Source organism: Micromonospora sp. CPCC 206060 (assembly GCF_036906895.1).
In the GTDB taxonomy this organism is placed as follows: Bacteria; Actinomycetota; Actinomycetes; order Mycobacteriales; family Micromonosporaceae; genus Micromonospora.
The window spans coordinates 1-114,382 of the sequence record NZ_JBAKHU010000016.1 but is presented as its reverse complement, the minus strand read 5'-3'; the positions used below and the strand labels follow the sequence as shown (position 1 = coordinate 114,382).

Below are 114,382 nucleotides of genomic sequence, written 5' to 3'. Positions count from 1 at the left end.
GGGTTCATCGTCATCGACGAGGCAACCAACCGCACCGTCGGCGCAGGAATGATCGTCGAAGCCTCCTGAACAGGTAAGGAAGGGCCCCTTCTTATCGCATTCGGTATAGGAAGGGGCCCTTCTTAACAGCCCTAGCCGAGGATCTGCGTCCGGTAGAACGTCCACGCGTCGCCGACCATGTCGTGCAGGGTGGGCTTGGCCGGTACCCAGCCCAGCTCGTCCCGGGCCAGCTGCGAGGAGGCGACCAGCTCGGCCGGGTCCCCCTCGCGCCGGGGGGCGACCTCGACCGGCACCGGCTGGCCGGTGACCTCGCGGACCACGTCGGCCACCTGGCGGTTGGTGAAGCCGTTGCCGTTGCCCAGGTTGTAGATCCGGTGCTGGCCCGGCGTGGCCGCGCCCAGCGCCAGCAGGTGCGCCCGGGCCAGGTCCTCGACGTGGATGTAGTCCCGGACGCAGGTGCCGTCGACCGTCGGGTAGTCGTCGCCGAAGAGCTGGAGCTTCTCCCGGCGGCCGGCGGCCACGTCGAGGGCGATCGGGATGAGGTGACTCTCCGGGTCGTGCCGCTCGCCGAGGGCAATGTCCCCGGTGAGGTGCGCCCCGGCCACATTGAAGTAGCGCAGCGACACGGCGGCCAGGTTGTGCGCGATCGCCTCCGAGGTCAGCGCCATGTCCACGGCCAGCTTGGTGGCGCCGTACGTGTTGGTGGGGGCCTTCACCGCGGTCTCCGGGATGGGCAGTTCCACCGGGTTGCCGTAGACCGCAGCGGTGGAGGAGAAGACCAGCCGGGGCACCCCGGCCGCCCGGACCGCGTCGAGCAGGGCCAGCGAGCCGATGGTGTTGACATCCCAGTACCGCTCCGGGTGGACCATCGACTCACCGGCGGCGATCAGCGCGGCGAAGTGCAGTACCCCGTCGAAGCCGGCCTCCGGGGTGAGCACGGTGGCGGCGTCGTGGATCCGGGCCTGGACGAAGGTCGCCTCCGGCGCCAGCGCCTCGACGTGGCCGGTACGCAGGTCATCGAGGACGACCACCTGGTGTCCGGCGTCGAGCAGCATCCGGGTGACGACGCTGCCGATGTACCCGGCGCCGCCGGTGACGAGCAGTTTCACGTAGGGTCCTCTCTGCCTCGCCGCTTCTTGCGGGCCGCGGCGTCTCCCGTGGCCACCCTACGACCAGCGGGTGTACCGGGCACCGGCCTGGTCGGACGCCTGGCTCGACGTCACCGACCCCGCGTTCCCGCAGCGGCCGGACGGGGGCGGGTCCCCTCGATTCCGCCGCATCGGAGGCGGTCGTTGTCTACCATCTGTGGTCATGCGGGAATCGGCAGGTCCCGGTGCGCGGCGACGGTCGTCTGCGCGTTCCCGCCGGTCACCCGGCCCGTTGGCCCGGGGCGCGGCCCGGGTGGTGGTCCGCGCCGCAGACGCGGCGACCCGGCTGGTGACCGCCCTGCTCGGGGCGAGTCCGACCGCGGGCCGGGAGCTGATCAGTGAGGCGGAGCTGCGGGAACTGGTCGCCGCGAACACCCGGCTCGATCCGGTGGAGCGGCGGATCATCGGCGAGGTGCTGGTGGCCGGGGCCAGCCTGGTCCGTGAGGTGATGATGCCCCGCACCGAGGTGGTCTTCCTCTCCGCCCGGCTCAGTCTCGCCGAGGCCGCGCAGCTCGTCCGGGCCGAGACGCACACCCGGTACCCGGTCATCGACGGCACCCATGACGACGTGGTGGGCTTCGTGCACCTGCGGGACGTGCTGCTCCGCCCGGCCGGGGACCGGCGGGCCACGGTCGGCGAACTGACCCGGGAGGTCAAGCGGCTACCCGGCAGCAAGCGGGTACTGGCGGCGTTGAGCGAGATGCGCCGGGAACGGCAGCACCTCGCGGTGGTGGTCGACGAGTACGGCGGCACGGCCGGGATCGTCACCCTGGAGGACCTCATCGAGGAGCTGATCGGGGAGATCCACGACGAGTACGACGCCGCCCCCGATCCGGTGCTGGTCGGCCTGCCGGCGGTGGTGGACGGCCGGCTCAACCTGGCGGACTTCGCGGAGCGGACCGGGGTGCTGCTGCCGGCCGGTCCGTACGAGACGGTGGGCGGGTTCGTGATGGCGGCCCTGGGCCGGTTGCCGGTGGCCGGCGACGAGGTCACCTTCGTCGGGGAACCGGCGGCCGACCGCGACCCGGACCCGGCCGACGTCGGGGAGAGCTGTGTGCTGCGGGTGCTCGCCCTGGACGGCCGGCGGGTCGCCCGGGTCGCGGTCTCCGCCGGTCGGCTGCCCGAGCAGCGCCGGGCGTTGCCGCCCGGGGAGCCGGCCCGCGAACGGCCGGGCCGGTGACCGGACCACGGTGTGGCACGGGCGGGACGACCCGGGGCCGTCATGACGGATCGCAGGTGTTGCTGACAGAATGCCGGCATGTCCGACGTTCCTGCCCGCCCCCGAGTCCTCTCCGGTATCCAGCCGACGGGTGACTCGTTCCATCTCGGCAACTACCTCGGCGCGGTACGCCACTGGGTGGCGTTGCAGGACACCCACGACGCCTTCTACTGCGTGGTCGACCTGCACGCGATCACCGCCGGGCACGAGCCGGAGGTGCTGCGTCGGCGTACCCGGGTGGCCGCCGCCCAGTTGCTCGCGGTCGGGCTGGACCCGAAGCGGTGCACGCTCTTCGTCCAGTCGCACGTCCCGGAGCACGCCCAGCTCGCCTGGGTGCTGAGCTGCCTCACCGGTTTCGGTGAGGCGAGCCGGATGGTGCAGTTCAAGGACAAGTCGACCAAGCAGGGCACCGAGCGGGCCAGCGTCGGGCTCTTCACGTACCCGATCCTCCAGGCCGCCGACATCCTGCTCTACCAGGCGCAGGCGGTGCCGGTGGGCGAGGACCAGCGGCAGCACCTGGAACTGACCCGGGACCTGGCCCAGCGGTTCAACACCCTGTTCGGCCCGGCGTTCACCGTTCCGGCGCCGTACATCGTCAAGGACACCGCCAAGATCGTCGACCTCCAGGATCCGACGTCGAAGATGTCGAAGTCGGCGTCCACCCCGGCCGGGCTGATCGAGCTGCTGGAGGACCCGGCCCGGTCGGCCAAGAAGATCAAGTCGGCGGTGACCGACACCGGCCGGGAGATCGTCTTCGACGCGGTGACCAAGCCGGGCATCTCCAACCTGCTCACCATCTACTCCGCGCTGACCGAGCGGAGCATCGACGACCTGGTGGCCGAGTTCGCGGGCCGGGGCTACGGCGACCTGAAGAAGGCCCTGGCCGAGGTGGTCGTCGACTTCGTCCGACCGATCCAGGAGCGCACCCGGGCGTACCTCGACGACCAGGCCGAACTGGACCGGCTGCTGGCGACCGGTGCGGAGAAGGCCCGCGCGGTGGCGGCGGCGACCCTCCGGACGGCGTACGAGCGGGTCGGCTTCCTCGCGCCAGCGGGGAACGGTCAGCCCGGCCTCGCGCCAGCGGGGAACGGTTGATCGGGTCTTCGGCCGGAAGGTGGCGCGGGTGGTGCGCAGGGCAGAGCCGGAGCATACCGGCGTCGCGATGACCCAGATCGGGGTCGCCGTGGACATCCCCGAGCCGTGGGGTCCCTTTCTCACCCGGTGCCGGGCCGATGCGGGTGATCCGCAGGCCGCGGACATCCCGGCCCACGTGACCCTGCTCGGTCCGACCGAGCTGCCGGTGGCCAGTCTGCCTGCGGTGGAGGCGCACCTGGCGGCGGTCGCGGCGGCCCACCCGCCGTACACCCTGCACCTGCGGGGTACCGGGACGTTCCGGCCGGTCACCCAGGTCGTCTTCGTGGCGGTGGCCGCCGGGATAAGCGAGTGCGAACTACTTGCGGCGGCCATCAGCTCCGCCCCGGAGCTGCAACGGGAGACCCGTTTTCCGTACCACCCGCACGTCACGGTTGCGCAGGACGTCCCGCCGGAGGGACTGGACAAGGTGTACGAGGAACTGGCCGACTTCTCCGCCCTGTTCGAGGTCGACTGCTTCACCCTCTTCTCGCACGGCGGTCAGGCCCGCTGGCAGCCCCGCCGGGACTTCCGGCTGGGCGGCTGAGTTGGCCACCGGGTCGACGGTGGGGGCGGCGTGAACGTCTTCGGGTCGATCGAGGCCCACTTCGGCCGGCAGGTGACACGGGCCCGTCGGCGCTCGGCTGCCTTCGACCACCTCTGGCGGGCGCTGACCCACTACAACGAGCTGATCGCGGGGCGGCTCGCGGCGGCCATCGCCTACTACGGGTTCTTCGCGGTCTTCGCGCTCGCCCTGGTGGGGTACTGGGTCTTCGGTGCCGTGCTGGAGAACAGCGACGAGGTCAGTGTCGCGGCGGCGGACTTCCTGCGGGAGAACCTGCCGTTCATCGACCCGGCCCAGATCCAGGAGAGCAGCGGCACTGTCGGGGTGGTCGGTCTGGTCATCCTGGTGTTCACCGGGGTCGGCTGGGTGGAGGCGATCCGGTCCTCGCAGCGGCTCATCTACGGCCTGCGTCAGCAGCCGGGCAACCTGGTGGTCCGCTGGCTGGTCGACCTGGGTGTGCTGTTCGGCGTCTTCGTGCTGCTGGGCGTCTCGGTCGCGGCGGTGGACACCCTGGAGTCATTCCTCCGCTGGCTGCTGCGCAGTACCGGGTCGATCGGACTGACCACGGTCAGCGCGGTGTTGAGCGTGCTGGTCAACCTGGTGCTGGCGGCGGCCCTGCTGGTGGCGGTACCCCGACTGCGGATCAGCCGGCGCCGGCTACGACCTGCGGTGCTGCTGGTCGCGGTGGGGATCACCCTGCTCAACACGGTCGGGCGGTACTACGTGGTCCGCACCGAGCGGAACCCGGCGTACACCGTGGTCGCCGGTGCCGTCGGGTTGCTGCTCTACCTCTACCTGCTCAACCAACTGGTGCTCTTCGGGGCGGCGCTCGCCGCGACCAGCCGGTACGGACGGGTGGTCGATCTCGCCTTGGCGGGGCTGCCGTCGACACCGGGGCAGCCGGTCGGACCCGGTGCGGAGTTGGTGGGGCCCGGTGGCCCGGAGCCGGTCCGCCGGGATGGACCCGACGTTCCGGCCACCCCGCCGGCCACCCCGACCGAGGAGTCTGCTGGCCCGGACCGGCCGGAGAGGAACTGATCCCGTGGATGTCACCGTCTCGTCGGACTCGGCGGTTCCGCCGTACGAGCAGGTGCGTGGTCAGCTCGCCGCGATGATCGGCGACGGCCGGTTGCCGGTCGGTACCCGGCTGCCCACCGTCCGGCAGCTCGCGGGCCAGTTGGAGCTGGCGGTGAACACGGTGGCCCGGGCGTACCGCGAACTGGAGGCGGCGGGTCTGGTGCAGACCCGGGGCCGGCACGGCACGGTTGTCGCACCCGGGCGCGATGATGCGACCGACCGGCTCCAGCGGGCGGCTGCCGGGTACGCCGCCGAGGCGGCCCGGCTCGGTGTGCCGGCGGATGCCGCGCTCGCGCTGGTCCGGGCGGCCCTCGACGCCGGGCCGGCCTGACCTCGGGGTACCCGACTGCGCCGGCAGACCGACCCCCGCTGCCAGTTGCCGCCCGCACGACCGGTCCCCACGACCGACCGACGAACGGAGCGCCGACAGTGACCGAGCCGAAGCCGTACCGGGTGGAGGTCGCCATCGACGCTCCACGGGAGACCGTCTGGCGGGCGTTGACCGAGCCGGACGAACTCCGCCAGTGGTTCGGTTGGGACCACGAAGGGATCGACGCGGAGATCCGGTACATCTTCGCCGACCATGCCGAGCTGTTCCCGCCGGACCGGATCGCCCTGGAGGACGGGCAGGAGATCCAGGTCGACCCGACGGACGGCGGCGGGACGATGGTGCGGGCCCGGCAACCGGGTGCCCTCGACGATCCCCGGTGGGCCGACGTGCACGACGGGATGGAGGAGGGCTGGCGGAGCTTCTTCGAGCAACTGCGGTACCTCCTGGAGGGTCGGCCATCCGACCGGCGACGGACCGTCTACCTGACCGGCACCGTGACCGGACCGGAGCTGGTCGGCCTGGTCACGTCGGCCGGGGTGCGGGAGGACCGGTACGCCGGTCGTTACCAGGTCGTTGTCGTGGATCCGCAGGGCCGGCTGGTGGTGGCCGCGGCCGACCGGCCGCTGGATGCCGGGGAGGCGTCGTCCGCCAGCATCACGGTCAGCGGGTACGGACTGGACGACGTGACCTTCGCCGAGCTGCGCACGCAGTGGCTGGCGCGGTGGCAGGTGGCGGCCACCGGAGTCGACGTCACCCCTTAATTCGCTATTCGGGCAAAAGGGGCTTAGTTCGGGTTTCCGGGAGCCATGATGGGCCGGTGGGCGCACTGGTGACGCTGGACCTTCCCGATGACTCGCCGATGCTCGACCTGCCCTGGATCATCACGTTCGGCCCGCTCGGTGACGAGGACGAGTGGGAACCGGTGGTCTGCGGGCCGTACGAGCGGGGGCACGCGTTGGCCCTCGCGGAGGCGGTGGTGGCCGACGAGGAGCTGATGGCGGTGGTCGAGCCGCTGCTGCCCGCAGCATCCGTCGAGGCGGTGCGGGCGGAGATCGCGACGGCGCGGACGTTGGCGGAGGAGGAGGCCAGCGGGGCCGAGGAGGCCGACCTCTACGGCGACTACACCGACGTCCTGGCGGAGGAGGAACCGGCCGAGGAGGAGCGGCAGGCCCGACCGCTCACCGCCCCGACCGAACAGGAGCTCCGCGCCGGCTTCAACCGGATCGCGGAGATGCTCACCGGCAAGGAAACCCCACCGCCGTCGCGCGGCCCGTCGGAACCCCCGGACTGACCCGCCGCACCGCGATCCGGACACACCGGTGCCCCGGAAGTTTCCTTCCGGGGCACCGGCGCCACCTCACCCCCCACCACAAGGGGCCAGCTGCCCAGTCGCCCGGCGGCGCGAAGCGCGACGGACGACCAGGTCGATATGGGGATACCCAGCTACTGCCGTTCCAACCACGCGCCGGCGTCCACCGGCAGCACCACCGCGCCGTCCCGCTCGGTCAGCCCGGCACTGGCCGCCAACGGCCGGCCGTAGCCGCGCAGCTCGACCGGGCTGCCGCTGATGTTGACCACGCAGACCAGCTCGGTCGAACCGTCGTTCGCAGCCCGGCTGAAGGCCAGCACTCCGGGCTCGGTCTCCAGCCAGGTCACCCCGTCGGCGCCGTCGGCGAGCGCGCGGTGGGCCCGGCGGATCCGCAGCGCCGCGCGGTAGAGCTCCAGCGTGGAGCCGGGCACGTCGTTCTGCGCGGCCACCGAGAGCTCCCGCCAGGTCGCCGGAGCGGGCAGCCAGCTCAGCTCGGAACCGTGCGGGCCGAAGCCGTACGGCGCCAGGTCGCCGTTCCACGGCAGGGGTACCCGGCAGCCGTCCCGGCTCTCCCCGGTACGCAGGAACTGCGGGTCCTGGCGTACCTCGTCCGGCAGGTCCAGCACCTCCGGCAGGCCCAGCTCCTCGCCCTGGTAGAGGTAGGTGCAGCCGGGCAGCGCGAGCATCAGCAGCGCCGCCGCGCGGGCGCGACGGAGGCCGACCTCGCCGTCGCCGTACCGGGTGACGTGCCGCTGCTTGTCGTGGTTGGAGAGGACCCAGGTGGTCGGTGCCCCGACGATGGTCGCCTCGGCCAGCGCGGTGTCGACCACCTTGCGGAACGAGTCGGCGGACCAGGTGGCGTCGAGGAAGTCGAAGCTGAACGCCTGGTGCAGCTCGTCCGGGCCGATGTAGCGGGCCAGCCGCTGCGGGGTCTCCGCCCACGCCTCCGCGACCGCCATCCGGCCGCCCGGGTAGCTGTCCAGGATCGGCCGCCAGGCGCGGTAGATGTCGTGGATCTCGTCCTGGTCGAAGTAGGGGAGCCGGCCCTTGCCGAGCAGTTCGGCCTGGCGCCGGCCGGTGGTCATGGTGCTGAAACCGACGTCCGGCAGCCCGTCCTCCTTGATCATGCCGTGGGCGACATCGATCCGGAAGCCGTCCACCCCCCGGTCCAGCCAGAACCGCAGGATGTCCTCGAACTCGGCGCGTACCTCAGGGTTGCGCCAGTCGAGGTCGGGCTGGGCGGGGTCGAACAGGTGCAGGTACCACTGGCCGTCCGGCACCCGGGTCCAGGCCGGCCCACCGAAGATCGACTCCCAGTCGTTCGGCGGCAGTTCGCCGTGCTCACCCTGACCGTCGCGGAACAGGTACCGCTCCCGCTCGGGCGAGCCGGGCGCGGCGGCCAGGGCGGCGGTGAACCACGGGTGGGCGCTGGAGGTGTGGTTGGGCACGATGTCGACGATGATCCGCAGTCCGAGGGCGTGCGCGTCGGTGATCATCGCGTCGAAGTCGGCAAGCGTGCCGAACATCGGGTCGACATCCCGGTAGTCGGCCACGTCGTACCCGCCATCGATCATCGGCGAGGTGTAGAAGGGGGTCAGCCAGAGCGCGTCCACCCCGAGGTCACGTAGGTACGGCAGGCGCTGCTGGATGCCCAGCAGATCACCGATGCCGTCGCCGTTGGAGTCGGCGAAGCTGCGGACGTAGACCTGGTAGACGACGGCGGACCGCCACCAGTCGGCGTCGGAGGTGGTGGGCGGCGGCAGGGCACTGGCGGTCATGGGTGCGTTCCCCGATCTGATGGCGCGGGAGGTGGTGTGCGCGGACCCCGCGCATGGCCGATCAGACGCGCGCGGGACGTCAGACGAGAATGCCGCTCGATGACTGCAAGAGTCAAGCAGTTCTTGCGCAAGAAATGACAGCGGTCACGCCGGGACGGCCACCTCGGGGGGAGCCGGACGCTGCCGACCGGCCGGAGCGCCGCCACCGAGCCGGCTCCGGCCCTCGGTGGGGGCGATCGCGGTGGAACCGCGGACCACCAGCTCGGGGCGGAAGGTGTACTCCGAGTGCGGGGCGGCGTGCCCGTTGATCTCGTCGACCAGAGCCCGGACTGCGGCCACCGACATCGCGGAGACCGGCTGACGCATGGTGGTCAGCGGCGGATCGGTGAAGGCCATCAACGGCGAGTCGTCGTAACCGACCACGGAGAGGTCGTGCGGCACGGAGAGGCCACGCTGCCGGGCCGCCCGGACCGCACCGAGCGCCATCAGGTCGGAACCGCAGACCATTCCCGTCACGCCCCGGTCGATCAGCCGCGCCGCGGCGGCCCCGCCGCCCTCCACGCCGAAGAGCGAGAGCTCGGCCAGGGATTCCAGCTCGCTGTCGGGCAGCTCGGTCAGTCGCCGCATGGCCGCCCGGTAGCCGGCCACCTTGCGTTGCACCGGCACGAAGCGGTCGGGGCCGGTGATCAGACCGATCCGCCGGTGGCCGAGGGCCACCAGGTGGGCCACGCCCAGCTCGACCGCCTCCCGGTCGTCGCACGAGACGAAGGGCGCGGGGATGCCGGGGGCGTACCCGTTGATCATCACGATCGGCAGCGGTCGGGCGATCAGCGCCCGGTACCGCTCGTGGTTGGCAGCGGTGTCCGCGTGCAGCCCGGAGACGAAGACGATGCCGGAGACCTGCCGGTCGAGCAGCATCTCGACGTACTCGTCCTCGGTCACCCCGCCCGGGCTCTGGGTGCACAGCACCGGGGTGAACCCGCTCTGCGCCAGGGTCGACTCGATCACCTGCGCGAAGGCCGGGAAGATCGGGTTCTCCAGTTCGGGCACCACGAGCCCGACCAGGCCGGCACTACGCTTGCGTAGCCGGGCCGGGCGCTCGTATCCGAGCACGTCAAGGGCGGTGAGGACGGCCTGCCGGGTCTCCGGCGCGACCCCGGGGCGGTCATTGAGCACCCGCGACACCGTGGCCTCGCTGACTTCGGCCTGTTGGGCGATGTCGGACAGTCGAGCGCGCATGGCGGAACTCTAACGCAAAAGCAACTTCTTGCGCGACAGGCCGCAAGAACTTGCAGCTTCGACCATTCCCCGGTCATGGCCTGGCGTTTCGACTGCTTTATCCCCCAGTTGTGGGGGCATCGTGCTCACTGCCCGTGTTCATCCAGCTGGTAGCGGGAGTTTCCGGCCCGGCCGGGTGCGATCTCGATCACTCGGCAACCGCCCGAAACACGTAGAAGATCCGAAACGGCGGGATGCCGGATGGCGATCGGAACTCGAATGTTGCAAGCTGGTTCGCAAGGGGTTTCTTGTTCGGAAACTTCTTGCTACTGTCCCGCCGATACCCCGGCAGGCAATTAGGAGCGCACATGCGTCGCATAGCCAAGGGGATCGTTGTTCTCGCGTCTACGACCCTCGCTCTCACGCTCGCCGCCTGCGGCGGCGAGGAGAAGGCGGCGGACGAGAAGCCGAAGACCGATCCCGCATCTCTCAAGGCCGAGCTGACCTGGTGGGACACCTCGGACCCGAAGAACGAGGGTCCGGCGTTCCAGGAGTTGATCGCGAAGTTCAACCAGACCTACCCGAACGTCAAGATCAACTACCAGTCGGTCCCGTTCGGTGAGGCCCAGAACAAGTTCAAGACCGCCGCGCAGGCCAAGACGGGCGCACCGGACATCCTGCGGGCCGAGGTGGCCTGGGTGCCGGAGTTCGCGTCGCTGGGTCACCTCTACGCGCTGGACGGCTCCGAGTTGCTGGCCGACGAGTCCGACTTCCTGTCGACGCCCATGTCGTCCAACAAGTTCGACGGCAAGACCTACGGCGTTCCGCAGGTGACCGACTCCCTGGCGCTCATGTACAACAAGGAGCTGTTCACCAAGGCCGGCATCGCCGAGGCCCCGAAGACCTGGGCCGAGCTGAAGACCGCCGCGCAGACCATCAAGCAGAAGACCGGCGTCGACGGCCTCTTCGTCAACCCGGCCGGCTATTTCATGCTGCCGTTCCTCTACGGCGAGGGTGGCGACCTGGTCGACACCCAGGCCAAGAAGATCGTGGTCAACTCGGACAAGAACGTCGCCGGCCTGAACGTGGCCAAGGACCTGATCGCCTCCGGCGCCGCGTCCAAGCCCCCGGCGAACGACGCCTACGGCACCATGATGACCCTCTTCAAGGAGAAGAAGGTCGCCATGATCATCAACGGTCCGTGGGAGGTCAGCAACGTCAAGAACGCGCCGGCCTTCGGCGGCCTGGAGAACCTCGGCGTCGCCCCGGTCCCGGCCGGCTCGGCCCGCGCCGGTGCCCCGGTCGGCGGTCACAACTACGTGATCTGGTCCGGCATGCCGCAGGAGAAGGTCGACGCCGCGGTCGCGTTCGTCAAGTTCATGAGCTCCGCCGAGTCGCAGGCGTTCCTGGCCGAGAAGCTGGGGCTGCTGCCGACCCGCAAGTCCGCCTACGACGTCGCGTCGGTCAAGGCCAACCCGACGATCTCGGCCTTCAAGCCGGTCGTCGAGGCCGCCGTCGAGCGTCCGTGGATCCCCGAGGCCGGTCAGTTCTTCGGCCCGCTGGACCAGATGGCCACCGAGGTGCTGATCCAGGGCAAGGACCCGAAGGCGTCCCTGGAGGCCGTCGCTAACAAGTACAAGTCCGAGGTCGTCACCGGGTACGGCCTCTGATCTGACCGACCGTTGGCGCTGGCAGCGGCCGGCGACCACTCGGCAACCCGGCAGGGTCGACACGACTCGCTTCGTGCGGCCCTGCCGGGGTCTCCTCCCCTTGTTGGAGCGCAGCTGAATGACAACTGTGACAGCCGATCCGGTGCCCGCCCCCGCGCCGGCTGGCCGCCGCCCGAAGCAGCCGTCCCGTCTGCGGCGGAGCTGGGACAAGCACTGGTACGCCTGGGCGATGGTGATCCCCGTCGTCGTCGTTCTGGCGGTACTGATCTTCTATCCGCTCGTCCGGGGCATCTACCTCTCCTTCACCAACCTCACCGAGGCCAACCAGACCGCCGAGATCTGCACCAAGTCGATCACCGGCTCGGAGGTCTGCAAGGCCAACCCGAACCGCTGGGAGTTCGTCGGCCTGGACAACTACGTCCGGGTGCTCAGCGGTGAGGTCGGCGAGTTCTGGCAGTGGACCGCGGTCACCCTGATCTGGACCGTGGCCTGCGTGGTCTTCCACTACGGCCTCGGCCTCGGCCTCGCCGTGATGCTCAACCGGCCGATGTGGGGCCGCACCCTCTACCGGATCCTGCTGGTCCTGCCCTGGGCCGTCCCGGCCTTCGTGAGCGCGTTCGCCTGGAAGTTCATCTTCAACGAGCGGTTCGGCCTGGCCAACTCGCTGCTCACCGCGGTCGGCATCGACCCGGTCGACTGGTTCGGCGACTGGCGTACCTCGCTGCTCACCGCGATCATCACCAACATCTGGCTCGGCGTGCCGTTCATGATGGTGGCGCTGCTCGGGGGCATGCAGACCATCCCGGCAGAGCTCTACGAGGCGGCCGAGATCGACGGCGCCACCCCGTGGCAGCGGTTCAAGAACATCACCCTGCCCGGTCTGCGGCCGGTCAGCATGACGGTGATCCTGCTCGGCACCATCTGGACCTTCAACATGTTCCCGATCATCTTCCTGGTGACCGAGGGACAGCCGGCCGGGGAGAGCGAGATCCTGGTGACCGGCGCGTACCGGGCCGCGTTCGAGGGGATCCGGAACTACTCCCTCTCCTCCACGTACGGCGTGCTGATCCTGTCGATCCTGCTCGTCTTCTCGGTTTTCTACCGGCGGATGCTCCGTAAGCAAGGCGAGGTGTGGTGATATGACCCAGATTGCCGGTACTGGCACACTGCCGGCTGCTGCCGTACCCCGGGGTGCCCGGCACTCCCGCCCCCGGGACTCCCGCAGCAGCCGCAGCCCGGCCAAGTCGATCCTGCTGCACGGCACCCTGATCATCGCCTCGTTGATCGCGATCGGGCCGATCGTCTGGGTGCTGCTCTCCTCGCTCAAGCCCGGGTACGCCATCCAGAGCAGCGACCTGACGCTGATCAAGGACCCGACCCTGGCCAACTACCGCTACGTGCTGGGGGAGACCAGCTTCCTGCGGTGGTTCGGCAACTCGGTGGTCGTCGCGGCGTTCACCATGGCGGTCGGCATCTTCTTCTCGGCCACCACCGGCTATGCGCTGTCCCGGTTCAACTTCCCGGGGCGCCGGCCGCTGATGATGGTGTTCCTGGTGACCCAGATGTTCCCGGTGGCCATCCTGATCGTGCCGATCTACACGATCATGGCGAACCTCGGCCTGATCAACGCGCTGCCCTCGTTGATCATCGCCAACCTGACCATCGCGGTGCCGTTCTGCGCCTGGATGCTCAAGGGCTACTTCGACTCGATTCCCACCTCGCTGGACGAGGCGGCGTCGATCGACGGCTGCGGACCGTTCGGCACCTTCTGGCGGGTGGTGCTGCCGCTGGCCCGGCCGGCCATCGCGGTGACCGCGTTCTACTCCTTCCTCACCGCCTGGGGTGAGGTGGCGTACGCGTCGGCCTTCATCCAGGAGGACCGGAAGTTCACCCTGGCGTACGGCCTCCAGCAGTTCGTCCCGCAGTTCAACCCGCAGTGGGAGTACCTCACCGCGGCGGCCGTGCTGGTCACCATCCCGGCCGGCATCGTCTTCTTCTTCGCCCAGCGGCACCTGGTGTCCGGTCTGACCGCCGGCGGCACCAAGGGCTAGGCCTAGATGTTAGGAAGGGCCCCTTGTTATCGGATTCCGTTGTACAAGGGGCCCTTCCTAACATCTGAACTGATGGGGCAGGATGGGCGGCGTGGAAGCTCTGCGGCTCGTGCTGCTCTACCTGCACCTGATCGGTTTCGCGCTGCTCCTCGGCGGGGCGATCGCGCAGTACGTCACCGGTCGGCTCCGGATCAACGCGCCGATGCTCTGGGGCGCGGTGGTCCAGCTCGTCACCGGCATCGGGCTCTCCGCCCCGCTGCGCGACGGCGACGAACCGGCCCCGGCGAAACTTGTTACCAAGCTGGTGCTGGCGCTGGCGATCTTCGCAATGGTGTTCTTCTCCCGTAAACGGGACGCGGTCAACCGGGGTCACTTCCTGGCGACCATCGGTTTGACTCTCGTCACGGCGGCGGTCGCGGTCTTCTGGCGGTAACGTCCCGGTCACCGGGGCAACGTTGCCTGCAACGCCCTGAACAGGGCGATTGCTTCCGAAAACCGGATTTTCCCCGCCACGCTGCGACGATGTACCACTGCGGGGAGTGACATGCCCCACGGCATGGTTACGCCGGGGTAACAAGCATCGAACAGTCGGGCACGATTGTCGGCCGGTGGACGGGCGCGGGCGTACGCTCTGCCTCCGTAACGTGGGACAGCCGGCGGCGACGGGCAGGCCGGCTTAGGGCTGCCACCGCGACATCCAAGCGGTGTGCAATGGGAAGGAGACCGTCTTGCGCGCTTCGCGTGGGATGCGGATCGTTTCGGTGTTCGCGGTTGGCGGGCTTGCGCTGAGCGCTGCCGCCTGCGGTGAGGCGCCGAGTGACGACCAGGGCGCCGGTGACGGTGGCAAGAAGTACAGCGCCTGCATGGTGACCGACGTCGGTGGCATCGACGACAAGTCGTTCAACACCTCGGCCTGGAAGGGCCTCCAGGCCGCCAAGGCCGAGAACAGCAACATCGACATCAAGTACGTGGCGTCCAAGGCGCAGGCCGACTACGAGCCGAACCTGACCCAGTACGTCAACCAGAAGTGCGACTTCATCCTGGCCGTGGGTGGCCTGATGGGCGATGCCACCTCCAAGATCGCCAAGGCGAACCCGAACCAGCAGTTCGGCATCGTCGACGCGAAGGTCCCGGAGACCAACGTCTACCCGATGCAGTTCGACACCGCGCAGGCCGGCTTCCTCGCCGGTTACCTGGCCGCCGGCATGAGCAAGTCCGGCAAGGTGGGCACCTACGGCGGCATGAAGATCCCGCCGGTGACCATCTTCATGGACGGCTACGCCGACGGTGTCGCCTACTACAACCAGGCCAAGGGCAAGAGCGTCCAGGTGCTCGGTTGGGACAAGGCCAAGCAGGACGGCTCGTTCACCAACGACTTCGGCAAGCAGGACGAGGGCAAGAAGGTGGGCGACACGCTGGTCGCGCAGGGCGCCGACATCATCATGCCGGTTGCCGGTGGCGCCGGCCTCGGCACCACCTCCGCCGCCCAGGCCTCCGGTGGCAAGTACAACACCATCTGGGTGGACGTCGACGGCTGCGAGAGCACCCAGAACTGCCCGGCCATCATCACCACCGTGGTGAAGAACATCCCGGACGCGGTGAAGGAGGCCGTGGTCAAGGCCGCCGGCGGCACCAAGCTGGAGGCCACCCCGGGCTTCCTGGGCTCGCTGGCCAACAACGGTGTCTCGCTGGCTCCGTACCACGAGTTCGACAGCAAGGTCCCGGCCGAGCTCAAGGCCGAGGTCGACAAGCTGAAGGCCGACATCGTCGCCGGCACCGTCAAGGTCACCTCGGCCGCCCAGCCGAAGTGACGTCCCACCGGTCACCCCGGTGAAACGATCACAGGGTGCCCGGCGGTACGCGGTACGTCACATGCCCGGCCGCTCCAGCCGCGCGGGGGTACCACCCGCGTTGCCGGAGCGGCCGGTCGCTCTCTACCGGGACCGGCCGCCACACCGGGCGGTCCCGCACGACAGTCCACGAGATCCACGTGACCAGTCCCGATCCACGGCCACCGGGCCGGCAGCTACGCTGCACCATCGCTCGCACTCCAGGAGGTTGCGCTGAGACTCGAACTGCGCGGCATCACCAAACGGTTCGGTGATCTGGTCGCCAACGACCACATCGACCTGACGGTGGAGCCTGGAGAGATCCACGCCCTGCTCGGCGAGAACGGTGCCGGCAAGTCGACCCTGATGAACGTCCTCTACGGGCTGTACCAGCCGGACGAGGGCGAGATCCTGGTCAACGGGGAGCCGCTGAAGCTGAGGGGCCCGTCGGATGCGATCGCCGCCGGCATCGGCATGGTGCACCAGCACTTCATGCTGGTCCCGGTCTTCAGCGTCGCCGAGAACGTGATGCTCGGGGCCGAGCACACCCGGGGCGGGCTCGCCGGGTTCCTCGACCGGCGCCGGGCCCGCCGTGAGGTGGCCGAGGTCTCCGAGCGGTACAACCTCCGGGTCGACCCGGACGCGGTGATCGAGGACCTGCCGGTCGGCATCCAGCAGCGGGTGGAGATCGTCAAGGCGCTCACCCGTGAGGTCGACCTGCTGATCCTGGACGAGCCGACCGCCGTGCTCACCCCGCAGGAGACCGAGGAACTGCTCACCGTCATGCGGTCGCTCAAGGCCGCCGGCAAGTCGATCGTCTTCATCACCCACAAGCTGGGCGAGGTCAAGGCGATCGCGGACCGGATCACCGTGATCCGGCGCGGGAAAACGGTCGGTACCGCCTCCCCGGAGGCGAGCCGGGACGAGTTGGCCGCGCTGATGGTCGGCCGCAGCGTACGCCTCACCGTGGACAAGGCCCCCGCCCAGCCGAAGGAACCGGTCCTGGAGGTCGCCGGCCTGGTCGTGGACGACGACCGGCAGATCCGCGCGGTGGACGGCGTCGACCTGACCGTGCACGCGGGCGAGGTCCTCGGCGTCGCGGGCGTACAGGGCAACGGCCAGACCGAGCTGATCGAGGCGATCATGGGACTGCGGCCGGTGCTCGCCGGCTCGGTGTCCCTGGCCGGGGACCGGATCGACGGCTGGTCGACCAAGAAGGTGCTGCGTGCCGGGGTCGGCTACGTCCCCGAGGACCGCAGCGTCGACGGGCTGGTCAAGGAGTTCTCCGTCGCGGAGAACCTGGTACTCGACATCTACGACCGGCCGCCGTTCGGCTCCGGACTGGCGCTGAAGCCGGACGCCATCGCGAAGTCGGCCCGGGAGCGGATCGAGCAGTTCGACGTGCGTACCTCGTCCGCCGACGCGGCGGTCGGCACGCTCTCCGGCGGTAACCAGCAGAAGGTGATCGTGGCCCGGGAACTGTCCCGGCCGCTGAAGCTCTTCATCGCCGCCCAGCCGACCCGTGGTGTCGACGTCGGTTCGATCGAGTTCATCCACAGCCGGGTGATCCGGGAACGGGACATCGGCACCGCCGTACTGGTGGTCTCCAGCGAGCTCGACGAGGTGATCGGCCTGGCCGACCGGATCGCGGTGATGTACCGCGGCCGGATCATCGGCATCGTCGGACCGGACACCCCGCGCGAGGAGATCGGCCTGCTGATGGCCGGGATCACCCCGGACCCGGACGGTACGACGGCGGGCCCGGCCACCGAAGGCCCCGTCAACGAGGACAAGGCATGACCATCCCCAACCCCGGCGCGGGCTCGCCGGACAAGGAACCGGCGAGCGAGGCGCAGGCGGCGCAGAACGCGCTGGGCAACGCCGAGCGGGCCGAACCGGCCGGTGACGCCGACCGGGCCGAGACGACGACCGGCACCGCAGCCGCCGGCAAGCCGGCGGGGCCAGTTACCGCGACGGCGGCCGGAAAGCCGGCGGAGCCGGAGGCCCGGCCCTCCCTCGGGCAGCTGTTCCTGGCCAACCTCTGGGCGGCCAACACGTTCACCGTCACGGTGCTCGCCCTGGTCCTCGCGATCGTCGTCGGCGCGGTACTGATGATCATCTCGGATCCCGAGGTGCTGGCCACCTACAGCTACATCACCGCCCGCCCGGCGGATGCGCTGAACGCGAGCTGGACGCTGGTCAGTGAGGGGTACGCCAACCTCTTCAAGGGCTCGGTCTTCGATCCGGAGGCGTTCTCCGGCTGGCTGAACGGCAGCAACGGCTGGGAGCCGGTACTCGCGCCGATCTCCGAGACGCTCACCTACACCGCGCCGCTGGTCTTCACCGGCCTGTCGGTGGCGCTGGCCTTCCGGGGCGGTCTGTTCAACATCGGTGCCCAGGGGCAGGCCACCATCGGCGTCATCTTCGCCGCACTGGCCGGCTTCCTGCTGCCGCTCCCGCCGGTCGTGCACCTGATCGTCGCGGTGCTCGCCGGTGCGCTCGGCGGCGCGATCTGGGGCTTCATCCCGGGCATCCTCAAGGCCCGGGCCGGTGCCCACGAGGTGATCAACACGATCATGCTCAACTACATCGCGGTGTACTTCCTGTCCTGGCTGATCGTGCAGAAGGGCATTCAGGACCCGGGGCGTACCGACGCGATCAGCCGCTCAGTCGACGGCTCCGCGCAACTGCCCCGACTGCTCGGGGACAACCTGCGGGTGCACTCCGGCATCCTGCTCGCCATCGTGGCCACCTGGGCGGTCGCCTGGCTGCTCAACCGTTCCACGCTCGGCTTCGAACTGCGGGCGGTCGGGGCCAACCCGGACGCCGCGCGGACCGCCGGCATCAGCGTCACCCGGACGTACGTCCTGATCATGGTCTTCGCCGGGATCCTCGCCGGCCTCGGCGGATCCAACATGGTGCTCGGGTCCACGGCCAGCGCGCTGACCCCGCTGGTGGTCGCCCAGATCGGCTTCGACGGCATCCTGGTCGCGCTGCTCGGCCGGGTGAAGCCGTGGGGCGTGGCGCTCGCCGCGCTGCTGTTCGGTGCGTTGCAGGCCGGCGGTAACCGGATGCAGTCCTACTCCGGGATCTCGCTGGAGCTGGTCACCGTGCTCCAGGCGCTGATCGTCATCTTCATCGCCGCCCCCGCCCTGGTGAAGGCGATCTTCCAGCTCCGGGCGGCGCGGGCCGCCCGGTTGCACACGAGCCTGGCGAAGGGCTGGTGACACCGGTGAGCGCGAGGAGTGAGCTTGCGAGCCCCGCAGTCGCGAACGGAGACCTGAGCTGATGTCCACCATGGCTGTCCCGGACGTCGCCGTCGCACCGGTAGACGAGGGATTCTGGACCCGCAACCGCAAGGTCGGCGCGGGGCTGCTGGTGCTCGGAGTCCTGGCGGCGGCGCTCTTCGGGGCGCTCGCCACCGACCAGCAGGCCCGTTTCACGCTCAGCGAGGACTCGGCCGGCGCGGCCCTGGCCGTCAACGGTACGTTCGGCGCGATCCTGTTCGGGATCGTTGCGGCGGCGGCCGGCGCCGCCCTGCTGGCCGGGGTGCCGAAGCGCTGGTTCAGCCTGCTGCTCGCGGTCGGTGTGGTCGGCTTCGTGCTGGCCTTCCTCTGCTGGCAGGTCTCCGCCGCCCCGACCGGGCAGAACTTCATGCCGATGGTCAACATTCTGCGGGGCACCTTCATCCTGGCCCTGCCGCTGATCTTCGGCGCGCTCGCCGGGGTGCTCTGTGAACGCTCCGGTGTGGTCAACGTGGCCATCGAGGGGCAGCTGCTGATGGGTGCCTTCGCCGGTGCGCTCTTCGGCACCCTGTCCGGCAGCGTCTGGGTCGGCCTGGTCGCCGCCGCCCTCGGCGGCGCGTTCATCTCGCTGCTGCTGGCCATCTTCGCCATCCACTACCTGGTGGACCAGGTGGTCATGGGCATCGTGCTCAACCTGCTCGCGGTCGGTCTGACCGGCTTCCTCTACGAGCGGCTGATGCAGACCGACACCGCGAAGTACAACCAGCCGCCCCGGTTCAGCAACTGGGAGATCCCGCTGCTGTCCGACATCCCGGTCATCGGGCCGGCCCTGTTCCGGGCCAACATCTTCCTCTACCTGGGGCTGATCCTGGTCCTGGTGATCCACATCGCGCTGTTCCGGACCCGGTGGGGGCTGCGTACCCGGGCCGTCGGCGAGCACCCGACCGCCGCCGACACCCTCGGCGTCAAGGTGCTGCGGCTGCGCTACCGCAACGTGCTGCTGGCCGGGCTGGTGGCCGGGATCGGCGGCGCCTCCTACACCCTGGCGCTCTACACCTTCACCAAGAACATGATCGGCGGTAAGGGCTTCATCGCCCTGGCCGCGCTGATCTTCGGCCGGTGGAACCCGACCGGTGCCCTGCTCGCCGCGCTCTTCTTCGGGTTCGCCGACCAGCTCGGCACGTACCTCGGGGCGATCAACAGCGTCATCCCCAGCCAGTTCCTGGCGATGCTGCCGTACCTGGCCACCATCTTCGCGGTGGCCGGCCTGGTCGGTAGGGTCCGGGCACCGGCCGCCGACGGCAAGCCCTACATCAAGGGCTGAACAGGAGGCACCATGCGGATCGACTGGGCCGAACTGCGGGCCGCCGCCACCGAGGCGATGCGGCACGCGTACGCGCCGTACTCGAAGTTCCCGGTCGGTGCGGCGGCGCTGGTCGACGACGGCCGGATCGTGCGCGGCTGCAACGTGGAGAACGCCGCGTACGGGGTGGTGCTCTGCGCCGAGTGCGGGGTGGTCTCCGCGCTGCACGCCACCGGTGGTGGCCGGCTCGTCGCCCTCTCCTGCGTGGACGCGACCGGCGAGCCGCTGATGCCGTGCGGGCGCTGCCGGCAGTTGCTCTGGGAACACGGTGGCCCGGACTGCCTGGTCGAGGCGAAGGACGGCCCGCTGACCATGGCCGAGCTGCTGCCGCACGCGTTCGGTGTGCAGGACCTGGAAGCGATCGTCAGGGACGACACGCTGCCCGTGGTACCGGAGCGGCTGGCCTCCTGGCGGGGTCGGGGCACGGTCTTCGTACACCCCGACGTGACCGCCGGCAAGCAGGTCTGGACGGCGTACTGGGAACGGTCCGCCGGGGACGGCGGCAACGCCGAACCGGGCGTGCTGGAGGAGGCACCGACCTGGGCGGATCCGGCCGAGGCGGTCACCTGGGGACACGCCCGGACGCCCCGGGTGGTCGTGGTGGACGCCGCCGGCGCGCTGTACTGGGCCGGGGACGGCGAGCCGCCGCTGGAGGTCCCGACCCGCTGGCCCGGCAGCACCGGGGAGACCGAAGGAAGAATGCGATGAGTGGGTTCGCCGCGGTCGACGTGATCCGCACCAAGCGGGACGGCGGAGTGCTCTCCGATGCCCAGATCGACTGGGTGGTCGACGCGTACACCCGGGGCCAGGTGGCCGACGAGCAGATGTCCGCGCTGGCCATGGCGATCCTGCTGCGGGGGATGACCGCCGCCGAGATCGCCCGGTGGACCGCTGCGATGATCGCCAGCGGCGAGCGGCTGGACCTGTCCGGGGTGCACCGGCCCACCGCCGACAAGCACTCCACCGGCGGCGTCGGTGACAAGATCACCCTGCCGCTGACCCCGTTGGTGGCGGCCTGCGGTGCCGCCGTACCGCAGCTCTCCGGCCGAGGGCTGGGCCACACCGGCGGCACCCTGGACAAGCTCGAATCCATCCCGGGCTGGCGGGCTGCACTGAGCAATGACGAGTTCATCGCCCAGCTCCGCGACATCGGCGCGGTGATCTGCGCCGCCGGGGAGGGGCTGGCCCCCGCCGACCGCAAGCTCTACGCGCTGCGCGACGTCACCGGCACGGTCGAGGCGATCCCGCTGATCGCCAGCTCGATCATGAGCAAGAAGATCGCCGAGGGGACCGGCGCGCTGGTCCTGGACGTGAAGGTCGGCTCCGGCGCGTTCATGAAGTCGGTCGACGACGCCCGGGAACTCGCCCGCACCATGGTCGAGCTGGGCGGGGCGCACGGGGTGAAGACGGTTGCCCTGCTCACCGACATGTCCACCCCGCTGGGCCTGACCGTCGGCAACGCCGTGGAGGTCACCGAGTCGGTCGAGGTACTGGCCGGGGGCGGTCCCGCCGACGTGGTGGAACTGACCCTGGCGCTGGCCCGGGAGATGCTCGCCGCCGCCGGGCTGCCCGACGTCGACCCCGCCGACGCGCTGCGCGACGGCCGGGCCATGGACTCCTGGCGGGCGATGATCAAGGCGCAGGGCGGTGACCCGGACGCCCCGATGCCGGTCGCCAACGAGGTGGAGGTGGTCCGCGCCGAGACGGACGGCTTCGTCGCGGCGGTCGACGCGTACGCCATCGGGATCGCCGCCTGGCGACTCGGCGCCGGACGGGCCCGCAAGGAGGACCCGGTCAGCGCCGCCGCCGGCGTCGTCCTGCACAAGCAGCCCGGCGACCCGGTACGCGCCGGCGACCCGCTCTACGAGCTGCGCGCCGACGACCCGGCCCGGATCCCGGCGGCCCGGGCCGAGGCGGCTCGCGCGGTCACCGTGGCCGACCGGGCCGTGCAGCCGGCCCCGCTGGTCATCGAGCGGATCGGCTGACCGGTCGGCCGTGGCCGCTGTTTCCCTGCCGGACCCAGGCACCGTCCGTGCGGCGAGCCGCTACGAACTTGAGCGGCTCGGTGTACCCCTGCCCCCCGACGAGTACCCCCTGGTCTGGGAGGCCGGGGACGAGGTCGCGCTGCGGCCGACCGCGGAGCTGGAGGCCCGGGCCGCGATCCTGCACGTGATCATGGCCCGCTGCTTCGGGATGCCGGCGGACGCCGCGATGGGCTGGCTGCTCGGCTCGCACCTGGTCGAACAGGTCACCCCGCCGGAGTGGCAGTTCCTGATGGGCGGCAAGGGCGACCACCGGTCCTTCGTCCTGCACCACGACGCGCTCTTCGGGCTGGCCTGGGTGCTCGGCCTGACCCGGCACCTCGACCCGACCGTCCCCCCGGACGACCGGTTCGTGCGGCAGTTGCCCAACCTCGCCGCCGACGAGACGTTCGAGCAGTGGCGGTCCCGGATCCTTGCCGCCCCCCGGGATCCGGTCGAGGTGGCCGGTCTGCTCGACCTGCACTACTGCCTGGACTGGAGCTACCTGGAGATCGAGCGGACGCAGGGCACGCTCCCCGGCATCGTGGACGCCAACGCGATCGGTCAGCGCCGCTGGGCGCTGGAGTGGGCGGTCGTCTTCTCCGGGCCGTACCACGACGAACCCGGGGGCTGGGAAGAGGTCGACCTCTCCACCTGAACCCGGCCGCTCGTTGTCGGGCCGGCTCAGACCGGTCGGTAGGCGGCCAGCCGGACCGCCACGGTGACCGGTACCGGCTCCGGAAGTGCGGCCAGCCGCTGGTCGAGCCGGACCGGGTCGGTGTGCCAGGCGCTCGGCCCCATGCCGACCAGCGTCCGCACCTCCGCCCGGAGTAGCCGCAGTCCGGCCCGGTGTTCCCCGGCCGGCCCCGGCGTGAAGTGACCGGCCAGGCTCGCGGCCACCCGGTCGGCCTTCTCCGGGTCCACCCGTAGCAGGCCGAGCGCGTCGACCAGTTCGGCCAGGTGGTCAGGGGCGGGAGTGACCACCAGCAGCGTCCCGTCGGCGCGTAGGACCCGGCGGAACTCCGGTCCGTTACGGGGTGCGAAGACGTTCAGCAGCAGCGCCGCCGAGGCGTCCGCCAACGGCAGCCGGCGCCAGGTGTCGGCGAGCGCCGCGCCGGCCCGGGGGTGGGCGCGCGCCGCGCGGCGCAGTGCCGGTTTGGAGACGTCCAGGGCCAGGCCGGTGGCGGTGGGCAGCGCGTCCAGCACCGCCGCGAGATGCCGGGCGGTGCCGGCTCCGGGCTCCACCACCAGCGGGTACACCGTACCGGGCGGGACGTGGGCCACGGCCGCTCCGGCCAGCGCGGCGGAGATGACGTCGTAGTGCCCGGCGGCGAGGAAGTCCGCCCGGTCGGCCACCATGCCGGCGGTGTCCCCGGAGTGCGGGGCCTGACCGGCGAGCAGGTCGACGTACCCCTGGCGGGCGACGTCGAAGCTGTGGCCGCGTGGGCAGCGCAGCGCGCGGGCGGTGCCGGCGGTGGCCTCGGCCAGCGGATCGCCGCAGACCGGGCAGCTCAGGTGGCGCAGGGTTTCCGGGTGCATCGTCGGGCGCGGCGGCTCCACCCCCTCACCGTAGAGGGGCCGACGGGGCGGCTCTCGGGGCGGGGCGCCGCCGGAGGCCGGGCCGGGGACGAGACTAATGTCTGAGCATGGCAGCGATCACCCACGAAGACATCGTCAAGGCGCCCAAGGCACTGCTGCACGACCACCTCGACGGCGGCCTGCGGCCGGCGACGATCGTCGAACTCGCCCGGGAGGTCGGGCACGACCTACCCACCACCGACCCCGAGGAACTCGGCCGTTGGTTCGTGGCCGCCGCAGACTCCGGCTCGCTGGAGCGTTACCTGGAGACCTTCGCGCACACGGTGGCGGTGATGCAGACCGAGGCCGGGCTGCGCCGGGTGGCCGCCGAGTGCGCCCTCGACCTCGCCGCCGACGGGGTGGTCTACGCGGAGGTCCGGTTCGCCCCGGAGCAGCACCTGGAGCGGGACCTCACCCTCGACCAGGTGGTGGAGGCGGTGCTGGCCGGCTTCGCCGAGGGCACCGCGCAGGCCGCCCGGTCCGGGCGCCGGATCCGGGTCGGCACCCTGCTCACCGCGATGCGTCACGCGGCCCGGTCGCAGGAGATCGCCGAGCTGGCCGTCCGGCACCGGGACGGCGGGGTGGTGGGGTTCGACATCGCGGGCGCCGAGGCCGGTTTCCCGCCCACCCGCCACCTGGACGCCTTCGAGTACCTCCAGCGGGAGAACTTCCACTTCACCATCCACGCCGGTGAGGCGTTCGGGCTGCCGTCGATCTGGCAGGCCATCCAGTGGTGCGGGGCCGACCGGCTCGGCCACGGGGTCCGCATCGTCGACGACATCACCGAGGGGGCGGACGGCCGCCCGGTGCTGGGCCGGCTCGCCGCGTACGTCCGGGACAAGCGGATCCCGCTGGAGCTGTGCCCGTCGTCGAACGTGCAGACCGGGGCGGCGCCGTCGATCGCCGAGCACCCCATCGGGCTCCTGCGTGACCTGCGCTTCCGGGTCACCGTCAACACCGACAACCGGCTGATGAGCGGCACCTCGATGTCCCGGGAGATGGCGCTGCTGGTGGAGGCGTTCGGCTACGGCTGGGCGGAGCTGCGCTGGTTCACCATCAACGCGATGAAGAGCGCGTTCATCCCGTTCGACGAGCGGCTGGCGCTGATCGACGAGGTGATCAAGCCGGCGTACGCGGAGCTGATGGCGGGGTAGCCGGGCCGGGCCGGGCCTGGCCCGGCCGGGTCCGTGCCGTTGGTCGGACGGCATGACCCGACGGGCCGTGGCCGGTTGGCCCGGGGGAGATGTGGTCAGAGGTGGTGCGGGTGCCGGGCGAGCAGCTCGGTCACCCGCCGGACGATCTCCCCGCCCCGGGCCGGCTGGGCACCGAGGCCGGCCTGCCGCCGCAGCACGGCCGGCTCGGCGCGCAGCAGGGTGAGCCCCCGGCGGAGCAGCACCCCGGGGGCTTTGCGCTGTTCGGCCAGGTCGCGCCGGAGCCGGCGCAGGAAGGTCGCGCCACGTGGCCGGCGGAGTGCGTACGCCCCGGCGAGCAGCCCTCGGCGGCGACACTCCGCGACGATCTCGGCGGCGAAGATACCTTCGGCGACGAACAATGGCGATCCGGCCAGGTCGAGTATCCGGGTGTCCACCTGTCGGTCCGCGCCGATCGCATAAACCGGCACTTCGGCCTTGCCGTCGCGGAGCAGCCGGGCAATGGTGTCCACCGCCGCCTCGGCATCCCAGGACTGTGGTGACTCCCAGTCAACAGCGTCGCCTCGGCGGGGCAACGTAGGGTCATCGCTGTTTTTGTAGAAGTCGTCGAGGCAGAGCACGGGGAGTCCGGTTCGCTGGGCTATGTACGACTTCCCGGACCCTGAGGGGCCGGCGAGGAGAACCACTCCGTGAGGACGCTTCATTACTCTTGGTTACTCCGGGGCAGACGGATTGCTATCAAATTGCATCAACATCCCACCACACCCGGTGCGACGGCCAACCTGGGCTTTCTCTTTGAGTGACGGCGTGATGGAATCTCGGAGGTCCGACCCGCGCGGGTCGGTCGCGCAGCGGTGCCCGGAGCGCCGCGACGGCGCTGGAACGCGAGGGCGGTGACGTGAGCAAACGACCAAAGACGGCGGGCTCATTCCTGTCGCGACTGCGCCGGCCCTTCGGTCGGCTCCGCGACATGCCGATCTGGTCCAAGCTCGGTCTCATCATGATCGTGCCCACGCTCGCCACGGTCGTGGTGGGTACCAGCGGCCTGATCGACCACCTGGAGACGCTCAACAACGCCAACCGGGCCGGTGACCTGGCCAACCTGGTGCAGTACTCCGGTGAACTGGTCGACGACCTGCAGAACGAGCGGGCCGCCGCGGTGCTGCTGCTCGGGGCCAGCAAGGAACCGGACCGTAAGCGCTACACCGACGCGTACACCGACCTGCACAAGGCGGTCGACGCGGCGAAGGTGCCGTACTCCCGGCAACGCGCCGAGCTGGACGACCTGCCCACCAACTTCGACGGGCTGCTGGACGGCATCGACCAGAACCTGGCCAACCTGCCCGGTACCCGCAGCCAGGTCTTCAACGGCAAACTCAAGCTCACCGAGGCGGCCCAGTCGTACGAGGGCCTGATCGCCGACCTGATCGACATCCGCGACTCCGCCACCCAGCTCGCCGGGGACACCGACCTTGGTGAGCGGATGCGCGCCACGGCCAGCACCGCGCGGGCCAAGGAGTTCCTCTCCGTCCGTCGGGTCGTCGTGCACCGCGCGCTGATCCAGAACAACCTCACCCCGGTGCTACGGACCGAGTACATCGCCACCGAGACCGGCCAGCAGCAGGCCCTACAGAGCTTCCTGGCGGTGGCCAACCGGGCCGAGTCGGAGCTGTACCAGCAGACCGTGGCCGGCTCCGACCAGCGCGAGGCCGACACCTACAGCGGCTGGATCCGTAGCACCACCACCGACAGCATCGCCGGAGCGCCGTTCAACGCCGACCAGTGGGACGCGGCGATGATCGGCAACGCCAAGCTGATCCGGACCGTCGAGGCGAAGCTCGACGGCGACGTGGTGACCCAGGCCAACCGACTCCGTACCGACGTGCAACGGCAGGTCTTCCTGGAGACCGGCCTGCTGCTCGGGATGCTGCTGCTCGCCATCCTCTTCGCCTGGCTGGTCGCCCGGTCGATGGCCCGCTCGCTGCGCGAACTGCGCCAGGGTGCGCTGGCCGTCGCCCAGTACGGCCTGCCGCACGCGGTGTCCCGGCTGCGCGACCCGCAGCTGTCCAACCAGCTCTCCCCGGCCCAGCTGGCCAGTCAGATCGCCGAGCCGCTGCCGGTCCGCAGCCGGGACGAGTTCGGTCAGGTGACCGAGGCGTTCAACGCGGTCCACCTGGAGGCCGTGCGGACCGCCGCCGAGCAGGCCGCGCTGCGTGCCTCCGTGGCCACCATGTTCGTCAACCTGGCCCGCCGGTCGCAGATCCTGGTCGACCGGCTCATCGGTCACCTGGACCGGCTCGAACGCGGCGAGGAGGACCCGGACCGCCTGGCCGAGCTGTTCCAGCTCGACCACCTGGCCACCCGGATGCGCCGCAACGACGAGAACCTGCTGGTGCTCGCCGGCGCGGACTCCACCCGGGTGCAGCGGGAGCCGGCCGCCCTGATCGACGTGCTGCGGGCGGCCCAGTCCGAGGTCGAGCACTACACCCGGATCGACTTCGGGATGGTCGACCGGGACATCGAGGTGGCCGCGCACGCCGTCAACGACCTCGTGCACCTGGTCGCCGAGCTGTTCGACAACGCCACCGCGTTCTCGCCGCCGGACTCCCAGGTGATGGTGGAGGCCCGCCGGGTCGGTGACCGGGCCTCGCTCTACGTGGAGGACCGGGGCATCGGCATCTCGCCGGACCAGCTGCGCGACCTCAACGAGCGGCTCGCCACGCCGCCGATGGTCGACGTCGCCGTCTCCCGGATGATGGGCCTGGTCGTGGTCGCCCGCCTGGCCTCACGGCACGGGGTCAGGGTCGAGCTGCGGCCCGGCAACGACCGGGGCACGGTCGCCGACGTCACCCTGCCCACCGAGGTGCTCGTCCCCCGGGCGCTCTCCGGCCGGGTCCAGCAGCCCGGCGCCCTGCCGGCGTCCGCCGCCCCGGTCATGCCCGCCAGCCCGGGTCGGGAGATCACTCCGCTGCCGCCGTCGGCGCGTACCACCTCGGACCGGGACAGCCAGGTGCCCCTGGGTGGCCGCCCGTTCGACCCGGCCGCCCGCAACGGTGCCGGTCACCACGGGTCCGGCACGGTCCGCTCGATGCCGGCCTGGTCCGACCTCACCGGCGTGGCCGCGCCGCGCAACGGCGCCGACCCGTTCACGCCCCGCCCGAACAACGGCCAGCCGTTCGAGCCGCTGCCGCAGCGTCGGGCAGCCGGTGACGAGGAGGGGACGACCGACACCGGCTCGTACCCGGTCGTTCCCCGCCAGCGGCCGAGCAGCCCGGAGGCGCGTTCCCTGGCCCTGCCGCCGGTCTCCGCGCCGCCGGTGTCGGGTCAGCCGTACTCGGCGCAGCCCTATTCGGCGCAGCCCTACTCGGCCCCGCCGGTGTCCTCCGCGCCGCCGGTGTCGGGTCAGCCGTACTCGGCCCCGCCGGTGTCGGGTCAGCCGTACTCGGCCCCGCCGGTCTCCGCGCAGCCGTACTCCCCTCCGCCGGTGGCGTCCACGCCCCCGGTCATCTCGCCGCACCGTCCGGCCACCCCGTCGCACGGTGCCCCGCCGGTCTGGCCGCCGGTTGCCGCACCGGAACGGGACGTACCGCCGCCGGCCGTACCGGAGCGGCTCGCCGCGGCGCTGGACATGACCACCGAACTGCCGCGGGTGACCCGTGGACCGGTGGAGTCCCCGGCGGCGGCTCCCGCCGAACGGCAGCGCTACGCCGACGAGACCATGGAACTGCCGATCTTCCGGGAGCTGGAGTCAGCCTGGTTCCGGACCCGCCGGCCGGTGGAGGACGCGCTCGGCGTCCAGCCGACGGTCGGTGCCGGTGACGCGACCGAGCAGTTCGCCAGGGGCGAGGCCGCCAGCCGTACCGGCCAGAACATCCCGACCGGGACGACAGGTAACCCAGCCATGCCGAATGCGCCGACAGGCGGCGGTACGCCCCACGACAACGGGCCGGCCGCCACCCCGTACGGGGAGACCACTGTTCCGCGCCGGGTACCCACGCAGAGTGCCTGGCAGACGGCCGCCGACGACGGTTGGCGGGCGGCCAGTGCGGCCACTGCCGCCCCGGTCGGCGGTACCACCCAGACCGGCCTGCCGAAGCGGGTCCCCATGGCACAGCTCGTGCCCGGTGGGGTGGAGAAACCCGTCACCTCTGTGCAACGCCGTACGCCCGAAGCGGTACGCGGTCTGCTCTCCGCATACCATCGCGGCGTGCAGCGTGGCCGTAGCAACCCCTCGGACGGTTCATCGACCAACCCGGAGTCAGCTCCGGGCGGGCAGAAATCCTCGCAGTCTGGCCTAGGCCCCGCGGCCGGGAGCGGGCAGAAGGAGCATGAAGGATGACAACTACGCAGGATCTTGGTTGGCTGCTGGCCAACTTCGCCGACCGGGTGCCCGGCGTCGCGCACGCGATCGCCGTCTCCGCGGACGGTCTGCTCCTCGCGTCGTCACGAGACCTTCCGCGTGACCGGGCTGACCAGCTCGCCGCCATCGCCTCCGGTTTGGTCAGCCTCACACAGGGCGCCGCCCGCTGCTTCGAGGGTGGCGCGGTGCTCCAGACAGTGGTCGAGATGGACAATGGCTTCCTGTTCCTCATGTCCATCTCGGACGGTTCGTCGTTCGCGGTGCTCGCGGCCCGGTCCTGCGATGTCGGTCAGGTCGGCTACGAGATGGCGCTGCTCGTCGACCGGGTCGGCGACGCGTTGACTCCGCAGCCGCGCGCCGCGGCTGCGGGCATGCTGGGTTGAGCCGGGACCTGGCGGCCCGGTGGCCGGCAGGGGTAACAAACAGAGATGACGAGTTCCACCGAGTTGGGCCCGCGACGGGTACGAGGGAGGTGAGCGGCGACATGGCCGAACGCGACGAGCCGACCGGAGCGCTGGTCCGTCCGTACGCCGTGACCCGCGGTCGTACCCGTCCCAAGCTCGACATCGCGCTGGAGGCGCTCGTCGAGACGACGGTGCGTGGCCGGTCCCTCCAGAATGCCAAGGGGGGACACGGCCGGGAGCACCAATACATCGCCGCGCTGTGTGACGGACGCCTGCAGTCGCTCGCCGAGATCGCGGCGCGCATGCAGCTGCCGCTCGGGGTGGCCCGGGTACTGATCGCGGACATGGCCACGGACGGCCTGGTCGCGGTGCACGAGCCGACCATCCTGGACGACTCCGACGACGCGGTGGGCACTGAACTGCTGGAGAGGGTGCTGAGTGGACTTCGCAGGCTCTGACATGTCGCACCGCCCACCGTCTGGACGCGTGACATCGGCAAAGATCGTCATCGCCGGTGGCTTCGGCGTCGGTAAGACGACCCTGGTCGGCTCGGTCTCGGAGATCACGCCGTTGACCACCGAGGCGATCATGACGTCGGCCGGTGTGGACGTCGACGATACGCGGCAGGTACCGGGGAAGACGACCACCACGGTCGCCATGGACTTCGGTCGTATCTCCATCGACCGGGATCTGATCCTGTACCTCTTCGGTACCCCGGGCCAGACGCGCTTCTGGTTCATGTGGGACGAGTTGGTCCGGGGTGCGATCGGCGCGGTGGTCCTGGTCGACACCCGTCGGCTCGCGGACTGCTTCGCGGCGATCGACTTCTTCGAGCATCGGCGGTTGCCGTACCTCGTGGCCATCAACTGCTTCGACGGGATGCAGTACCACGATCCGCAGGACGTCCGGGACGCGCTCGCGATCTCCAACGACGTGCCGGTGGTGGCCTGTGACGCCCGGAACCGGGAGTCGACCAAGCACGTGCTCATCTCCCTGGTGGAGTACGTGCTGACCATGCGGCGTTCCCGCGCGGTGACGCCCGCCTGACAGCCCGGCTGACCCGCCCGGTCGCGTCCTGCGCACACCGGGCGGGTTTCGTCGTGCCCGGGACCGTGCCCGGGACGCCCGGGACCGTGCCCAGGAGTGTGCCCGGGACCGTGCTGAGGGCGGCGGCCCGGCGATCGGCGGTCCGGGGGCGGTCCGGCAGTCAGCCGACCGGCCGGCGATCGGGGCCGGTCAGGAGACCCGGATCCAGGCCCCGTTGGTGACCGTGAAGACGCCCAGTGAGTCCGCCGCCATGCCGCCGTGCCGGATCGGCGCGAACGAGTACGCCCCGGCGATGCCCTCGGTCACCTGGCTCTGCAGGTAGGCCCGCAGCCGTCCACGGTCGACACTGCCGGCCAACCGGGCCGCGTTGGCGATCAGGTGCAGCGCGTCCGAACCGTACGGGGCGAAGCCGCTGAACCCGCCGTACTCCCGGATGTAGCGGAAGACGAAGTCCCGCCGGGCCAGGGCAGCGGTGGTGGTGTTGGTGAGGGTCGACCCGCCCAGGGAGGCGGGGTGCACGACAAGGGCACCCTCCATCGCCGCCAGGTATGGCTCGCTCAGGGTCTCCTCGGCCACCGCACCGGCGTCGAAGAGGAGCTGCCCGGTGTAGCCGGTCCGGCGTAGCGCCCGCGCAGCGGCCCCGGAGTTGGGTGCGGTACCCCAGACCACGATTCCGTCCGGACCGCCCTCCACGGCCCGCTCAGCGGCCCCGGCGGGGTCTCCGTCGGTCGCCCCGGGCAGCCGTACGGTGCGTACCAGGTCGATGCCGGCGATCTCCAGGGCGCTGCCCATGGCGCGCACCCCCGAGTCACCGTGCAGGCCGTGCGCGGCGAGCAGGGTGACCCGCCCGAGCTTCTCGGCGCGGGCCAGGCGGGCCAGGCGGCGGGCCACGTCCCCGGCGTCCGGGGTGAGCTTGTAGATGTAGGTGCGCTGGGCCAACGGCAGGACGATACCGTCACCGGCGGCCAGCGACAGGTACGGCACCTGGAGCTTCTGGGCCACCCCGATGATGGCCATCGCGGTCTCCGCGACGGTGCCGCCGACGAGGGCGTGCACACCCTGCACCCGGGCCAGTTCGGTGGCCTGCCGGGCGGCGAGCCCCGGGTCGCCGGCGTTGTCCTGCACCACGAGCCGGAGGGTCCGTCGCAGGTTGCCGACCGGCACCCCGTCCTCGGCGTTCAGCGTCGCCATGCTGATCCGCAGGGCCCGCTCCTGGAGCACGCCGAGCGCCGCCCACCGCCCGCTGAGTTCCAGGCTGGCCCCGACGAGCAACTCCCGCGGCCCCCGGGTGGTGGCCGGACGGGAGCCCGACCCGGAGGCCGGCTCGTCGCTCTGCCCGCAGGCGCCCAGCAGCAGCGTCCCGGCAGCGCCGGCCAGTAGGCCCCGACGGGCCAGTCCACCCCGGCCGGGTACGGCGGTGGCCAGCGTGGAGCTACCAGTCGCCGGTGTCGCCATCTCCGAGCCGCCCCCTCCCTGCCCGACGAACCTGCCGCCGGCTGTCCCGCCGGTATGCTCCCGGCCGCCACATCCCGGCGTCAACATTTCCGGGTGTGGCTATGAACACGCAGGTCAGGCCCGCTTTGTCGGGCGTGGGGTCGGGTCGGGTCAGGTGGTCGGTCGGTACGGGTCAGGAGCGGTATCCGGCCGGCCGGTACTCCGGCTCCCGGTCGTCGTCCCGTTCATCCGGATCGCGGCTGAAGTCCCAGCCGCCCGCCGCCTCCCGGCCCGGGCGACCGCCGACGGCGAAGCCGCCGATCTCCTGCCCGCGCCGCCAGCCACGGAAGTAACCGGTGGTGTTCTCCGCGAGACTCGCCGGATCCCGGACGATCCGCAGGGGACGTTCGTCCCGCAGCGGCGATCCGGGTACCAGGTTGGCCTGCGGCACCCGCTTGGGCAGGCCGGCAGGCGTCTCCGCACCCACCGCCGGGCGGGCCGCCTGCTCGGCGGCACGCCAACCGGTGTCGGCCGTGAACGACCACGGGGCGTCTTCCTCGGCGGGCTGGTCGGTGAACCAGGCGGACCGCGCGGCGGCGAAGATCAGCAGATCGCCGTCCCCCTCGTCGGAGACCGGTGGCGGTCGGTGCTCCACCTTCGGGCGCTCGGCGCGGGCCGACCGCTGGGCACGGGCCTCCTCCTCCCGCTCGACCAGGCGCAGCGGGGGATTGTCCCGGTCGCCGGTGTCCCGCAGGGCCCGGTCGGCCGGCGGGGCCGGCTCCACCAGCCGCAGCGAGGGCGGCTCCGGCGGCAGGTCGTCGGCGAGCCAGGGCGGGGTCACCCGACCCTCACCCGGGGTGACGACGGTGGGCGCGTCCACACTGCGCCCGCCCCGGCCCTCCCGGTCGCTGCGGGCGTACCCACCACCCTGGCCGGCGGTGCTGTCCGCCCGGTCGTCGGAGGGGTTGACCAGCGGCCAGTTGGCCCGGGAGCCGGGCGGCGCGTTCTCCGGCTCGGGGCGTGGCGCCGGTACCGGCACGCTGCGGTCGGTGGCGGAGAAACCGCCGGTGGGCGGGGCCGCCTCGACGTTGGTCCTGGGCCGGGGAGAGATGACCGTGGGCCGTTGCCGTTCGGCGCGGGCGTTGTTGATCGCTGCGGTGGTGAGGGTGGGCCGGAAGGGCTCGCCCGCCTCGGCCGGGGGCACGTTGGGTCGCTGCCCCGACGGCGCGCCGGGCCGCTGCCCGGGAGCCGGCGAGGGACGCTGGCCCGGGGTGATCGGGGTCATCCCCGGCGGTGGCGGCGGTGGGGCGGAGACCGGCCGGTTGGTCGGCGCGTCCACCTGCCGGGCGGCCGGCGGCAGCGCCGGCTCCGGGCGGGTCGGCCGGACCGACGGCGGCGCCGAGACCGGAGGGGTCAGGGCGGCGGCCGGAGCGACCGGTGCCGGGGCGGTGGGCGGCGGTGCCACCGGGCTGGGCGCCACCGGCGGGGGAGCCAGCGGACGCGGTCGCGTCGGCAGGCTGCCGCCGGGGGTCGGCTCGGGACGGCTACGCCGGCCACCGGAGGGCGCCGGTTCGGGCTCGGTGGGTCGCATCGAGTGCATGCCGGCACCGGGAGCGGCCGGCAGCGCCGACGGGGCCTCCCGCAGCGCCGACGGGGCCTCCCGCACCGTCCGACGGGTGGGGAGCGCCGGTGGCGTGGTTACCCGCGCGGAGAGGGTGGCGACGAGGGCGTCGCAACCCGCGTCACAGGCCCGTACGGCGGCCACGGCCTGCCGGACGGTCTCGGCCACGGCCGAGGTGAGAGCGCGGTTGACGGTGGCCCGGCGAGGGGTCTCGGAGATCGCGACCCGCAGGGCGGTCACCGCGTCGCTGATCGTCTCGGCGTCGGCGACCCCGTCCGCCGCCAGATGGGCGGCGATGGCCTCGGCCGCAACCGAGACGTCCTGCCCCCGGGCGGTGGTGCCGCCCAGCATCCCCGGCTCGGGTAGCGCGTCCAGCACGGCCAGGGAGACCGGCTCGGCCGGGTCCGGATAGGCCCGCAGCGCGGCCGGGTACAGCTCGCGGAGCACCTCCCGCAGGGCCACGGCAGCCGAGTGCCGGCCGCTGGCCAGGGCCGCGTGGGCGGCGAGGACCGGCTTGTAACCGGCCAGGTCGCGGGGAGCCGGCAGGGTCACCGCAGAGAGCGCTCCGGCCTGCAGGGCCCGGGCCAGGCCGACGGCACGCCGCTCGGCCGGCGGGGACTGCATCTCCTCCAGCGACTCGTCGTCGGCGAACCGCTCGGCGAAGTCGTCGACCGAGTCGTCGTCGGCGATCGCGAGTGGACGGCCGGCCGCGCTCAACAGCGAGGTGACCATGTGGTCGTCGCTGTCGGCGGCGATCGCCGCGCCACTCGGCCCGCCGGACCGCTCCACCAGCAGCGCCCCGAGCCGGGCGTACCCGGCGGGGTCGTCGCTGATCTCGCAGACGTGCAGGAGCCGGCCTGCGTCGTCGACCACAGCGGACGTCAGCGTCGGACCGGCCGAAGCCGGCCCAGCGGCTGAATCCGCCGAGGCCAGGCCGCAGTACACGCGCACGAGCGCCACGGCGTCGTCCTCCTCCCGGGACCTGGGTCGGGTTCTATACCAGAGTCTGATGCTCCCTGGTACGCGTCAGTCGCGCCAGTCCACGACCGCAGAGATCTTGCCGACAATGGTGCGCCAACCGAGACTTGCGGTTTGTGCCCCGATTTTCTTCAGCCGGCGCCGGGCGAAGATCGCGCCGAGCCCGCCGTTGACTGTGGAGCGCAGCGCCTCGTCCAGATCGTCCAGGCTGGAGCCGCTGGAGAGCATGTCCAGCACCGCCGGCAGGCGCAGCGCGTACGCCAGGTCCCGCGCCACCTCGCCGGCCTCGATGAGCAGGTTCGGGTCCCAGGTGTCGTGCCCGCCGCGCAGGTTCTCCACCACGAGGTCGAGCTCGTAGGCGTCCTCGTCCAGCGGGGCGATGTCCGCCGGGCTGATCCGCTCGACCAGCGCGTCCCAGGTGTCGAGCTGGGTCAGGTCGTTGGCGGCGCCTGACCGGACGAAGCTGACCAGCGCCTCCGGGCTCTTGAAGAGCAGCAGCCGGCCCTGGTGGGTGAGGAAGAGCGGTACCTCCTCGTCGCCGTCCTCGTCCTCGTCGTCTTCGTCCGCGTCGTCCGTGTCGTCCGACCCGTCGGCGTCGGCGTCCGCGTCGGCAGTGGCCCGGCCCTTACGGTCCCGGGGCTTTCCCGCTGCGGCTTCCTCCTCCTCGGCCTCGGCGAGCTGCTCGGCGAACTCCTCGTCGAGGATGACGACCGTCTCGTCGTCCTCCTCCTCGGCCGCCGCCCGGCTGCGGGCCAGGAACGGATCGTCCTGGTCGCGCTCGCCGACGTCGGTCGGGGTCACCTCGCGGGCCGGCCGGTACGCCCGGAGCGTGAAGCCGCTCCCGGCGGGCAGCGCGATCTCGACGGGGTCGATGCGCAGCTCTTCCCAGAGCCCGCGGTCGGCGGTGCCGTCCGTCGCCGTCTCGTCGTCGCGCTCGTCGGGGTCGTGCGACCCGGCGGCCTCGTCGAGCTCGGGCTCGTCGGCGTCGGGTCGTGGGGACGACTGGCGGGCCACGCTGACCTCCGTGTGGACTCAGGTTGCGTACTCGCCGGTAATCCTGCCGGTCGAGTGACTCTGCGCACATACCCTAGTGGTCGGCCTCGCCGTCCCGATGGCCGCACCCCATCGGTCCGAATGGTGGTGCCCGGTTGGCGAACCGCCGAACTATTAGTAGCCTCTCTACCTATGAAGGCGCAGGCGCTGCACGGACACCTCGACGCGCTGCTGCTCGCGGTGCTGGAGGGCGGCGCCCTGCACGGTTACGCGATCATCGAGGCGCTGCGGGCGCGTAGTGGCGGCAGCCTCGACCTGCCCACCGGCACGGTCTATCCCGCGCTGCGCCGGCTTGAGCGCGCCGGGTACGTGGACAGTTCCTGGAGCACCGTGGGCGGCCGGGAACGGCGCACCTACCAGCTCACCGGGGCGGGACGGCAGGCGCTGGCCGCCGAGCGGACGAGCTGGCACGAGTTCCGCTCGACCATCGGCCGCTTCCTCGACTCCGGCGGTACCCCCGCCGCGCCCATCTGACCGCCGGCCGCCCGGTCCGGCACCGCCGCCGGTAGCCCTGTCTGGCACCGCCGCCGGCTCAGCGGGTCGCCGCCAGCCAGGAGTGGGCCGCCCGGCCCAGCCAGACGTATCCGGTGCCGATCACGAGCAGACCCACGATCATCGGTGGCCAGGTCAGCGCGGCCTCCCACAACCCGAGCGACCAGGCGTAGATCCCGGCCCCGGCGGCGCCGGCCAGCAGCAGCGTCCCGGTGAGGCCGTACCCGAGCGAGCGGATCAGGCCGACCGGTCCCGTGCCACCCCGCCGGGCATCCCAGCCGAGCAGCGCCCAACTGGCCACCGCGAGCAGGGCCGCCCCCACCCAGAGCCAGTTCAGCGAGGCGGAGAGCAGCAGGTAGCCGGCGGGCGGTCGGGGGCCGTCACTCCAGCTCGACCCACGCCAGGTGAGGTCACCGGCCACGGTGAGCACCCCGGCCACCGCCACGACCCGTACCGACAGGACACGCAGCGCCGCAGCGGCCAGCTCCCGCTGGTACGCCGGTGCCAGCTCGGCCGGATCCCCGAACTCGGCCACCGCGCGGCGCTGCGCCGCCCGCCCGTCCATTCCGGCCCGGGTGTACGCCTCGACCGCGTCGGCCAGGCTGTCCCGCACCTCGTGCACCAGATCGCTGCGCAGCCGGGCCGGGCCGCGCAGCCGCCGGTCGAGCGTGCGGACGTACTCGTCCACGATGCTGGAAGTCGCCCCCATGGGCGCCGAGCCTGTCACGCCGGACGGCCCCCTGCTGTCCGGGGCGACCCTGGTCCGTCCCGGAGATGCGGGATCAGGGTGCCACCCGGGTCGGGTCCGGCGGTCGGCGCGGAGGTACCGGGCAGGAGGTCAGCGGGAGAGGCCGGTCAGGAGGTCAGGGCGGTGTAGCCGCGCTCGGCCACCTCCTGGAGGCGCCACTGGTCCCGGTACCAGCCGGAGGCCGCGACCAGGTCGGCGTGCCGGCCCCGCTGGACCACCCGACCGCCGTCCAGCACCAGGATCTCGTCGAAACCGGCCAACCCCGGCAGCCGGTGGGTGACCAGCAGCACCGAGTGCCGGGCCGGAACGGCGGCGAGCGCGGAGTCGAGCACCGCATCGGCCGCTGCCGGGTCCAGACCCTCGGTGGGCTCGTCGAGCAGCAACAGGGCCGGTTCGGCGAGCAGCGCCCGGGCCAGCGCCAACCGTTGCCGCTGGCCCCCGGAGAGCTGCCCGCCCTCCTCGCCGACCATCGTGTCCCAGCCTGCCGGCTGCTGGCGTACCCAGTCGTGCAGGCCGGCCGCCGTGACGGCCCGGTCGAGGTCGTCCACGCCCGCGTCCGACCGGCCGAGCAGCAGGTTCTCCCGTACCGAGGCGTGGAAGACGTGCGCATCGGCGAGCAGGCCACCGACCGCCCGGGGCAGGTGTCCCGCCGGCAGGTCCGCCAGCTCGACCCCGTCCACGGTGACCCGTCCGGCGGTCGGGCGGACCGCTCCGGTCAGTACGCCGAGCAGGGTGCTCTTGCCGGCGCCGCTGGTGCCCACCACCGCGACCCGGCTGCCCGGGGGCAGGTCCAGGCTGACCCGGTCCAGCGCGGGCGGGACGCCCTCCCGGTAGCGCACCACGACCTCGTCGAGCATCCAGTGCCGTTCGTCGGGTACCCCCTCGGCGCCCGGCCCGGCGGGTGTCGGCGCCGTCGCCGGGGCGGAATCGATCAGCTCCGCGATCCGGCCCAGTCCGGCCCGCAGCTGGATCCACTGCCGGGCGGAGCCGACCAGGGCCAGGGCCATCTCCACGGCGGCCAGACTGCCTACCGCGAGCACCCCGACCAGTACCCCACCGACACCGGCGCCGAGCGCGACGATCACGACCCCGGCTGCGGTCACCCCGGCCACCAGCACCCCGGCACCGTCCACGGCGAAGCCGGCCAGCGCCAGCCGCCGTTCCAGCCGGGCCAACCGGCCGGCCCGTTCCTCGGCCCGGCGCAGCGCCGCCGGCTGGGCCCCGAAGGCGGCCAGGTCGGCCGCACCCTGGGTGAGGTCGACGGTGTCCACGGCGAGCGCACCGCGCAGCGGCGCGAGCTGGGCGGCGGTACGGCGGCTCAGCGCGGTCGCCGTCACCGGCAGCACCATCCCGGCCAGCAGCAGCCCGGCGGCGAGCACCAGTGCCGCGACCGGGGAGACCAGCGCCGTGCCGGCCACCGCGAGCACACTCACCACTGCGGCGGCGGCCCCCGGTACGACCACCCGGAGCAGCAGGTCCTGCCCGGCCTCCACGTCCGAGACCAGTCGGCTCAGCGCGTCCCCGGACCGGTCGGTGGCGGCCGGCGGCCGGGCGGCGAGGCTGGCGAAGACGCGGGTCCGCAGGTCGGTGACGATCCGCAGGACCGCGTCGTGCCCGGCGAGCCGTTCGGTGTAGCGCAGCACGCCCCGGCTGATCGCCAGCGCCCGGACCGCGACGATCGCCACGGTCAACGTGTCCAACGGGGGGCGTCCGGCGGCGCTGACCAGCAACCAGGTGGCCGTGGCCATCAGGGCCAGCCCGGCCAGTTCGGTGGCGGCGGCGAGCAGCCCGGCCCCGATCAGCCGGCCGAGATAGGGCCGGGCCAGCCGGAGTACGGCCCGTTCGGCGGCGAGGCCCACCCGCCCGCGTCCCGGCTGCCGGTCGGTCCGTTCCGTCCGTTCCGTCCCCAAGCCTCCGCCTCCGCTGATGCCACCGGCTCCGGCCGTGCCCGCGCTTCCGCTCATGCCACCGGCTCCGGACTGGTCAGCTCGGTCACCCGGCCGTCGTCGACCCGCAGCACCCGGTCGGCGGCGTCCAGCAGTGCCGGCCGGTGCGCGACCAGCAGGGCGGTACGACCGGCGACCAGCCGGCGGGTCGCGTCCAGCACGGCGGCCTCGCTCGCAGCGTCGAGCCGGGCGGTGGGCTCGTCGAGCAGGATGAGGTCGGCGTCCCGGAGGAAGGCCCGGGCCAGCGCGATCCGCTGCCGCTGGCCGCTGGCCAGCCCGTACCCGCGTTCGCCCAGCTCGGTGTCGACCCCGTCGGGCAGCGCGGCGACCACCTCGTCCAGCGCGGCGGCCCGCAGCGCGGCGTCGACCGCCTCCGGGGTCGCGTCCGGGGCGCCGAGCCGGACGTTGTCGGCGACCGAGGCGGCGAAGAGGTGCGCCCGCTGCGGTACCCAGGCGACCCGGCGCCGCCAACCGTCGAGGTCGACCCCGGTCAGGTCGACGCCGTCCACGGTGATCCGGCCCCCGGTCGGGGTGACGAAGCCGAGGAGCAGGTTGAGCAGCGTGCTCTTGCCGGCCCCGCTCGGCCCGACCACGGCGATCCGCTCCCCGGGCCGGATGGTCAGGGTGACGTCCCGCAGCGCGGTGGTCCGGTCGTAGGCCACGGTGACGGACTCGAACCGGATCTCACCGGGACCGTCCGGGGCAGGTGTTAGGAGGGGGCCCTTCCTATCGTTTTCTGTTGTATAGGGGGCCCTTCCTTGCACTCCGGCTTCGACGCTCAACGCCTCGTCGAGCGCGGTCAGCCCCTCCATGCTGGCGTGGAACCGGCTGCCGGCGGCCCGCAGCGGGAGGTACGCCTCCGGGGTGAGCAGCAGGATCAGCAGCGCGGTGGAGAGGGTCAGCCCGCCACCGAGCAGCCGGATGCCGACCGGTACCGCCACCAGGGCGACCGACAGGGTGGCGACCAGCTCCAGGACCAGTGCCGACAGGAACGCGATGCGCAGGGTCCGCATGGTGGCCACCCGGTGCCCGTCGGCCATCCGGCGGACCACCTCGACCTGGGCGTCGGCCCGGCCGAACAGCCGCAGGGTGGGCAGCCCGGCCACCATGTCCAGGAAGTGCCCGCCGAGCCGGGCCAGCCGTCGCCACTGCCGTTCGGTGGCGGCCTGCGCCTGCCAGCCGAGCAGGGCGCCGAAGACCGGGATCAACGGCAGGGTCACCGCGATGATCAGCGCGGACGACCAGTCCGCGAAGACCAGCCGGGCGAGCACCGCGACGGGCACGGTCACGCTGAGCACCAACTGCGGCAGGTAGCCGGTGAAGTAGGCGTCCAGGGCGTCCAGGCCGCGCCCGGCGAGGGTGGCGAGCCGGCCGGTCTGCTGGCCGGCCAGCCAGCCCGGTCCGCGCTGCCCGACGGCGGCGAGCAGGTCGGCCCGGAGCGCCGCCTTGACGGTGGCCGCAGTACGGGCCGCCACCACGCCCTGCCCCCAGACCACCGCCGCCCGGCCGGCGACGGCGACCACGAACCCGGCCAGCGCCACCCGGTCCAGCCCACCACCGGCCGCTGCCGCCAGCAGCGCGGCCAGCGCGGTCGCCTGGCCGACGACCAGGATCGCGGTGAGCCCGCCGAGCCCGCCGAGCACGGCGAGCTGGCGCCGGGTCGCGGGGACCCGGCGCAGCAGACGCGGGTCGAAGGGGCGGCGGTTCACCAGTACACCGGGGCCCTGCCGTCGATCCGTCCGCGGAACATCCACCAGCTCATCAGCTGGAAGCCTAGTAGGGCCGGCAGGAGCGGTGCCGCCAGCCAGCCCAGCAGGCGCAGGGTGGGCGGGCTGGCCGCCGCGTCGGCCACGGTCAGGCTCGCCGCCGGATCGACCGTGGAGATCAGGGCGTAGGGCCAGATGGTGGTGGCGATCAGCAGGACCGGTAGGGCGAGCGCGGTCGCGGTGGCGGCGAACGCCACCCCGGGCCGCCGCCGGGCGAGGGCGGCGCGGGCCACCAGCAGCGCCGTGACCAGCAGCACCGGCAGGAGTACGGCGGCAGCCGGCTGGTGCGCGTTGGCGCGTACCGGCTCGGCGAGCAGGCCCACGACGGTGGCCGCGGCGACCGTGGTGACCGCCACCGGTACCAGCCGGCGGGCGGTCCGGCCGGCCGCCTCCGCCGCGCTGCCCGGCAGCCGGAGCGCGAGGAACGTGGCGCCGTGCACCGCGACCAGCGTGACCAGGGTGAGACCGGTCGCGGCGACGAACGGGGTGAGCAGGTGGGTGACCCCGGCGACGTGTCCGTCGGCGTCCATCGGTACGCCCTGGAGCAGCCCGGCGAGCACCGCGCCCCAGCCGAACGCGGCCAGTACGCTGCCGACGGTGATCAGCCGGTCCCACCGGTACCGGCCCCGCTCACCCGCCGCGCGGCTGCGTAGCTGCACCGAGGCGGTGACCGTCATCACCCCGGCGAGGGCGGTCGCCACGGCCGGGTAGAAGCCGGAGAGCAGTTCCCCTTCGAGCATCGGGAACGCGCCGAACAGGATGCCTGCGGTGGCGACCAGCCAGACCTCGTTGCCGAGGAAGAACGGGCCGAGTGCGTTGAGTGCCCGGCGTCGCCCGGTCGCCCCGTCGGCCCGGGTGAGCAGCAGCCCGACCCCGTAGTCGTAGCCACCGAGCACCAGATAGGTGGCGAAGAACGCGCCGAGGACGGCGTACCAGAACAGTTCCACGTCGGCTCTCCTGCTCCTCAGGCCGGTACCGGCGCGAACCGGCTGTTGTCGGGGTGGTCGGTGGGGTCGCGGAACGGGTCACCGTCCGGTCCGGCCGGCTCGGCGCCGGGTGGCCGGCCCAGGGCCGGGTCGTGTGCGCCCCGGGCGGCGTGCCGGGCGATCAGCGTCCAGTTGGCGACCGTGAGCGCGCCGAGCAGCAGGCTGAAGCCGAGGAAGGAGACGAGCATCACGCCGCCGTCGACGCCGGAGACCGCCCGCTCGACCGGGAGCAGCCCGTACGCCATCCAGGGCTGGCGGCCGACCTCGCGGGTCAGCCAGCCGAGGATCGATGCGACGAACGGCAGCGGTACGGCCAGCAGCAGCAGGTAGAGCGGGAAGCGCAGCCGGATCAGCCAGTCCCGGTACAGCAGCGGTACCAGGAACACCAGCAGGCCCAGCCCGAGGCCGATCAGGATCATGAAGCCGAGGCCGACGTTGGCCAGTACCGGTGGGGTGTAGTCGCCAGGGCCGAACCGGGCGGTCCAGTCGGCGATGGCGGCGTCCTTCGCGGCCTCGCTGCCGTACTTGGTGGGCTGGACCGGGCCGACCACGCCGAACTGGGCGAACCCGAAGCCCTGCACGAAGATCACCCCGACGGTGGCGGTGACCAGCCCGATCCGCAGCGACTTCCGGAACAGTTCGAAGTCCGGGGTACGCCGGATCAGGTGCCAGGAGCTGATCCCGGCCATCAGCATGCCGCCGGTGAGCAGCGCGGCGGCGAGGACGTGCCCGAGGGCCATGCCGAGGGTGGGGTTGGTCAGCAGCGCGGAGAAGTCGGTCAGGTGGGCGATCCCGTTGCGTACCTCGTAGCCGACCGGGTTCTGCAACCACGAGTTGGCCACCATGACCCAGAAGGCGGAGGCGTACGCGGTCAGCGCCACGCCCCAGAGCAGGGCGAGGTGGACGCCCCGGTGCAGCCGGTGCCACCCGAAGATCCACATGCCGAGGAAGGTCGACTCCAGGAAGAAGGCGACCAGGGTCTCCATGGCCAGCGGGGCGCCGAAGACGTTGCCGACGTGGCGCGACAGGCCGCTCCAGTTCAGTCCGAACTGGAACTCCATCAGGATGCCGGACGCGATGCCGAGCACGTAGTTGATCACGTAGAGGGTGCCCCAGAACCGGGTCAGCCGTTCGTAGACCGGTTTGCGGGTGATCGTCCAGGCGGTCTGGAGGTAGAGCAGCAGGGTGACCAGGCCGAGGGTGACCAGCACGAAGAGGAAGTGGATCGAGGTGGTGGTGGCGAACTGCAGGCGCGCGAGGAGGAGCGGGTCCACGGCCATCCTCTCAAGGGTTGGCTTCCTTGTCATAGGGAGCCTACACGTAGCCGCTCTACATATATCTACTACGTTGCGTCGTAGATGAGGGTAGGGGAGGGCCGGGGATGCTGGGCCGGAGGGAATCAGTTGAGGAAGAGCGAAACCGGCAGGGCGACCAGCAGGGTCGCCACGCTCAGTGCGGCCGTACCGAGCAGCCGGGGCGGACGCCCGGGGACGACCAGCCGCTGCACCCGTACGTCGAGGTCGGTGTCACCGAGGCCGAGCGCGCCGGCCGGGGTGATCCGGTGCCCGGCGGCGGCGAACCGGCGCAGCGCGTCGGCCAGCGGTGCCTCGGCATGCAGCTTGCGCGCCTTGTCGTCGGCCCGCATCTCGACCAGCAGCGCCACCCGCTGGTGCGCCGCCTGTACCCAACCGAACCACGGCAGGGCCCGGCGCAGTGCGGTGAACGGGAGCAGTACCAGGTCGTGCCGCTCGTCGGCGTGCGCCCGCTCGTGGCTGAGTACCGCGGCCAACTCGGCCCGGCTGAGCAGGTCGAGCGTGCCGGCGCTGACCACCACCCGGGGGCGTACCCCGGGCAGGCAGTACGCCGCCGCGCTCGGATGGTCCAGGACCAGCGCACCCGGCGCGGCCGGGTCGTCCCGGGCGACCAGGGCCAGCAGGTCCCGGTGCCGCCGCTGGGCGCGGACCGTACCGAGGATGCTGCGGAAGGTCGTGGTGAGCAGCACCGCGCCGATGCCGACGCCCACGCCGACCAGCCCGAGCTGTACGACGCCGAGCCCGGCCGGCAGAGTGTCCCGGCCCAGGTCACGCCCGAGCGCGAGCAGGGCGCTGCCGGTCGGCCGGTCGTAGACCGCCATACCGAGCGCCATCGGCAGGCCGATCGCGGAGAGGCCGAGCGCCAGCCCGACCGCCTGCCAGCAGACGATCGCCACCCGGGGGCTGCGCCAGGTCCAGGTCGACCGGCTGAGCACCTGGGCCGTCAGCCAGCAGGCCAGGATCGTCGCGGCGAAGTGCAGCGCGTACGCCACGGATCGGCCCTACCGCTCCGCTGCCTCGTCGGCGAGCGCCGGTGCCGTCCGGTCGACGCCGGCCGGCCCCTCGGTGACGGCCGCTGCCTCGTCGGCGAGCGCCGCCCGCAGCACCTCCGCCTCGGTGCCGCTTACCGAGCGGGCGAAGCGGACCAGAGCTGCGTCCCGGCTGCCACCGAGATCGAGGGCGTCGAGCATGAGTTGGGCGATGTACGCCTCACGGGTGGCGGTCGGCCGGTAACTCCAGGCCCGCCCCTCCCGTTCCCGCTGCACCATGCCCTTGCCGGCGAGCCGGTCCAGCACGGTCATCACGGTGGTGTACGCCAGTTCCCGCCCGTCCAGGGCGTCGGCCACCTCACGGACGGTCACCCCGCCGGCCGCGCCGGGGTTGCGGTCCCACAGCACGTCCATCACCGCACGTTCGAGGTCACCGAGTCGCGTCACGGGACCAAGCCTACCGTGTGTAGTAGATCGACCGGCGCCCCCGCCCGCCCCGCCTGCCGCCCGCCCTGCCTGCCCCGCCCGGTTGCCGCTCCGCCCGCCCGCTCTACCCGGTTGATCATGAAGTTATTGCCGCCCGGATCGGCGTGTCGCGACAATAACTTCATGATCAACGCTGGGGGCGCCCGGCGCCCGGCGCGGGGCGGTGGGGCGGTGGCGGTGGGGGTCAGACGCCCTTGGGGTGCCAGACGGTCTTGGTCTCCAGCAGGGCGGTCATCCGGCCGGTGCCGGGATCGGCGGTCCAGTCGACCGGACCGGCCGGCGGACGCAGTACCCGCTTGAGGGTCCCGGCAGCGGCCTCCTCCAGGGACTTCGCCAGGGCCGGGTCGGTGACCCCGGTCAGGTCCAGGGCGTTGACGTCGGCGTGACTCGCCAGCCAGGGCGCGGTCTCGGCGGCCCGCCCGGTGAGCAGGTTGACCACTCCACCCGGCAGGTCACTGGTGGCCAGCACCTCGGCCAGGGTGATTGCCGCCAACGGCCGCTCCTCGGCGGCCAGTACGACGACGGTGTTGCCGCTGACGATGGCCGGGGCGATCACGCTGACCAGGCCGAGCAGGGCCGAGTCGGCGGGCGCGACCACGGCGACCACCCCGGTCGGCTCCGGCGCGGAGAGGTTGAAGTACGGCCCGGCGACCGGGTTCGCGCCGCCGTACACCTGGGCGAGCTTGTCGGACCAGCCGGCGTACCAGACCCAGCGGTCGATCGCCGCGTCCACCTCGTCGGCCGGTACGCCCAGCGCGACGAACTGCCCGCGCCGACCCTCCAGCATCTCGGCGATCCGGTAGAGGATCTGACCCCGGTTGTACGCGGTCGCCCCCGACCACCCCTTGACCGCCGCGCGGGCCGCGACCACCGCGTCCCGGGCGTCCTTGCGGGAGGCCAGCGCCACGTTCGACTGCTCCACGAGATACGACCGTCCCGACTCGCTGCGGGGGAACTTCCCGCCGATGAAGAGCTTGTACGTCTTGCGTACCGCGACCCGCTCAGACATTGAGGTAGGCCTCCAGCCCGTGCCGGCCGCCCTCGCGACCGTAGCCCGACTCCTTGTAACCGCCGAACGGCGAGGTCGGGTCGAACTTGTTGAACGTGTTCGCCCAGACCACCCCGGCGCGCAGCCGGTCGGCCATCCAGAGGATCCGGGAACCCTTCTCCGTCCAGATCCCGGCCGACAGCCCGTACGGGGTGTTGTTGGCCTTTTCCACCGCCTCGGCCGGGGTACGGAAGGTCAGCACCGACAGCACCGGCCCGAAGATCTCCTCCCGGGCGATCCGGTGGGCCTGGGTGACCCCGGTGAAGATGGTCGGGGCGAACCAGAAACCGCGCTCTGGCAGCGTGCACTCCGGCGACCAACGCTCGGCACCCTCGGCCGAGCCGATGTCGGACAGTTCGCGGATCCGGTCGAGCTGGGCGGCCGAGTTGATCGCGCCGATGTCGGTGTTCTTGTCCAGCGGGTCACCGACCCGCAGCCGGGCCATCCGGCGTTTCAGTGACTCCAGCACCGGCTCGTACACCGACTCCTGGATCAGCAGCCGGGAGCCGGCGCAGCAGACGTGCCCCTGGTTGAAGAAGATTCCGTTGACGATCCCCTCCACCGCCTGGTCGACCGGGGCGTCGTCGAAGACGATGTTCGCCGCCTTGCCGCCCAGCTCCAGGGTGAGCTTCTTGCGGGTACCGGCCACCGAGCGGGCGATGGCCCGCCCGACCTCGGTCGAGCCGGTGAACGCGACCTTGTCCACCCCGTCGTGTTCGACCAGGGCCCGGCCGGTGTCACCGGCGCCGGTGACGATGTTCACCACGCCGGGCGGCAGGTCGGCCTGCTGGCAGATCTCGGCGAAGAGCAGCGCGGTCAGCGGGGTGGTCTCGGCCGGCTTGAGCACCACCGTGTTGCCGGCGGCCAGCGCCGGGGCGATCTTCCAGGCCAGCATCAGCAGCGGGAAGTTCCACGGGATGACCTGCGCGGCCACTCCGAGCGGTCGCGGGTCGGCGCCGAAACCGGCGTACGGCAGCTTGTCGGCCCAGCCGGCGTAGTAGAAGAAGTGCGCGGCGACCAGCGGCAGGTCGACGTCCCGGGACTCCTTGATCGGCTTGCCGTTGTCCAGCGACTCCAGCACCGCCAGCTCGCGGGAGCGCTCCTGGATGATCCGGGCGATCCGGTAGAGGTACTTCGCCCGGTCCCGTCCCGGCATCGGACCCCAGACCTGCTCGTACGCCGCGCGGGCGGCGCGGACCGCGCGGTCCACGTCGGCCGGACCGGCCTCGGCGATCTCGGCGAGGACCTCCTCGGAGGCCGGGTTGATCGACTTGAAGGTGCCGCCGTCACCCGGGTCGACGAACTCGCCGTTGATGAAGAGCCCGTACGACGACCTGATCTCCACCACCGAGCGGGACTCGGGAGCGGGCGCGTATTCGAACATTCGTCAGTCCAGGGTGAAGTAGTCGGGACCGGAGTACGTGCCGGTCTTCAGCTTGGTGCGCTGCATCAGCAGGTCGTTGAGGAGCGTGGAGGCACCGAACCGGAACCAGTCCGGGTCCAGCCAGTCGGCCCCGACGGTCTCGTTGACCATGACCAGGTACTTGATGGCGTCCTTGGTGGTGCGGATCCCGCCGGCCGGCTTCACGCCCACCTGCCGTCCGGTGGCGGTGCGGAAGTCCCGGACCGCCTCCAGCATCACCAGCGTCACCGGCGGGGTGGCGGCCACCGGGACCTTGCCGGTGGAGGTCTTGATGAAGTCGCCGCCGGCCAGCATGGCCAACCAGGAGGCGCGCCGTACGTTGTCGTAGGTGGCCAGTTCGCCGGTCTCCAGGATCACCTTGAGGTGGGCGTCCCCGCACGCGGCCTTGACCTCGACGATCTCGTCGTAGACCGCTTTGTAGCGGCCGGACAGGAAGGCCCCCCGGTTGATTACCATGTCGATCTCGTCGGCACCGGCGGCCACCGCCGCCCGGGTGTCGGCGGTCTTCACCGCGAGCGGGGCCTGCCCGGACGGGAACGCGGTGGCCACGCTGGCCAGGTGCACCTTGGAGCCACGCAGCACCTCGGCGGCGTACGGGACCATCGACGGGTAGACGCAGACCGCACCGACGTGCGGGCAGGACGGGTCGGCCGGGTCCGGGCGGAGTGCCTTGGCCGAGAGCGCCCGCACCTTGCCGGGGGTGTCCGCTCCCTCCAGAGTGGTCAGATCGACCATCCGGATGGCCAGGTCGATCGCCCACGCCTTGGCGGTGGTCTTGATGGAACGGGTGCCGAGCTGGGCCGCCCGCTGCTCAGCGCCGACCTGGTCGACGCCGGGCAGCCCGTGCAGGAAGGCCCGCAGGGTGGCCTCGGATCGCCCAAGTTCGGACAGGTCGGACCGGTCCGACGTCGTTGTCGCCGTCATGCCAGGCAGTCTACGCACCCCGACGCGGCGTGATCTTGATCACCGACGTAGGTTGGGCTTTCGTGGACGTACTCGTTGTTGACCATCCGCTCGCTCAGGCGCGACTGACCGCCATGCGGGACGAGCGCACCGACTCCGCGACATTCCGGGCGTCGCTGCACGAACTCACCACCATGCTGGTGTACGAGGCTGCGCGGTCCTTCCCGATCGAGCGGTACCCGGTGCAGACCCCGGTGACCGCGACCGAGGGCACCCGGCTGGCCAACCCGCCGCTGCTCGTACCGGTCCTCCGGGCGGGCCTGGGCATGGCCGACGCCGCGCTCGGGCTGCTCCCCGAGTCCTCCATGGGCTTCGTCGGGCTGGCCCGCGACGAGGAGACCTACGAGCCCCGCGCCTACATGGAGTCGCTGCCCCGCGACCTCGCCGGCCGTCCGGTGCTGGTCCTCGACCCGATGCTCGCCACCGGCGGCTCGCTGGAGCACTGCTGCCGGCTGCTCGCCGAACGGGGCTGCACCGACATCACCGTGCTCTGCGTCCTCGCCGCACCGGTCGGCATCGAGCGCCTTGAGCGTTCCGGCCTGCCGTTGCGCCTGGTCACCGCGTCGATCGACGAGAGGCTCAACGATCGGATGTTCATCGTGCCGGGGCTCGGGGACGCCGGTGACCGGCAGTTCGGCGGCATGCCGCGCTTCTGACCCGGCCACCGGGTGACGGGAGTGCGGGCGCAGTGCACGGGAGGGCAGTGCACGGGAGATTGGTGCGCGCCGTGCGTCTAACCGCTACCGTTCCGGGCCATGACAGGTGTTGCGCTCGCCGAGGAGCTGCTGCTGCTCGCGTACGACGACGAGACGGGTAAGGCGACCACCTCGCGGATTGGTCTGGATCTCGGGATGGCCGCCGCGGTGCTGGTGGAACTGGCCCTGGCCGGTCGGGTCGCCTACGCCGACGGCATGCTCGTGGTCACCGACCCGACCCCGACCGGCGAGCCGATCCTGGACGGGGTGCTCAGCCGGATGGCGGCCGACACCCCGCACAGCCCGGCGTCCTGGGTGCAGCGCCTGCGGCACGGTCTGCGCGACGCGATCCTCGGCGACCTGTGCGACCGGGGCGTGGTCCGCGACATCGACGAGACCGAGCTGGGTTTCATCCACGTCCACCGGTATCCGGCGGTCGACGGCACCGTCGAGGCGGACGCCCGGCGCCGGCTCGCCACCGCCCTCACCGGCGACGACGTACCGGACGAGCGGACCGCCGCGCTGGCCACCCTGGTCGCCGCGTCCCGGATGGAACCGGCGCTCCGGCTGGACGGTGCGGCGGCGGTCAACGCGCGCAGCCGGCTGGACGAGATCGCCGGCGGTGCCGGGTTCTCCGGCACGGTCAGCCTGGAGGAGTCGGTGGTCCGTCCCTCGGTGGCGCTGGTGATCGCCGCGCTCGGCCAGGCCATCGACGCCGCGCTCGGCCCCCGCGCCTAGGCGTTCACAGGGCCCAGGTGTTAACAAGGGCCCCTTCCTATACCGAAAGCGATAAGAAGGGGCCCTTCCTTACATGTCACATGCCGAGGGCGGCCGCAACCTCCGTACGTAGCGCTGCCACCGCGTCGGCGGCCCGGGAGCGCGCTGCGGCGACATCGCCGTCCGGCACCGGCTCCACCACCTCCAGGTACGCCTTGAGCTTCGGTTCGGTGCCGGAGGGGCGGATTACCACCCGGGCCGAGTCGGTGCGCAGGATCAGCACGTCCGCCTCGGGGAGCAGGTCCTGTACCCCGGTGACCGCCACCCCGAGCAGGGTCGCCGGGGTGGCCACGCGTACCCGGGCCATCGCGGCGGCGATCTCCCGCAGATCGGTGACCCGGACCGAGTACTGGTCGGTCAGGTGCACGCCGAACTCGGCGGCCAGTTCGTCGAGGCGGTCGGCGAGCGTACGTCCCTGCGCCTTCAGCCCGGCGGCCAGCTCGGCGACGGTCAGCGCGGCGGTGATGCCGTCCTTGTCCCGTACGTGGTCCGGGGCGACGCAGTAGCCGAGCGCCTCCTCGTAGCCGTAGACCAGTCCACCGTCGTCCCCGCCGGCCCGGACGATCCACTTGAACCCGGTCAGCGTCTCGGCGTAGTCCACGCCCCGGGCGGTGCACATCGAGCGCAGCAGCGACGACGAGACGATCGTGGTGGCGTAGCGCCCCTGCACGCCCCGGCGCATCAGGTGGTCGGCGAGGAGCGCACCGACCTCGTCGCCGTGCAGCATCCGCCAGCCGCGTACCGCGTCCCGGACCACCACCGCGCACCGGTCGGCGTCCGGGTCGTTGGCGATCGCCAGGTCGGCGTCGATGCTGTTGGCGAGCGCCACCAGCAGGTCCACCGCCCCCGGTTCCTCCGGGTTGGGGAAGCTGACGGTGGGGAACGCCGGGTCCGGGTCGGCCTGCCGGGCGACCACCCCCGGCACCCCGAATCCGGCCCGGACGAAGGCGGCGGTCAGCACCGCCGCCCCGACTCCGTGCAGCGGGGTGTACGCCACTTTCAGTGACCGTGGGCCGTCCGGTGCGACGACTGCGGCGGCCGAGTCCACGTAGGAGGCGGCCAGGTCGTCGCGGAGCACCTCACCGGGCGCCCCGAGGGGTACCTCGGCGAGCGTGCCCACCGCCCGGATGGCCGCCTCGATCTCCGCGTCCACCGGGGGGACGATCTGCGCGCCGGCACCGGCCGGGCCGCCCAGTTCGGCGCCGAGGTACACCTTGTAGCCGTTGTCCTGGGGCGGGTTGTGACTCGCGGTCACCATCACCCCGGCGGCGGCACCGAGTTTGCGCACCGCGTACGCCAGCACCGGGGTGGGCAACGGGCCGGGCAGCAGCAGCGCGGCCCGGCCGGCGCCGGTGGCCACCTGTGCGGTGCGCTCGGCGAACGCCTTCGAGCCGTGCCGGGCGTCGTACCCGATGACCAGCGGGCCGCTCGCGTCGCGAGCGGCGAGCCAGTTGACCAGCCCGGCCGCGGCCTGGGTGACCACCGCAAGGTTCATCCCGTTGGGGCCGGCCCGCAGCGGGCCGCGCAGCCCGGCGGTGCCGAAGGTCAGCGGGCCGGCGAACCGGTCGGTCAGTTCGGTCGCGCTGCCGGGCAGCCGATCGAGGAGTTCGCGCAGCTCGTCCCGGGTGGCCGGGTCCGGATCGTCGTCGAGCCAGCGCTGCGCCCGGTCCCGAAGGTTGTCGATATCGTGGTCAGTGGTCTCCGCCGCCATGCCCCTTGATAGCACGGCGGCGGATCACCACTGTCCGCTTCCCCCCGGCGCTCAGTTCGCCGAGGTCAACTGGAACGACTTCACCATCTCGTCGAAGATCGGCTTGCTCTCGGCGAACTTCGCCTCGGTCGAGGTCAGGTAGAACGAGTACGCCTTGCCACCGGTGACCACCCCGCGCCACACGCCGTGCCGCATGGTGTCACCCTCGCCGCAGTTGTACTCGAACTCGGCGGCCGGCTTGCCGGCCAGCTCCACCTCGGTCATGGCGAGCTGCTTGTACGGCTTGACGCAGGAGGTGCTCCGGGTCTGTAGCCCGTTCTCCGCAACCTCGGCCCAGCGCATCGAGGTGGTGCGGAAGTCCTCGGTGATGATCCGGACCTTGCGGCCGGGGTCCTCGGGGTCGATGTAGTCGGTGTACGACTTGCCGGTGGTCTTATTCCAGCCCTTCGGTACCAGCATCGAGATGCCGCGCGCCGAGTGCTGCTGCATCTCCGGCGCGGTGGCGGCCGGGGCGGTCGCGCTCGGCGGGCCGGCCTGCGGGGGCGGTGGCGGCTCGTCCGAGCCGCCGGAGAGCGCGAAGACCCCGATCAGCAGCAGTACGGCGACGCCACCGGCGGCGGCGAGCTGGACCTTGCGCGGCCAGCCCTGCACGGTGCGCAGCACCCCGGAGATCCCGGCTGGCTTCCGCGCCGGGCCGTCGCCACCGCCGGTGGTGCCGGGGGCGGTCCACGGCTGGCCGGTGCCCGGCACGGTCCACTGGCTGCCACCGGGCGTGCCGTAGGTGGCGGGGGCGGGCGATCCGCCCGGGGTACCGCCGAACAGCGAGCCCACCGGGGCCGGGCCGCCCCGGGCCCCACCGAACGCCGCCGCGATCGGGGCGGGGCCGGCCGGGGCCGGACCGGCGGGTTTGCCACCGGACAGTCCGCCCATCTGCTGGGTGGCCGCGCCGAACTGGCCGCCCGTTGCCCCGCCGAACTGCCCGGCAGTGCCCTGCCGACTGATCCGCTGGGTCGGCTCCGGGCTACCGATCCGCTGGGTCGGTTCCGGGCTACCGATCCGCTGGGTCGGTTCCGGGCTACCGATCCGCTGGGTCGGCTCCGGGCTACCGATCCGCTGGGTCGGCTCCGGGCCACCGATCCGCTGGGTCGGTTCCGCGCCGCTGACCTGCTGGGTGGCGTCCCCGTCGGCGACCGGCCCGTCGTTCCGGCTCACCTGCTGGGTGGCGTCCGAGTCGGTCGCCGGCTTGCGGGCCGGCCTACTGGGCGGTGCCATCGCACCGGTCGGGGTGTCCAGGGCGGCGGCCGGCCCGTCCGGGTTGGTCTCGTCGAGGGCGGCCTCGGCCCCGGGAGCGGTTTCCGGCTGGGCCGGCCGCTCACCGCGACGGAGCGCGGCCAGCCGGTCGGTGAGTGACTCACCGGGGCCGATCATCGCCCGGCCGCCGATCTGGCCGCTGGGCTTCGGCTCCTCGGCGATCGGCACCGGCGGCTGGTAGGTGACCCGCTGCACCGGCACCACCGCGTACGGGTCGGTGACCAGGTTGGCCGGCGCCTTGCTGGCCAGCGGACCGGCCAGCAGTTCCCGCAGCATCGCCCGGGAGGCGTGCACGTCGAGCCGGCGGGCCGGGTCCTTCTCCAGCAGTCCCATCAGCACCCCGGTCAGCGGGCCGCAGCGGGTCGGTGCTGCGGGCGGGTCCTCGACCACCGCGTGCATGGTCTCGATCGGGTCGCCCCGGTCGAACGGCGGCCGGCCCTCGACCGCCGTGTAGAGGGTCACACCGAGCGAGAAGAAGTCGCTCGGCGGGCCGAAGTCCTGACCCATCGCCCGTTCCGGGGAGATGAAGTGCGGCGAGCCGAGCACCATGCCGGGCGTGGTGAGCTGCACGTCGGTGGGCATCCGGGCCACCCCGAAGTCGGTCAGCACGCACCGGCCGTCCGAGCAGATGAGCACGTTGGCCGGCTTGACGTCGCGGTGCAGCACCCCGTGGGCGTGGGCCACCTCCAGTGCGCCGAGCAGGGCGATGCCGATCTTGGCGACTGCCCGGGGGGCGAGGGGCCCGTCCTCGATCACCATGTCGGCCAGGCTGCGCGCGTCCAGCAGCTCCATCACGATCCACGGGCGACCGCCCTCGGTCACCACGTCGTAGACCTGCACCACCGCCGGGTGCTGGAGTGCGGCGGCGGCCCGGGCCTCGCGCAGGGTCCGTTCGTACATCGCGTCGCGGTCACTCGGGGCCAGGCCCGGGGGCAGGACCACCTCCTTCACCGCGACCTCGCGGCGCAGGAGAGTGTCGGTGGCACGCCACACTGTGCCCATGCCACCGTTTCCGACCGCTGACCGCAGGGAGTAGCGCCCACCAATGGTTGTGCCGGGGGCGGCACGTCCAGTGGGGGTGTTGACCGGTCCGCCGCTCCACGTCGGGATTTGAGTCACAGAAAAGCCACCGGGGGAAATCGAGGGGGGCTGGGACACAACCCCCCTATCTTGCGGGTTGCGACAGCCGATGCGAAACCCGACCCGTCGGTGCTTTCCGGAACGTCGACGATGAGTACCCGGAAGTTCACCCTCGGTCCAGCCGATCGGACGGGCTGTGCGGAATCCCTCACTGTACGGCCCGGGCGGATCTCCTGCCGGGAACCGGCGCGTCCTACCATCCGGTGATGAGCGAACGGCGGTCCAGCGAGTCCGGTTTTCCGATCAAGGACGTCTACACGGCGGCGGATCTGCCGGGCGATCTCGATGCCCGCCTCGGCGCGCCGGGTGAGTACCCGTACGCCCGTGGGGTCTACCCCACCATGTACACCTCCCGGCCGTGGACCATGCGGCAGTACGCCGGCTTCGGCACCGCCACCGAGTCCAACGCCCGTTACCACCAGTTGTTGCGGGCCGGCACGATGGGCCTCTCGGTCGCCTTCGACCTGCCCACCCAGATGGGGTACGACTCGGACGACCCGATCGCGCACGGTGAGGTCGGCAAGGTCGGGGTGGCGATCGACTCGATCGAGGACATGCGGCTGCTCTTCGACGGCATCCCGCTGGACAAGGTCTCCACGTCGATGACCATCAACGCCCCCGGCTCGGTGCTGCTCCTGCTCTACCAGCTCGTCGCCGAGGAGAACGGGGTCTCCGGCGGGGTGCTGAACGGCACCATCCAGAACGACATCCTCAAGGAGTACATCGCCCGGGGGACGTACATCTTCCCGCCGAAGCCCTCGCTGCGGTTGGTCGCCGACACGTTCGGCTACTGCCGCAAGGAGGTGCCGAAGTGGAACACCATCTCCATCTCCGGCTACCACATGGCCGAGGCGGGCGCGTCGCCCGTGCAGGAGATCGCCTTCACTCTGGCCAACGGGGTCGAGTACGTCCGGGCGGCGCTCGCCGCCGGCCTGGCCGTGGACGACTTCGCACCCCGGCTGTCGTTCTTCTTCGTGGCCCGGACCACCCTGCTCGAGGAGGTGGCCAAGTTCCGGGCCGCCCGGCGGATTTGGGCCCGGCTGATGCGCGACGAGTTCGGCGCGCAGAACCCGAAGTCGATGATGCTGCGCTTCCACACCCAGACCGCCGGGGTGCAGCTCACCGCCCAGCAGCCCGAGGTCAACCTGGTCCGGGTGGCGATTCAGGGGCTCGGTGCGGTGCTCGGCGGCACCCAGTCGCTGCACACCAACAGCTTCGACGAGGCGATCGCGCTGCCCACCGAGAAGGCGGCCCGGTTGGCCCTGCGTACCCAGCAGGTGCTGGCGTACGAGACCGACCTGACCGCCACCGTCGACCCGTTCGCCGGGTCGTACGTGGTGGAGGCGATGACCGCCGAGATCGAGGCGGCGGCGGACGAGCTGATGGGCCGGGTCTTCGGGTACGGCTCGGCGGTCGACGCGATCGAGGCGGGTTTCCAGAAGCGGGAGATCGAGACGTCGGCGTACCAGATCGCCCAGGAGATCGACTCGGGCGAGCGGGTCGTGGTCGGGCTCAACCGGTTCGCGATCGACGAGGAGGAGCCGTACGAGCCGCTCCGGGTGGATCCGGCGATCGAGGCGGCGCAGGCCGAGCGCCTGGCCGTGCTGCGGCGGACCCGGGACGCCGGTGCGGTCGAGCGGGCCCTGGCCGAGCTGCGCGCCGCCGCCACCGGTACGGAGAACGTGCTCTACCCGATGAGGGAGGCGCTGCGGGCCCGGGCCACCGTCGGCGAGGTCTGCGGGACGCTGCGCGGGGTGTGGGGCGTCTACCGGCCCAGCGACCGGTTCTGATCATCGCCGGCACACCCGCCCGGCGGTCGGGCGGGTGTGCAGCACGGGTTTCCGGGTAAGTGGAACTGGTCGATCCGGTGCGCGTTTCACCGGGCCGGCGGCTGGATCCGACGGATCGGTGGCTTCGCCGCCCTGATCGTCGTCATTGGGTCGGCCGATCGGTCCGGGGCACCCTGACGGACACGTTGTGCGGGCCGGTCGCGCAACGGTGTGTAACGGTGAGGAGTCTCCGGACTGCTCAGTGTACGCGCAGTTGACGGACCAGATCGGGCGGTGGCCCGGAGGATGGGACAATCCGGATTGATCGGTCGGCCTTCGAGTGGGCGGTGACCAGTCCGTCCTGGCCGTTACGCCTGGTAGAGGAGGTGGGGGTGGATGACCGCACTTGATTGGGATCCGCGGGGCGCTCTGCCTCCGGCCGAGCGCCCCGAGCAGGGCAGTCGTGACTCTTTGCGGTCCGATCATCACCGGAACGAGGTTGCGCAGCGTCACCGCCGGAGGTCTAGGCTGTCTGCTGTTCTGCCCGAAGATCCATCCATTCCTAGTGATCGAGAATTCGACGTGACGAGTGCGTTGACGCTGCCCGTTGGCAGCCAGCTGGCGTCGTCGGTCTCCGCGACGCCCACCGGAGCCCAGCCGCTTCCCTTCGAGCTGGACGAGCTGCTCGCTCTCCGGGTACCGGACCTCATCGCCACACGTCGCTTCATCCATGCCCACCCGGAGCTCTCCGGCCAGGAGTACGAGACCGCCGCCCTGGTGGCCCGGGAGCTCTCGCTCGCCGGCCTGCACCCGAGGTTGCTGCCCAAGGGCAACGGGGTGATCTGCGACATCGACGGCCGCCCGGACGGGCCGGTGGTCGCCCTGCGGGCGGACATCGACGCGCTCCCGCTGACCGACGTCAAGGATGTCCCCTACCGCTCCACTGTCGATGGCGTCTGTCACGCCTGCGGCCACGACGTGCACACCACCGTGCTGCTCGGGGTCGGGCTGCTCCTGGCCCGGCTCGCCGAGCGCGGCGAACTGCCCGGCCGGGTCCGGCTGCTGTTCCAGCCCGCCGAGGAGATCCTGCCCTGCGGTTCGCTGGAGGTCGTCGAGGCCGGTGGCCTGGAGGACGTCACCCAGATCTTCGCCCTGCACTGCGACCCCAACCTGCCGGTCGGCAAGATCGGGCTGCGGGTCGGCCCGATCACCGCGGCGGCCGACAACGTCACGGTCCGGCTCAGTGGGCCGGGCGGGCACACCGCCCGGCCGCACCTGACCGTCGACCTGGTCGACGCGCTCGGCCGCCTCGTCACCGAGGTCCCGGCGCTGGTCAGCCGCCGGGTGCCGGCGAACAGCGGCCTGCTGCTGGTCTTCGGGCAGGCCTCCGCCGGCACCCGTTACAACGTCATCCCGAGCGAGGCGATGGCCTCCGGCACCCTGCGGGTACTCGACCGGGACACCTGGGAGAGCGCCCCGAAGATCGTCGCCCAGGTGGTCCGCGACGTGGTGGCGCCGACCGGCGCCACCGTCGACCTGGAGTACCTCCGGGGCCGGCCGCCGGTGTGCAACGACAGCCGGGCCATCTCGGTGCTCACCGCCGCCACCGCCGCCGCCCTCGGACCCGAGGGCATCGCCGAGACCCCGCAGAGCATGGGGGGTGAGGACTTCTCCTGGTACCTGGAGTACGTCCCCGGCGCGCTGGCCCGGCTCGGCGTCGGTCGGGCCGCGCCCAACATCGACCTGCACCGGGCCACCTTCGACGTGGACGAACGGGCGATCACCGTGGGGATCAGGCTCCTGGTCCAGACGGCGTTGCGCTCGATGGCGGCTCAGTAGTCATCGGCGGTCGGGGTGCCGGGGCCACCTGACCCGGTACCCCCGGCTCGGCCGGCCGGACCGGCGGCGTCGGCAGCCCGACGGTCGCCGGCACCGGGGCGGGCCGACCCGCCAGCGGCGCCGCCACCCTGCCGGCCCGCCGACGCCGCAGCCAGCGGAACAGCACCCACAGCGGTACGCCCAGCACCACCAGCCACGGCAGCAGCGCCCCCACGACGGTGAGCACGACGACCGACGTGTCGAGGAAGGCCCGCCAGCCGGCCTTCAGCCCGACCAGGAACCCGGCCTCGTCCTCCTTCTCGGCCGGCGGTGGCGGTGCCACCTCGCGGAACTCCACCGTGATCGTGGAGAGCGCGGTCAGGTCGGCCAGCCGGCGCTGCTTCGCCTCCAGGGCCGCCAGGTCGGCCTCCCGCTTCGCCACCTCGCTCTCCAGCGAGATCAGTTCGCCGAGCGTCTTGGCCTGGGCGAGCAGCCTCCGTCCGCTCTCCACCCGGGCCCGCTGGGTCGCGATCCGGGCTGCCAGGTCAACCGTCTCCTCGGTGACATCCTGGGTGTTGACCTCCCGGCTCAGCGACTCCCCGAGCCCGGCGAGCTGGTCCACCACCCCGGTGAACTTCGCCGCCGGTACCCGCAGCTCCAGGTCGGCCTCGGGGCCGCTCCGCCCACGGTTGTCCCCGCTGCCGATGATCCGTCCGCCGCTGCGCCGGTCACCGCCGACGAATCCGCCGGCCGTGGTGACGATCCGGATCGCGTCCGCCGCCGCCGCGTCCACGTCGTCGACGCGTACCCGCAGCGATCCGGTGTAGATGATCGACCGCTGGTCGACCCGCTGATCCGGCCGGGGCGCCTCGGCGGCCGGTTTGCCGGCACCGCCTGGGACCGCCTGCTCCGGTGCCTGTTGCTTGTCGGCCGGAGCGGCGGCTGGCGCCTCGGCAGCGCTGTTGCCGCCAGCCGAACTGTCAGAGGAACTCTTGGGTGCACTACTGCACGCGCCGACCCCGACCAGGGCGGCCAGGCCGAGTACGGCCAGGAGCAGACCCGGCCGGTGCCGTCGGAGAACATTCATCGTCCACACCTCTTCGTCAGTGCCCCACGGATCGAGGCGATCCGTCAGACGTACGGCGGTGGTACGGCGGTTCCGGCAGACTGCGTTCAGGACGTCACGATTCGGCCAACAAGACGGTTATCGAGGAGTCACTATGCGACTGACCAAGTACACCCACTCCTGCGTCCGGATCGAGCACGACGGGGGTGTGCTGGTGATCGACCCGGGCATGTTCGCGGAACCGGCCGCCCTGGACGGGGCCGACGCCGTACTGATCACGCACGAGCATCCGGACCATCTGGATGTCGACGCTCTCACCACCCAGCTCGACCGACGCCCGCTGACCGTCTTTGGACACTCGACCCTGGCCGACAAACTGGCCGGTGCGGCAGCGGCGTTCACCGCCGTCGAGCCGGGGGAGTCGTTCACCGCAGCCGGCGTGCCGGTACGCGCCTACGGCGGTGCGCACGCGGTCATCCACCCGGACATCCCCCGGATCGCCAACTTGGCGTACCTGGTGGACGACCGGGTCTACCACCCGGGGGACTCGCTGGTGGTGCCGGAGGACACCGAGGTGGAGACGCTCTTCGTGCCGATCCACGCGCCCTGGTTGAAGCTCTCCGAAGCCGTGGACTTCGTCCGGGCGGTGGCCCCCCGCCGGGCCTTCGCCCTGCACGACGGGCTGTTGAACGACGCCGGACTCCAGTTCACCAACGCCAACCTGACCCGGCTCACCGACTGCGGATACACCCGGCTGGACCCGGGGACCCGGCTGGACTGACCGGCGTACCCACATGCCCGCCCTCTCCCGTGAGCTGGTCCAGCGGCTCTACGCCGCGCCGCCCGACGGTTTCGTGGCGGCCCGCGATGCGGCGGTCGCGGCGGCGCGCGCCGCCGGTGATGCGGCCGGCGCCCGCGAGATCGCCAAACTGCGCAAACCGACGGTGGCGGCCTGGCTGGTGAACCTGCTCGCCATCCGACGTCCGGAACTGATTACTGACCTCGTCGAACTCTCGACCGCGCTGCGGGCCGCCCAGCGCGAGCTGCGCGGTGACACCCTCCGGGAACTCTCCGGGCAGCGGCGGGCGCTGGTCGGTGCCCTGGTGGCCGAGGCGCGTTCCCTGGCCGGCCGGGCCGAACCGGCGCCGCCGGCCGGGAAACTGCCGCTCGGGGAGGTCGAGGCGACGTTGAACGCTGCACTCTCCGATGTGGAGGTCGCCGAGCAGGTCCGTTCCGGCCGGCTGATCCGCGCGGTGAGCTACGCCGGCTTCGGCGAGGTGCCCCGTCCCCGGTTACGTCTGGTCACCGGAGGAGGTGCGGAACCGGCACCGGAGCCGACCGGTGGGCCCACAGTGGACCATGCGGCGGAGCCGGACCGGGCGAAGCCGGCCCGGAAGGCCGACACGGACCGGGCCAAGGCGGACACGGACCGGGCAAAGGCGGACACGAAGCGGGCCAAGGCGGAGCGGAAGACGGAGGCGGAGCAGGCGAAGGCGGAGCGGAAGGCCGAGGCCGAGCGGGCGAAACGCCGCCGGGCCCTGCACCGCGAGCTGGAACAGGCCCGGTCCGACCAGGAGCGGGCCGAAGTCGACCTCGACCGGGCGCGCGCGGCGGAGCAGGACGCCGTCGAGGAGTTGGCCGGCCTGATCGCGGAACTGGCGGCGCTGGAACGTCGGCGGGCGGCCGCCGAACAGGAGGCGGGGCAGCGCAAACTCGGGCGCAAGGGTGCCGAACGAGCCCTGACCCTGGCCCGTCGACGGGCCGGCGAGGTCGAGGCGGCGGTGGAGAACCTTGACCGGGAGGGGGCTGCCAGAGGCGACGGCAGCGGTGCAGACTCAGGCGGGTGAGCGTGGCGGGGCCACCGTGGTGGCCGGGACGGAGGCGGGTCCGGTGACTCCCGAGCAGACCGCGGCAGCCAGCAAGCCGGCCGTCATCGAGGTCGGCGGGGCCTTCCACCAGTGTCCGGGCACGCTGCACCGGGCCCGGCTGCTCGGGATCTCCAGTTGGGCCTTCTACGTCGCCGGGCGCGGGGGCGCCCTCGGGGATGTCCGTGCCGAGACCGTGGCGGCGGCGCTGGGGTTCATCGCGCCGGACGCCGTCGCCGACGGGTGGGACGCCGCCCTCCGGGTGGCCACCCCGGTCGAGGTGGCCACCGCCAGCTACGCCGAGTGCTGTCGCTGGGGGATCGAGCACCTCACCGCCGTACCCGGACTGGACCGGCTGGTCGAGCTGACCGGCCGGGCGGTGGCGGCGGCGGATCCGGCCGGCCTGCCGCTCTTCGCCGCCTGGCGGACGATGCCGGTGCCGGACGAGGCCCCCGGGGCGCGGGCGGCAGCCCACCTGCACCTGCTCCGCGAACTCTTCATCGGTGCCCACCTGGTCGCGGCCCGGGCCGGCGGGATGACTCCGCTGGCTGCGGTGGTGGCCGGTCCTGAAGGGCCGGCCGGGGCGGTGGCCTGCGGCTGGCCCCCGCCGTACCCGGCGGTGGCACCGCTGGTCCGCCGACGGATCTGGGCCGAGTCGGTGACCGACCGGCTCGCTTCGGCGGCCTTCGCGGTACTCGATCCGGCCGAACGGGTCGAACTGGTGGATCTGCTCGTCGCGGCCCGTACCCGGCTCCGGCCGGACCCGACAGCCGGGCAGGCTCTGCCGTCCGGCGACGGATGAGCCGCCCGCCGGGGCGCGGCGGAAAAATCAGCGGCGCGGCGGGTCGTCATCGGGTTAGCTGCCAGCCGTGACGCTTCCCGCTGGCTGGACCGCCCGACGCCCCACCCTGGACGACGCTCCGGCGATCCTCGCCGTGGTGCACGCCGCCGACACCTTCGCCGTCGGCTACCCGGACTTCAGTCTGGACGACGTACGGGAGTCGCTGACCGCGCCGTACACCGATCCGTCCCGGGACTGCTGGCTGGCGCTCGACCCGGACGGCTCGGTGGTTGCCTGGGCGACGGTGGACAACCCGACCGGCACCGGGCGGGAGTTCGTCGAAATCTACGTCGACCCGGAGCGGGGTGTTGCGGCACAGGGGCCGCTGCTGGACCGTCAGCTCGCCCGGGTCGCCGAGCGCGTCGCCGAGCGCGGGCTGCCGGAGCTGACCGTTCGCTGCGTGGTGTGCCCGCCGGAGACGCACTGGCTGGGCCTGCTTCGGGACGCCGGGTTCCGGTTCGTCAAGCGGTACGTGCGGATGACCCGGTCGCTGGCCGGGGTGGCCCCGGAGCCACCGGTCCCGCCGCCCGGGGTGACCATCCGGCCGGTACGCCCCGACGACGACGCCGACCTGCGTGACTTTCACCGCATCTACGACACCGCGTTCCGGGACACTCCGGACTACGAGCCGGTCGGCTTCGACCGCTGGTACGCCGAGGTCGCCGGGCGGGGCGGGGCCGACTGGGACGAGTGGTTCGTCGCCGAGTGCGACGGCGTACCGGCCGGAGTGCTGCGCTCCTCCGACCAGGCGCTGGAGCAGGACATGGGCTTCGTGAAACACCTGGCGGTGCTGCCCGGCCACCGGCGCCGGGGGATCGGGGCTGCGCTGCTGCGCCACGCGTTCGCCCGGTACGCCACGAAGGGGCGCGGGTACGCAGGTCTCGGCGTGGACCTGAGCAATCCCACCGACCCGGTCCACCTCTACCGCTCGGTCGGGCTGACCGAGGCGCGCTCGATCGAGATGTACGAACGCCAGGTGGCCGCCGCCCGCTGATCCCGGCGCAGCCGCCTCGCCACGCGGGCCGCCTCGCCACGCGGGCCGCCTCGCCACGCGGGCCGCCTCGCCACGCGGGCCGCCTCGCCACGCGGGCCGCCTCGCCACGCGGGCCGCCTCGCCACGCGGGCCGCCTCGCCACGCGGGGCCCTGGGGGATGTGCAGCAGCTCACATGCACATCCCCCACTTTCGCCTGAATACTTGAAGAAGTTTTCAATTATTCAAGGCTTCAGGTGGGAGGGGCTCACCGGCGCCGTCGAGATGGGGGACCTGTGCCCGTTCCGCTCTACCAGGCCAAGGCCGAGTTCTTCCGGATGCTCGGCCATCCGGTCCGGATCCGGGTGCTCGAACTGCTCGGCGAGGGGCCCAAACCGGTCCGCGATCTGCTCGCCGACATCGGCATCGAGGCGTCCAGCCTCTCCCAGCAGTTGGCCGTGCTGCGCCGGGCCGGCATCGTGGTCTCCACCCGTGAGGGCACCACGGTCACCTACGCCCTGGCCGGCCCGGACGTCGCCGACCTGATGCGGGCCGCCCGGCGGATCCTCACCGAGATGCTGGCCGGGCAGACGGTGCTCCTCGACGCCCTGCTCGACGTACCCGATCCGCAGCGGCCCCCGGCGGACGGCGCGTGAGCATCGTCGCGGACCTTGCCCGGCGCACCGGCCGGTTGCTCCCCGGCCGGGCCGACCTGGCCGCACTGCGCCGGCAACCCGGTCGCGACCTGCTCGCCGGGCTGACCGTCGCGGTCGTCGCCCTGCCCCTGGCCCTCGGGTTCGGGGTGGCCTCCGGTCTCGGCGCGGCGGCCGGCCTCGCCACGGCGATCGTCGCCGGGGCGGTCGCGGCGGCCTTCGGCGGGTCGAACCTCCAGGTCTCCGGCCCGACCGGCGCGATGACCGTGGTCCTGGTGCCGATCGTGCACCGGCACGGTCCGGGCGGGGTGCTCACCGTCGGACTGCTCGCCGGGGTCATCCTCATCGTCCTGGCGGCGCTGCGGGCCGGCCGGTACATGCGGTACGTGCCGGCCCCGGTCATCGAGGGTTTCACCCTGGGCATCGCGGCGGTGATCTTCCTCCAGCAGGTGCCCGCCGCGCTCGGCGTACCGGCCGGCAGCGGGGAGAAGGTCCTCGGCCTGGCCTGGCAGGGCGTGCGGGACTTCGCCGGACGGCCGGACTGGACCGCCGTCGCGCTCGCGGTCGGCGTCGCGGTGCTGATGCTGGTCGGCGCCCGGTGGCGTCCCACCATCCCGTTCTCCCTGGTCGCGGTCGCCCTCGCGACGATCGTCGTGGCCGTCGCCGAACTGGACGTGACCCGGATCGGCGCGCTGCCGGCGACCCTGCCCCGGCCCTCCCTGGGTTTCCTGGACCCCGCCGCCGTACCCACGCTTGTCGGGGCGGCGGTCGCCGTTGCCGCACTCGCCGCCCTGGAGAGCCTGCTCTCGGCGGCGGTCGCGGACGGGATGACCGTCGGCCAGCGGCACGACCCGGACCGGGAACTCTTCGGTCAGGGGCTGGCCAACCTGGCCGCGCCCCTCTTCGGCGGGGTACCCGCCACCGCGGCGATCGCCCGCACCGCGGTCAACGTGCGGTCCGGGGCGGCGTCCCGGCTGGCCGCGTTCACCCACGCAATCGCCCTGGCCCTGCTGATGCTGGTGGCCGCGCCCCTGGTCGGCCAGATTCCGCTGGCCGCCCTGGCCGGGGTGCTGCTGGCCACCGCGGTCCGCATGGTCGAACTCTCCGCCCTGCTGGCGCTGGCCCGGGCCTCCCGCTCGGACACGCTGGTGATGGCGTTGACGGCCGCCGCCACCCTGCTGCTCGACCTGGTGACCGCAGTGATCATCGGCCTGGTGGTGGCGGGCGCCCTGGCGCTGCGGAAGATCGCGATGGCGGCCCGGTTGGAGGAGTTGCCACTGGACGACTCCGACCACCACGCCGAGGAGTACGCGCTGCTCAGCCAGCACATCGTCGCGTACCGGATCGACGGGCCGCTCTTCTTCGCCGCCGCGCACCGGTTCCTGCTGGAACTCACCGAGGTGGCCGAGGTTCGGGTGATCATCCTGCGGTTGTCCCGGCTGAGCACTGTCGACGCCACCGGGGCCATCGTCCTGCGGGACGCGGTCGACCGGCTGGCCCACCGGGGGATCACCGTCTACGCCTCCGGCGTGCGGGCCGAACACGCCCGGGCCCTCGACGCGGGTGGGCTGCTGACCCGGCTCCGGGCCGAAGGGCGGTTGTTCGACACGACCCCGGAGGCGATCGCCGCCGCCCGGACCCACCTGCACCGCAGCGGGGTGCTCCCGGCCGGTCACGGGGTGGAGCCCGGTCACGGGGTGGAGCCGACGGTCGTACCCGGTGTGGGCTAGGTGCCCGCACCGGTGTGGGATGGGCGACCGGGGGCCGGGGTGCCGGCAACCGGCAGATCCCGACGGAGCAGACTGGTGGAGTGGAGGACGCGCTACACCGACGTGGCGGCGCCGGGCCAGACCCTGACCCGACGCGCTCCGTCAGCGGTACCGGCGGGGTCGCCGGCCCGCATGACGGTGCCGTTCCGGTCGCCGGCTCAGGCGGTTGCGGTCCCGGTGGGGCGGGCGCGCAGCGCCGCTACGTAGTCGTCGGGGGCGCCGGCCTTCTCCGCCGCGTTGGCGATCTCCGACAGGTACCACGCGGTGGGCAGGCCACCCTCGTACCCGTCGAAGACGTACACCCAGGCGGTGACATCGCCGTCGAGAGTGGAGACACGGACGGTCAGCTTGCGGTACGTGCCGGCGGTCACGCCCTCGATCTCGTCGAGCTGGGCGGCGTCCCAGGGGTGGATGTCGTAGAGCGCCACGAAGACCCGGTCGCCGGGGGACTCGACAATCGTGCTGACGGACCCCTCCCAGCCGATCACGTCCTCACCGGCAAAGGTGAGCCGCCAGCCTTCCAGCCAGCCGGTACCCACCATCGGCGAATGCGGGCAGTAGGCACGCATGCGCGCAGGGTCAAGGTTAGAGCCGTAGGCGGCGTAATGACGCACGGCGATGACGATAGCTCGGAGAACGGGTGGGGGAGAATACGACAGTGCGTGTCGGACGCATCGGGGAGAAGAAAGTCACTGTGAGCATCGAGGAAGGGCGTACGCGGTGAGACGGATCGTGATCATCGGAGGCGGGCCGGCCGGCTACGAGGCGGCGCTGGTCGCCGCGCAGTTGGACGCCGATGTCACCGTCGTCGAGGCCGACGGAGCCGGCGGTGCCTGCGTGCTCTCCGACTGCGTACCCTCCAAGACCTTCATCGCCAGCTCCGAGGTGCTGACCGGCTACCGGGACACGGAGGAGTTCGGCATCGACTCCGACGGGCTGGAGGCGGTCACCGTGGACGCCCGGGCGGTGCACGACCGGGTGAAGCGGCTCGCCCTGGCCCAGTCCGCCGACATCCACGCCAAGCTGGTCAAGGCGGGGGTGAACTTCGTGACCGGCCACGCCCGGCTCGGCGTGGACACCCTGGGCCACACCCACCAGGTGATCGTCAACCCCGCCGACGGTGGGGCCGAGTACGCCGTCGACGCGGGTACGGTCCTGATCGCCACCGGGGCCACCCCCCGGGTGCTGCCCACCGCCGTACCGGACGGCGAGCGCATCCTCACCTGGCGCCAGGTCTACGACCTGCCGGAGCTGCCCGAACACCTGATCGTCATCGGTTCCGGCGTGACCGGTGCGGAGTTCGCCAGCGCGTACCTCGCCATGGGGATCGAGGTCACTCTGGTCTCCAGCCGGGACCGGGTGATGCCGCACGAGGACGCCGACGCCGCCATGGCCATCGAGCGGGTCTTCCGTTCCCGGGGCATGACCATCCTGAACAACTCCCGGGCCGAGGCGGTCCGGCGTACCGCCGACGGGGTCGAGGTCGAGCTTTCCGACGGCCGGATCGTCACCGGTTCGCACGCGCTGATGGCGGTCGGTTCGGTGCCGAACACCGCCGGGCTCGGCCTGGAGGAGTACGGCGTCGCGGTCGCCAAGGGCGGCTACGTGACCGTCGACCGGGTCTCCCGGACCAACGTGCCGGGCATCTACGCCGCCGGGGACTGCACCGGGGTACTGCCGCTGGCCAGCGTCGCCGCCATGCAGGGGCGGATCGCCATGTGGCACGCGCTGGGCGACGCGGTCCAGCCGCTGCGGCTGCGTACCGTCGCGGCGAACGTCTTCACCGACCCGGAGCTGGCCACGGTCGGCGTCTCGCAGGACGAGGTGGACTCGGGGCGTACCCCGGCCCGGCAGATCATGCTGCCGCTGGCCGGTAACGCCCGAGCCAAGATGGCCGGTCTCTCCGACGGCTTCGTCAAGCTCTTCTGCCGACCGGCGAGCGGTCAGGTGATCGGTGGCGTGGTGGTCTCCCCGAAGGCCAGCGAGCTGATCCTGCCGATCACCATGGCGGTGGAGAACCACATGACGGTCGACCAGCTCGCCCTTACCATTACCATCTACCCGTCGCTCTCCGGCTCGATCACCGAGGCGGCCCGCCAGCTCATGCTGCACGAACTGGAGTAACCGTCGGGTGTGCAGCGTCGTCGCGGCACTGCACACCGATCCCGTTCAGCGGCGGCGGTGCAGCACGACCGCCGCCGCTGCGACGGCTATCGACATTCCGATCACCGGGTTGGCCGGCCAGGTCATCCGGTGGAAGACCAGGCAGGCGACCGCCGAGCCGAGGACCGTACCGGCGGTGGCCAGCGCGGCGGTCCGGTGCAGCCAGCCGGTGGCGGCCAGGGCGGTCCCCCACGGCAGGGCGTAGACCAGCGCGAACGCGCCGAGCGAGGTCAGGTCCATGGTCTCCGCGCGGCCGACGCCCAGGGCGGTCGGCACGGTCACCGCGACGAACGCCCCGAGCCCGAGCGCGAGCAGCCGGTCCCCTGCACCAGCGGTGCCGCCGGGTTGGTTTTTCGGATCGCCCTGACCGCCCTGACCGCTCTGACCGCCGAAGGCGCCGAACCGCCACATGCCGGCCAGGCAGAGCAGCAGGAGCACGACGGCGGTGCCGATGATGAGTTTGGCGTACCCGACCACCTCGGCCAGGTTCGCGTGGCCGTAGCCGTTCGCTCCGGAGAACGGCCGCCAGTGCTTGACCGCGTACGCCCCGGTGGCGGCCAGTTGCAGCGCGGCGACCGCGCCGACGACGGTCGCGGCTGCCGCGTGCGCCCGGGACCGGACGGCGGCGACGGCGATGCCGGCCCCGGTCAGGGCGGCGAGCAGGAGCCAGCGGGACGGGTCGTAGAAGGTGCCGGAGTGGCCGGGTGCACCGGTCTGGCCGAGCACCAGGAACGCCGACCCGATCAGGTAGCAACCGGCCAGGACCAGGGCGGCCAGTCCGAGGGTGGCCGTTCGGCCCGGCCGGGCGCGGGGCGCATCGGTAGCCGTCACCGCGCCAGTCTGTCCGTTGCCGCGTCCTCCCGGCAATCCCGCCATCTTTACAGTCATTGACAGATGTCGTTGCGTCCGGTTATCAATGAGCTCCAGAGAGCGCTCTCATGGATTCGTTCCGTCAACCGCCCGGCCCATGCCGGGCAAGGAGGAACCATGCGGCTCATCCCCCGGCGCGGCAGCGCCGGCCCTACCGGACATCCGTACCTGCGCCGCCTCGGCGCACTGACCGTCGCCCTGCTCACCCTCTCCGCCGTCGGCGCGGGCTACGTCGACGGCGATGCGCCGGCCGTCGCCGGCGACTCGTCCACCGTCGCCGGCAACCACGCCGATCATGGGTACGTGCTGAGTTCGGAGCAGGAGGCCGCCGCCCTGGAACTCCAGCTCGCCCCGGTACGCGGCTCCGAGTTCCGGGCCGACTGCGCCAGCAAGGGGCGTTCACTCGACGACCCGATCGTCCGGTATGGCCAGCCCGGCGCGTCGCACATGCACGAGTTCTTCGGCAACCGGACGACCGACGCGTACTCCACCCTCCAGTCGCTGAGCCTGGGTACCACCAACTGCAACCCGCTGACCGACCTCTCCGCGTACTGGGTGCCGACGCTCTACAAGTACGGTGTGCCGGTGGCGCCGGAGCACGTCACGGTCTACTACCAGGGCATCACCGACCGGCTCAACGTGAAGCCGTACCCGCGGGGTCTGAAGATGGTGGTGGGCAACGCACTGGCCACCAGTCCGGACCAGAACCCGGCGGCCCGCTGGTCGTGCCGGGGGTACCCGGAGTCCAGCCGGGACTTCCTGAACTGTCCGGCCGGGTCGAAACTGGAGACGTACCTCGACTTCCCGACCTGCTGGGACGGGATCAACCTGGACAGCCCCGACCACAAGAGCCACATGGCGTTCGGGCTCGGCGGGGTGGGCGGCTACTGCCCGGCCAGCCACCCGGTCCCGGTGCCCCGACTGGAGTTCCTGATCACCTACCCGGTCAACGGCGGTGGGCTCAGCCTCGGTGGCACCCGTAACGGGACCAACGTCACCAACGCCCCCGGCTACACCTTCCACGGCGACTTCTTCAACGCCTGGGACGCCGCCGAACTCCAGCGGCGGGTGACCAACTGCATCGTCGCCGGGTACATCTGCGGCAACGACGGCAACCCGATCCAGCAGTAGTCCCGTACATCTCTCAGGCTGGTCGCCGGTTGCGCGGCGACCAGCCGACGAACCGGTTGAACAGAGCCCTGGGGGCGGGCGCGTCGTGCGGGTTGAGCCGGTACAGGTCGGTGATGGCTAGGTGCAGCAGGCCGCAGAGATAGACCGAGAGGCCCACCGGGTAGGGCGAGGGCGGCCCCGGGCGGACCGTGCGCACGTGCCTCGGGTATGACACGCGGCGATCCCGCAGTCACAGTCTGGTGAAGTCGTGGCCTGTTCTGAAAGGATCGGCGACGGCACCAGCCTGGTTGTCACCGCCCGCCGCCGGCCGGTAAGGAGAGGTACGTGGCAGATTCCGGCACGCTCGATCTCTTCGCCGACGAGTTGCGGCGGGCCCGCGCCGACGCCGGGTTCACCCAGGAGACCCTGGCCCAGCGGGTCAGCTACTCGCCCTCGCTGATCGCCAAGATCGAGCTGGCTCAGCGCCGGCCAACCCGGGAGTTCGCCCAGCACTGCGACGACGTGTTGGCGACCGGTGGGCGGTTGGCCCGGATCCAGAAGGTGGTCGGCCGGGTCCAGGTGCTGCCCTGGTTCCGCCAGTGGGTGGAGATCGAGCAGTCCGCGACAGCGCTGTACTCCTTCGAGCTGTCAGTCTTCCCCGGACTGTTGCAGACCGAGGCGTACGCCCGGGCCCTGCTCCAGGCCGGCGCGCTGCGCCGTACCGGTGAGGTGGAGCAGCAGGTCGCGGCCCGGCTGGAGCGGCAGGCGATCCTGCACCGGGACGACCCGCCGCACCTGGCGGCCGTGGTCGACGAGCGGGTGCTGCACCAGCCGGTTGGCGGTCCGGAGGTCATGCGGGAGCAACTCGACCACCTGGTGCGGATCTGCGCGGAGCGGCCCCGGGTGCGGATCCAGGTGGTGCCGACCGCCGTCGGCGTGCACGTCGGCCTGAGCGGGCCCTTCATCGTCGCCACCCTGCCGGAGGAAAACGACGCCGCCTTTCTGGACGATCTGCTCTACGGCCAGCTCCTCGACCGGCCCCGGGAGATCGCCGTGCTCCGGCAGGCGTGGGAGTCGATCCGGAGCGAGGCGCTGTCCCACCAGCAGTCCATCGAGTTGATCAGGGAAGGGGTGCGGCGATGGAGTTGACCGGCGCGGTCTGGCGTAAGAGCAGCCGCAGCAACACCCAGGGCGGCAACTGTGTCGAGGTGGCCGGGAACCTGCCGGGTGTGATCGGGGTACGCGACAGCAAGGACCCGACCGGCCCGGTACTCACCTTCGACGCCGCCGCCTGGCGGGCCTTCCTGGCTCGCCTTGCCGGGCAGCGGTGACCGGCGACCATCTGCCCGGTGGGGTCCGGCGTCGGGCGGTGCTCGGGACGACGGCCGGTCTGACCACCCTCGCCGGGATCGGCCCGCTGGCCGGATGCGGCGCGGACGGTCGACCGGTACGCGCCGACGCCCCGGCACTGCCGCCACCCCAGCCGGGCATTGTCACCATTCCACCGGCCGCGTTGCTGCTGGCCGCGTACGACCTGACCGTGACCGACCGGTCCACCCTTGCCGGCTTGTTGCGTCGGCTGACTGCCCGGGTCACCGCCACCCGGCAGAGCGGCAGCCCGACGGGGCTCACCGTCACCCTTGCGGTGGGCGCGTCCCTCTTCGACGGGCGGTTCGGGCTGGCAGACCGGCGCCCCGAAGCTCTGACCACCATGCCAGCGTTTCCCAACGACGTGCTCGACCCCGGGCGGTGCCACGGTGATCTGCTCGTGCAGGTCTGCGCCGCGCAGGCCGACCTGACCCGGGCGGTCGAGGAGGACCTGCGCCGGTCGGCCGGCGACGGGCTACGGGTCCGCTGGCGGATCGGTGGGTTCCGACCGGAGAACGGCACGAACATCGACGGGAATCCGAGCACCCGGAACCTCTTCGGGTTCCGCGAGGGCGCCGGAAACCCGGACGCTGGCGACGACGCACTGATGCGACGACTTGTCTGGGTCGATCGGGGCGACGGTGGGCCCGAGTGGACCCAGGGCGGGACGTACCAGGTCGTCCGGCTGATCCGGATGGCGACCGCACTGTGGAATGCCGACCCGCCCGCCCAGCAGGAAGCGATCTTCGGTCGGCACCGGGACAGCGGGGCGCCGCTGGGGCACGGGCGGGAAGGCCAATCCTTCGGCTACACGGACGACCCCGAGGGGCGGATGATCCGGCTGGACGCGCACATCCGGCGGGCCGACCCGCGTACCCGCAGACCGCCGACAGTCGCATCCTGCGGCGCAGTTACTCGTACCGGCAGCCGGCCGACGCCTCCGGTCACCCCGACGAGGGGCTGATCTTCGTCTGCTTCCAGCGCAACCCGGAGCGGGGCTTCGTGACGGTGCAGCGGCGACTGGCCGGCGAGGCGCTGGAGCGCTACGTGCTGCCGTACGGCGGCGGGTACTTCTTCGCACCGGCGGACGGGGCGCTCCCCGACGGCCTGCTCGGCTAGGTTTACCGCTCAGCTCAGCGGGTCGGGCCGGTGCGGGACACTCGGTGCTGCCTGTCCAGCTTCCGCAGTGCCGAGAGCAGCGCCCGATGGTCGCGCATGGCGATGCTGCTCGCGACCTGGATGGCCAGGAGCCGGTTCAGGATGTCCGGGTCGCTGCGCCGGTCGTCTTCTACAGTGGACTCATGGCGCTGCTGGCTGGCGTCGATGGCGGCGTCGACATGCTGCCGGATCAGCGAGATGGTGTGGCTCACCGCCTGATGCGCTGCCAGTAACTGATCATCCCGGCTGGCGGCGAAATCCGTCGGGGCGGAACCGGTCTCAGCAGGGCCCGTCCGGTCCACGAGCGGTGGGTTCCCCGGCGGCTTCCGCCCCGGACTGCGGGCGTCGCGTGCCTGCTCCCAGCGGCTCCGCAGCTCGGCCGTTCTCCGCCGCCCTGCCGGCAGAGCGCCTCGACCACCTCCCACGGCGGCAGCGCCCGGCCGGCGAGATACCGGGACAGTGCAGAGTCGCTCGCGTAGGTGTGCCGCTCCAACTCCCGTAGCGTCATGCCGGAACGCTCACGGAGCAGCCGTAGCTCCGTTGCGAGTGCATTCAGATCCCGGTCCGACGGTCCGGTCCGACGGCGTCCCCGCCGTGGCTCACCAGACGGATTCCCATCGACGGTCATGCTCGTCGCCTCCCCGTGATGACTGCCCGACATCGTAGGCGCGAATGTTGCTCTCTGTCCCGCCCTTGTCCCGCAGAGTGACCAAGGTGTCGATATTCATGGCCATGGTGGCCGAGGGTTCCACCATCGCGCCGCCCCCTGACCGAGGGCTCGGTTTGTCCATACCGGAGGTCGACACCGTGCTGCGTAATCTGCTGTCGCGACCGTTCCGCCGTCCCACCGTGGCGGCGGCGGTCGCACTGTTCGTCACCGGGCAGCTCGCCCTGACACCCGTGTCCGGTGCCGCGCAGCCGTCAGCTGGGCCACTCCGCACAGCGGTTCCGGCAACCGCCGGGGTGCCGTCGTCGCCGGAGCAGCCGTTGGCCTCCCCGGTGAAGCTCCCCGGCCTGACCACCCCGGTCGGGGCCACCGCGCTGCCGTCGAACCCGGTCGACTACGCGTACGACGGTGCGGGCCAGTTGCGCGGCATCACCCAGACCGCCACGGGTGGTGGGACCGCGAAGTACGACTACGACCAGGCCGGCAACCTGCTCTCGGTGACCCGGTCAGCTTCGACCGCGCTCAACATCGCCAGCCTCGTGCCCAGCCAGGCACCCCCAGGCACCAGCGTCACCATCAGCGGCACCGGGTTCGCCACCACCACGAGCGGCAACACGGTGACGTTCAACGGGACCACCGCGACGGTCACCCAGGCGTCGGCGGTCCGCCTGGTGGTGACCGTACCGGGCGGGGCCACCACCGGCACGGTCACCGTCACCACCTCGGCGGGATCGGTGACCAGCGGTCAGCCCTTCACCGTGGCCACGGCCGCGAGCGCCCCGACGGTCACCGGGTTCAGCCCGGCAAGCGCCGTGGCCGGCGGCACGGTGACGATCACCGGCACCGGGTTCGACACCAACACCGCCGCCGACATCGTCACCTTCGGCCGGACCCGGGGCCGGGTGACTGCGGCCACCGGCACGAGCCTCACCGTCACCGTGCCGGAGGCGGCGGGCTCCGGACGGATCACCGTGGTGACGCCGGGTGGTTCGGCCACCAGCGGCACCGACTTCGTCGCCGTGCCCAAGCCGTACGTGGCGGCCGACATCGGCGCCAGCCAGGTGCTGACCGTCGACGGCACCCCGAGCACGGCGACCATCTCCACCGCCGGCAAGGTCGCCCTGCTCCGCTTCACCGGGACCAAGGGACAGCGGCTCAGCCTGGGCCTGACCGGTGCCTCCTTTGGCGGCGCCGACCTGGCCATCTACGGCTACTCCCCGTACGGCGAACCGTTCGGCCGCGACCAGTACAACGGCCCGTTCTATGTGTCCAAGCTGTACGGCGGGTACGCACTTCCGGCCCTGCCGATGACCGGTGTCTACCAGCTCGTCGTGGACCCGGCGGGCACCGCCACCGGCTCGGTCACCGCCACTCTGTCCAGTCGGGTGACCGGGGCGCTGAGCCTGACCGGCGCCGGCACCGTCGTCAACCTCACCCGCGCGGGCCAGCAGGCCGAGCTGACCGTCAACGTCACCGCCGGCCAACACCTCAACCTCGGTTTCACCGGCTCCACCTTTACGGCCAGCACGTTCACCGTGCACGTGAAGGAACCACACGGCAACTCCATGCTCTGGGGCCTGGCCGAGCGGACCATCGTCCATAACGACGGGTCCGACCTCGACTTCGACATCAGCCAGACCGGCTCGTACACCCTGCTCATCAGCCCCGACAACCAGGGCACTGACACGGTCACCGTCACCGCCTCCACGGCGTTGGAGGCCGGGACGGTCGCGGTCGGATCGCCGCGTAGTGCCACCCTCAGCCGGCCCGGCCAGGACGCCCGGATGACCTTTGCTGGCAGTGTCGGACAGCAGCTCACCCTCGACTTCCCGAGCTACTCGTTTGGCTTCACCCCCTGGGTGACGGTGCTCCGGCCGGACGGCAGCACCCTGACCACCACCTCGGCGACCCTGCTCCGGGTCGACCTGCCGGCTCTCCCGGTGGCCGGTACCTATGTCATCATCGTCAGCCCGTTCTCCAGCACCGGATCGCTCACCGCTCGGCTCCTGCAACGGCAGACCGCCGGCAGCATCACCACCACCGGATCCGGGCTCACGGTCTCGTTCACCCAGGCGGGTCAGGCCGCCGACGTCACGTTCACCGCCACGGCCGGGGCACGGCTGGCCCTCGCCTTCGACAGCTGGACCCTGCCGGGCGCCGCAGTTGTCGGCGCGCAGGTCCTCGACCCGTCCGGCAACCTGGTCGCCAGCTACCGGATCGGTGCGCTCGGCACCTTCTGGTTCACCGCTGCCTCCGCAGGGACCTACCGGCTCGTCCTCGCTCCGGAAGGCAGCAGCACCGGCTCGGTGCGGGTCACCCTCTCGGCTGAGACCGTCGGGGGAGCGCTGACCATCGGCACTGCCAAAACCGTCAGCTCCCCCCGGGTCGGTCAGACCACCCGGCTTACCTTCACCGGAGCAGTCGGCCAGCGGCTGAGCCTCAAGTTCGGGTCGTACACCTACCAGTACTACGTCGCGGTGCAGATCCTGAAGCCGGACGGCAGCGTGCTCCGGGACGGCGTGCTCAACGACCTCCAGGTGGACCTCGACCCGCTGCCGGCTGCCGGCACCTACCAGGTCGTGGTCTATCCGTTCGCAGACACCGGGTCGACGCAGCTCACCCTTGCCGAGCGACTGGACGCGGGTGCGGTGACGGTGAACGGCGTGACCCGCACCATGACTGTCGCCACTGCCGGCCGGTACGCCGAGAGCAGCTTCACCGCCACTGCCGGGCAGCGGCTGTCGCTCGGCTTCACCTCCTGGGGTTACGGCACCGCCACCGTCCAGGTGCGGATCATCAACGCCCAGGGCGTGGCGGTCACCGATGTACTGATCAACGACGGTGGCAGCATCGAGGCGACCGCAGGGACGGCCGGCACCTATCGGGTGTTGGTCGGCGCCAGCGACCTGCGTACCGGGTCGGTTGTGCTGACCCTTTCCGAGCAGATCAACGGCGGCACGATCAGCCTGAATTCGGCCAAGACGGTGACCGCGAACCGGGCCGGGCAGAGCACCCGGTTCAGCTACGCGGGGACAGCCGGTCAGACCCTGGCGGTGCAGTACGGCACGGTGACCATGCCGTACTACCCGTACGTCATCGTCCGGAACCCGAACGGCACGATCCTGACGACGCTGGCCGGTGCGGCGACCATCAACATCCCGGGCCTGCCGAGTACCGGCACCTACGAGTTCACCATCAGCCCGTACTCGTTCACCGGCACTGCGGCGACCACCCTGACCACCCGGGCCCCGGCGCTCGCCGCCGGCCCGGCGACCGACGGGCTCGACCGGTTCGTTCCCGGGCTGGCGCAATCCGCCCGGACCGGCAAGGCCCTCGCCCACGACAGGGCGCGACCGGACGCCGGGCTACGTGAGCAGGTGCCACCCACCTCGGCGCGTACCGCCCCGGCCCGACACGAGCCGCCCAGCGTCTCGGCGACCGCTGCCGCCGGGCAGAACGCAGCGAAGCAGGGTGAGTCGTGGACGCCGGACCGGCGCAACCTCGGCGGCGTTGACTGGAACGCCCACCTGCCGGCGGTGACCGAGCCGGCCCCGCCGGCCCGACGGGCGCCAGCCGGCACCACCGCACTCAGCGGCCGGGTGCTCACCCTGGACGGCAAGCCGCTGCCGCAGGTCACGGTGAGCGTCGAAGGGGCCCGTGCGACTACTGACCGGAACGGACAGTTCCTGCTCGCTGGGCTCAACGCCGGCCACCGGGTGCTGCGGGTCGACGGGGCGAGCGCGAGCTCCGGCGATCGGCGGTTCGGTCTGCACGACATCGGGGTGGACCTGACCGTCGGCCAGACCAACATCCTGCCGTACACCATCTGGCTGACCAGGCTGGACACCGCGAACACCGTTTCCTTCGCCTCGCCGACCCCGCGCGAGGTGTCGATCACGACGCCGGCGATTCCCGGCCTGGAGGTCCGGATTCCCGCCGGGGCGGTGGTCCGGGACGTCAACGGTCGGGTCGTCACCGAGTTGGGCATCACCGCCATCCCGGTCGACCGGGCGCCGTTCCCGCTGCCCCGGTCGCAGGTGCCGTCGTACTTCACCGTCCAGCCAGGCAGCTCGTACATCTTCCCGGCCGGTGCCCGGGTGATCTACCCGAACTTCACCAAGGCGCCGCCGGGCGCCAAAATGGACTTCTGGCACTACGAGCCAGCCGGCCGCGGGTGGTTTGTCTACGGTCACGGCACCGTCACGCCGGACGGCCGGCGGGTCGAGCCGGACAAGGGCACCGAGGTCTACCAGTTCACCGGGGCGATGCTGATCACCCCGGGCCAGGACCCGCCGCCGGCCACCGCCCCGGTGCCCGGTGGTGGCGCCCGGGGCGCGGACCCCGTTGACCTGGGCACTGGGCTCTTTCTCGACGAGCACACCGACCTGACCGTCGACGACGTCGTTCCGCTGACCGTCCGCCGGACCTACCAGCAGAGCGATGTCGGGCGGCGCAGTTTCGGCATTGGCGCCAACTCCGACTACGACATCAACCTCTACTCGGAAAACCGGTTCGTCGAGTGCTGGCTGCTGCTGCCGGACGGCGGCCGGGTCCGCTACCACCGGATCACCCCCGGCAGCACCGGATCAAACGACTTCCTGAACGCGGCGTTCGTGGCCGACCCCACCCCGACCGCGTTCAACGGGTCGATCCTGGCCTGGAACGGCGACGGCTGGGATCTCCGGCTACGGGACGGCACCACCTACGTCTTCGGCGACGAGTCCCCGTTGCAGGCCATCCGGGACCGGTACGGCAACACGGTGACCGTGACCCGGGCGCCGGCACCGGCGGACACCGACGGCATCGTCCGGGCCAAAGGCCCGATCACCCAGGTCACCTCGCCCAACGGCAAGTGGATCAAGTTCTCGTACGACACGGCGAACCGGATCACCCGGGCCGAGGACAACATCGGCCGCGCGGTCAGCTACGCCTACAACGCCGGTGGTCACCTGGAGACGGTCACCGACGTCAACGCCGGGGTCACCACCTATACGTACGAGAACGGTCGGCTCAAGACGATCAAGGATCCGCGCAACACCGTCTACCTGACCAACGAGTACGACGCCAACGGCCGCGTCCGGCTCCAGACCATGCCGGGCAGCGCCACCTTCCAGATCGCGTACACCACGGACGCCAACGGTCGGGTGACCGAGACCCGGCTGACCGACCCGCTCGGGCATTTCCGCCGGGTCACCTTCGACAGCAAGGGCTTCACCACCAGTGACACCGCCGCCTACGGCACCGCGAAGGCGCAGACCCTCCAGATCACCCGTGACCCGGTGACCAGCCTGCCAACCGCCTACGTCGATGCGCTCAATCGGCGGACCGAGCTGACCTACGACGCGTACGGCAACGTCAAGATGGTCAGGGAAATGGCCGGCACCAGCCAGGCCCGGACCACCACGATCGACTACAACGGCCCGTTCGACCAGGTCAGCACGGTCACCGACCCGCTCAACCACAGCGTCAGGTACGCGTACCAGAGCAACGGCGCGCTGCGTACGATCACCGACTCGCTGTCCCGGGTGACCACCTTCGACACCGACGAAGCCGGCCGGATCACCAAGGTCACCGACAACGCCGGCAAGTTCAGCTCGTACACCTACCTGCTCGGCGAACCGGTGAGCGTCACCGACCCGCTGGGCCGGGTCTCCCGGCAGGTGCCCGACGGGATCGGCCGGCCGGTCCGGGTAATCGACGCTCAGGGCAACACCAGCCGGATCAGCTACGACGGTGCGAGTCAGGTCGCCTCGGTGACCGATCCGATCGGCCGGACCACCACCTTCGAGTACGACCCGAACGGCAACCTCAAGAAGGCCACCGACCCGCGCACCAACGCGACCGTTTACGGCTACGACACCTCAGACCGGGTGACCACGGTGACCGACCAGCTCAACCGGGTCAGCACCTACACCTACGACGGCAACGGCAACGTCAAGACCGTCACCAGTGCGCGCAACAAGGTCACCAGCTACGACTACGACGAGCTGGACCGGCCCACGACGGTGAAATACGGCGTCTCCGGCAGCACTGCGGAGAGCCAGACCAGCTACACCTACGACGCCGGTAACCGGATCACCTCGGTGGTCGATTCGGCCGGCGGAACCACCACGATCACCCCGGACAGCTTTGACCGGGTCGGTCGGGTGGTCACCCCGGAGGGCCAGGTCGACTACACCTACGACGCTGCGGACCGGCGTTCCACCATGACTGTCGCCGGTCAGCCGCAGGTCAGCTACGGCTACAACAACGCCAACCAACTCACCAGCGTGCTCCGGGGCACCGAGACGGTGGGCATCGGCTACGACACGGTCGGCCGCCGCGCGACGCTCAGCCTGCCGGCGGGGGTCACCCAGACCTACGGGTACGACGTGGCGAGCCAGCTCACCGCGATCACCTACACCCGGGGCGGTACCACCCTCGGCGATCTCTCCTACACCCACGACGCGGCCGGTCGAGTTATCCACGTGGGCGGCAGCTTCGCCCGGGCCATCCTGCCGGCGGCGTACGGTCCGGCGACGTACGATGCGGCGAACCAACTGGTCAACAACGGGGTGTCCGCGCAGACGTACGACGCGGACGGCAATCTGACCTCGGACGGCACGGCGACCTACACCTGGAACGCCCGGGGCCAGTTGACCTCGTACGCGAAGTCCGGGCTGTCCGTGACGTACGGCTACGACGGGCTGGGCCGTCGGTCGAGCCGGGACACCGGCGGGGTCAACACCCGGTTCCTCTACGACGGTCTGAACGTTGCGCAGGAGCTGACCGGGTCGACGCCGACGGCGAACCTGCTCACCGGCGGGGTGGACGAGGTGTTCACCAGGAGCGTCGATGCGGGCTCCCGGTCACTGCTGACCGACGGGCTGGGTAGCACTGTCGGAGTGGCAGACTCGTCCACGATCGGGGCGGAGTACACCTACGAGCCGTTCGGTCGGACCACGGTCTCGGGTGACGATCTCGGCAACCCGGTGCGGTTCACCGGGCGGGAGGACGACCCGAGTGGGCTTTACTACTATCGGGCGCGGTTCTACTCGCCGTCGTCGGGTCGGTTCGTTAGTCAGGACCCCTTGGGTCTCGGTTCGGGTGACACCAATCTGTACGCGTACGTGTTCAACCAGCCGACCGGCCTGGTGGATCCGATGGGTACGAAGCCGCAGGGGTCGGGGGACTGCGGGTCGCCGAACAGTTTCACCGCCGGTACCCGGGTGTTGTTGGCCGATGGCTCGACCAAGCCGATTGAGCAGGTCAAGCTCGGTGACCGGGTGGCGGCTGCGGATCCGGAGACGGGTGAGCGGGCGGCAAAGCCGGTCACCGCGTTGATCGTCGGGGACGGCGATAAGACCCTGGTCGAAGTTGACGTGGCCGCCGGGGATGGGGACACCGACCGGTTGTCGGCCACCGACGGGCACCCGTTCTGGGTCGACGACGACGGTCGGGCGGCAACGCCGGGCGGTCGGTGGATAGACGCGATCGAGTTGCGTCAGGGCCAGTGGCTCAAGACTTCGGACGGGCGGCTGGTCAAGGTCGCCGGGGTGCACGCCCAGGTGCGGCACGTCCGGGTCTACAACCTCACCGTTGCCGACATCCACACGTACTATGTGGTAGCCGGCAACACACCCGTACTTGTGCACAACACCGGACCGTACTGCGGGAAGCCGTTCGGCGGTAAAAAGTCGGGTGATGCTTCGTTCCATGGAACCGATTACTCACTCGATGAAATGGTGCAGTTCGTGCATGGGCATACGGGAGCAGGTAATCCAGCAATGGGTCGACCGGGTGAGTTCGAGATTGAAGAAACCTTGAGAAACGCGGGACCTGTCAGGTTGAAGAATCAGGACGGCTCTTTGCAGAATTCTGCCAAGTTCGACCACAATGGCGTTCGGGTGATCATTAACTATGATCAGCCGTGGAAGAGCACCGCCTACTACAGGGGTGGCTGAGGTGATATCCGTGACTACCTTCAACGAGTGGCTGTCGCACCGCGTCAGTGACGCAGATGCATTCTTGTTCAACGCAGTCGTTGTTCCAGTCTCACCCCGGGTCAGTCTCGGTGTGATGGATCTGCTTAGGGCGTGGTGGGAGCACCTGTCAAAGTTTGCGGCGGACCTTTCGGCGCCTCCTGGCGACCGCTCGACCTGGGGGGCGCACGACTACATCGCAGCGCTTATTCTTCGGGACCGGCTTGCGGCGGCTATTTCACGTGTCGATCCGATACGGAAAGACCAAATCAATTCGGTCGTCGCAGAAGTTGACCAGCTCTTCATTGACTTTACGGAACGCGATGATGATGGTTGCGTTGAGCGAGCTGACGGACGGCAAGATCCTAGTCGCGGTTGGTGGTGGAGAAGGGTGCCGGCACGCGGACCCGTCCGAGCAGAATTCGGAGTCCAATACGGGCATGGGATGAATGGCGGCATCGCGTAACTGTACGAGGTTGTTACGTTGGCGGGGGTGGTGCCACTGCAGTTCGAACTGGACGTCAAAGAAATGTTTGAGCATGTACGCGGCTACCTGATGGATGGTCACAGTCGGTGACCGAACTGTGTCGGCAGCTTTCCTGGCGCGCTTACGTTGCCGTCAGGATTGCCGTCACGCGAGCGCTTCGCTCGATTTGAGTCGATGCCTTGCGGCGAGTGGGGTCACGGCGATGTGCCGACGGTTGGCGGGGTGTCAGTCTTGGATCCCTGTGGCAGCTACGCGATCGTCCATTCGAGCGAAGCCCATTCGGCACACTGGACGTGGTTGAGCGGTCGGCGATGACGGCGTACGCGCGGCCCGGCTTCGGCCGGGCCGTCTTGATCCTGTAGAGCAATTTTGGGCGAGTCGGATCTTGGGATCTTGGGCTGGCGCCTCGCGAATGATCGTGGTGTCAATCGGGCTTGCGGGTGGCGTACGTTGTGCGTACACTTTGGGTGTGAATGCCAAGGCGGAGCGGCTGCACCTACGGCTGGATGAGCAGCAGAAGGCGTTGCTGGAGGCGGCCAGCGAAGCAGCCGGGGACAGCGTGTCGACGTTCGTGTTGAAGGCGGCCACCGAGGCGGCGGCGGATGTACTTGCCGACCGGCGGGTGTTCCTGCTGGACGAGGATGCCTGGCGGGTCTTCGACGAGGCGTTGCAGGGCCCGGCGCAGGATGTCGCCGGGTTGCGGGAGTTGTTGACCGGTCCGACGGTGCTTGATCCGCCGGCGGGCGGTGCAGGGCGGTGAGTTCTCGTTTCTCGCCGGTCGAGCCGTTGTCAGCCGGGCATGCGCTGGCCGGGTTTGACTGTGGGTCGCGGGCGCAGTCGGTGTGGCTGGTCGAGCATGCCTTGCAGGCCCACCGGGCGGGGCTGTCCCGGGTGTACGTGGTGCGGGACGTCGACCACCCTGGTCAGCGGGTGGCCGGCTACTACGCCCTCGCGGCGGGTAGCGTTGCTCCGGCCGATGCCTCCCCGCGGCTGAGGCAGGGTGCCGGCCGCTACTACCAACCGGTGGTGATCCTGACTCGGCTTGGCGTTGACCGATCCGCCCAGGGCGTCGGGTTGGGGCGGGGCTTGGTGGTCGACGCCCTGCGGCGGATCGCAACAGCCGGGGAGGTCATCGGCGTACGGGCGGTGCTCATCCATTGCGAGAGCGAAGCCGCCCGCGACTTCTACCTGCGGTTGGCCAAGTTTGAGGCCAGCCCCACCGATCCGATGCACCTGCTGCTGTTGATGAAAGATCTGCGCCGCGCGCTCAACGGTTGACAATCCGACGCCGAACGCACGTGGTTGTCTGTCCAGGCTGCCGTCACCGTTGCCGTCAAGAGTGACCCACAACGGGCCGGGACGGCGTTGGTGAGCGAGGAAGGCCAGGTGAGAGGCCATGAAGTCGTAGGCCACTCTCCGGGTAAGCCATGACAATCCCACACGTACTATGTGATCGCCGGCAACACGCCGGTCCTCGTCCATAACTGCGGATCCTCCAACTTCTTTGATGCCGGCGACCAGCTCAATTTGCTTGTACCGAAGGTGAGTCCCAAATCAGGATTCCATGACGTATGGATTCACGGATCGGCGAATGGTGTTGCTCCTTCGTTTAATGCGGCTGAGGGTGGCGCTAGTCTGATTAATCATCGGGTTCTCGCGAGGATGATTAAGAATGACCCGAATTATAATGGAGCGCCTATTAGGCTCTGCTCATGTAATACGGGCTCCTCTTCGGGGGCATTTGCGCAAGACTTGGCGAATAAAATGGGCGTGGATGTGATGGCTCCTACCGGATATCTGTATGTCTGGCGCAATGGTCGCCTGAGTGTCGGTGCCGATGGGGCTCCGTTGGGGCCGCCCTATACTGGCGGAGGATGGCAGACCTTCCAACCCGGAGGTGGTAGGTGACCGGTAGTGCCCAGCTAAAGCAGGTTGGCTTCTACAAGTCTGCGGAAGACGTCTCGGCCGCTGCAGGGTCGACGCAATATTCGTGGGAACCCATGGCGGTGCGTTACCTCGAGCAGGGAATGACCGTATTGGTCTCACCTGGCTGGGTGCATGATCTGCTCGGTCGTCAGGCCAAAATAATCTGTCAGTACTCCACCCTGACGGACGGTAAATGGATTTGGCCGAGTGATTTAGTGTATTATCTGAGGACCTATCATGTCGTTCTTCCTGACGAATTCCTGGCTCATATGGCTTCGCATGGCTGGGTTGTTCCGGAACTTGGCGAAGCGGAGCTAGATGCAATCTGCGAGCAGTTAGAAATGGAGTGCGGCCTCTCGTGAAAGGTGGTGAGCGTATGTGGCGGAGCGCGGCGTGCCGTCCTGTCGCGGCTCCGTCGAAGCGCTGTGGGTCATGGGCGTACATCCGAGTTGCTGTCACGGTTGATGTCAGCTGATCATTGGCGGAGGAACGTCGATATCTGCCACCTCGTGATGCTGGGGATATGGGATCATCCGTTGATGCCGGCGTGCGCGCGGGGAGCGATCGGATAGAAAGAAGGAGTGCGACTCTTGGCGGGTCGGGTGGTCCGCTCAGATCTGGCCTGGAGAATTGTTTGATGAAGACCAGTGTCGAGCTGATTGCTGAGACTGGGCAGGGTGAGCGAGACTGCGGATCTTCTTCTGATGCTTAAGGGTCGCGATGACGCCGATTCTGAAGCTGTGCTTCAGATGGCTCCGCGTTGGCTGGTCGATGCATTCGCGCCTGAGCGGACGGTCGAGGAGGATGAGGCGTGGCTTGTGCAATGGCAAGCCGCGCCTGACCGCTGGCCTTCGAGCGGGAATCTGGCTGGACTGCTTCCAGCTGGTTTCACTGGTTCTCTTCGGGCAACGAGTTTTGGAGCATCAGTGACGCCCGTATCAATGAGAGCGGGCATTGTCTCATGGTTTTACCTTGAGCATGACGATGATCCGATTCCGTTCGAAGCGCTGAGATGGTTGGCTCTACTGGCTGAGCTGCAGGTCGGCAACGAAGTCCGGCTTGATTGACGCGATTGTGTTCGTGAAGCGGTCAGCCGGCTTCTGTGGCAGGCAACAAGCGCGCAGGTGTGGGAGTCGATCCGGAGCGAGGCGCTGTCCCACCAGCAGTCCATCGAGTTGATCAGGGAAGGGGTGCGGCGATGGAGTTGACCGGCGCGGTCTGGCGTAAGAGCAGCCGCAGCAACACCCAGGGCGGCAACTGTGTCGAGGTGGCCGGGAACCTGCCGGGTGTGATCGGGGTAGGGGACAGCAAGGACCCGGCCGGCCCGGTACTCACCTTCGACCCCGCCGCCTGGCGGGCCTTCCTCACCGCCCCACCCGCCAAGTAGCGACACGATGGGGAACGGGCCGTCACCAGTTCGAGATGAGTTCCTCGCCGAAGAGGCGCTCACTCTTGGTGGGTTCCGGTAGCCACACCGAGGTGATCGTCTTGCCGCTCGCGTCCAACGTCCGCACGGCCACGTGCATGTTCAGCGGGGCAACGGTCAGTCCGGCCCCGTTGGCCAACGGGCCGGACTGGACCACTTTGCGGTCTTGGTCGTCGGCCTCTACAAGTACCGCCTCCGGGGGGCCGACGATGAGCAGGCGCTCGCTGAGAACGGCGTGCCCACCCTCGCGCTCGGGTATGCGTACCGCTGCGAAGCCGGTCGGGTCCAACAGGCCCGTCGAGACCAGCGACCAGTCTGTTCGGCTGGCCGCCTCCGTCTCGGTGTCGTCCGGGGTGGCGTGTTCCGGGTTGGCCAGCGCCACCAGGGCTTTCGGGTTAGCGCCGACCTGGAGCACCACCGGACCGGGGCCGTCGGCCGGACCGATCAGCACCGCAGGCGTCGACCGTTGCCTGTCCGGGACCGGGCCACCCCAGAGCACGACCGGATCGCCCGCGACCAGCCCGGCCGCATCGACCAGAGTCCGGTACGAGGCCAGCGCGGCGCGGGCCGTCGCCTCATCCACCTCGCCGGGTACCCGGCTCGACGGTCGTGGACTGCCGGCCTCCGGCCGGCCGGTGATTTCGTCCACGCCATCGCCCACCGGCCCCTGGTGGCGCACCATTCCGTCGCAGATGACCTGCCACAGCTCCCCGGCGGAACGATTCTCGCGCAGCAGATAGTCCCCGGTCGGACTGGGTTGCCAGGTCCGCGTGACGGTGCCATCGGTGGTGATGGTCGCGGCGTGGGACGTCCGTACCGTGCAGCCCGCCGGTGCCAGGCCGAGCAGCCAGTCCGCCGACCAGCCATCACCGCTGCCGAGGGACGCGCCGGTCACCGTGAAGGGGGCCAGCCGCGCGTTGGCCAACCCGCTCGCCGACACCAGCGTGTCGGCCGGGGCGCCGCGACGTGCCGTTCTGCTGACCAGGGCGGCGGCCGAGTCCGAGTAGTACGCGACCACTACGGAACGCGAGGAGGTGAACTCGTGGACGAAGAGCACCTTGACCTTCGGCAGTGACGAGGCCATCCGGGTCTCACCACGTTCCTCGTCGAAGGCGCGGGTCAGGGCGGCGACAAGAGCCGGATCGTCGGCCAGGTTGCCGCGGGTCGGTGACCCGATCAGACGCCACGTCCATTCCGAGTCGACCGGGTAGCCCTCACCTGCGGACCGCCCGCCGGGCCAACCGTCGAGTCCGGCTGGGCCGTAGCCCAGCACCGCCGGGCTCACCAACACCACGGCCAGCAGGATGACCATCCGTCGGACGTACGCCTTCGGGTCGTCCACGCTCCGCCACCGGCGTAACGCCTTCAGCAGGGCGTTCTGCACCAGGTCCTGCGCGGTGTCGCGGGCGCCGGTCAGCAGGTACGCGGTACGCAGCAGGTCCGCGTAGTGGATCTCCACGAATTCGCGGAACCCGCCATCACTCACGTGCTGCCCCCTTTGTAGTGCCTGTCACCGAACATGACGCGGCTGGCCGCCGTCAGGTTGAGAGCGGAGCACGAGACAACGCTGTTGAATATTCTGTTCACATCACTGCGTTGTCAGGGTTATGTTTAAAGGGTGACTGCTGATGACCCCTTCACCCCACCCAACGCCGGCCAGCTCCGCGCCCACCGGCAGTACGCCGCCCTGGCCCGGATCACCGAGCGGCACGCCGACACCGACGAGCGGCGTCGCCGCTGGTCCCACCCGACGGTGCTCGACCCGTACGAGGCGGTCTGCCTGGTGACCGCACTGCTCAGCGGAGGCGCCCAGCCCGAGCCGGGTGAGAAATCGGTCGACCCGGCCGACCTGACCGCCGCGCTCACCCTCATCCCGCACGTCCGGGCCGAGATCGACGCGCTGGAGGCCGGGCTGCTCCAGTTGGCCCGCAGCCGGGGCCTGACCTGGCAGGCGATCGCCTTCGGGCTGGGCCTCGGCAGCGTCCAGGCCGCCCGGCAGCGCTACGAGCGGCTCTCCGGGCGGGTCGCCGCCGGCAACACCGACGACGACTGACGTACACCGAAGGATGTACCGCTGATCCGGCTGCTCGACCGGGACCGCTGGTCAGCCGTGCAGGGCGAGATCCTCGGCCTCCACCGGCAGGGCCAGTTCGTCGGCCTGCACCGGGGTGCGCCCGGTGTACCGGTTCAACACCCAGCCCATCAGCGTGAACCCGCCAGCGGCACCCGCCGCGACCAGCGCCAACTGCCAGGCCGACCCGGTCAACGCCGCCCCGCCGAGGTGCCCGACCAGGGCGCCGTACGTGGCCCAGCCCAGCGCGGCGGTCGCCTCGTAGAGCAGGAAGAGCCGGTACGGGTACTGACTGCGCCCGGCCGAGAAGCAGGCCGCCATCCGGCCACCGGGTACGAACCGGCACAGCAGGATCACCAGCGGCCCGGGGCGGCGCAGGCCCCGGGTGACCCGTCCGGCGGCCCGGCGTACCCGCCCCGGCGTACCCGCCCGGTCGTCCCGCCCGGACCGCCGGGGCGCCGACCGCCCGAGCAGGTAGCAGGCGAGGTCGCCGATGAACACCCCGAGCGCGCCGACCGCGATGGTCACCGGCAGGCTCAGCCCGCCGTACACGGTCAGCGCCCCGCCAGTGATCATGATGGCCTGGGTCGGTACGATCGGGACGAACGCGTCCAGCACCAGCAGCCCGAGCAGCGCCACGTACGCCCACACGGGCGACGCGACTTCCAGGAGGAGTTCGGGCACGGGCCACCTCGACGGTTCGGGCCGGTTGGGACCACGGTTCGGGCCGGTTGCGGATCGTCGTTGAGCGTGCCGCGCCGGCCATCACCGATGGTGACAGCCCTGGCCACAGGTGACCCGTACCACGGGCGGCGACAGCCGTCGGATATTGCAAATTTCACCGAAACGCTTGTGGCACAAGGGATTTCGCGTTGCGGGCGGCAGAACGCTCCGTGGCGGCGTACCGTTGTCGGCGCGTTGTCCGACCCGTCAGGTCCCCCGTTCCTGACGGCGGGTGCGCTGCGGTCCGCCGGCAGGTCCCGTGCCGGCGGGCCGCCCCAGGCCGCCGGAAATCGTGGTACACACGCCAACCGATCGGCGTAGCGTTCCCGCTATGCACAGTGCGGTCCTCACCACGACGCCGGGAGAACCCGGCGAGCCGTACTGACGCGACCATCCGTCGACGAGGGCCCCGGGCGATCCGCCCGGGGCCCTCGCCGTATCCCGGGTCGGGCCCATCGCACCGGTCGCCCCACTGGCCGTACCCGATCAAGGAGAACACGATGATCGACCACCGTAGGCTCGGCCGTGAGCTGGACCTCTTCGACTCCGACCCGCTGTCCGGCGCCGGCCTGCCGCTCTGGCTGCCGGCCGGGGCCGCCGCCCGGCACGCGGTCGAGTCCTACCTGCGCGAGCTGGAGCGCCGGGCCGGCTACCAGCATGTCTACTCGCCACCGCTGGGCCGCCGGGAACTCTTCGAACTCTCCGGACACCTCGGCCACTTCGCCGACGAGATGTTCCCGGTGATGTCGCTCAGCGCCGACGACGAGTTCGTCCTGCGCCCGTCGCTCTGCCCGCACCACGCACTGGTGTACCGGGCGCGCGGCCGTTCCTACCGGGACCTGCCGCTGCGGATCGCCGAGATCGGCGGGATGTACCGGGCGGAGCGTTCCGGGGTGCTCGGTGGGCTCAGCCGGGTACGCGCCATCTCGCTCAACGACGCGCACACCTTCTGCGCCCTCGACCAGGTCGGTGCGGAGGTCGCCGAGGTGCTACGACTGATCCGGGTGGCCCATGCCGCGCTGGGCGTGCAGCCGTCCGGGTACCGGTTGTCGCTGCGCGGACCGGGGGAGAAGTACATCGGGGACGACGAGATGTGGCACCGGGCCGAGGAACTGCTCCGGGCCGCACTGGACGGGATCGACTACCACGAGGCACCCGGTGAGGCCGCCTTCTACGGCCCGAAGATCGACATTCAGATCCGGGACGCCGCCGGCCGGGAGTCCACCCTCTCCACCATCCAGCTCGACTTCGACAAACCGGAGCGGTTCGACCTGTCCTACCGGGACCGCTCGGGCGGCCGGAGCCGGCCGGTCATGGTGCACCGCAGCCTGGTCGGCAGCATGGAACGGCTCTTCGCGTACCTGATCGAGGCGCACGGCGGGGCCTTCCCCGCCTGGTACGCCCCGACCCAGGTGGTGGTGCTCCCGGTCGACGCCGCCCAGCAGCCCGTCGCCGACGCTTTCGTCCGGGACTGTGTAGCCGCCGGGCTGCGCGCCGACCTGCACGGCGACGGTACCCTCGGCGTCCGGATCCGGCGGGCCGCCGAACGGAAGGTGCCCTACGTCGCGGTGCTCGGCGCCCGGGAGGCCGCCGCCGGCCAGGTCTCCCTGCGCCGACGAGGCCCGGCCACCCGCCTCGGCGACGCGATACCCGTCGCCGAGGCGGTCCGGCTCATCGCTGACGAGGCGTCCCCCCGCTGGTAAGGAAGGGCCCCTTCTTATCGCTTTCGGTATAGGAAGGGCCCCCTCCTAACACCCCGGCCGGAGGCGCTGCTGCACCGGACGCCTCCGCCTCTTCAGCGGGTACCTCGGTCACCGGCTGGCTGAACTGCGCGTGGTAGAGCCGGTGGTAGGCGCCCCCGGCGGCGAGCAACTCGTCGTGGGTGCCCTGTTCGACGATCCGGCCGTCCTCCATCACCAGGATCAGGTGGGCGTCCCGGATCGTCGACAGCCGGTGGGCGATGACGAAACTGGTCCGGTCCGAGCGGAGGGCGGCCATCGCGTGCTGCAGCAGCACCTCCGTACGGGTGTCCACCGAGCTGGTCGCCTCGTCCAGGATCAGCAGCGATGGATTGGCCAGGAACGCCCGGGCGATGGTGATGAGCTGCTTCTCCCCGGCGCTGACGTTGCCGCCCTCCGAGTCGATCACGGTGTCGTACCCGTCGGGCAGGCTGCGGACGAACCGGTCGACGAAGGTCGCCTTCGCCGCGGCAAGGATCTCCTCCTCGGTGGCGTCCGGCCGGCCGTACGCGATGTTGTCGCGGATCGTCCCGCCGAAGAGCCACGCGTCCTGGAGCACCATGCCGATGGCGCCGCGCAGCTCGTCCCGGCGCATCGCGGTGATGTCCACCCCGTCCAGGGTGATCCGTCCCGCGTCCAGCTCGTAGAACCGCATGATGAGGTTGACCAGGGTGGTCTTGCCGGCACCTGTCGGCCCGACGATGGCCACGGTGTGCCCGGGCTCGGCGACCAGGGACAGGTCCTCGATCAGCGGCTTCTCCGGGGTGTACCGGAAGGAGACCTGCTCGAACTCCACCCGGCCGTGCGGCTGGTCCACCCGGACCGGGCTGGCCGGGTCGGGGGTCTGCTCCTCGGCGTCGAGCAGGTCGAAGACCCGCTCGGCCGAGGCCACCCCGGACTGGAGCAGGTTCGCCATCGACGCGACCTGGGTCAGCGGGTGGGTGAACTGCCGGGAGTACTGGATGAACGCCTGCACGTCACCGAGGCTCATCGCCCCGGACGCGACCCGGAGGCCACCGACCACCGCGACCACCACGTAGCTGAGGTTCCCGATGAACATCATCGACGGCATGATGATCCCGGAGATGAACTGGGCGCCGAAGCTCGCCCGGTACAGCTCCTCGTTCTTCCCGGCGAAGGCGGCCTCCACCTCACGCTGCCGACCGAAGACCTTGACCAGCTCGTGGCCGGTGAATGCCTCCTCGATCTGGGCGTTGAGCTGACCGGTGTGCGTCCACTGGGCGATGAACTGTTTCTGCGAGCGCTTGGCGATCTGCTTGGTCACCACCACCGACAGCGGTACCGCGACCAGGGCGATCACCGCCAGCAGCGGCGACACCACGAACATCATGGTGAGTACGCCGACCACGGTGAGCAGCGAGGTGAGAAGCTGGCTCATCGTCTGCTGGAGGCTCTGCGAGATGTTGTCGATGTCGTTGGTGACCCGGCTGAGCAGCTCACCCCGGGGCTGCCGGTCGAAGTAGGGCAGCGGCAGGCGGTTGATCTTGGCCTCGACGTCGGCCCGCAGCTTCAGGATGGCCTGCTGGACGACATCGTTGAGCAGGTACCCCTGCCACCAGCCGAGCAGGCTGGCCACGAGGTAGATGCCGAGGGCGATCAGCAGGATCCAGGCCAGTCGGGAGAAGTCGATCCCCACCCCCGGTATTACCTGCATCCGCAGCAGCATGTCGGCGAAGTTGTCGTCGCCGGTCGCCCGGGCCTGCGCCACGGCCTGCTCCAGGGTCACCCCCTCCGGCAGCCGCTCACCGAGCACCCCGGCGAAGATCACGTCGGTGGCCCACCCGAGCACCTTCGGCCCGATGACGTTGAGGGCGACGCTGAGCACGGCGAGCGAGATCACCCCGAACAGCGGCACCCGGTAGGGGCGGAGCCGGCCGATCAGCCGGCGGGCCGACGGGCCGAAGTTCATCGAGCGCTCGGCCGGCATGGCCGCGCTCATCCAGGGCGGGCCACCCCGGCCGCCGGCCCCGGCCGCGGGCAGCCGCTCCGGCGTCGTACCCCCGGGCTTCCCGCCGGGCTGCGCGGTCGCCGCCGGGCGTGCGCCCCCGGCCGGCGTGGTCGTCACCTGCGGCCCGGTCATGCCGTCACCGCCGAGGCGAGCTGGGAGGCGACGATCTCGGCGTACGTCGGACAGGTGGCGAGTAGTTCGTCATGTCGGCCCCGACCGACCACGGTTCCGTCCTCCAACACGATGATCTGGTCCGCGTCGATGATGGTGGAGACCCGCTGGGCGACGATCACCACGGCGGCGTCGGCGGTGACCTCCCGCAGGGCGGCCCGCAGCCGGGCGTCCGTGCCCAGGTCGAGCGCGCTGAACGAGTCGTCGAAGAGGTAGATCTCCGGTCGCCGGACCAGGGCCCGGGCGATGGCCAGCCGTTGCCGCTGACCGCCGGAGATGTTGGTGCCGCCCTGCGCGATGGGGGCGTCCAGCCCGCCCGGCATGGCCTCGACGAAGTCCCGGGCCTGGGCGGTCTCCAGCGCCGCCCACAGCTCGTCGTCACCGGCGTCCGGGTTGCCGTAGCGCAGGTTGCTGGCCACCGTCCCGGAGAAGAGGTACGGCCGCTGCGGTACCAGCCCGATCCGGCCCCAGAGCAGGTCCGGGTCGAGCTCCCGGACGTCGACGCCGTCCACGAGTACCGCACCGGAGGTCACGTCGACCAGCCGGGGGACCAGGTTCAGCAGGGTGGTCTTCCCGGCACCGGTGCTGCCGATGATCGCGGTGGTCCGTCCCGCCTCGGCCCGGAACGAGACGTCCCGCAGCACCGGGGCCGCCGCGCCCGGGTACCGGAACTCGACGTCGCGCAGCTCCAGCTCCCCGTGGCCGGATACCTCGCCGACCGGCTGCGCGGGTGGGGTGACCGAGGTGTGGGTGTCCAGCACCTCGGTGATCCGCTCGGCGCAGACTGCCGCCCGGGGCACCGACATCAGCATGAACGTCGCCATCATCACCGACATCAGGATCTGCATCAGGTAGCTGAGGAACGCGGTCAGCGCACCGACCTCGATCTCGCCGGTTTCGATCCGGGACGCGCCGAACCAGAGCACGGCGACGCTGGAGACGTTGAGCACCAGCATCACGATCGGGAAGACCAGGGCCATCAGTCGACCGGTACGCAGTGCGGTGGCGGTCAGGTCGGCGTTGGCGACGGCGAACCGCTCGGTCTCGTACGGCTCGCGGACGAACGCCCGGACCACCCGGATGCCGGTGATCTGCTCGCGCAGCACCCGGTTGACCGTGTCCACCCGGGTCTGCATGAGCCGGAACTGGGGGACCATCCGGCCGCTGATCAGGCCGAGTGCGACGCCGAGCACCGGCACGCTGACCACCATCAGCCAGGAGAGGCCGGCGTCCTCGCGCAGCGCCATGATGACGCCACCGACCATCATGATCGGCGCCCCGACCAGCAGGGTGCTGCCCAGTACGACGAGCATCTGCACCTGCTGCACGTCGTTGGTGTTGCGGGTGATCAGGGACGGTGCGCCGAAGTGGGCGACCTCGCGGGTGGAGAAGCTCATCACCCGGCTGAACACGGCGGCCCGGACATCCCGTCCGAAGCTCATTGCGACCCGCGAGCCGAGGCGTACCGCCACGATCGCGGTGGCGATCTGCACCGCGCTGACCAGCAGCATCCAACCGCCGGTAGTGAGGATGTAGCCGGTGTCGCCCCGGGCGATGCCCCGGTCGATGATGTCGGCGTTGAGGCTCGGCAGGTAGAGCAGGGCGATGGTGCCGACCAGGTGCAGCAGTACGACGAGCAGCAGCGGCCGGCGGTACGGCCGGAGGTGGGTGCGGAGCAGCCGGATCAGCATCGGCCACTCCCCGGGTCGGCGGGCCGGTGTGGTTGGTTCAACGTGGTGCCCTCCCCGCAGGACATGGTCTGGATGAGTTCGAGCAGGAATCTGCGGATCACCGCCGCCTGCGCCGGATCGGCGTCGACCGAGGTGAGGGGTGCGTTCGTACCTATCAGCCGGGCGATGGTCGCCATCCGGTCCACCCCGGCCGGGGTGAGCGCGAGTCGGATCGTACGGCGGTCGGTGTCGCTGCGGCGTCGCTCCACCAGGCCGTCCCGTTCGAGGGTGTCGATGATCCCGGTGGCGGTGGCCGGGCGGACGAAGCAGTGGTCGGCCAGGGCGCGGTGGGTCAACTCGCCGTGCCGGTGCAGGGCGACCAGGGCCGCCATGCCGGCCACGGTGAGCCCGTGCTGCTCGGCGAGGTAGCGGCTCCAGCGCTGGGTGGCGAGGTGACCGGCGATGCTGAGCAGCCGGCCGAGTGGTGCGTCGTCCAGTTCGTCCCAGCTCACCGGAACATGTTAGCTGCCTGAATGTTAGGAGCCAAACAGAATTCCGGCTGCGGCGGCCAGGAAGAGCAGTTGCAGGACGGTACGGATGCCGAGCGGGGTGACCGGCCGGCCGCCCAGGGTCAGCCCGCGCCGGGCGGCTGACACGTTCGCCGGGAACATGGCGAGCATGAGCAGGGCCAGCCCGGCGGCTGCCCAGGGGGCGGTGACCGGCACCAGCAGGCCGACCGCGCCGGCCAGTTCCAGCACTCCCGTCAGGGTGACCAGCAGGTCGGGGCGGGGTAGTCGGGGCGGCACCATGGCGATCAGGTCGCCCCGGCGGCCGGCGGCGAAGTGGGCGGTGCCGGTGAGGACGAACATCCCGGCCAGGCCGACGCGGAGAGCCGGGTGCCAGCCGTCCAGTGCGTCGACGCCGGCCAGCCCGGCCAGCCGGGCGACCAGGAAGCCGGCGATCAGGGCGATCAGGGGGGCCATGGCGTTCTCCGCTTCTCCCAGGCAACTTGTCACTGCCAAGATTGGCACCGCCTGCGAATCCTGTCAATGACAAGATAGGGTGGCGTGGTGAGCGCAACCAAGGCGTACCACCACGGTGACCTGCGGCGGGCCCTGCTGGCGTCGGCGGTCGACGCGATCGCCGAGTCCGGCCCGGCCGCACTCAGCCTGCGCGACCTGGCCCGCCGGGCCGGCGTCTCGCACGCCGCCCCCGCCCACCACTTCGGCGACAAGGCCGGCCTGCTCACCGCCCTCGCCGCCCAGGGATTCGACCTGCTCGCCGAGGAACTGAGACAGTCCGGCACCGACCTGCTGGAGGCCGGCGTCGGTTACGTGCGCTTCGCCGTCCGGCACCGGGCCCACTTCGAGGTGATGTTCGCCCCCGGGCTCTACCGCCGGGACCTTCCCGAGGTCACCGCCGCCCGGGACCGCGCCACCGCCGCCCTCCGGGAGGCCATCGCCCGCAATCCGGACGCCAGCGCCAGCGACCCGCAGGCCACCCGGCTCGCCACCTGGTCGATCGTGCACGGCTTCGCCACCCTGTGGCTCTCCGGCGCGCTCCCCGCCGAGGTCGGCACCGACCCCGAGACCGCCGCCCGCAACGTCATCCCCCTCCTCTTCCGCTGAGATGTAAGGAAGGGCCCCCCATTAACGCTTTCGGTAGAGGAAGGGCCCCTTATTAACACCTGAGGGCGGGGATCAGCGGGCCACGCCCCCGGGTACGCGTCGAGGTCGGGGTCGTCGTCGGGACCGGTTGGCGTGCTGACCGCGTACTCCCGCATCACCTCGGCCACCGCGTGCAGGAACTCGGCGGTCGCCGCCGCCTGCTCCGGGCAGCCGGGCCGCCGCCCGCCCCACGCCGTCGAGTATCGGGCGCGAGGGCCGTTCCAGGTACCCAGCCCGGACCAGCCGGCGGTCGCTCGGGGCGGGACCCGTCCCACGGGCCCGAGCGGTGCGGGGCTGGCGAAGAGGTGGTCGATCGCTGCGGCGTCGGTCGTACCGATGCCGAGCCGGCGGGCCAGGTCGGCTCCACGCTCGGCATCGCCGGGCTCGGCACCGTGCTCTTCGCCAGCCTCGGCGGCATCCTCAGCAACCGGCTCGACGACCAGCCCGGACTCGATCCCGGCGGGCAGGAGCCGATCGTCGACGCGGTGAAGGGAGCGCCGGGGCGACCATCACCGGTCCGGCGGCGGAGCCCCGGACCGCCCCGGGCTGCCGAGGACGCCCGGGTCGCGTTTACCGACGCCACCCGGTACGCCGCTCTCGTCACCGTAGGCTTCCTGGTCATCGGCCTGGTCGCCGGTACGCGGCTGCCCGCCGGCCAACCGTCCGGGCGGTGACCTGGATCTCCGGGTGGACCGTGCCTGGCACCATGCACAGATGATCAATTCTGCGGCGGACCGTGCGGCGGAGCCTGTGCCGGGGGACGTCATCGTCTTCCCGGGTAACCCATGGCCGGCCGGCCACCAGATCAGTGCTTTCGAGTGGACCGGTCGGCTGGAGCCGGGGCCCCAGCTCTGGTTCGACCTGCATCTGCGGACCGCCGACCACCCCGACCCGCCGCCGGGTCCGGTGGACGCGACGGACCACGACCCCGCCGGCTGGACCTCGCCCGACGTGTGGCACAACTACCACGCCTGCACGCTCTCCTCGACCCACTGGGGCCACTACGGCTTCCTGGTCGGCACCCCCGACCGGCCGCTCACGCTGGGCGCGCTGGACGGTCGGGAGTTCCTGGTCGACCAGCTTCCCGACGCGCCGGACAACGCCGGTGCCGATCAGGACGACGAGGACTACGACCGCGCCTTCGGGATCTATCTGCTGGGCCACGACACGGTCGCCGCGCACCGCATCGCCTTCCGCCAGGCGCCCGGTGGCGCGTTCGACGTGGGCTGGCAGGGCCGGATCGCACTCAGCTACCACGACCTGAGGGCTCCGTTCGACCGCTCCTTCCACGCCCGCATCCATCGGGTACGGCTGGAGCAGATCGCGGTTCCGGCGTCGGTCAACCCGGCACAGGCCCCGGTGGAGTTGGCCCGGGTACTGGCCGAGGCGGGCGAGTTTCGCTACGCGGACGGGCTGATGCGGCGCGTACCCGCTGAGCAGGCTGTCCCGGACAGGCGGATGTCGACCTGTTAAGAAGGGGCCCTTCCTCTACCAAAAACGTTAAGAAGGGGCCCTTCCTTACGTCTCACCAGCTGGTGGGTAGCGGCATGCCCTCGGTGTAGCCGGCGGCGCTCTGTACGCCGATCAGCGCCCGTTCGTGGAACTCGGTGAGGTTCTTCGCACCGGCGTAGGTGCAGGCGCTGCGGACCCCGGCGATGATCTCGTCGATCAGGTCCTCCACGCCGGGGCGGGACGGGTCGAGATACATCCGGGCCGAGGAGATGCCCTCCTCGAAGACCGCCTTGCGGGCCCGGTCGAACGGACTGTCGTCGGCGGTACGGGCACTGACCGCCCGCGCCGACGCCATGCCGAAGCTCTCCTTGTACCGCCGCCCGTCCGCGTCGGTGTAGAGGTCACCGGGGGACTCGTAGGTGCCGGCGAACCAGGAGCCGATCATCACGTTGGATGCCCCGGCGGCCAGGGCGAGCGCCACGTCCCGGGGGTGGCGCACCCCGCCGTCGGCCCAGACGTGCCGGCCGAGTTGCCGGGCCGCCGCCGCGCAGTCGAGGACGGCGGAGAACTGCGGCCGGCCGACGCCGGTCATCATCCGGGTGGTGCACATGGCACCCGGCCCGACGCCGACCTTGATGATGTCGGCGCCCGCGTCGACCAGGTCCCGTACCCCGTCGGCGGTGACCACGTTGCCGGCGGCGACCGGCACCGCCGGGTCCAGCCGGCGGACCGCCCGTAGGGCGGAGATCATCCGTTCCTGGTGCCCGTGTGCGGTGTCCACCACCAGGGTGTCCACCCCGGCCGCCAGCAGCGCCGCAGCCTTGCCGGTGACGTCGCCGTTGATTCCGATGGCCGCCGCCACCCGCAGCCGTCCCCGGTCGTCGACGGCCGGGCGGTACAGGGTGGCCCGCAGCGCGCCCTGCCGGGTGAGTACGCCGACCAGGCGCCCGTCGGCGTCGACCACCGGGGCCAGCCGGCGCCGCCCCTGCGACAGCCGGTCGAAGCCGGTACGCGGGTCCGCGTCGGCGGGTACGGTGTGCAGCTCGGTGGACATGACGTGCCGGAGCTGGGCGAACCGGTCCACGCCCACGGTGTCCGCCTCGGTGACCACCCCGAGCGGCCGCCGCTCGGCGTCGACCACGACCACCGCCGCGTGGGACCGCTTCGGCAGCAGGTGGATCGCGTCGCCGACGGTGTCGGTCGGGCCGAGCGTGATCGCCGTGTCGTGTACCAGGTGACGCTGCTTGACCCAGCCGACGACCTCGGCGACCACGTCGATCGGGATGTCCTGCGGGATCACCACGATCCCGCCGCGCCGGGCGACGGTCTCCGCCATCCGGCGGCCGGCCACGGCGGTCATGTTCGCCACCACCAGCGGGATGGTGGTGCCCGTGCCGTCGCTGGTGGCCAGGTCCACGTCGAGCCGGGAACCCAGCTCCGAGCGGGCCGGGGCCATGAAGACGTCGTTGTAGGTCAGGTCGTGCGCGGGTACCGCGCCGTTGAGAAACCGCACTGAGCCATCATGGCGGCCCTGGCCTGCGGACGCGCCCGGTGGTCGGGGAAAACACGTCCACCGGGCGGGTACCCGTGGCAGTGGTCAGGCGATGGTGCAGATCGCCGCACCGGCGGTGATCACGGCCCCCACCTCGGCGGAGAGCCCACTGACCGTGCCGGCCTTGTGGGCGTGCAGCGGCTGCTCCATCTTCATCGCCTCCAGGACCACCACCAGATCACCCTCGGCGACGGTGTCGCCGTCGGCTACCGCGATCTTGACGATGGTGCCCTGCATCGGGGAGGTGAGCGCGTCCCCGCTCACCGCCGCACCGGCCTTGGCGCCACCGCCCCGGCGGGCGGCCGGCCTGCGGGCGGCGGGCGCGGCGGCGGTCGTACCCGCACCGAAGCCGGCGGGCAGGCTGACCTCCAGCCGCTTGCCGCCGACCTCGACCACGACGGTCTCCCGTTCGGCCGGACCCTCGGCGGGGCCGGCGGCGGCGGTGAACGGCGGCACGGTGTTGTTGAATTCGGTCTCGATCCACCGGGTGTGCACCCGGAACGGCTCGTCGGTGAACGCGGCGTCGCGGATCACCAGCCGGTGGAACGGCAGCGCGGTGGCCATCCCCTCGACGACCATCTCGTCCAGTGCCCGGCGGGCCCGCTCCAGCGCCTCGGTCCGGGTCTCCCCGGTGATGATCACCTTGGCGAGCAGGGAGTCGAAGTTGCCGCCGATCACGTCACCGGCCGAGATGCCGGTGTCCACCCGTACGCCCGGCCCGGTGGGTAGCCGCAGCGCGGTGACCGTACCGGGGGCGGGCAGGAAGTTGCGGCCCGGGTCCTCGCCGTTGATCCGGAACTCGATGGAGTGCCCGCGCGGCGTCGGGTCCTCGGTGATCCGCAGCTTCTCCCCGGCGGCGATCCGGAACTGCTCCCGGACCAGGTCGATCCCGGCGGTCTCCTCGGTGACCGGGTGTTCGACCTGGAGCCGGGTGTTGACCTCCAGGAACGAGATGGTGCCGTCCGCGCCGACCAGGTACTCGACGGTGCCGGCGCCGTGGTAGCCGGCCTCCCGGCAGATTGCCTTGGCGCTCTCGTGGATCTGCTTGCGCTGCGCCTCGGTCAGGAATGGTGCGGGCGCCTCCTCGACCAGCTTCTGGTGCCGGCGTTGCAACGAGCAGTCCCGGGTACCGACGACGATGACGTTGCCGTGCTGGTCGGCGAGGACCTGTGCCTCGACGTGCCGGGGCCGGTCGAGGTAGCGCTCGACGAAGCACTCGCCCCGGCCGAACGCGGCGACCGCCTCGCGGGTGGCCGACTCGAACAGGTCGGGGATCTCCTCCATGGTGCGGGCCACCTTCAGCCCCCGTCCACCACCACCGAAGGCGGCCTTGATTGCCACTGGCAGGCCGTGGTCGACGGCGAAGGCGAGCACCTCGTCCGGGCCGCCCACCGGGTCGGGGGTACCGGGCACGAGCGGAGCGCCGGCCCGCTGGGCGATGTGCCGGGCGGTCACCTTGTCCCCGAGGTCCCGGATCGCCTGCGGGGTCGGGCCGATCCAGGTCAGGCCCGCGTCGATGACCGCCTGGGCGAAGTCCGCGTTCTCGGCGAGGAAGCCGTAACCCGGGTGCACGGCGTCGGCGCCGGAGCGGGCGGCCACGTCGATCAGCTTGTCGATCCGTAGGTACGTGTCGGCGGCGCTTTCCCCACCAAGGGCGTACGCCTCGTCGGCTAGGGTGACGTGCAGGGCGTCCCGGTCGGAGTCGGCGTAGACGGAGACGCTGCCCAGACCCGCGTCGCGGCAGGCGCGGACGACCCGCACGGCGATCTCGCCGCGGTTGGCGATGAGTACCTTGCGCACCTCAGACTCCTCCCGGGGGTTACTGACCGGGAGTGTATCGGCCACTTTGGTCGCCTTAACCGGCGCTAAGTGTGGGATGTTGCACTGTTCGTCTGGGGTGCTGGCGAGGTGCTGTCGGGAACCGTGCTGACGTGCGGAAACGTGCTGCCGGAAGGTGGGCCGGGCGGGTCGCCGCCGGGATCCGACAGGCCGGGACAGTAGTCAAACTTGTCTATTACGCTTGTTTGGTGTCTGCCACTCGCATGATGATTCTCGGCCTGGTCAAGTGGATGCAGCCGGTGCACGGCTACGACGTCCGTCGTGAGCTGCTCAGCTGGGGTGCCGAGAAATGGGCCAACGTGCAGCCCGGGTCGATCTACCACGCCCTGCGCAAACTCACCGACGAGGGCCTGCTCCGGGCGGTCGCCACCGAACAGGTGGGTGGTCGTCCGGCGCGGACCAGCTACGAGGTGACCCCGAAGGGGGCGGACGAGTTCGAGACGCTGCTGCGGGGGCTGTGGTGGCAACTGCACGAGCCGGCGGACCCGTTCGCGGTGGCCTTCTCCTTCCTGCCCGCACTGCCTCGGGACGAGGCGGCCGCTGCCCTGCGCAACCGGGCCCACCTGCTGCGGGCCGGGAACGAGTCGATGCGGGCCGCACTCGCCTCCGAGTGGATGCGGACCACCCGGCCGGTGCATGTCGGCTGGATGTTCGAACTCTGGTCGGCTCGGGCGGAAGCTGAGATTTCCTGGTGTGAGCGAATCGCCGAACTGGTCGAGTCCGGGGTGCCCTACCTCCCCGCCGAGCTGACCGGGCAGGAGGGCTGGGCGGGCTGGCCGGAACAGAATAATCAACGTTGACCAAAGGCGTTATATCGCGATAGCCTGCTGGCCGCGCGGCGCTGCCGTGTGCCCACCACAGGACACCGGCCGGTGCGTCACCGGCCCGGACCACGGGGAGCTCACATGATCGAGACCAGCGGGCTGCGAAAGTCGTTCCGCAGCCGCCAGGGTCGGGAGTCGAAGACTGTCGACGCCGTACGCGGCGTCGACCTGCACGTGACGGAAGGCGAGATCTTCGGTTTCCTCGGCCCGAACGGGGCAGGCAAGACCACCACCCTGCGGATGCTCGCCACCCTCATCGAGCCGGACGGCGGTGCGGCCACCATCGCCGGGGCCGACCTGCGCCGGGACCCCGCCGGGGTGCGCCGCCGGATCGGGTACGTGCCGCAGGGCGGCAGCACCTGGGACGAGTCCACCGCCCGGGAGGAACTGGTCCTCCAAGCCCGGATGTACGGCATCGGCCGGGCCGAGGCACGGCGCCGCGCGGTCCGCGCGCTGGCCGCCTTCCAGCTCACCGAGTACGCCGACCGCAGGTGCCGCACCTACTCCGGCGGGCAGCGCCGACGGGTCGAGATCGCCCTCGGGATCATCCACGAACCGAAGGTGGTCTTCCTCGACGAGCCGACCACCGGCCTCGACCCACAGAGCCGGGCCCACATGTGGGACGAGATCCGGCGCCTGCGCAACGAGGGGATGACCGTCTTCATCACCACCCACTACCTGGACGAAGCCGACGCGCTCTGCGACCGGATCGCGATCACGGACCACGGTGAGGTGGTCGCCGAGGGCACCCCGGCCGACCTCAAGCGGGAGATCTCCGGGGACGTGGTGGTCGTCGGCCTCGACCGGGCGAGCACCCCGCAGGCGGCGCAGGTGCTCGACACCGAGGAGTACGTCGCGAAGCTGGAGACCGTGGACGAGGGCGGGCTGCGCCTCTACGTCTCGGAGGGGGCCACCGCCATCCCGCTGATCCTGCGCCGGCTCGACGCTGCGGACCTCACCCTGCGCTCCATCGAGCTGCACCGGCCCAGCCTCGACGACGTCTTCCTCACCAAGACCGGACGCTCGCTGCGCGAGTCCTGAGCCCGCCGACCCGTCAGGAGAATCCCGTGAAAACCGCCCGCGACACCTGGCTGATTTTCCAGCGTCAGCTTCAACTGCTGCTCCGCAACCCGGTCTGGGTCTTCGTCGGCGTCTTCCAGCCGGTGATGTACCTGCTGCTCTTCGCCCCGCTGCTCAAGCCCGCGCTGAACGCGCCGACCCAGGCCGAGGCGTACAAGATCTTCGTGCCCGGCCTGCTCGTCCTGCTCGCCATCTTCGGTGGCCTCTTCCAGGGCTTCGGCCTCATCGCCGAACTGCGGGCCGGCGTGATCGAACGGTCCCGGGTCACCCCGGTCAGCCGGCTCGCCCTGCTCCTCGGTCGCTCCCTGCGGGACGTGGTGTCCCTGATCGTGCAGGCCGTCATCATCACCGGACTGGCGATGCTCTTCGGGCTCTCCGTCTTCATCGGTGACCTACTGCTGGCGTACCTGATGCTCGCCCTGATCGCCCTGATGACCTCGGCCGTCTCGTACGGCGTCGCGCTGCTGGTCAAGAGCGAGGACGCGCTGGCGCCACTGATGAACACCATCGCCCAGCCGGTACTGCTGCTCTCCGGCATCCTGCTGCCGCTGACCTTCGCGCCCGGCTGGTTGCAGGGCATCGCCGAATGGAACCCGTTCTCCTGGGCGGTCGACGGCACCCGGGCCCTGTTCGCCGGTGACCTCGCCAACGACCGGGTCTGGCAGGGACTGCTGATCGTCGCCGCACTGACCGTCGCGGCGGTCGTCTGGGCCGCCCGAGCCTTCGCCCGCAGCGTCCGCTGAAATGTAAGGAAGGGGATGTAAGGAAGGGCCCCCGCTTAACGTATTTGGTAGAGGAAGGGCCCCCTATTAACACCCTGCCAGCAGAGAGACGTCGCTCTCACCAGCGACGGACCAGGCCCGGAAGCGCCGTAGCGTAACGGGCGTGCCCCGCCTCACCCGTGACCGCGCCACCTGGTTCGCGTACGCGCACCTGGGCCTCTGGGGCTTCTTCCTCTACGGCTTCGGACCGCTGGTGCCGCTGCTCCGCGACGAGCAGGGCACCAGCGCTGCCGTCGCCAGCCTGCACAGCACCGGGATCGCCGTCGGCGCACTGCTCGGCGGGGCGGTCTTCGCGCCGCTGACCCGCCGGCTCGGCCGGTACCGGATCAGCTGGCTCGGCCTGGCCGGGGTGGCCGTCGGCGTCGTCGCGCTGGCCGCCCTGCGCCCACTGCCCGCCACGCTCGGCGCCACCGTCGTCATCGCCACCTTCGGCATGCTGGTGATCAGCGGAGTCAACGTCGTACTCACCGAACGGCACGGCCCGGCCGCACCGGCCGCGCTGAGCGAGGCCAACGCGGCCTGTGCGGGCATGGGCATCCTCGCCCCGCTGGCCATCGGCGCCGCCGTCACCGCCGGACCCGGCTGGCGGGCGGCCCTGGCCGTCGAGGTCGTCCTGATCGCCCTCGTCGCCGTGGTCGCGCTCGCCACCCGGGTACCCGGTCCGACCGCCCCGACCGTGCGGGCCGTCACGCGGAGCACCCCGGCCCGGCTGCCTCGCACCTACTGGATCGCCTGGCTGCTGATGGCGGTCACCGGCTCGATCGAGGTGTGCCTCTCACTCTGGACCGCCGACGTGCTCCGCTCGCACGCCGGCCTCTCCGCCGGGGCCGCGTCCGCCGCCGTCGCCGCCATCGTCGGTGGGATGTTCATCGGCCGGCTCGTCGGGGGCCGGTTCGCCCTGCGGTACCCGCCGGTCCCGTTGCTGTTCGGCGCACTCGCCGTGTCGCTGGCCGGGTTCACCGTCTTCTGGGCATCGCCGATCGGCTGGCTCGCGGTGACCGGGCTGTTCATCCTCGGTATCGGCAACTCCATGCACTATCCGCTCGCCATGTCGGTCGCCTTCGCCGCCGCCGGACCGGCAGCCGACCGGGCGGCCGGCTACGCGTCGTACTCGATGGGGATCGGCTTCGGCATCGCCCCCGTCGCGCTCGGCTGGGTGGCCGACGGGGTCGGACCGCACCTGGCCTTCCTGCTCCTGCCCGGCTTCATCGGGCTGGCGGCACTGCTCGCCTCAGGTGTTAGGAAGGGCCCCTTCTTATCGCATTCGGTAGAGGAAGGGCCCCCTCCTAACCGCGACGCCACTCTCAGCAGCGCCGGGCCAGCGTCAGACCGTCGGCCACCGGCAGCATGACCCGCTCCACCCGTACGTCGGCCATGATCTCGTCGTTGAATGCCGCGATCGCCCGGTCGGCCGCGTCCTGCGGCGCGAGTACCCGACCGCCGCGCAGAACGTTGTCCACCGCGATCAGGCCACCGGGGCGCATCCGGGGTACCAACTCGGCCCAGTAGACCGGGTAGCCGACCTTGTCGGCGTCGATGAACGCGAAGTCGAGGTACGGCTCGTGCGGCAGCTCGCGCAGCGTCTCACCGGCCGGCCCGATGCGCAGCTCGATCCGGTCGTCAACGCCGGCCCGCGTCCAGTACCGCCGCGCGATGTCGGTGAACTTCTCTGAGATGTCGAAGCAGGTCAGCCGGCCGTCGGCGGGCAGTCCGCGGGCGATCGACAGGGCCGACAGGCCGGTGAAGGTGCCGACCTCCACCGCCTGCCGGGCCCCGACCAGCCGGGTGAGGAAGGTCAGCAGCGCGGCCTGCTCCGGCGCGACCTGCATGTGCGCGTCCTTGGGCAGCAGCGCGAGGGTCTCCTCGGCCAGCTCGTTGATGAGCGCATCCGGTGGCGCACCGTGCGCGATCAGGTACGCGTGCAACTCTTCGGTGATGGGCAGCGGTTTCGTGGTCATGATCGGACGCTAGCCGACCTGCCGCCCGACCGGCAGACGGTTCTTGACCCGACCGGAAAGGTCCTTTTGGCTATCGAAGGATCTGGATGCTGTCATCGCCGGGAGGCAGGCTGTGGACGTACCCCTGAAGCGCCCGATCCCGTTTCTCGCCGTTCTGGCCGCCGCGCTTGTCGGGCTGGCAACCGTCCCGACGATGCTGGCCGCCCACGCGACCACCGGCCGCACCTTCGCCACCGGCCTCACCGCGCGTTACGTCGAACAGTCGGCCTGGGACACTGGCTACGGCGGGGGATACGTGATCGCCAACTCCGGAAGCGCGACCGCCGCCGGCTGGACCCTGGAGTTCGACCTGCCGGACGGTTCCACCATCAGCAACTCGTGGAGCGCGGTGCGGACCAGCACCGGTCAGCACCACCGGTTCAGCAACGAGACGTGGAACGGCAGCATCACACCCGGTGGTACCGTCGACTTCGGTTTCAACGTCTATGGGGCCGGGCGCCCGATGAACTGCCTGCTCAACGGCCAGCCCTGCGCCGGGGGCGCGGGTCCCACCACGCCACTGCCGTCGGCAACCCCGACCGCCAACCCCACCACGCCACCGCCATCGGCAACCGGTGACCAACGCGGTCAGCGGTCTGACCAACATCGCGGTCACGCCCTGACCGACATCACGGTGCCGTCCTGACCGACATCGCGGTCGCGCCCCTGACCGACATCACGGTGCCGCTGTGACCGGCCGGTACACGGCCAGTCACAGCGGCTGGTCCGCTCACCAGGTCACCGGACCGACCGTGCCCGGTCGGCGGATCGGGTACCCACTCAGGCCAGCGGCTCCACCGTCTGGCCGCCCGGCGCGACCCGGCTCCACAGGTCCGTGATGCTCAGGTCAAGCTCGGCGAGCAGGCCACGCAGCAGCGGCAGCGAGAGCCCGACCACCGTGCCCGGATCCCCCTCGATCCGTTCCACGAACGCGCCACCCAGTCCGTCGATGGTGAATGCACCGGCGACCGCCAGCGGTTCACCGGTGCCGACGTACGCCGCGATCTCCTCGTCGGTAACCTTCGCGAAATGCACCGTCGTGGAGGCCACCGCCTCCACCCGGCACTCGCCGGCAACCTCGATCAGGCAGTGCCCGGTATGCAGCACACCACTACGCCCCCGCATCCGTTCCCAGCGTCGGACCGCCTCGGCCGCGTCCGCCGGCTTGCCGAGGATCTTACCGTCGAAGGCGAGTACCGAGTCACAGCCGAGCACGAGCACGCGGGGATCGTCGATCGGGAGCAGCCGCTCGACGACAGACTGAGCCTTGAGCCGGGCAAGTTGCAGGCACAACTCCTCGGCGTCCTCGCTGCTCACAATGGACTCATCGACGCCGCTGACCAGCACCTCCGGTTCGATGCCGGCAGCCTGGAGAAGCTTACGTCGGGCCGGGCTCGCCGAGGCGAGCACGAGGCGGATCGGGTTCTTCGTTCGCACGTCCGATGACGGTACCGGTTGAGCCGGACGCTATCCGGCGGCATGCCGACGTTGGCGCCACCAGATCAGCCCGGTCAGTCCGGCCAGCCCGAGGACACCCAGCGTGAGCAGCGGCAGCCGCCAGCCCGGGCCACCGTCGCCGTCCGGTTCGATCGCGGTAGCGGTCGCCGTCGTGCCCGGCGTTGTCGCGCCGCTCGCGCCCGGTGATTCAAATCCCAGCGGAGGTACGTCCGCCGTCAGCGCCGCCACGATGTCGAGTACGCCGTAGCCGTACTCCTCGTCGCGGCCAGGAGCGCCCTTGTCCACTGCGGTGGCCGTCAGGCGGTGGATGACCTCCTGTGCAGGCAGGTGTGGGTACTTACTGCGAACCAACGCCGCCGCCCCCGCCACAATCGCCGTCGCGTTTGAAGTGCCAGTACCTGAGGAATATTTTCCTCTATAGCTGGTGCTGTAGATGTCGGCGCCGGGTGCGGCTAGTTGCAGTTCTCTGCCGGTTGCCGATACTGCAGAACGGTTGCTGGATCTATCGATTGCACCGACGGCAACTACCCCGTCTAGAGCGGCTGGAAAAGTAACACCGAAATCTCCGGGCGCATTTCCGGCTGCTGCAATGACTACCACTTCTGCCGAGATGGCCTCGGCTATGGCCCTGGCTAGCTTCTGAGTTGACCCGCCTCCGGTGGAGATATTGATGATGGTTGCCTTATTGCGTATAGCCCATCGAATTCCCTCTGCAATCTTGTCTGCGTCTCCATGAATGTCTCCGGGTGGGAGGGCGTAAACGGGAAGGATTTTTGCTTTCGGTGCTATTCCTAGCGCTCCGACGTGTTGGCTTTGGCCGTGTGCTGCAATTAATCCAGCCATACTTGTGCCGTGGCTGTCTTGGTCTTCTGTCCCGTTACCGTTGCCTCCGGGAAGAATGTCGATTCCTGGAAGGAGGTTGCGGCGTAAATCGGGATGGGGGTCTACGCCTGTATCGATAACTGCAACCGTCACGCCTTCACCCTGGGTGATCTTGTGAGCTTCGTTCACTCGTAGGTACCGAAGGTGCCACTGGTCGTCGCGAACTCGATCTGCTTGAGTGGTAGTGGTCGGCAAGAAGATTGAACCAGTAGCTATCAGGGCAGAAAGAACAGATCGAATGATGCGAACGCTCACCGATCCAATCCGATCGCAGGTCCGGGATCGACCCGATCTGTTTCATGTGGTCGCCGCATTATGGGATCGACCCCTTCTGCCGTTTCCCATGGGTGGTCGGGATCCCAGTGCTGCGGCTTGCGCTGTTCAGTGGTTCTGTGACTGCCGTTTGGGCTCAGGGGAGTGCCTAGTGGAAGCATGTCGTGTCTGTTGGACGGGGATGTCCGGCTGGAACCTGTTCCTGGACGTTGTCCGGAATTTCCGACGATGTTTGTGCCTGCGCCGCCGCTGCCGATGATGCCGCCTACGGGATTGATTCGCTTTTCGGGTGCTGTACGCGTTGAGGGCTGGTTGAACGGCGCCCCCGGTGTTCCTCCGATGACGCTTCCTGATCGAAGGCCGCGACCACCGGTAGGGCTACTGGTGCTGTTCCTGGTAGCCGGGTCTCCGATGCGAAGTGGTGAACCAGGACTGGACGGCAACCCGACGCCCGGTGGAATAGCGAATGGAGGACCCCCTCCTCCTATTGGAGGTGGCCCGGCCGGCGGATTGAGCCCTGAGGGTGCGGGGTTGACGTGAGGGGGCAGAGTGGAGGTGCTGGCACTGCCCAAAATTGGCCCTACGCTGGTGGCAACGGGGGCGGCAACCGGTCGGTTACTCGCCGGGGTGGGTGGTTCTGGCGGGCGTCTGTTCTGATTGAGCGGAAGAGGAACGATTGGTGGAATCAGAGGCTGATCGTCCGGATAGACATCTGGGTTGTGGGGAGACTTGCTTGCCTGCCATGCAGTCGGAGGCTGTCTGAGTTGGGCCTGGGCCTGGCGGAGTTCACCGCTCAGTCCGGTCATCAACTCCCGGGCGCGGATGTTGAGCTGTTCCAACTCGCCATCTGCGACCGGCGGCCGTAGGCCCCGTACGTTCGCCATGCCCGCTGCCTGGAGCCGGGCCACGTTCTCCTCGTACTCCTGCTTCTGCTGCTGCTTCGCGACGTACTGGTCATGGACCGCGCGTACCTTGGTGCGGGTGGCGCCGATCGCGGTGGTGGCCGCTGAGAAGGTGTCGTAGTTGGCGGCTGCGACGTCATGGGTCTGCCGCAGGCTGTCGATCAGGTGGTCCAGACGGTCGACGTACTCACGGGCGGCGGCGCTGCGTTCCGGTGGCCAGGCCTGCACCAACCGCTCCCGGTACTCGGTCAGCCTGCCGAGGTGGGTCATGGTCAGTTCACACGTCCGCCGCCAACCGACGACGAGTCGCCAGTGGTTCCCGGTGTCGTGGTCGGCGAGCGTGGCCCAGATGGTGGGTACGTCGAGCAGGGTCCAGTTGGTGCCCCCGAGATCCGTGGTGGCGCCGCTGCCGCGTTCGATCATGCGCCCGCTCCCGGCCCGGCCGGCGTTGCCGGGGGAGGTGCGGCGGCGGTGCCGTCGAGAGCCTGGCGGACGTCCCCCACCCGGGCGGCGGCGAACGCGTCGGCCCCGGCGTACTGCTTGCTGATCCGGTCGGCGGCCACCGCCAGTCCGCCGGTCGCGTCCCGGAAGAAGTGGACGAGGTTGCTGGTGGCCTGCTGGGTGTCCCGATGGGCCTGGAGAAAGTGGACCAGCTCGACGAAGGCGTCACACGGGTCGGGCAGCTTGGCACTCATGTCGTCGTAGACCCGGGCCAGGTGGGGGATGTAGTGCTGCCGGACCTCCTTGTCGAGGGCGGCGGCGAACTCCTCCATCCGGCTGAGATCAGCCTCGATGTCGCCGTACCCCTGTAACCAGGCCGGCGGACGGTCTTCCTCAGGGATCACGGTCCCTCCCCAGGCGTGACGACGTAATTCCCCTGAGTGAGGTTAGTGGGTGCGTCACGTCGCCGGCAGCCCCGCCCGGATGCACCCGAGCGTGGCAGCCCAGATGAACCTGAACGGGACGCGCCTCAGCGCGGCAGGCCGGAGGCCCGCCAGGCGCCCGCGCCGACGGCGGGCGGTGCGGGCGGTCGCCCGCTGCGGGCCCAGCCGGACGGCACCGGTGAGGGCGCAACCGTGGACGCCCGGGAGCGGACGAGCACCGCCCCGACCAGGGCAGCCAGTTCCTCGGCGGTGGGCGTGCCCCGGACCACCCGGAACAGCGGCTCTTCGGCGGACATGTGGCGATCGTACGCGTCGCTTTCCCGACCCTGACCACACCGTGGCGTGCCGCCGGTGTGGCCCGGCGTCGAGCCGGGTAAGTTTTTCGAGATGTCCAATGCGCTTCCCCAACTGGTTGCTGGCCGATATCGGCTCATCTCGCCGCTCGGCCAGGGCGGCATGGGTCGCGTGTGGAAGGCCCGCGACGAGGTGCTCCATCGCGATGTCGCGATCAAGGAGCTGGTCCCCCCGCCCGGTCTGACCGACGACGAACGTCGGGAGATGCGCGAACGCTCGCTCCGCGAGGCCCGCGCCATCGCCCGACTGAACCACATCAACGTGGTACGCGTCTTCGACGTGCTGCGTACCGACGGCGATCCGTGGATCGTCATGGAGTATGTCCCGTCCCGCTCGTTGCAGGACACCCTCGCCGCCGACGGACCGGTCTCGTCGGTCCGGGCCGCCGAGATCGGTCTCGGCGTGCTGGGCGCGCTGAGGGCGGCGCACAAGGCCGGCGTGATGCACCGGGACATCAAGCCGGGCAACGTGCTGCTCGGTGAGGACGGCCGGGTGGTGCTGACCGACTTCGGCCTCGCCACGGTCCCGGGTGACCCGAACGTGACGCGTACCGGCCTGGTCCTCGGCTCACCGGCGTACATCGCCCCGGAACGGGCCAGGGACGGCACGGCAGGGCCGGAGGCGGATCTCTGGTCGCTGGGCGCGACGCTCTACGCCGCCGTCGAGGGGCACTCGCCGTTCGCCCGGCCGTCGGCGATCGGCACGTTGGCCGCGCTGGCCACCGAGCCGCTGCCCCCGGCGAAGAACGCCGGCCCGTTGAAGGCGGTCCTGAACGGCCTGCTGCGCAAGGATCCGGCCGAGCGGATCGATGCCGACGTGGCGGAGCGGTTGCTGCGGCGGGTGATCGGCAAGCGGTCGCGGAGCGCGATCTCACTGCTCGACGGGGTACGCCGTCCCGGCCCGAACGGTCCGCGTCAGCCGCGTGGCCCGCTGGTGCCGGCCCCCCGTCCCGCCCAGGACGAGCCGGCCGCCGCGACTCCCGTGCCGCCGCCGGTCACATCGGTGCCTGCCCCGGATCCTGGTGCCACTCTGCAGGCTTCCGCCGCAGATGCCGGCCCCACGGCCAGGGTGCCCGCCGGTGACGCCGCCCCCACGACCAGGGTGCCGGCGGACGACGCGGCGCCGACCGCCCTGGTGCCGGCGACCGACGACCAGGCTGCCCCGACCACCAGGGTCGAGGCGACGGAGCCCGCCGCACCGGTACGCCCCGAGCCGGTGCGACCTGCGCCGACCGCGACCATGCCGGCGCACGTCGCACCGGACCGCGATCCGGCCTCCGGCCGGGCGCCGGTGCTGCCGCCGCCCCCGCCCGGCCGGTCCGCCGGCAACCGTAAGGTCCTGCTGATCGGCGCGCTCGTCGTGCTGCTGCTGGTCAGTCTGGCGGTGGCACTGCCGAACCTGCTCGGCGGGGACGGGGACGACGAGCCCGGCCCGGGCCCGCAGGCCGGTCAGACCTCCCAGGTGACCCCCGGCGGGTCGGCTGCCCCGACCTCGGCGGCCGCCCCGTCCCCGACACCGACGGCCCAGCCGAGCCCAACCCCGGACGGCCAGGGCGACCCGGTCGTACCGGCTGGTTGGAGGTTGCACACCGACCCGACCGGTTTCCGGGTCCCGGTGCCCGAGGGCTGGTCGGTGCGACGGGAGAAGTTCGGCTCCGGGTCGGAGGACTGGCGGGTCCGTTTCTCCGACGGAAGCGGGCGCTCCCTGCTGATCGACCAGACGACCACTCCGAAGGGGAACGCGGTAGCCGACTGGACGGCGCAGGAGGCAGCCCGAAAGGGCCGGTACCCGAACTATCGTCGGGTGACGATCCGTGAGATCGACTACTGGGACGAGGCCGCTGACTGGGAGTGGACCCAGACCTCCAACGGTCGCACGATCCATGTTCGTAACCGGGGGTTCGTCACCGCGCCGGACAAGGGGTACGCGATCCGGTGGGACACCCCGGCCGACGTCTGGGACGAGAATGAGGCCGTCTTCAAGATCATTGCCGACGGCTTCCGGCCGGTCCGGAGCTGAGTGTTCGGTCGATCCTGATCCGTCGATCAGCAATCGGGCGGCATGAACGCCTGATGTCTGGGTACCACTCCTTCCGACGACGGAAGGAGGTACGACAGATGAGTTACCGACGGAAGGCCGGCAAGCCCCGACTCGCGCTCTGGATGCTCGTCGCCCTCGGCGACGTGGCCCTGCTCCTCGCCAGCGGCGGGCTGCTCGCCATGATCGCGCTCGTCGGCGTCGTGACCGTGGCCGTCGCTGCTGCGGGCGGATGGTTGCTTCGGCGGCGTAACGCGCCGGTCCAGCGTAGGGCCACCGCGCCGGTTGCGGTCCCGGTCCGGGCCCAGAGCCGGCGGAGGACCTGAGGGTACAGCCCGGGCAACGGACCTGAGGGTACAGCGCGGAAAGGGCCTGAGCCGGGAGAAACCACGGTGGCGGCAGCCGGACCGGTTACCACCCTGCGGTGCTAGCCGATCCCGCTGCCGCCGACCTGTGTCCGCTGCCGAACAGGGCGTGGCCAGCGACTCCGGCGGGGTCAGGCGGTGTTGTTGGCCAGCGCGATCAGCCGGGACCGGTCGCCGTTCCAGTAGTTCCGGTCCACGTTGCCGCTGATCCCGGAGACGCTGCCGGTGCTGGTGTACTGCCAGAAGCTCCAGACCGACGCACCGGCGGGCAGAGTACCCGGGCTGCTGGCCCAGCGGGCGATCCAGAGAGGATGGTTGGCCCACGGGCCCGTCCAACTGCCGGTGCACTGGTTCCACCAGCTCGTCGTGGTGTAGATGACCGCGTACCGGCCGGTGCGCGAGCGGTACGTGTTGAGGAAGTCGGAGATCCAGCTCCGCATGGCGGACGTGCTGAGGCCGTAGCAGTAGCCACCGCTGTACGGGTTCGCCTCGATGTCCAGGGCGGCCGGCAGGGTCCGGCTGTCGGCTGACCAGGCGCCACCATTGGAGGCCAGGTAGCCGGCCTGGGTCGCGCCGGAGGAGATGTTCGGCCGGGCGAAGTGGTACGCGCCCCGGATCACCCCGGCGTAGTAGGCGTTGGTGTAGTTGGCGTTGAAGTTGGGGTCCTTGTAGCTGGTTCCCTCGGTGGCCTTGATGAAGGCGAACTCGATGCCGGCGTTGCGGACGCTGGTCCAGTTGATGGTGCCCTGGTAGCGGGACACGTCGATACCGGCCACGGTGGCGGCCGAGGCCGGGGCAGTGGTGGCGACGAGCGCGGCGGCGGTGGTGGCGACTACGGCGAGGCCGGCGGCGAAGAGCCGGCGCAGCGATCTGGTGCGGATCATGATTCCTCCCTGAACGCCGTACTATTGACGTCCATCTTTGAAAAAATCTGCCCGAGATTGCAATAGCTGATAAAAGATTTACCAGAGGAAGCTCTGCTCAACCTCCGGACCGATCGTGGTGGGTGTCTCTCCGGGCATCGGTCGGCTAGGCTCGCGCCCCATGTTCTCGATCGACGGGCTGACCACGCTCTGGGACCGGCTCCTCGGCGCCCAACCCGACCCGCCGCCCCTGCTGATCCTCGGTACCGCTGCCGTCGCACTCGTCGTGGTGGCGACCCGGATGCCCTGGCGGATCGCCCGTAACGCGATCACCATCGCCCACGAGGGCGGTCACGCCCTGGCCGCCCTGCTCACCGGGCGGAAGCTGCAGGGCATCCGGCTGCACTCCGACACCTCGGGGCTCACCCTCTCCGCCGGCCGCCCGACCGGGCCCGGAATGGTCCTCACCCTCCTTGCCGGCTACGTCGCCCCCTCCCTGGTTGGTCTGGCCGGCGCGTGGCTGCTCGGCGGTAACCGGATCACCCTGCTGCTCTGGATCACCGTCGCCCTGCTGCTGGCCATGCTGCTGATGATCCGCAACGTCTTCGGCATCCTGTCCCTGCTGGTCACCGGGGGCATCGTGCTCGCCGTCTCCTGGTACGCCGAACCGCAGGTCCAGGCCGCGTTCGCGTACACCGGGGTGTGGTTCCTGCTGCTCGGCGGGGTACGGCCGGTCGGCGAACTGCACACCCTGCGGCGCCGGGGCCGACTGCCGGAATCGGACGCCGACCAGCTCGCCCGGTTGACCCCGTTCCCCGCCCTCTTCTGGGTGGGCCTGTTCGGGTTGGTCAACCTGCTGCTGCTGGCGGTCGGTGCGGTACTGCTCGCCGGCCCGGCCCTGACCGGGATCGCCTAGCGCGCGTCGATCATGGAGCTGTGGTGCCTGACAGAAGGTATGGAACAGGGGTAATCCGCCCACCATAAGTCCATGATCGACAGGACCGGGTTGGGGGCGGGGCAGGGGCAACCGGTCGCCCCTGCCCGCGCGTGTTGCCTGCGACCCACCAAACCGGAGGTGCAGGTGCCCGACGTCGACGGGTTCGACGAGTTCTACCGGGGCAGCCGGCAACGGCTGCTCGGGTACGTCTACGTGCTGACCGGCGACCTCGCCGAGGCACAGGACGCCGTCCAGGAGGCGTACGTCCGGGCCTGGCAACGATGGTCGACCGTCGGCGGATACGAGGACCCGGAGGCGTGGACCCGCCTGGTCGCCGCGCGGATCGCGGTGAGCCGGTGGCGCAGCCTGCGCAGCCGGGCCCGCGCCTACCTTCGGCACGGTGCGGTGGAGACGACCCCGCCACCCACCGGGGACACCGTGGACGTCGTCGCCGCGCTACGCCGGCTCCCCGAGGAGCAGCGCACCGCTATCGCGCTGTACTACCTCCTCGGCATGCCGGTGGCCGAAGTTGCCCGGGAGACCAACGCCCCCGTCGGCACGGTCAAGGCCCGCCTCTCCCGGGCCCGCACCGCACTCGCCGGACTGCTCGCCGTCGTGGATCTGGAGGAGGCCCGCGATGCCTGAGACACCTGACCAGACCGACCAGACCGACCAGACCGACCAGACCGACCAGACCGACCAGACCGCCCAGACCGCCCAGCTGGTGGAGCGGATCGCCGCCGACCTGGCGAGCATCCGCTGGGCGTCACCGACCGAGATCCGGAACCGGGCCCGCCGCCGGGTCCGCCGCCAGGCCGCCTCCGGCGCACTGGCCCTGATGGTCGCCGTCGTCGCGGCCTCCACCGTGGGCTCGCTGGCCCGTCCCGACCGGGTGCCGTCGCCGCTGGCCGCCACGCCGGTACCCTCCGGACCGGTCGCCGCCCCGGCGGTACCACCGGTGGGCGGACGGGCCACACCGGCGGTACCGCCCCGGTCCGGTACCGCGTCACCGGCGCCGACCGGGCGGGGTCCCGCCCCGCCGGTGCCCTTCGCCCAGGCCACCGTCTCTGCGGCGTCGACCGCGATCCCGCCCGAGGCGCTGCTGCAACCCGGGGACGTCGGGGTCGACCTGTTGCTCGGCCTGACCGAGGTGACCGACTTCGAGCCGGTCCGCCCCATCGCCAGCAGTCTCGCGTTCTGTCCCGAGTACCCGGATCTGGACCCGTACGACGGGGTGGCGGTCGCCTTCCGCCGGCATGCTCTGCTCCGCGACCCGAGGAACGGTGATCCGGTCCTGCGCCAGGAGGTGGGCCGGTTCCCCGGGGACGCGGCCGGCCGGATCGTCGACGACACTGCACGGGCCGTCTCGGTCTGCGCCCGGTACCGGTCACCCGGGCCCACCTACGAACTCCAGCTACTCGACGGGTGGGGGGAGCACGCCTGGTCCAGGGTGGACCGCGACTTCGCCGGGGACCAGTCGATGCTGCTCCGCCACGAGATCGCCCGGCAGGGGTCGCCGGGGGCGGTGGTCTATTTGGTCGCGGTGGTCCGGGTCGGGGACCTGGTAACCGTGGTGACCTCGGCCGACCTCACTGGTGAGCAGGCCCGCGCGCTCGCCGCCGCCGCCGCTGCCCGGCTCTGCCCGGTCGCGAACCCGGGCTGCTGACACCGTCCTCCGCGGCCGGACGCCACGGGTACCCGCAGAGCCCGGCTTGGCCCGTCGGGACTTCAGGACTGGCGGGGCTGCGGCGCGCCCTGGCACGTCGGCTGGCGGCGTTGTCGTCGTCGGCCATGCAACACCGGCATGGCCTCCTCCTCCGCCTTGCCACCCTCGACCAGAACCCGCCTCGCCGCCACCGCCCTATTGCTGGTCGCTCCTACAGCGGGATGTTGCCGTGCTTCTTCGGCGGCAGCGTCTCCCGCTTCGTGCGCAGCACCCGCAGCGCCCGGACGATCTGCGCCCGGGTCTCGTGCGGCGGGATGACCGAGTCGACGTAGCCGCGTTCGGCCGCCACGTACGGGTTGGCCAGGGTGTCCTCGTACTCGGCGATCTTCTCGGCCCGGACTGCGGCCGGGTCCTCGGCGGCGGCCAGTTCGGACCGGTAGAGGATGTTCACCGCACCCTGGGCGCCCATCACCGCGATCTGCGCGGTCGGCCAGGCGAAGTTCAGATCCGCACCGAGGTGCTTGGAGCCCATCACGTCGTACGCCCCGCCGTACGCCTTGCGGGTGATCACCGTGACCTTCGGGACGGTCGCCTCGGCGTACGCGTAGATCAGCTTGGCGCCCCGGCGGATGATGCCGTCCCACTCCTGCCCGGTGCCGGGCAGGAACCCGGGCACGTCCACGAAGGTCAGCACCGGAATGTTGAACGCGTCGCAGGTACGCACGAACCGGGCGGCCTTCTCCGAGGCGGCGATGTCCAGGCACCCGGCGAAGTGCATCGGCTGGTTGGCGACCACACCGACCGGGCGCCCCTCCACCCGGCCGAAGCCGACCACGATGTTCTGTGCGTAGAGCGGCTGGACCTCCAGGAACTCGCCGTCGTCCAGGACGTGTTCGATCACCCGGTGCATGTCGTACGGCTGGTTGGCCGAGTCGGGGATCAGGGTGTCCAGCTCCCGATCC

General features: G+C 71.0%; 103 protein-coding genes and 2 pseudogenes. 61 read left to right on the top strand and 44 right to left on the bottom strand.

The features are described from left to right. Nucleotides 1-131 precede the first annotated feature (131 nt). Nucleotides 132-1,109, bottom strand: coding sequence for a UDP-glucose 4-epimerase GalE (gene galE, locus V6U90_RS13780; protein ID WP_334435352.1), 978 nt, complete (start codon nucleotides 1,107-1,109; stop codon nucleotides 132-134). A gap of 202 nt (nucleotides 1,110-1,311) precedes the next feature. Here galE and V6U90_RS13775 point away from each other — a divergent pair, with 202 nt between their 5' ends. The 7 genes and pseudogenes from V6U90_RS13775 to V6U90_RS13745 all read left to right on the top strand — a co-directional run bounded on the left by V6U90_RS13775 (nucleotide 1,312) and on the right by V6U90_RS13745 (nucleotide 6,762). Further along, nucleotides 1,312-2,328 (top strand): hemolysin family protein, encoded by a 1,017-nt coding sequence (locus V6U90_RS13775; protein WP_334435350.1) that lies wholly within the window; start codon nucleotides 1,312-1,314, stop codon nucleotides 2,326-2,328. Between the two features lie 78 nt (nucleotides 2,329-2,406). Beyond that, a complete protein-coding gene (trpS, locus tag V6U90_RS13770) occupies nucleotides 2,407-3,462 on the top strand; it encodes a tryptophan--tRNA ligase (RefSeq protein WP_334435348.1) in 1,056 nt (351 codons plus the stop codon). Between the two features lie 67 nt (nucleotides 3,463-3,529). Then, nucleotides 3,530-4,045, top strand: coding sequence for a 2'-5' RNA ligase family protein (locus V6U90_RS13765; protein WP_334435379.1), 516 nt, complete (start codon nucleotides 3,530-3,532; stop codon nucleotides 4,043-4,045). 30 nt (nucleotides 4,046-4,075) lie between these two features. After that, a pseudogene (locus V6U90_RS13760) lies at nucleotides 4,076-4,978 on the top strand (YhjD/YihY/BrkB family envelope integrity protein); the annotation flags it as partial. 127 nt (nucleotides 4,979-5,105) lie between these two features. Continuing rightward, nucleotides 5,106-5,471: a GntR family transcriptional regulator gene (locus V6U90_RS13755; RefSeq protein WP_334435343.1), complete on the top strand. Its 366-nt coding sequence runs from the start codon at nucleotides 5,106-5,108 to the stop codon at nucleotides 5,469-5,471. 98 nt (nucleotides 5,472-5,569) lie between these two features. Beyond that, the gene (locus tag V6U90_RS13750; protein WP_334435340.1) at nucleotides 5,570-6,232 is read left to right on the top strand and encodes an SRPBCC family protein; all 663 of its coding nucleotides are present in this window, start codon (nucleotides 5,570-5,572) and stop codon (nucleotides 6,230-6,232) included. A gap of 56 nt (nucleotides 6,233-6,288) precedes the next feature. Continuing rightward, nucleotides 6,289-6,762 carry a hypothetical protein gene (locus V6U90_RS13745; RefSeq protein WP_334435339.1) on the top strand — a complete coding sequence of 158 codons (474 nt, stop codon included), beginning with the start codon at nucleotides 6,289-6,291 and terminating at the stop codon, nucleotides 6,760-6,762. A 152-nt stretch (nucleotides 6,763-6,914) separates the two neighbouring features. On the opposite strand, the gene V6U90_RS13740 is transcribed toward V6U90_RS13745, so the two are convergent. Together V6U90_RS13740 and V6U90_RS13735 are read right to left on the bottom strand one after the other, a co-directional pair. Next, a complete protein-coding gene (locus V6U90_RS13740) occupies nucleotides 6,915-8,558 on the bottom strand; it encodes a glycoside hydrolase family 13 protein (protein WP_334435337.1) in 1,644 nt (547 codons plus the stop codon). Nucleotides 8,559-8,702: 144 nt separating this feature from the next. After that, nucleotides 8,703-9,797: a LacI family DNA-binding transcriptional regulator gene (locus V6U90_RS13735; protein WP_334435335.1), complete on the bottom strand. Its 1,095-nt coding sequence runs from the start codon at nucleotides 9,795-9,797 to the stop codon at nucleotides 8,703-8,705. Nucleotides 9,798-10,144: 347 nt separating this feature from the next. On the opposite strand from V6U90_RS13735, the gene V6U90_RS13730 reads away from it, so the two are divergent. The 11 genes from V6U90_RS13730 to V6U90_RS13680 all read left to right on the top strand — a co-directional run bounded on the left by V6U90_RS13730 (nucleotide 10,145) and on the right by V6U90_RS13680 (nucleotide 22,613). Then, on the top strand, nucleotides 10,145-11,446 hold the full coding sequence (locus tag V6U90_RS13730; protein ID WP_334435333.1) for an extracellular solute-binding protein: 1,302 nt from the start codon (nucleotides 10,145-10,147) through the stop codon (nucleotides 11,444-11,446). 118 nt (nucleotides 11,447-11,564) lie between these two features. Next, nucleotides 11,565-12,584 (top strand): carbohydrate ABC transporter permease, encoded by a 1,020-nt coding sequence (locus V6U90_RS13725; RefSeq protein WP_334435330.1) that lies wholly within the window; start codon nucleotides 11,565-11,567, stop codon nucleotides 12,582-12,584. 1 nt (nucleotide 12,585) lies between these two features. Next, on the top strand, nucleotides 12,586-13,497 hold the full coding sequence (locus tag V6U90_RS13720) for a sugar ABC transporter permease (RefSeq protein WP_334435328.1): 912 nt from the start codon (nucleotides 12,586-12,588) through the stop codon (nucleotides 13,495-13,497). 91 nt (nucleotides 13,498-13,588) lie between these two features. Further along, nucleotides 13,589-13,930 (top strand): hypothetical protein, encoded by a 342-nt coding sequence (locus tag V6U90_RS13715; RefSeq protein ID WP_334435325.1) that lies wholly within the window; start codon nucleotides 13,589-13,591, stop codon nucleotides 13,928-13,930. A 313-nt stretch (nucleotides 13,931-14,243) separates the two neighbouring features. After that, nucleotides 14,244-15,308: a BMP family lipoprotein gene (locus V6U90_RS13710; RefSeq protein ID WP_334435376.1), complete on the top strand. Its 1,065-nt coding sequence runs from the start codon at nucleotides 14,244-14,246 to the stop codon at nucleotides 15,306-15,308. A gap of 192 nt (nucleotides 15,309-15,500) precedes the next feature. Further along, nucleotides 15,501-17,126, top strand: coding sequence for an ABC transporter ATP-binding protein (locus tag V6U90_RS13705; RefSeq protein WP_334435373.1), 1,626 nt, complete (start codon nucleotides 15,501-15,503; stop codon nucleotides 17,124-17,126). Then, nucleotides 17,123-18,553 carry an ABC transporter permease gene (locus V6U90_RS13700; protein ID WP_334435324.1) on the top strand — a complete coding sequence of 477 codons (1,431 nt, stop codon included), beginning with the start codon at nucleotides 17,123-17,125 and terminating at the stop codon, nucleotides 18,551-18,553. Before V6U90_RS13705 ends, V6U90_RS13700 begins: the two co-directional genes overlap by 4 nt. A gap of 61 nt (nucleotides 18,554-18,614) precedes the next feature. Beyond that, entirely contained in the window at nucleotides 18,615-19,895 is a 1,281-nt protein-coding gene (locus tag V6U90_RS13695; RefSeq protein ID WP_334435321.1) for an ABC transporter permease, read from the top strand. Nucleotides 19,896-19,907: 12 nt separating this feature from the next. Next, nucleotides 19,908-20,642, top strand: a complete 735-nt coding sequence (locus V6U90_RS13690) for a cytidine deaminase (RefSeq protein ID WP_334435319.1) — start codon at nucleotides 19,908-19,910, stop codon at nucleotides 20,640-20,642. Beyond that, nucleotides 20,639-21,919 carry a thymidine phosphorylase gene (locus tag V6U90_RS13685; RefSeq protein ID WP_334435317.1) on the top strand — a complete coding sequence of 427 codons (1,281 nt, stop codon included), beginning with the start codon at nucleotides 20,639-20,641 and terminating at the stop codon, nucleotides 21,917-21,919. Before V6U90_RS13690 ends, V6U90_RS13685 begins: the two co-directional genes overlap by 4 nt. A gap of 10 nt (nucleotides 21,920-21,929) precedes the next feature. Then, nucleotides 21,930-22,613 carry a DUF4272 domain-containing protein gene (locus tag V6U90_RS13680; RefSeq protein WP_334435314.1) on the top strand — a complete coding sequence of 228 codons (684 nt, stop codon included), beginning with the start codon at nucleotides 21,930-21,932 and terminating at the stop codon, nucleotides 22,611-22,613. 26 nt (nucleotides 22,614-22,639) lie between these two features. On the opposite strand, the gene V6U90_RS13675 is transcribed toward V6U90_RS13680, so the two are convergent. After that, nucleotides 22,640-23,494 carry a putative RNA methyltransferase gene (locus V6U90_RS13675; RefSeq protein ID WP_334435370.1) on the bottom strand — a complete coding sequence of 285 codons (855 nt, stop codon included), beginning with the start codon at nucleotides 23,492-23,494 and terminating at the stop codon, nucleotides 22,640-22,642. Nucleotides 23,495-23,601: 107 nt separating this feature from the next. Between V6U90_RS13675 and V6U90_RS13670 the strand changes: the two genes are divergently transcribed. Then, the gene (locus V6U90_RS13670; RefSeq protein WP_334435311.1) at nucleotides 23,602-24,687 is read left to right on the top strand and encodes an adenosine deaminase; all 1,086 of its coding nucleotides are present in this window, start codon (nucleotides 23,602-23,604) and stop codon (nucleotides 24,685-24,687) included. Nucleotides 24,688-24,782: 95 nt separating this feature from the next. Here V6U90_RS13670 and V6U90_RS13665 read toward each other — a convergent pair whose 3' ends face one another. Next, nucleotides 24,783-25,196, bottom strand: coding sequence for a hypothetical protein (locus V6U90_RS13665; protein WP_334435308.1), 414 nt, complete (start codon nucleotides 25,194-25,196; stop codon nucleotides 24,783-24,785). A gap of 386 nt (nucleotides 25,197-25,582) precedes the next feature. On the opposite strand from V6U90_RS13665, the gene V6U90_RS13660 reads away from it, so the two are divergent. The 4 genes from V6U90_RS13660 (at nucleotide 25,583) to V6U90_RS13645 (ending at nucleotide 30,495) form a co-directional block, all read left to right on the top strand. Then, complete coding sequence (locus V6U90_RS13660) at nucleotides 25,583-29,023, top strand: sensor histidine kinase (protein WP_334435306.1); 3,441 nt, start codon at nucleotides 25,583-25,585, stop codon at nucleotides 29,021-29,023. Continuing rightward, nucleotides 29,020-29,427, top strand: coding sequence for a roadblock/LC7 domain-containing protein (locus V6U90_RS13655; RefSeq protein WP_208811702.1), 408 nt, complete (start codon nucleotides 29,020-29,022; stop codon nucleotides 29,425-29,427). Before V6U90_RS13660 ends, V6U90_RS13655 begins: the two co-directional genes overlap by 4 nt. 101 nt (nucleotides 29,428-29,528) lie before the next feature. Next, nucleotides 29,529-29,906: a DUF742 domain-containing protein gene (locus V6U90_RS13650; protein WP_334435367.1), complete on the top strand. Its 378-nt coding sequence runs from the start codon at nucleotides 29,529-29,531 to the stop codon at nucleotides 29,904-29,906. Between the two features lies 1 nt (nucleotide 29,907). After that, on the top strand, nucleotides 29,908-30,495 hold the full coding sequence (locus V6U90_RS13645; RefSeq protein WP_334435302.1) for a GTP-binding protein: 588 nt from the start codon (nucleotides 29,908-29,910) through the stop codon (nucleotides 30,493-30,495). Nucleotides 30,496-30,684: 189 nt separating this feature from the next. Here the strand turns inward: V6U90_RS13645 and V6U90_RS13640 are convergent, their stop codons facing one another. The 3 genes from V6U90_RS13640 to V6U90_RS13630 all read right to left on the bottom strand — a co-directional run bounded on the left by V6U90_RS13640 (nucleotide 30,685) and on the right by V6U90_RS13630 (nucleotide 35,542). Beyond that, on the bottom strand, nucleotides 30,685-31,950 hold the full coding sequence (locus tag V6U90_RS13640) for an ABC transporter substrate-binding protein (RefSeq protein WP_334435300.1): 1,266 nt from the start codon (nucleotides 31,948-31,950) through the stop codon (nucleotides 30,685-30,687). A 172-nt stretch (nucleotides 31,951-32,122) separates the two neighbouring features. Further along, complete coding sequence (locus V6U90_RS13635) at nucleotides 32,123-34,510, bottom strand: transposase (RefSeq protein ID WP_334435297.1); 2,388 nt, start codon at nucleotides 34,508-34,510, stop codon at nucleotides 32,123-32,125. 66 nt (nucleotides 34,511-34,576) lie between these two features. Beyond that, nucleotides 34,577-35,542 carry a DNA primase gene (locus V6U90_RS13630; protein WP_334435294.1) on the bottom strand — a complete coding sequence of 322 codons (966 nt, stop codon included), beginning with the start codon at nucleotides 35,540-35,542 and terminating at the stop codon, nucleotides 34,577-34,579. A 171-nt stretch (nucleotides 35,543-35,713) separates the two neighbouring features. Here V6U90_RS13630 and V6U90_RS13625 point away from each other — a divergent pair, with 171 nt between their 5' ends. Further along, the gene (locus V6U90_RS13625) at nucleotides 35,714-36,055 is read left to right on the top strand and encodes a PadR family transcriptional regulator (RefSeq protein ID WP_334435292.1); all 342 of its coding nucleotides are present in this window, start codon (nucleotides 35,714-35,716) and stop codon (nucleotides 36,053-36,055) included. A gap of 58 nt (nucleotides 36,056-36,113) precedes the next feature. On the opposite strand, the gene V6U90_RS13620 is transcribed toward V6U90_RS13625, so the two are convergent. From V6U90_RS13620 to deoC, 10 genes are all read right to left on the bottom strand, one after another. Then, entirely contained in the window at nucleotides 36,114-36,782 is a 669-nt protein-coding gene (locus V6U90_RS13620) for a permease prefix domain 1-containing protein (RefSeq protein WP_334435290.1), read from the bottom strand. Between the two features lie 146 nt (nucleotides 36,783-36,928). Then, entirely contained in the window at nucleotides 36,929-38,731 is a 1,803-nt protein-coding gene (gene cydC, locus V6U90_RS13615) for a thiol reductant ABC exporter subunit CydC (protein ID WP_334435288.1), read from the bottom strand. A 50-nt stretch (nucleotides 38,732-38,781) separates the two neighbouring features. Beyond that, nucleotides 38,782-40,476, bottom strand: coding sequence for a thiol reductant ABC exporter subunit CydD (cydD, locus tag V6U90_RS13610; protein ID WP_334435285.1), 1,695 nt, complete (start codon nucleotides 40,474-40,476; stop codon nucleotides 38,782-38,784). Further along, entirely contained in the window at nucleotides 40,473-41,480 is a 1,008-nt protein-coding gene (locus tag V6U90_RS13605; protein ID WP_334435282.1) for a cytochrome d ubiquinol oxidase subunit II, read from the bottom strand. Before V6U90_RS13605 ends, cydD begins: the two co-directional genes overlap by 4 nt. 17 nt (nucleotides 41,481-41,497) lie before the next feature. Continuing rightward, the gene (locus V6U90_RS13600; RefSeq protein WP_334435279.1) at nucleotides 41,498-42,793 is read right to left on the bottom strand and encodes a cytochrome ubiquinol oxidase subunit I; all 1,296 of its coding nucleotides are present in this window, start codon (nucleotides 42,791-42,793) and stop codon (nucleotides 41,498-41,500) included. Between the two features lie 125 nt (nucleotides 42,794-42,918). Next, on the bottom strand, nucleotides 42,919-43,824 hold the full coding sequence (locus V6U90_RS13595) for a M56 family metallopeptidase (RefSeq protein WP_334435276.1): 906 nt from the start codon (nucleotides 43,822-43,824) through the stop codon (nucleotides 42,919-42,921). Nucleotides 43,825-43,833: 9 nt separating this feature from the next. After that, nucleotides 43,834-44,268, bottom strand: coding sequence for a BlaI/MecI/CopY family transcriptional regulator (locus V6U90_RS13590; protein WP_334435273.1), 435 nt, complete (start codon nucleotides 44,266-44,268; stop codon nucleotides 43,834-43,836). Between the two features lie 223 nt (nucleotides 44,269-44,491). Next, the gene (locus V6U90_RS13585) at nucleotides 44,492-45,316 is read right to left on the bottom strand and encodes an aldehyde dehydrogenase family protein (RefSeq protein WP_334435272.1); all 825 of its coding nucleotides are present in this window, start codon (nucleotides 45,314-45,316) and stop codon (nucleotides 44,492-44,494) included. After that, nucleotides 45,309-46,739: an aldehyde dehydrogenase family protein gene (locus V6U90_RS13580; RefSeq protein WP_334435271.1), complete on the bottom strand. Its 1,431-nt coding sequence runs from the start codon at nucleotides 46,737-46,739 to the stop codon at nucleotides 45,309-45,311. The genes V6U90_RS13585 and V6U90_RS13580 overlap by 8 nt, the downstream gene beginning before the upstream one ends. Nucleotides 46,740-46,742: 3 nt before the next feature. Continuing rightward, complete coding sequence (gene deoC / locus V6U90_RS13575; protein ID WP_334435269.1) at nucleotides 46,743-47,702, bottom strand: deoxyribose-phosphate aldolase; 960 nt, start codon at nucleotides 47,700-47,702, stop codon at nucleotides 46,743-46,745. 62 nt (nucleotides 47,703-47,764) lie between these two features. On the opposite strand from deoC, the gene upp reads away from it, so the two are divergent. Beyond that, nucleotides 47,765-48,397: a uracil phosphoribosyltransferase gene (upp, locus tag V6U90_RS13570; protein ID WP_334435266.1), complete on the top strand. Its 633-nt coding sequence runs from the start codon at nucleotides 47,765-47,767 to the stop codon at nucleotides 48,395-48,397. Nucleotides 48,398-48,496: 99 nt separating this feature from the next. Beyond that, nucleotides 48,497-49,174 carry a GOLPH3/VPS74 family protein gene (locus V6U90_RS13565; protein WP_334435264.1) on the top strand — a complete coding sequence of 226 codons (678 nt, stop codon included), beginning with the start codon at nucleotides 48,497-48,499 and terminating at the stop codon, nucleotides 49,172-49,174. Between the two features lie 76 nt (nucleotides 49,175-49,250). On the opposite strand, the gene V6U90_RS13560 is transcribed toward V6U90_RS13565, so the two are convergent. Together V6U90_RS13560 and V6U90_RS13555 are read right to left on the bottom strand one after the other, a co-directional pair. Next, a complete protein-coding gene (locus V6U90_RS13560) occupies nucleotides 49,251-50,924 on the bottom strand; it encodes a phospho-sugar mutase (protein WP_334435262.1) in 1,674 nt (557 codons plus the stop codon). 51 nt (nucleotides 50,925-50,975) lie between these two features. Then, nucleotides 50,976-53,354, bottom strand: a complete 2,379-nt coding sequence (locus V6U90_RS13555) for a serine/threonine-protein kinase (protein WP_334435260.1) — start codon at nucleotides 53,352-53,354, stop codon at nucleotides 50,976-50,978. 227 nt (nucleotides 53,355-53,581) lie between these two features. Between V6U90_RS13555 and V6U90_RS13550 the strand changes: the two genes are divergently transcribed. Further along, nucleotides 53,582-55,165: an acyl-CoA mutase large subunit family protein gene (locus tag V6U90_RS13550; RefSeq protein WP_334435258.1), complete on the top strand. Its 1,584-nt coding sequence runs from the start codon at nucleotides 53,582-53,584 to the stop codon at nucleotides 55,163-55,165. Nucleotides 55,166-55,726: 561 nt separating this feature from the next. After that, a complete protein-coding gene (locus tag V6U90_RS13545; protein WP_334435255.1) occupies nucleotides 55,727-56,983 on the top strand; it encodes an amidohydrolase in 1,257 nt (418 codons plus the stop codon). On the opposite strand, the gene V6U90_RS13540 is transcribed toward V6U90_RS13545, so the two are convergent. Continuing rightward, nucleotides 56,937-58,049, bottom strand: a complete 1,113-nt coding sequence (locus tag V6U90_RS13540) for a DUF4349 domain-containing protein (protein ID WP_334435252.1) — start codon at nucleotides 58,047-58,049, stop codon at nucleotides 56,937-56,939. The two genes, V6U90_RS13545 and V6U90_RS13540, sit on opposite strands and share 47 nt — an antisense overlap. Nucleotides 58,050-58,182: 133 nt before the next feature. Between V6U90_RS13540 and V6U90_RS13535 the strand changes: the two genes are divergently transcribed. The 6 genes from V6U90_RS13535 (at nucleotide 58,183) to V6U90_RS13510 (ending at nucleotide 64,088) form a co-directional block, all read left to right on the top strand. Further along, nucleotides 58,183-58,809 carry an MBL fold metallo-hydrolase gene (locus V6U90_RS13535; protein WP_334435250.1) on the top strand — a complete coding sequence of 209 codons (627 nt, stop codon included), beginning with the start codon at nucleotides 58,183-58,185 and terminating at the stop codon, nucleotides 58,807-58,809. A gap of 13 nt (nucleotides 58,810-58,822) precedes the next feature. After that, a complete protein-coding gene (locus tag V6U90_RS13530; protein WP_334435249.1) occupies nucleotides 58,823-59,875 on the top strand; it encodes a hypothetical protein in 1,053 nt (350 codons plus the stop codon). Nucleotides 59,876-59,918: 43 nt separating this feature from the next. Continuing rightward, complete coding sequence (locus V6U90_RS13525; protein ID WP_334435364.1) at nucleotides 59,919-60,695, top strand: SCO6745 family protein; 777 nt, start codon at nucleotides 59,919-59,921, stop codon at nucleotides 60,693-60,695. Between the two features lie 67 nt (nucleotides 60,696-60,762). After that, nucleotides 60,763-61,728, top strand: coding sequence for a GNAT family N-acetyltransferase (locus tag V6U90_RS13520; RefSeq protein ID WP_334435247.1), 966 nt, complete (start codon nucleotides 60,763-60,765; stop codon nucleotides 61,726-61,728). 273 nt (nucleotides 61,729-62,001) lie between these two features. After that, nucleotides 62,002-62,361: an ArsR/SmtB family transcription factor gene (locus V6U90_RS13515; protein WP_334435245.1), complete on the top strand. Its 360-nt coding sequence runs from the start codon at nucleotides 62,002-62,004 to the stop codon at nucleotides 62,359-62,361. Beyond that, entirely contained in the window at nucleotides 62,358-64,088 is a 1,731-nt protein-coding gene (locus V6U90_RS13510; protein WP_334435242.1) for a SulP family inorganic anion transporter, read from the top strand. The genes V6U90_RS13515 and V6U90_RS13510 overlap by 4 nt, the downstream gene beginning before the upstream one ends. A 197-nt stretch (nucleotides 64,089-64,285) precedes the next feature. Here the strand turns inward: V6U90_RS13510 and V6U90_RS13505 are convergent, their stop codons facing one another. Next, the gene (locus tag V6U90_RS13505; protein ID WP_334435239.1) at nucleotides 64,286-64,741 is read right to left on the bottom strand and encodes a gamma-glutamylcyclotransferase; all 456 of its coding nucleotides are present in this window, start codon (nucleotides 64,739-64,741) and stop codon (nucleotides 64,286-64,288) included. Between the two features lie 106 nt (nucleotides 64,742-64,847). Between V6U90_RS13505 and V6U90_RS13500 the strand changes: the two genes are divergently transcribed. Next, the gene (locus V6U90_RS13500) at nucleotides 64,848-66,251 is read left to right on the top strand and encodes an NAD(P)H-quinone dehydrogenase (protein ID WP_334435236.1); all 1,404 of its coding nucleotides are present in this window, start codon (nucleotides 64,848-64,850) and stop codon (nucleotides 66,249-66,251) included. A 45-nt stretch (nucleotides 66,252-66,296) separates the two neighbouring features. Here V6U90_RS13500 and V6U90_RS13495 read toward each other — a convergent pair whose 3' ends face one another. Then, complete coding sequence (locus V6U90_RS13495) at nucleotides 66,297-67,121, bottom strand: hypothetical protein (RefSeq protein ID WP_334435233.1); 825 nt, start codon at nucleotides 67,119-67,121, stop codon at nucleotides 66,297-66,299. A 156-nt stretch (nucleotides 67,122-67,277) separates the two neighbouring features. Here V6U90_RS13495 and V6U90_RS13490 point away from each other — a divergent pair, with 156 nt between their 5' ends. Further along, nucleotides 67,278-68,291 carry a DUF1996 domain-containing protein gene (locus V6U90_RS13490; RefSeq protein ID WP_334435230.1) on the top strand — a complete coding sequence of 338 codons (1,014 nt, stop codon included), beginning with the start codon at nucleotides 67,278-67,280 and terminating at the stop codon, nucleotides 68,289-68,291. Between the two features lie 13 nt (nucleotides 68,292-68,304). Here the strand turns inward: V6U90_RS13490 and V6U90_RS13485 are convergent, their stop codons facing one another. Continuing rightward, nucleotides 68,305-68,505 (bottom strand): hypothetical protein, encoded by a 201-nt coding sequence (locus tag V6U90_RS13485; protein WP_334435228.1) that lies wholly within the window; start codon nucleotides 68,503-68,505, stop codon nucleotides 68,305-68,307. Nucleotides 68,506-68,615: 110 nt separating this feature from the next. On the opposite strand from V6U90_RS13485, the gene V6U90_RS13480 reads away from it, so the two are divergent. The 4 genes from V6U90_RS13480 to V6U90_RS13465 are packed head-to-tail and all read left to right on the top strand — an operon-like array spanning nucleotide 68,616 to nucleotide 70,757. Continuing rightward, nucleotides 68,616-69,419, top strand: a complete 804-nt coding sequence (locus V6U90_RS13480; protein ID WP_334435225.1) for a helix-turn-helix domain-containing protein — start codon at nucleotides 68,616-68,618, stop codon at nucleotides 69,417-69,419. Continuing rightward, nucleotides 69,410-69,601: a DUF397 domain-containing protein gene (locus V6U90_RS13475; protein WP_334435223.1), complete on the top strand. Its 192-nt coding sequence runs from the start codon at nucleotides 69,410-69,412 to the stop codon at nucleotides 69,599-69,601. Before V6U90_RS13480 ends, V6U90_RS13475 begins: the two co-directional genes overlap by 10 nt. Continuing rightward, nucleotides 69,598-70,602 carry a Dyp-type peroxidase gene (locus V6U90_RS13470; RefSeq protein WP_334435220.1) on the top strand — a complete coding sequence of 335 codons (1,005 nt, stop codon included), beginning with the start codon at nucleotides 69,598-69,600 and terminating at the stop codon, nucleotides 70,600-70,602. Before V6U90_RS13475 ends, V6U90_RS13470 begins: the two co-directional genes overlap by 4 nt. After that, on the top strand, nucleotides 70,536-70,757 hold the full coding sequence (locus V6U90_RS13465; RefSeq protein ID WP_334435361.1) for a hypothetical protein: 222 nt from the start codon (nucleotides 70,536-70,538) through the stop codon (nucleotides 70,755-70,757). The genes V6U90_RS13470 and V6U90_RS13465 overlap by 67 nt, the downstream gene beginning before the upstream one ends. Before the next feature lie 14 nt (nucleotides 70,758-70,771). Here V6U90_RS13465 and V6U90_RS13460 read toward each other — a convergent pair whose 3' ends face one another. Both V6U90_RS13460 and V6U90_RS33925 read right to left on the bottom strand, forming a co-directional pair. Continuing rightward, nucleotides 70,772-71,098 (bottom strand): hypothetical protein, encoded by a 327-nt coding sequence (locus V6U90_RS13460; protein WP_334435218.1) that lies wholly within the window; start codon nucleotides 71,096-71,098, stop codon nucleotides 70,772-70,774. Then, nucleotides 71,005-71,424: a helix-turn-helix domain-containing protein gene (locus V6U90_RS33925; protein WP_442933583.1), complete on the bottom strand. Its 420-nt coding sequence runs from the start codon at nucleotides 71,422-71,424 to the stop codon at nucleotides 71,005-71,007. Before V6U90_RS33925 ends, V6U90_RS13460 begins: the two co-directional genes overlap by 94 nt. Nucleotides 71,425-71,510: 86 nt before the next feature. On the opposite strand from V6U90_RS33925, the gene V6U90_RS13455 reads away from it, so the two are divergent. Beyond that, nucleotides 71,511-79,406: an RHS repeat-associated core domain-containing protein gene (locus V6U90_RS13455; RefSeq protein ID WP_334435215.1), complete on the top strand. Its 7,896-nt coding sequence runs from the start codon at nucleotides 71,511-71,513 to the stop codon at nucleotides 79,404-79,406. A 256-nt stretch (nucleotides 79,407-79,662) separates the two neighbouring features. Here the strand turns inward: V6U90_RS13455 and V6U90_RS13450 are convergent, their stop codons facing one another. Then, complete coding sequence (locus tag V6U90_RS13450; RefSeq protein ID WP_334435212.1) at nucleotides 79,663-79,992, bottom strand: hypothetical protein; 330 nt, start codon at nucleotides 79,990-79,992, stop codon at nucleotides 79,663-79,665. A 388-nt stretch (nucleotides 79,993-80,380) separates the two neighbouring features. Between V6U90_RS13450 and V6U90_RS13445 the strand changes: the two genes are divergently transcribed. From V6U90_RS13445 to V6U90_RS13425, 5 genes are all read left to right on the top strand, one after another. Further along, nucleotides 80,381-80,671: a type II toxin-antitoxin system TacA family antitoxin gene (locus V6U90_RS13445; RefSeq protein ID WP_334435208.1), complete on the top strand. Its 291-nt coding sequence runs from the start codon at nucleotides 80,381-80,383 to the stop codon at nucleotides 80,669-80,671. Then, on the top strand, nucleotides 80,668-81,189 hold the full coding sequence (locus tag V6U90_RS13440; RefSeq protein WP_334435206.1) for an N-acetyltransferase: 522 nt from the start codon (nucleotides 80,668-80,670) through the stop codon (nucleotides 81,187-81,189). The genes V6U90_RS13445 and V6U90_RS13440 overlap by 4 nt, the downstream gene beginning before the upstream one ends. 626 nt (nucleotides 81,190-81,815) lie before the next feature. After that, nucleotides 81,816-82,199, top strand: coding sequence for a hypothetical protein (locus V6U90_RS13435; RefSeq protein ID WP_334435204.1), 384 nt, complete (start codon nucleotides 81,816-81,818; stop codon nucleotides 82,197-82,199). Between the two features lie 315 nt (nucleotides 82,200-82,514). Then, nucleotides 82,515-82,904, top strand: coding sequence for a hypothetical protein (locus V6U90_RS13430; protein ID WP_334435201.1), 390 nt, complete (start codon nucleotides 82,515-82,517; stop codon nucleotides 82,902-82,904). 131 nt (nucleotides 82,905-83,035) lie between these two features. Continuing rightward, nucleotides 83,036-83,224, top strand: a complete 189-nt coding sequence (locus V6U90_RS13425) for a DUF397 domain-containing protein (RefSeq protein ID WP_334435198.1) — start codon at nucleotides 83,036-83,038, stop codon at nucleotides 83,222-83,224. A gap of 22 nt (nucleotides 83,225-83,246) precedes the next feature. Here the strand turns inward: V6U90_RS13425 and V6U90_RS13420 are convergent, their stop codons facing one another. Then, nucleotides 83,247-84,749, bottom strand: a complete 1,503-nt coding sequence (locus V6U90_RS13420; RefSeq protein WP_334435195.1) for a sigma factor — start codon at nucleotides 84,747-84,749, stop codon at nucleotides 83,247-83,249. 132 nt (nucleotides 84,750-84,881) lie between these two features. On the opposite strand from V6U90_RS13420, the gene V6U90_RS13415 reads away from it, so the two are divergent. Further along, nucleotides 84,882-85,316, top strand: coding sequence for a DNA-binding protein (locus V6U90_RS13415; RefSeq protein WP_334435192.1), 435 nt, complete (start codon nucleotides 84,882-84,884; stop codon nucleotides 85,314-85,316). A gap of 51 nt (nucleotides 85,317-85,367) precedes the next feature. Here the strand turns inward: V6U90_RS13415 and V6U90_RS13410 are convergent, their stop codons facing one another. Beyond that, nucleotides 85,368-86,018: a DedA family protein gene (locus V6U90_RS13410; RefSeq protein WP_334435189.1), complete on the bottom strand. Its 651-nt coding sequence runs from the start codon at nucleotides 86,016-86,018 to the stop codon at nucleotides 85,368-85,370. A 539-nt stretch (nucleotides 86,019-86,557) separates the two neighbouring features. On the opposite strand from V6U90_RS13410, the gene thrS reads away from it, so the two are divergent. Beyond that, complete coding sequence (gene thrS, locus V6U90_RS13405) at nucleotides 86,558-87,760, top strand: threonine--tRNA ligase (protein WP_334435186.1); 1,203 nt, start codon at nucleotides 86,558-86,560, stop codon at nucleotides 87,758-87,760. Here the strand turns inward: thrS and V6U90_RS13400 are convergent. The 4 genes from V6U90_RS13400 to V6U90_RS13385 all read right to left on the bottom strand — a co-directional run bounded on the left by V6U90_RS13400 (nucleotide 87,729) and on the right by V6U90_RS13385 (nucleotide 92,589). Continuing rightward, complete coding sequence (locus V6U90_RS13400; RefSeq protein WP_334435359.1) at nucleotides 87,729-89,756, bottom strand: ABC transporter ATP-binding protein; 2,028 nt, start codon at nucleotides 89,754-89,756, stop codon at nucleotides 87,729-87,731. The two genes, thrS and V6U90_RS13400, sit on opposite strands and share 32 nt — an antisense overlap. Nucleotides 89,757-89,893: 137 nt before the next feature. Next, nucleotides 89,894-91,627 (bottom strand): ABC transporter ATP-binding protein, encoded by a 1,734-nt coding sequence (locus V6U90_RS13395; protein WP_334435184.1) that lies wholly within the window; start codon nucleotides 91,625-91,627, stop codon nucleotides 89,894-89,896. Then, nucleotides 91,621-92,118, bottom strand: a complete 498-nt coding sequence (locus tag V6U90_RS13390) for a MarR family winged helix-turn-helix transcriptional regulator (RefSeq protein WP_334435182.1) — start codon at nucleotides 92,116-92,118, stop codon at nucleotides 91,621-91,623. Before V6U90_RS13390 ends, V6U90_RS13395 begins: the two co-directional genes overlap by 7 nt. Nucleotides 92,119-92,142: 24 nt before the next feature. Further along, a complete protein-coding gene (locus tag V6U90_RS13385; RefSeq protein WP_334435179.1) occupies nucleotides 92,143-92,589 on the bottom strand; it encodes a DoxX family protein in 447 nt (148 codons plus the stop codon). Between the two features lie 87 nt (nucleotides 92,590-92,676). Here V6U90_RS13385 and V6U90_RS13380 point away from each other — a divergent pair, with 87 nt between their 5' ends. Continuing rightward, a complete protein-coding gene (locus V6U90_RS13380) occupies nucleotides 92,677-93,234 on the top strand; it encodes a TetR/AcrR family transcriptional regulator (protein ID WP_334435177.1) in 558 nt (185 codons plus the stop codon). 119 nt (nucleotides 93,235-93,353) lie between these two features. Here V6U90_RS13380 and V6U90_RS13375 read toward each other — a convergent pair. After that, nucleotides 93,354-93,629: pseudogene (locus V6U90_RS13375) on the bottom strand (MarR family transcriptional regulator); the annotation flags it as partial. Between V6U90_RS13375 and V6U90_RS13370 the strand changes: the two are divergent. Continuing rightward, nucleotides 93,579-93,947: a hypothetical protein gene (locus V6U90_RS13370; RefSeq protein ID WP_334435175.1), complete on the top strand. Its 369-nt coding sequence runs from the start codon at nucleotides 93,579-93,581 to the stop codon at nucleotides 93,945-93,947. The pseudogene V6U90_RS13375 and the gene V6U90_RS13370 overlap by 51 nt on opposite strands. A 40-nt stretch (nucleotides 93,948-93,987) precedes the next feature. Then, complete coding sequence (locus V6U90_RS13365) at nucleotides 93,988-94,746, top strand: hypothetical protein (protein ID WP_334435172.1); 759 nt, start codon at nucleotides 93,988-93,990, stop codon at nucleotides 94,744-94,746. A gap of 52 nt (nucleotides 94,747-94,798) precedes the next feature. Here the strand turns inward: V6U90_RS13365 and V6U90_RS13360 are convergent, their stop codons facing one another. Next, nucleotides 94,799-96,238, bottom strand: a complete 1,440-nt coding sequence (locus tag V6U90_RS13360) for a GuaB1 family IMP dehydrogenase-related protein (RefSeq protein WP_334435169.1) — start codon at nucleotides 96,236-96,238, stop codon at nucleotides 94,799-94,801. An 84-nt stretch (nucleotides 96,239-96,322) separates the two neighbouring features. Further along, nucleotides 96,323-98,077, bottom strand: coding sequence for an acetyl/propionyl/methylcrotonyl-CoA carboxylase subunit alpha (locus tag V6U90_RS13355; protein WP_334435167.1), 1,755 nt, complete (start codon nucleotides 98,075-98,077; stop codon nucleotides 96,323-96,325). A 242-nt stretch (nucleotides 98,078-98,319) separates the two neighbouring features. Between V6U90_RS13355 and V6U90_RS13350 the strand changes: the two genes are divergently transcribed. The 4 genes from V6U90_RS13350 (at nucleotide 98,320) to V6U90_RS13335 (ending at nucleotide 102,153) form a co-directional block, all read left to right on the top strand. Next, complete coding sequence (locus V6U90_RS13350; protein ID WP_334435357.1) at nucleotides 98,320-98,916, top strand: PadR family transcriptional regulator; 597 nt, start codon at nucleotides 98,320-98,322, stop codon at nucleotides 98,914-98,916. 105 nt (nucleotides 98,917-99,021) lie between these two features. Next, nucleotides 99,022-99,981 (top strand): ATP-binding cassette domain-containing protein, encoded by a 960-nt coding sequence (locus V6U90_RS13345; protein ID WP_334435164.1) that lies wholly within the window; start codon nucleotides 99,022-99,024, stop codon nucleotides 99,979-99,981. A gap of 26 nt (nucleotides 99,982-100,007) precedes the next feature. Beyond that, a complete protein-coding gene (locus V6U90_RS13340; protein WP_334435162.1) occupies nucleotides 100,008-100,763 on the top strand; it encodes an ABC transporter permease in 756 nt (251 codons plus the stop codon). 142 nt (nucleotides 100,764-100,905) lie between these two features. Then, on the top strand, nucleotides 100,906-102,153 hold the full coding sequence (locus V6U90_RS13335) for an MFS transporter (protein ID WP_334435160.1): 1,248 nt from the start codon (nucleotides 100,906-100,908) through the stop codon (nucleotides 102,151-102,153). Here V6U90_RS13335 and V6U90_RS13330 read toward each other — a convergent pair. Next, nucleotides 102,107-102,760 carry an O-methyltransferase gene (locus V6U90_RS13330; protein WP_334435157.1) on the bottom strand — a complete coding sequence of 218 codons (654 nt, stop codon included), beginning with the start codon at nucleotides 102,758-102,760 and terminating at the stop codon, nucleotides 102,107-102,109. The two genes, V6U90_RS13335 and V6U90_RS13330, sit on opposite strands and share 47 nt — an antisense overlap. 112 nt (nucleotides 102,761-102,872) lie before the next feature. On the opposite strand from V6U90_RS13330, the gene V6U90_RS13325 reads away from it, so the two are divergent. Then, nucleotides 102,873-103,445, top strand: a complete 573-nt coding sequence (locus tag V6U90_RS13325) for a cellulose binding domain-containing protein (protein WP_334435154.1) — start codon at nucleotides 102,873-102,875, stop codon at nucleotides 103,443-103,445. A gap of 134 nt (nucleotides 103,446-103,579) precedes the next feature. On the opposite strand, the gene V6U90_RS13320 is transcribed toward V6U90_RS13325, so the two are convergent. From V6U90_RS13320 to V6U90_RS13300, 5 genes are all read right to left on the bottom strand, one after another. Next, entirely contained in the window at nucleotides 103,580-104,236 is a 657-nt protein-coding gene (locus V6U90_RS13320; RefSeq protein WP_334435152.1) for a Maf family protein, read from the bottom strand. A gap of 30 nt (nucleotides 104,237-104,266) precedes the next feature. Next, on the bottom strand, nucleotides 104,267-105,394 hold the full coding sequence (mycP, locus tag V6U90_RS13315; RefSeq protein WP_334435150.1) for a type VII secretion-associated serine protease mycosin: 1,128 nt from the start codon (nucleotides 105,392-105,394) through the stop codon (nucleotides 104,267-104,269). Further along, entirely contained in the window at nucleotides 105,391-106,737 is a 1,347-nt protein-coding gene (locus V6U90_RS13310; RefSeq protein ID WP_334435147.1) for a hypothetical protein, read from the bottom strand. Before V6U90_RS13310 ends, mycP begins: the two co-directional genes overlap by 4 nt. Further along, complete coding sequence (locus V6U90_RS13305; protein ID WP_334435145.1) at nucleotides 106,734-107,159, bottom strand: hypothetical protein; 426 nt, start codon at nucleotides 107,157-107,159, stop codon at nucleotides 106,734-106,736. Before V6U90_RS13305 ends, V6U90_RS13310 begins: the two co-directional genes overlap by 4 nt. A gap of 125 nt (nucleotides 107,160-107,284) precedes the next feature. Further along, nucleotides 107,285-107,494, bottom strand: a complete 210-nt coding sequence (locus V6U90_RS13300; protein ID WP_334435143.1) for an acyl-CoA carboxylase subunit epsilon — start codon at nucleotides 107,492-107,494, stop codon at nucleotides 107,285-107,287. Nucleotides 107,495-107,585: 91 nt separating this feature from the next. Between V6U90_RS13300 and V6U90_RS13295 the strand changes: the two genes are divergently transcribed. After that, nucleotides 107,586-109,571 carry a serine/threonine-protein kinase gene (locus tag V6U90_RS13295; protein ID WP_334435140.1) on the top strand — a complete coding sequence of 662 codons (1,986 nt, stop codon included), beginning with the start codon at nucleotides 107,586-107,588 and terminating at the stop codon, nucleotides 109,569-109,571. A gap of 98 nt (nucleotides 109,572-109,669) precedes the next feature. Next, a complete protein-coding gene (locus V6U90_RS13290) occupies nucleotides 109,670-109,915 on the top strand; it encodes a hypothetical protein (protein WP_334435137.1) in 246 nt (81 codons plus the stop codon). Between the two features lie 170 nt (nucleotides 109,916-110,085). Here V6U90_RS13290 and V6U90_RS13285 read toward each other — a convergent pair whose 3' ends face one another. Then, nucleotides 110,086-110,838 carry a GH25 family lysozyme gene (locus tag V6U90_RS13285; protein WP_334435134.1) on the bottom strand — a complete coding sequence of 251 codons (753 nt, stop codon included), beginning with the start codon at nucleotides 110,836-110,838 and terminating at the stop codon, nucleotides 110,086-110,088. 160 nt (nucleotides 110,839-110,998) lie between these two features. On the opposite strand from V6U90_RS13285, the gene V6U90_RS13280 reads away from it, so the two are divergent. The 3 genes from V6U90_RS13280 to V6U90_RS13270 all read left to right on the top strand — a co-directional run bounded on the left by V6U90_RS13280 (nucleotide 110,999) and on the right by V6U90_RS13270 (nucleotide 113,420). Beyond that, entirely contained in the window at nucleotides 110,999-111,733 is a 735-nt protein-coding gene (locus V6U90_RS13280) for a M50 family metallopeptidase (RefSeq protein WP_334435131.1), read from the top strand. Nucleotides 111,734-111,898: 165 nt separating this feature from the next. Further along, entirely contained in the window at nucleotides 111,899-112,399 is a 501-nt protein-coding gene (locus tag V6U90_RS13275) for a SigE family RNA polymerase sigma factor (protein WP_334435355.1), read from the top strand. Continuing rightward, entirely contained in the window at nucleotides 112,392-113,420 is a 1,029-nt protein-coding gene (locus V6U90_RS13270; protein ID WP_334435128.1) for a hypothetical protein, read from the top strand. Before V6U90_RS13275 ends, V6U90_RS13270 begins: the two co-directional genes overlap by 8 nt. Nucleotides 113,421-113,631: 211 nt before the next feature. On the opposite strand, the gene V6U90_RS13265 is transcribed toward V6U90_RS13270, so the two are convergent. Next, the coding region (locus V6U90_RS13265; protein WP_334435125.1) for an acyl-CoA carboxylase subunit beta at nucleotides 113,632-114,382 on the bottom strand (751 nt) is incomplete at its 5' end.

What these genes read in the sequence shown, in the direction of transcription:
- V6U90_RS13775 (WP_334435350.1), top strand. Translation starts at nt 1,312, where the DNA reads ATGCGGGAATCGGCAGGTCCCGGTGCGCGGCGACGGTCGTCTGCGCGT.
- trpS (WP_334435348.1), top strand. Translation starts at nt 2,407, where the DNA reads ATGTCCGACGTTCCTGCCCGCCCCCGAGTCCTCTCCGGTATCCAGCCG.
- V6U90_RS13765 (WP_334435379.1), top strand. Translation starts at nt 3,530, where the DNA reads ATGACCCAGATCGGGGTCGCCGTGGACATCCCCGAGCCGTGGGGTCCC.
- V6U90_RS13740 (WP_334435337.1), bottom strand. Translation starts at nt 8,558, where the DNA reads ATGACCGCCAGTGCCCTGCCGCCGCCCACCACCTCCGACGCCGACTGG.
- V6U90_RS13735 (WP_334435335.1), bottom strand. Translation starts at nt 9,797, where the DNA reads ATGCGCGCTCGACTGTCCGACATCGCCCAACAGGCCGAAGTCAGCGAG.
- V6U90_RS13730 (WP_334435333.1), top strand. Translation starts at nt 10,145, where the DNA reads ATGCGTCGCATAGCCAAGGGGATCGTTGTTCTCGCGTCTACGACCCTC.
- V6U90_RS13725 (WP_334435330.1), top strand. Translation starts at nt 11,565, where the DNA reads ATGACAACTGTGACAGCCGATCCGGTGCCCGCCCCCGCGCCGGCTGGC.
- V6U90_RS13720 (WP_334435328.1), top strand. Translation starts at nt 12,586, where the DNA reads ATGACCCAGATTGCCGGTACTGGCACACTGCCGGCTGCTGCCGTACCC.
- V6U90_RS13710 (WP_334435376.1), top strand. Translation starts at nt 14,244, where the DNA reads ATGCGGATCGTTTCGGTGTTCGCGGTTGGCGGGCTTGCGCTGAGCGCT.
- V6U90_RS13700 (WP_334435324.1), top strand. Translation starts at nt 17,123, where the DNA reads ATGACCATCCCCAACCCCGGCGCGGGCTCGCCGGACAAGGAACCGGCG.
- V6U90_RS13695 (WP_334435321.1), top strand. Translation starts at nt 18,615, where the DNA reads ATGTCCACCATGGCTGTCCCGGACGTCGCCGTCGCACCGGTAGACGAG.
- V6U90_RS13690 (WP_334435319.1), top strand. Translation starts at nt 19,908, where the DNA reads ATGCGGATCGACTGGGCCGAACTGCGGGCCGCCGCCACCGAGGCGATG.
- V6U90_RS13685 (WP_334435317.1), top strand. Translation starts at nt 20,639, where the DNA reads ATGAGTGGGTTCGCCGCGGTCGACGTGATCCGCACCAAGCGGGACGGC.
- V6U90_RS13675 (WP_334435370.1), bottom strand. Translation starts at nt 23,494, where the DNA reads ATGCACCCGGAAACCCTGCGCCACCTGAGCTGCCCGGTCTGCGGCGAT.
- V6U90_RS13670 (WP_334435311.1), top strand. Translation starts at nt 23,602, where the DNA reads ATGGCAGCGATCACCCACGAAGACATCGTCAAGGCGCCCAAGGCACTG.
- V6U90_RS13655 (WP_208811702.1), top strand. Translation starts at nt 29,020, where the DNA reads ATGACAACTACGCAGGATCTTGGTTGGCTGCTGGCCAACTTCGCCGAC.
- V6U90_RS13650 (WP_334435367.1), top strand. Translation starts at nt 29,529, where the DNA reads ATGGCCGAACGCGACGAGCCGACCGGAGCGCTGGTCCGTCCGTACGCC.
- V6U90_RS13645 (WP_334435302.1), top strand. Translation starts at nt 29,908, where the DNA reads ATGTCGCACCGCCCACCGTCTGGACGCGTGACATCGGCAAAGATCGTC.
- V6U90_RS13640 (WP_334435300.1), bottom strand. Translation starts at nt 31,950, where the DNA reads ATGGCGACACCGGCGACTGGTAGCTCCACGCTGGCCACCGCCGTACCC.
- V6U90_RS13625 (WP_334435292.1), top strand. Translation starts at nt 35,714, where the DNA reads ATGAAGGCGCAGGCGCTGCACGGACACCTCGACGCGCTGCTGCTCGCG.
- V6U90_RS13620 (WP_334435290.1), bottom strand. Translation starts at nt 36,782, where the DNA reads ATGGGGGCGACTTCCAGCATCGTGGACGAGTACGTCCGCACGCTCGAC.
- V6U90_RS13585 (WP_334435272.1), bottom strand. Translation starts at nt 45,316, where the DNA reads ATGTCTGAGCGGGTCGCGGTACGCAAGACGTACAAGCTCTTCATCGGC.
- V6U90_RS13580 (WP_334435271.1), bottom strand. Translation starts at nt 46,739, where the DNA reads ATGTTCGAATACGCGCCCGCTCCCGAGTCCCGCTCGGTGGTGGAGATC.
- deoC (WP_334435269.1), bottom strand. Translation starts at nt 47,702, where the DNA reads ATGACGGCGACAACGACGTCGGACCGGTCCGACCTGTCCGAACTTGGG.
- V6U90_RS13565 (WP_334435264.1), top strand. Translation starts at nt 48,497, where the DNA reads ATGACAGGTGTTGCGCTCGCCGAGGAGCTGCTGCTGCTCGCGTACGAC.
- V6U90_RS13560 (WP_334435262.1), bottom strand. Translation starts at nt 50,924, where the DNA reads ATGGCGGCGGAGACCACTGACCACGATATCGACAACCTTCGGGACCGG.
- V6U90_RS13550 (WP_334435258.1), top strand. Translation starts at nt 53,582, where the DNA reads ATGAGCGAACGGCGGTCCAGCGAGTCCGGTTTTCCGATCAAGGACGTC.
- V6U90_RS13540 (WP_334435252.1), bottom strand. Translation starts at nt 58,049, where the DNA reads ATGAATGTTCTCCGACGGCACCGGCCGGGTCTGCTCCTGGCCGTACTC.
- V6U90_RS13535 (WP_334435250.1), top strand. Translation starts at nt 58,183, where the DNA reads ATGCGACTGACCAAGTACACCCACTCCTGCGTCCGGATCGAGCACGAC.
- V6U90_RS13530 (WP_334435249.1), top strand. Translation starts at nt 58,823, where the DNA reads ATGCCCGCCCTCTCCCGTGAGCTGGTCCAGCGGCTCTACGCCGCGCCG.
- V6U90_RS13490 (WP_334435230.1), top strand. Translation starts at nt 67,278, where the DNA reads ATGCGGCTCATCCCCCGGCGCGGCAGCGCCGGCCCTACCGGACATCCG.
- V6U90_RS13475 (WP_334435223.1), top strand. Translation starts at nt 69,410, where the DNA reads ATGGAGTTGACCGGCGCGGTCTGGCGTAAGAGCAGCCGCAGCAACACC.
- V6U90_RS33925 (WP_442933583.1), bottom strand. Translation starts at nt 71,424, where the DNA reads ATGACCGTCGATGGGAATCCGTCTGGTGAGCCACGGCGGGGACGCCGT.
- V6U90_RS13425 (WP_334435198.1), top strand. Translation starts at nt 83,036, where the DNA reads ATGGAGTTGACCGGCGCGGTCTGGCGTAAGAGCAGCCGCAGCAACACC.
- thrS (WP_334435186.1), top strand. Translation starts at nt 86,558, where the DNA reads ATGATCGACCACCGTAGGCTCGGCCGTGAGCTGGACCTCTTCGACTCC.
- V6U90_RS13400 (WP_334435359.1), bottom strand. Translation starts at nt 89,756, where the DNA reads ATGAGCGCGGCCATGCCGGCCGAGCGCTCGATGAACTTCGGCCCGTCG.
- V6U90_RS13395 (WP_334435184.1), bottom strand. Translation starts at nt 91,627, where the DNA reads ATGCTGATCCGGCTGCTCCGCACCCACCTCCGGCCGTACCGCCGGCCG.
- V6U90_RS13385 (WP_334435179.1), bottom strand. Translation starts at nt 92,589, where the DNA reads ATGGCCCCCCTGATCGCCCTGATCGCCGGCTTCCTGGTCGCCCGGCTG.
- V6U90_RS13365 (WP_334435172.1), top strand. Translation starts at nt 93,988, where the DNA reads ATGATCAATTCTGCGGCGGACCGTGCGGCGGAGCCTGTGCCGGGGGAC.
- V6U90_RS13350 (WP_334435357.1), top strand. Translation starts at nt 98,320, where the DNA reads ATGATGATTCTCGGCCTGGTCAAGTGGATGCAGCCGGTGCACGGCTAC.
- V6U90_RS13345 (WP_334435164.1), top strand. Translation starts at nt 99,022, where the DNA reads ATGATCGAGACCAGCGGGCTGCGAAAGTCGTTCCGCAGCCGCCAGGGT.
- V6U90_RS13330 (WP_334435157.1), bottom strand. Translation starts at nt 102,760, where the DNA reads ATGACCACGAAACCGCTGCCCATCACCGAAGAGTTGCACGCGTACCTG.
- V6U90_RS13310 (WP_334435147.1), bottom strand. Translation starts at nt 106,737, where the DNA reads ATGATCGAACGCGGCAGCGGCGCCACCACGGATCTCGGGGGCACCAAC.
- V6U90_RS13300 (WP_334435143.1), bottom strand. Translation starts at nt 107,494, where the DNA reads ATGTCCGCCGAAGAGCCGCTGTTCCGGGTGGTCCGGGGCACGCCCACC.
- V6U90_RS13295 (WP_334435140.1), top strand. Translation starts at nt 107,586, where the DNA reads ATGTCCAATGCGCTTCCCCAACTGGTTGCTGGCCGATATCGGCTCATC.
- V6U90_RS13290 (WP_334435137.1), top strand. Translation starts at nt 109,670, where the DNA reads ATGAGTTACCGACGGAAGGCCGGCAAGCCCCGACTCGCGCTCTGGATG.
- V6U90_RS13285 (WP_334435134.1), bottom strand. Translation starts at nt 110,838, where the DNA reads ATGATCCGCACCAGATCGCTGCGCCGGCTCTTCGCCGCCGGCCTCGCC.
- V6U90_RS13280 (WP_334435131.1), top strand. Translation starts at nt 110,999, where the DNA reads ATGTTCTCGATCGACGGGCTGACCACGCTCTGGGACCGGCTCCTCGGC.
- V6U90_RS13270 (WP_334435128.1), top strand. Translation starts at nt 112,392, where the DNA reads ATGCCTGAGACACCTGACCAGACCGACCAGACCGACCAGACCGACCAG.